Source organism: Agrilactobacillus yilanensis (assembly GCF_003946725.1).
Classification (GTDB): domain Bacteria; phylum Bacillota; class Bacilli; order Lactobacillales; family Lactobacillaceae; genus Agrilactobacillus; species Agrilactobacillus yilanensis.
In genome coordinates this window covers 1-114,783 of the sequence record NZ_RHOY01000006.1, presented here as the reverse complement: position 1 = coordinate 114,783, position 114,783 = coordinate 1, and the positions used below count along the sequence as shown (strand labels likewise).

The window sequence follows — 114,783 nt, the reverse complement described above, 5'->3', positions numbered from 1 at the left end:
CACGCATCATGATCGTATTGAATAGCCGCAAAACAGCCGTTTTCATTAAGCCGTTAAATCCTGGGATCATGGCTAAGAGACAACTGATCGGTAAGAAAATGGCGTAAATAATAAAGAGGATTTGACTAAATAACATCATCGCTGTGAGAAAGAAGACAAAAATGGTGATTGCGATATCGAAGATACACACAAAGGTGGTCACACCTAAACGTTGAATCGTTTTGACCGCTGATAGATTGTCGTTTTCTTTATCTTCAATTTCAGCCTTGACGATCTCTGTTCGATCTTTACCTTTGTTCTTGAACGGATCAGTTTTGACCAGTTTGTTGACGCGATCCTCGCCAACCTCCTTGAGATTAGAATCGCCAAACTGTAATAACGTCCACGGCTGTTTGACTTGAATGTTGAATAACGTTTCACGAATCGCATCAACCCCGTTTTTTGAGGTGGACTGTTTATTTTGCATGATCATTTTAGAACCAGTGTTTAAAGCTGAGGTACTCATATCGGCGGAAAATTGGTTGATCTTGCCAATATAGTCGGGTGAGTAGGCAATGAAGCTTGCCGACAGAATAAAAATCACGATAAAATTGGCTACCGCTGAGATGGCTTTGGAGGATTCACGTTTGATCAGGCCAGTATAGGCGACATACACGCCAAGCACTAATATCAGCAACAAAAGCATACCGGGATAAAAGCCGTCAGCGCTAAAGCCGTTTTTAGAAACCCCGGCGAGTAGTTGCATGTTTTTACCAATGGCATCGGTGGTATCTTTGATGAAATCTAGTGAGTAAGCTTGTTGAATCAGGTAACCCGTGGCGTAGGAGAGGTAGACGGAGATCAGCCACAGAAAATTGGTGATAGCATAAATAGCGTACATGACCGACTTGCCAATGCCGTCACCCCAGTTCCATGGCAACCAATCCCATGATGAATCGACGAAATAATCTAGTTGATAGTTATTGACTGGATATTTGGAAAATTCGTGTTTATTATTGACGGTTTCATCGACTAGGCCTGCTGCGTGGACACTTTGGAGAGAAGTAGCACTCACTAGCACCACGACTAGCACAAAGCCGATCAGTAATAAAAGTCGTTTTTTACGTACCGACATTTACTCACCTCCAGTTATCTGCGCTGGTGGGCGAGTGTCGAAGGCCTTGTATAGATGTTCAAAGATATAATCAAAGTGTAGGACACCGACGTGGCCCCAAATATCTTGAAATAAGCATTCACCATTATCCAGTGAACGTAGGCGGTGTTGATTACTTTCATCTTCGGCATCAAGCCCAAAGAAAGTGAGGGTGTTTTTGATTTCATTAATATCGGTCGAACGAAAGGCAAATTTCATACCGATATTATTTTTCATCTTTTCGTCTAGAAGATCATTAGCGTTTTGCGTGACTAGATAAACCCCAGCATTCATTGAACGGCCTTCACGGATCAACTTCATAGAAAGAGCTTTACCTTGCGCTACATTCAAAAATGCCCAAGCTTCATCGAGATCGACAATTTTAAATTGCGAACGATCGGCATGGATAAAGTCGATGGCGAAAGTCGAGATGATCATCAACATGGCGACGGATAACATTTCCGCGGTGATGTATTCATCTTGCGTTTTGTCCGCATCAGGCAGGACCAAATCGGCAATTTGAATGATATTGATTTTGCGGTCCAAGGCGATCGAACGGCGAGTGGAGCCATCTGAAAAGAGTAAGGCGGCAAAATCATAATCGGTGAACGATTCAATATGATCAGCGATATTGTTGGCAATCGGGGTCCCTTCGCGGCGCAGTTCAGTGATCACTTTCAATAATCCGGGTTGCGGATCAAGGGTGACGTTGCGAATCGCTTTACGTAAAGTCGGAAACCGTTCGGCATCACGACTAGAGATTCCCGTTAAAAAGGTGAGTGTATCGACCGCCAGACTTTCAGAATCTTTTGGATTACTGAGAATGATATAAGGATCAAGTAAACCGCGATTCGCTTCTTCGCTGGTCAGGTTAACGATGTTAATATCGTCTTGCATGAAGTCTAAATTTTTCGCCCAATCAGTTCGTTCCGATTTTGGATCAAGTATCAAAGCTTGTGCGCCATAGAGTACGGCGTAGTAAACGAGTAAGTTATTAGAAAATGATTTACCACCGCCAAGTGAACCAAGGAAAGCGGCCGAAAGAGCATTGGTCACTGTTCCCTTTAAGCCTTGCGCGGCTAAGTCAGGTTTGATGAAAACATTGCGGCCGGTATCCACGTTGTAGCCCACATAAATTCCTTCGCGTTCTCCTAAAGCTTGAGTAGCACCAAAGCCTAATGAGGCAATGAAATCACTAGTCACGTATTGAATGTAGTCATTCATGTAGCGCTTTGAAGCGGGCATGAACTCGCTGTGTAGCCCCAGCATATCGCCGAACGGGCGAACCAATTTAATATTCAATGAATCATAGAAATCGAGGACTTGATCAGCGCGCTTTTTCATTTCATCGTAGCTTTTTCCACTGACGCGAATGACATAGGAAATTTTGTACATCGCGTCTTTAGTTTGATCAAGCTCAGCCTCCAAGTCGTCAACGGAATCAAGGGCATCGGCGACACCGCGAGTGGTTTCGTTATTAGATTCATAGGCGTGGTTATCTAAATCTTTCAATTCTTTCTTTTTGTTACGCACCTTAGTTAGTGCCTTTTTGTTAGTCACAATTTCCACATTCAGTGAGGTATCAATGGGAAAATCGAATTGTTGTTGCTGGAAGTAGAAAATCTCACTACCGGGAAAATCTAATTCACCAACAATATCGGATAAGGCCATATAGGTGACATAGGATTCGGTGAAACCGTGGGTGATGATCAAGTAACGCTGCTTTTGTTCAATCAACGAACGCGTTGGCTTGATCAAGTCATATTTTTTGATTACCGTATCTTGTTCATTTTTTTGTCGTGGCAGGTGGTATTGGTAGTCTTCATAATCTTGCCCTGACATACCGTAAAGATGTTCTAACAAGTAACCAAAGTCATCTTTAATCAACGGTCGAATTTTAAACCGGCGACTGACTTTATCGGCAAGGAAGCGGGCGACTTTACGAAAACGATCAACTTCGCTGTTGTTCATGACCATGAAGTCACCGGTGTATTTTTCATTGAATTCATGAAGAAAATCCTGAATGCCAAGCATGATATCATGCCAAACGCCTTTAGCGGATAACTCGCGGTCGTTTAACAGCAGTTTAAAACCAATAAAAAAACGATAATCAACTTGATTATCGCCAATATTGTCGATCAACGCGGCGGCTTGACCGTCAATATGCGTATCGGCAATACTTTTTAAATTTCCTTTGACCGTGGCTTTGGAACGGCGCATCGTGTCTTTGATACTGGATTCGGTGGCAAGTTGTAAGAGATGCAGTTTACCGTCACGGTTTTGTGAGATCAACTGACGGAAATTTTCGTGGACTTCCGCTTTTTGATCAGGTGAGAGAAAAGAGTAATTATAGGGGACGAGTTCGTAATAGGCGAAGCATTCGCCATCACGATTAAACACTAAATTGTCTTCGATATATTTTATGGGAAACTTCACTGGTTGAACCTCCTTACGTGGGTGATGTGGTCAAGGGCATGGGCTTTAACGGGTTTGACTGGCCGTCCGGAAAACGTGATCTTCTGGGCGGTAAAATAAGTGATCACCGAGCGAAGAAAACCTAGTGGCCGTTTGTTATCAAAAGTCTTTTGACTCATGAACCAAGTAATGGCTGCTGGAATACCGAGATGTTTTAGGAACGCGCCATCAATAAAACTTAGTGGTGGTACATCGCCCAGCAACATGACCAAAAATAGCGCAACGATGAACCAAGTCATTTGCGTGAACGTGACGGGGAATGGTAGATTAACATCATTGATCGCGTAGAGCACTTTTTCCACTGACCAAATGCTGGTGTAACTACGAATCTTTTTCATAAGTGACCTCCTTTCATTGGGGTAAAGAGGACTGATCCATTTGCTAGACCAGTCCCCGGGAAGAATCTTAGTTTGCGTATTCATAAATAGCGCTGTTGGTAACCAAGTAATTACCTTCAATTTCTATATCGCGACCCAGTGCTTCAAAGTCGAGGTAAGCGATGACTTGATCTGGAAGGTCACCGAAAATTGCACCAGATTCCACAGCATCTTGAGCTAGCTCGGCCATATCTGAAACACCCTTATAGATAACGATATCCTCAGCGTTTTCAGCTAGTTCTTCAATATCACGGAACCATTCGCCAATCAAGGCACTAACGTCAGCACCAAAATCATATTCTTCAAGCCGTTCTAAAGCAGCATACTTACGATTGATCTCGTCTATTGAATCAAAGCGATCAATTTCAAAAGGTGCTTCGTAATCATGGATCGCGTACTCTTCACTGTCATTTTTCAATTCCAGCTGTTCGGCAATGGCATCAGGGTATAACGGTGGGGTGAACCATTTACCTGTGGTCTTGCCTTGATTGTAATAACCTAAGTTGACGATAAAAACGCGTACCGTTTCCATTTAGCTACCTCTTTTCTTGCAGTAATTAGGCACCAACAACACGATTGAATAAGTTCAATAGCACATCTTTAACGCCGGCGGTATTAAATACCAGCCCCACAGCGATCAATGCAATGATCAGAAAGCCGATCAGTTTAGAAAATTCACGTTTAAAGCCTAAGAAAACACCGATCACGGCAATTGCCATCAGCACTAAAGACTGGGCGTTGCTAGTGAACCAGTTGAAGAGATTTTGTCCGAAGTTCATAGAAGTTCATCCTTTCATTTAGAAAATATAGTCAGATTAAGATTGTTATGAATAACTCCATTATGGATTGCACGTTTTTTGACAGGGTAACGCACGACCATTCTTAGATGATTTATTTATGTTGATCACTCAATAGTTGAAACCGCGATACAATAGCTTTGATAATCGGTACCGTCACACTATTACCGGCTTGCTTATAAAGTTGTGCGTCAGATAGGCCAGAGTCCTTGGCTTTATAAAATACTTCATCAGGAAAACCTTGTAGGCGCCAGTATTCAAGTGGCGTTAAACGACGGATACGTAATGCTTGATCAACAACTGCTTCACTGCCATCAGTTAGTAAAGTGTGCGCTTTTTTATGAGCAACGCGGCCACGTCGAGTTTGACTAGTGGGATAGGTTAGACTGATGCCATCACCACTATGCGCATTAGTGTAACCACGATGAGTGGCATCTGATACCTTGAGTGATTTTTGTGTTGGTGTGATGATCTTTGTTCTAATGCCAGAGGTTGCAACCAGAGTTGGTGCGATACCATCAGGGTCATAAACGCGTTCATATTGATGCGTCACAGTTGGATTGACTTGAGCTAGTCCTTTAGTAGTCGTTGTTCCATTGTCTGGGATAGGAAATACTTGTCGCTGACGTTTTGTTCTAAGATGTCCGACAATGAATAAACGCTCGCGGTGTTGGGGAACGAGGGCGGCAGAATCGAGAACTGACCATTCAACGTCATACCCCAATTGGTCCAATTCAATTTGCACTCTAAGGAAGTCAAGTCCGCCGTTAATACTAAGAAGGTTTTTAACGTTCTCAATAAATAGAATTGTGGGTCGGCGATTATCGGGTAGCTGCTTAATAAGGTTTGTAACTGTGAAGAACAGACTTGAACGATGGCCTGTGGTGAATCCTCGCAATTTTCCAGCAAGGCTGATGTCTTGGCATGGAAATCCGAAGCACCAAATATCTGCGGTTGGAAGTTCAGTAATTCTAACTGTTGTGATGTCATGGGCAGTCCATTCTCCTTTGATATCAAAAATTGCTTCGTAGCTTTTACGCGAAAATTTATCTATTTCGCAATAGCCAACACAAGTGTGCCCGGCTTGTTCCATCCCAAGCCTAAAACCACCAATGCCAGAAAATAGGTCTAAAAATTTCATGATGATACCTCAAAATTCAAAAATATTTGCGGGAAGATTTAATGGTTAGTAGCGGCCAACCGGTTTTAGCCGAGACCTGATAGAGCAATTGCAATAACTCTTCGCTTTTAATTGGATTACCGTACACGTCTAAAATCGGCGCCGGCCAATGCACAGAAAAACGCCAATCAATATAGCTGGTTGGCGTTAGATACTTATCTAGTTCATGTAATTGTAGAAAATTGGGATCTTCGATAACACCGACCAATTGTAATCGGTAGTAATAAACATTGAAAATATAGTCTTTGATTCCAGCGGGAAAGGTGGCAAGTGGCTTATTCAGTTCCTTGGTCGTTTTCAAAATAATCACCTCCAACTTCACTAATACCAAGGGTTTGTTGTTCAAGTATCGTTTGATGCTTTTGCTTTAATTCGGTGTTCTTGATTATAGCCATCGTGCTGTTATTACCGTTATAGCCGTCAATGTTCAGCAGAACTTTAAGGGTTGGAGCAACTTGCTTTTTTATCCAAGCGCGAGTGCGGCGAAGATCAAAGGGCTCGGGATCAAGGGTCAGTCGTAGTGGCTGCCTACCTTTGCCACAAAAAACTGTCCAGATTGGATTAAGCGGCCATTTAGCCCGATCTTTATTTTTGCCTCGATTAACAAAACGAATATAGCGAGTAATAATGCCAAAAGCAGTTCGCTCAACATCACGATAGGCAAGTAAATCTTCAATAGCTATCTTGGCGCGATCATTTTTCAAACGTATTTCAAAGCGGTTTTTGATTCCGACCGTTTGATAGTCAGTACCAAACTTATGTTGTTGTTCCGCTTCTTTTTCATAGATACAGAAGTAAATATCACTTTTCATCGAACCAACGTATAAACTCGCACCATGATCTTCGGCTTGTTCATCAGTCATGGCACCAGATTTTAGGCCTTCAAATCGACGCATTACCGAAATACATTCATTTTTCTCACATTTGGTAATGAGTTCAGGAATACTGAGGAGACCAGCGTGATCATTAATAGCTAAATCAATTCGTTTAAAAACGGCTTTAAGTTCTAAACACCTTCGAAAAAAGTCAAACCAAGTTTCATCATTAGCCAATAGGACTCCTTCAAACTCACGGCACCCTTGGCCTTTAAGTTCTAATAGTGTACCAATTTTTTCGGTTGGGGTAGAGGCCATCACTTGGATATTGCTAAAAACATAGCTAGTGGAATAACCATATAATCCCCAGTCATTGAATAGCATGAAATCCATTTTTAGATTGAGCACCTTTTCAATCAAGGTCTCCACATCATGAGTGGGGAAGCGAATACGCACATAATCAAAATTGAGTGTTAATTCTGGATCTTCACCCCAGTGAGCTAATACATAGTCAATTTGCATTTGTAAAGAACTACTTGGACTCCGCGTGCCGTTTTCTAAACGTTGGACGTGTCTCACTGTAATCCCGATGCGTCGAGCTAAAGTTGTTTGCGTGATATTCAGTTGCTTACGCTTAGTCCGTATTTGTTCACGCCAAATCGGCATTGAATCAACTCCTTTCTTTTCAAAATACAAAAAGGCGACCTTACACAAGCTGGTCGTCTTTAGGTAAAGCTATTAAGTTGTAGTTACGGCAACGTTTCTACGCTATTTTCGGCCGTGACGTATCAGTTTTCTACCCCCGTGTTACATACCGGGGGTTGATGCGGCCGGCTTGCGCCGACCGCCGCCTCCGCTCGCGCTTTTCGCGCTGCACAGCACGGCGGGGCGAATCAGTCTAAGGTTATTGTTATATCAAAAAAAGTGTTACAATTTTTACTATATATTATAAAATTAGGTGAGGCGAATGTTATGGCCGAGAAAAAAACATTATTCATTATAGGAAATGGTTTTGATTTAGCACTTGGTATGCAATCAACCTTCAAAGAATTTGGTATTTATCGCCGTAAACAGTTAGAAAATGTTAAACTTTCAGATTGGACAATAATTGATCTTGCTCTGGAGACCCATACCTATGGTGGATGGGGAAAACAAGAACAAAATGACAATTGGGATTGGTGGAACTTTGAAAAATTTTTAAAAGATTCCGTCCTTGATGTAATATATAATCAAGATTTTTTGGGATTAATTTCTGGTAGAGGTATTGAATCCAAAAAGGAAGACGAAGAGAAAATCATTTCGGCAATGGATGAAGTGGGCATTGTATTATCACGTGATGAATTTCTATTAAGAAATACGGATGGTCTGGATGCTGAGCTAGTTGTTAACCTTAATAAATTGTTGGCTATTACTCCTGACAACTTAGATCATGTGAGTAATGGTTATTTTTGGCAATTACTATTGTTGTATCGAGTGAATAAATTTTATACAGAAAAGTCATCTCGATTGGACCTTTTTAATCCGTATTTTTTGCATACTGGTGATGTTAAGACCTCACAGACTATAAAAATGGATAATATCAGTGATCCTGAAAAAGATCTGCAAATTCCCGGGATATTTCCTAGTTTTTATTCTCTTCAACCCGTATTAATACGAGACATTAATATTTGGGAATCCGAGTTTTCAAAGTTCATTGCTGAACGCCAAGGAAAACTTCTAAACAGTGGACTTAACTATCAAGATGCATCAAACGCTTTGATGTATTCTGTTCTCAATGAAACCCAGCAAAATCAACAAGTTCAAATACTTAATTTTAACTATTCTCGACCTGCACTGAAGGAATCTAAGAGCCTTTACTGTGGGAATCAACTAAACATACATGGATCAATAGAAAATGAATCGTTGGTCCCAGAAGAAAATTCTGGAATCATTATTGGATTTGATTATCAAGTAATTCTCGACTATCCAGAATTTACAGACTTTATGGCACCATTCACTAAGACCTTTCGTCTATCAGAGTTGAATACTGTTTTATCAAAATGTGTTCCTGATAAGAAAAGAGTTAGGCTTGATTATAACGTTGATAAAATCGTAATCCTAGGTCACAGTTTATCAAAAGCTGACGACTCATATTTTCGAACAATTTTCGATACAGCTGATATATACAATAGTGATGTTATTATAGAGTACTGGTACACGGATTACCCTGGTCGAGATCAATCACTTTCTATTGAAACTGAAAGCCTCAATAGAATTAATGGTTTATTAACTCGGTATATTAAGACTTCAAGGCAAGAAAATAAAAATAATCTCCTGCATAAGTTATTATTAGAAAATAGGCTCATTCTAAAGGAATATAGCATTGCAGATATTCTAGCAAAGTATGGCAAGCGAAAGAGTCAATGAAAGCCAAAATAATTTATCCGTTTTTTACTCACTATATGTTATAATTTGAGTAGAAAGCGGATTTTTTTGAATTGAGGTGGAATAATGAGCCAACAAGATGAGATCATTGAGTACTTGAACAAAAACGGTGGTCAAATTACATCTAAAACTGCTAATTCAATGGGCATCTCACCTAGAGTGCTGCGCAACATGTATGCTCATGGACAGCTTGAAAGATTAGCACCGGGTGTTTATATTGATCCACTTGAATTTGGTGACGATATTGCTGCGATACAATATAGCCTTTCAAAAGGTGTTTTCTTTAAAGATACGGCATTATTCCTTTATGGAATGATTGATCGAACGCCAAGTACCTATGAGATGAACTTTCCGTTGCCATACGCGTACAGTACAAAAACCGATGCACCAATCAAGATTTATCGACAAAAAAAGGATCTTTATGAAATTGGCATAACAACAACTAAAACTCCCGGTGGACACCTAGTTAAGGTTTACGATGTTGAGCGCACCTTGTGTGATATCCTGCGAACGCGAGATAGGTCTGATGCCGAGACGATTAAACAAGCAATGAATAGTTACGCCCATCGGAAAGAAAAGAATCTCCGCCAATTAATGGCGTACGCAAGAACATTTAAGGTAGAAGAAGAAATTAGAACGTATATGGAGGTCCTACTGTGAAACTTGAATTTACTAACCAGAAGCAATTTTTGGCTAGAATCAGAAAGTTAGCAAAAGAAAGAAAAATCACACCACAAATTATGTTGCAGGAGATTGTTTTGGATGATCTAATTGATAGAATCTCTAATTCGCCTTACCAAAAAAATCTTGTACTAAAAGGTGGCTTCTTGATTGCATCACTAATTGGTAACGACACTCGCTCAACACGGGATATTGATACCTCAATTGTTGGTTTACCAGTGACGGAAGATAAAATGAAAAGTGTGTTTCAAGAAATCTGTGACATTGAATTACCAGAAGATATAATCAAACTATCAATTGTAAGGATTGGCGAAATTAGGGAAGATGATGAGTATTCTGGTTACCGGATTCATATCCGTGCACAAATCTATACCACACGAGTTGATGTTAAGATTGATATATCAACTGGAGATGTGATTACTGAGCGCGCCATCCAGTATGGACACAAAATGATACTTGAGGATCGGACTGTCCAAGTTATGGCGTACACAGTTGAAACCATCATTGCCGAAAAGTTGGAGACGATTGTTAGCCGGGCTGATGCTAATACACGATTGAAGGATTTTTACGATTTATTTTTGCTCGATCATCAGGATAAGACTGAAATAAAGTTTGACGTATTAAAAAAGGCAATACAAGCAACTTCTGCAAAAAGAGAAACAACTAATCAATTAGGTACCTATATTTCAACATTAACAGCTCTTAAAACAAGTCCAAGTCTTCAAAGATTATGGATTGCTTATCAAAAGCCCAATGAATATGCGCACGGGATTGAGTTTGGAGCTACGTGTAATGCAGCGATTGATTTAGTCCGTAAATCAGGTATGGAGTAACATAAATAACTACCTGAATAAGCGATTACAGTGTTTTGTTATTGCTCTGGTAGGCAGCATCGATCTCACCCAGAAAATCATAGCCCTTCGGTACCAGTGGTGTGTAAAACTCACTAATAACGCTAATACCAGTATCAACGTAACCACGACCTTTGATGGGTTTTAAGAAGAAATCTTTATCGGTTTCACCAAACATCATGGTATAACCAAGGTCCGACATTCGACCAAGTGCTGCTCGGAACATAAACTGATCACGAATACCATCACCTAAATATTTTGCGTCAGGGCGCTGGCAGGCCAAGATAAGAAAGAATCCTGATTGACGGCCAAGCATGACAATTTGTTTAAGCTTACTCATGACTTGTACAGCTTCACGTCCGATCATATCCATGAAAGCCACATACTCATCAAAGACTAGAAAATGGGCGGGAAGTCCAAGCGCGGCATAGTTATTGCCTGTTTGGTAACCGGCCATTTTTTTCATCTCTTTATTACGTTCCATCATTTCTTGGTAAAACTGAGCTACGGCGGCAATCATATCGTCTTGTTCATAGTGAACATCTGGAATAACATCGGTCAAATCGGCTAGGTCGGAATTTTTTGGATCAAGAATGGTCAACTGATTACCATCGCGAATCAATGCTTGGATCAATGTGAGAATAAAATAGGTTTTTCCACCACCAGTGCCGCCAGCGATTAGCATATGGGGCAAAACATCGTATTCCCAAGCAACATTATTCATAAGGTTGACGGCGCCTTTTTGACATTTCACATGTTCAATCGAAATTCGATTACCAATCGTATCATAGAGTAGCGTGTACTCTACAAATGAATCATGGAGGATTTTATCAACGATTTCACAGTATAAGCCGGATTCAAGTTTCTTTTCCAAATGGATCAGTTGATCTTGGTAAGGACTCATTACAATTTCCACCTGCACATGGATCAGACCATTTTTCAAACGATAGTAAACTCGTGGAAACCGTGAGATTCGTTCTTTTGAACCCCCTAAATCTAAGTCTTTAAAAAAGCCATCATTTTTCCTTGTCTCACTCTCATACCAGTTATTCGTCATGAACATTCGCGCAATTTTTTGTCGATGTATCAATTTGCGGTATTGGTCGGGAAATCTGATTAATATCAGTAAGATGATTATTAATGAAACCAGAAATGTAATGATGGAACTGATAATCAATCCGCTAAACGACCAAGGGAGGCTATGAATTGTTGGCCATGAAACGGTTTTGAGGTTGATTTTAGACAGTAACGGCAGATAAAAGAAAATAGTCAATGGTAGCAAGATGAATAGAATCATACTTAGCAATGTTTGAAAAACTAGGTTCTGATCACGTGGATGGATTTGAGTGCCGCGATAGTGAAAAATTGCTTTCAAATTATCACCTCATTTCAATTATTTTAGAATCAACTAGGCGGCATCAGCTACGCCAATATAAATCATTGTTAGACCCTCTTCGGTCTGCATACTCTTGAAGGTAAATTCTTTAGCAACACCATCTTTAGTCACTTCCGATAGAGCTGTTAAACTAAAACCAGAATCAGGCGATTCAATCGCAATTTCATGAGCTTCCTGAAGTTTTCTCTCAGCTTCGTTAACAGAGCTTTCTTTGATATTGGCTACAAAATCGTCCATAAAGCCGATTTCATTAATACAGACAAGTACATTCATAAAAAATCTCCTAACTTCTTTTTTGTGATGACCAGGGAACACTTAAACCGCCATAGAGACGGTGGGGAGCGCTGGGATGAGAACTTCCGATGGTTATTTTTTGTCATTTGTATTTTTCTCCGTGGTTACTGAACCAGTTTTAGATTGGTTATTTTTGACTGATACAATATCAGATGCTTTGAGATACCAAGAAACAGTTACACCTCGGAAATCCGCATTGGCGACAGTGTCGATCTCAGGATTAACTAGTTCTATTTCTTGATCATATTCAAAATTCTTAGTCCCAGCTTCGGCCGGAATGGAGACTTGAACCATCTGACCTTGTACTGTACTTTTTAGATCAAAGGTACGTGAGCGAACATTAGTTGTTTGGTTGCCTTCATCGTCTTCGATAAATCTTTCACGGCGTTGGGCGGAGAATAATAATTTACCGAACGTTTTTGGTGTGTCTAGCTTAATGCCTTCTGGTAATCGCATATAGGGTTCCTTCTTTCTTTAATTTTGATAAGTGGCTAAATCTTGACGAAATCATCAGCCATGCAGGTGTAATTTACAAATGCTGCTTCGGCAATCCGATAACCAACTGCGGCGATTCGTGGATTAATTAATCGAACCCGATCAAATGGTTCGAGCGTGTCATTTTTTTCACCGGCTGCCACTGGGATCGTCACTTGAATGTTGTCGGCACGTTGAACATTGGAGTAAAGGTCATAAGTGCGCGAAACAACTTTACGATTGGCACCGGAGCCTTCGCGAGTTTCGCTAAAATTACCGGCAAAGGTGAGTTGACCGAAAGTTTCACGTACTTCGGGAATTACATATTTAAGATCCATAATTGGGTCCTCGCTTTCTTTTCTTGAATTTTAGGCAAACTAAAAGTCAGATAATTTAACTATCTGACTTGGAATGTGCATAATATTCGATGACTTGGTTGAGTAAATATTGATATAGATCAGTATTGAGGGGATAGATAAGCCGCTGATTGCGAACTTGGGGGAAGTTTAAGAACAGACGATGGTGTCCTTGAATGAGTTGTACTTGGTTGATGATCAGACTATGGTTCAGAATGAGTTCACCTTCAAGCAAAACATTCGGTTTACCACTGGATGACATTTTAATGGAAGATACGTAAATCATTTGACCTCCTAAATATGAAAATTGGGTATTTATTGAAACCTAATCCAGAAGTACACCACGATAACTCAGAAAAGGGTTGTTACCATTAATAAAACCTGAGTTGAACAAAAAGGTAATATAGGCGCCTAATTTACATTCATCTTTTGAAATTTCAAACCTAATTGACGTTTCTAGATTAGCTTGCGCCTCTTGCAGTACATCTTTTAAAATTTCATCTTCTGTTGGTGAGGTAGGGAACATTGGATTGATCAATTCTCTAAAGTCATGATGAAATTCGGATAAATTAAAAACAGAATCAATTTTTTCTTTTGGCATACGATCACTCTTTCCGATGGGAGAGACTATTCATTGTTCCAGTTATCATCTTCATCTTCATCGTCATAAAAATCCGCATTAGTTTTTCTTGAATGATGAATCCACCAGACAATTAAGCTAGTGATTAATAGTAGAATCACGCCAATAACGCTTAACAATTGATTACGTTCTTCACCGGTTTGTGGTAGGCGAAGTAGTGGCGTATCAACGGCTTCATCTTTCATTTGCGCTTTGACGATTTCACCATCTTTAGTAATTTCAAAATCAACTGGCGTTTCGTTGATTTTATAGCCTTTTGGTGCGTCATACTCCACAAACTGATATTTGCCAGCAGGTAGGTTGGCAAAACTGAAAACTCCTTTATCATTGGTCCGACCGGACACAACGGTTTTACCGTCTTGATTAAGGATCTTGATACCAGTGTTTGGCAAGACTTTACCATCGCTGACATTGGTCTTGGTTAGTTCACCAGTCCCCTTGATCAAACTATTTTGCAACGTGAAACTAATTTCTGGTGTTTCGGTGGTTTCCTTAGTTTCAGTTGCTGCTTTTTCGTCTGCCTGTTTTTTATCCTGACTAATTAATTGACCTTTAGCATTGTAGGCAGTGATACCAGTTTTTGTTGAAACGATTTTAGTTAAATCCTTAGTTAAAACTAGGTTAGTCGCGGAAGGCGTCTTTTCCCGTAAATAGAAGGTGCCGACTGGTACGTTCTTAAAGGCACCAATCGACTTGTCATCAATTGTAGTGGTTTGAATGACCTTCTTATCCTTATCCAGTAATTCAAACACTGCACCTTTGGCGTTGCCATCAAAAGTGAATTGATAACCTTTATCTTCAACTAGCTTGGCGGTTTCATTGATTTTCTTAAAGGTAAATTCGTTGAAGTGTAATTTATTTAGAATTGGGGTGTCTTTATCACCGTTGATCGTTAAATTCTTAGTCGTGGTGTTGTCAGTTGCCTTAAATTCAAAATCATAAGTTTGGTCATCAAGCTGATAAGCTTCACCGGCATCTAGTTCTTGCACATAATAGCTACCTTCAGGCAATTGAATGTCGGCAAAAGTTGCTTTACCATCTTTGACGGTCGCAGTTGCGACTAATGCTTTTGCCGGAACATTGATGTCACCTTTGTTGTAGCCGGCTTTACTGAACAGTCCGAAGACTTGACCATTAGCAGCTTTATTTTCAATCGTGGGTTTGTTCTTATCCCAATTCTTGATTTGTTCTGCTTGTTTGTTAACAGTCACGTTCAACTTCTGAAAATCGTTAGTCGCTTTGAGTGAAGTGGAGGTCACTTCAACATTTTGACCAGCATATTTCAATTCAAAATCAATTGGCTTGTCATTAAGAACAAAACCATTTGGTGCAGCAACTTCTTTAACTGAATATTTGCCGAGATAAAGTTGTGGCGTTTTGATTTGTCCATTAGCGTCAGTCGTAGCAGTGGCGACAATTTCACCCTTTTTGGCATGGACGGTACCATCAGCGGTGGTGATGTTTTCGCTGGCAGTAAATTCAAACTTGGCACCGGCCAGTGGGGTGTAGTCATAGTTAAAACCGTATTGTTCGCCGTACTTGGTTGACTGTTTAGTCACTTCAACCGGCGTGGCGCCAGTCTTATTCAAAGTGACAATGCCTTTTTGCGACTTATCCGTGAACTTGACGGTCACAATACCATCACTATCTTTGCCAGTGATCGAAAATTTAGCTGGGTCTTTGGCAAGAACATAGCCTAATGGTGCTTGTGTTTCGACTAATTCATATTGACCATAGGGGAGCGCCTCAGTTGTGGTCAAGTAGCCCTCTTCATTAGTCATAAAAGTATCAGTTGTTCCATCGTGATTGAGGTTAGGCATGGAAACATATTTACCAGTTTGCAGTGATTTGATTTTAAAACCGGCGTTGGCGCGCGAAATTGTTTTCCCGGATTCAGCGTCAGCCTTGACCACTTTCAAACGTTCTTCCAATACATTATTGACGACTGAATAATGATGGGTCTCGTTTTGTTGATGAATCGTGACTTTGAATGGATCGGCGGTTTTGTAGCCCTCTGGTGTTTTTGTTTCCGTCACGGTATAAGTGTCATAGGGAAGATCAGTAAACTTGAGATAACCTTCTTTATCGGTTGTCCCTGTTGTGACGACCTTGTTTGTTGTGTTGCTAGTGACTGTAAATTCAACGTTAGCCAGTGGGTTAGACTTATTTTCTTTACCGGTTAAATGACTAGAAAGTGCGGTGTGCCAATCATAGTTACCAATTTTGATTAAATCGAAACCACCCGTAATAACTTGTTCCTTAACCGTTGTTGATGCGGTGGCCGTTTTCGCATTTTGACCAGCATAGGCTAGTTTGAACGCTTGTTTTTCAGTATCTTTAATATAGCCAGTTGGTGCCGTCTTTTCGATCCAGTAGTAGTCATCCAATTTTAAATTGGCGACACTCGCTTGATTGTTTTTAATTGTAACGGTATCAACCAGCTCATCATTGGAAGTTCGATGTAATTCATAAACGGCACCATCAAGTGAAGCAGCGCCTTGTGGGGCTTTACCAGTTTTAGCATCTTCCTTGATCAAAGTGGCAGTGCCGAATTGTTCATCATCGGTCGCTTTAACCGAGGTAGCAGTGACAGCAACGTTTTGACCAGCATATTTCAATTCAAAAGGTATTTTCTCGTTGTTAAGGATATAACCGGCTGGTGCCTTTTCTTCAACGGCGTAGTAGTTGCCGAGCTTCAGATTTTGTAGTGTACCTTTGCCGGTGCTATCGGTAGTGATCGTCCCAACTTTTTTACCATCAGTTGAATAAACACCGTACATGGCACCATTTAATGAATAGTACCTGTTAAACATATTGGTGCCGAACTGACGGCCAATCTTCGTTAGATTTACATTGCCAAGTTGTTCTTTATTGCCAAGAACGACTTCGATTGTTTGGTTAGGTGTGATTGTTGCCGTTTTGATTTCACCTTTATTAACGTAGCCATTAGGTGCGGTTACTTCTGAAACTTTGACTTGCGTACCCGCCTTGATGTCGTTTAAAGCGGCGTAACCATCAGTGCCGGTGGTGACCTCTTTGGTTTGACCATTGTACTCAAATTTGAGTTTCGCACCTGGCAAAGCTTTATTGGTATCCGCGTCAACTTTCTTAGCTTTCAAATTACCATTGAGATTGACTTTGATATTGAGATCGAAGTTGTTACCATTTGGCAGTTTGAAATAGGCAATTTTTTGTTGATTACCTTTACCATAAAGGAGGGAAGTACCAATATTAGCAGCCTTAGCTTTAGCAAAGGAAATCTTACCAGATTCCTTGGAATTAGCTGTGGCAGTCAAAGTCAATTTATTGCCAGCTTTTGTGATGTTCAAATTAGCGGTATTAGCAGTTTGTTCAATATATGAAGCCAAAGTGCCATTAGTGTCGGTTAAAGTGATTGAATCACCAACGTTTAAGGTAATATTTTGATCATTGAACGATGGCTTGGTGTTGAACGCTGCAACTTTTGCCAGCACAGCCGCTTTTTTATTTTGATAATCTGGATAGTCGGTGGTCAATAGTTCATTACCTAAGGCTTCCCAGATCATAATTTGTGCTAGACCATAATTGGCGTCAGTTGGATTTTGTTGATAAGCAAAATACGCAATTTCGGCTAGCTTGTCTTTCTCAGCCGCCGAATAATCAGTTGGTGTCCAACCTGAACCAGAATTTTCAATATCGATCCCGTGTTCAACACAGAAAGTGATTTGGCCATCAACAACTTTTTTGTAAATACCGGTGTCAGTCCAATGAAGACCATTCAATAGACTGAGATGCCAAGTTGATACCCAGTCGCCAGCTTTAATGTTGGTCATGTCAGCGGCAAAAGCACTTGTGATTGGGGTCATAAAAATTGAAGTGAACAAGGTCAGCAGGGCTAACCAGACAGAAACTTTACGGGTTGCTGTTTGCAAGTAGATTACCTCCATTTTGATCAAATAGATTTAGCCAGCAGTGAAAAATATTGAACTAAAAAATGGGTACAAAAAAGGTAGACCAATATATAAATCGGACTACCCGTAACTGTGGTTTTGAAGTTTAGATTTCTCAATACTACTGGCACTAAAATGGCACATCGCATTTGATTTTTTAGTTTTTTATTGCTATTAGTTGTTTCGATAAACGCCTTAAACACGCTGATTCATCCTGATACTGTTAAGGTGAAGTATAGAATGGGAATAGACAGAATCGGCTTATAAACGCCGGTATATCAACGTTTTGATGACTGCCTAACCCGTTCGTGCAACTATTGTGCAACTTCTGGTGCAAGTCCAGCGGTAACGCCGTTGTTTTGAACCTGCGCCACGTCTGATTTAGCGGTCGAAATTTCGACTAGACCATTCAGCCGTTTGGCGGCCTCAAAGTTCATATTCGGATATAAATGCCCGTAAGTTCCGAGCGTTGTCTGAATATCTTCGTGGCCGAGGCGTTCTTTAATCACTAGTGGGTTCTCACCCAGACTGATCAATAGCGAAGCATGTGAATGCCGTAAAGCATGAACGCGGATGCGATGTACTCCTGCCAGAGTTGCATGCCGCTTGATGATTCGCATGACCAGATCCCGGCGAGTAGGAACGCCGTTGAACGATAGAACAAAATCAGTTTTACACTCAAGCGCTTGTGCTTTCTTCCAATCGGAGAGAAGCTCAAGCGTTTTTGCGTCCAGTGGAATCGTGCGGTTGCTGGCCTTGGTCTTCGGTGTGGAGAAGGAGTAGTTCGTGTAGCTGCGTAACCACAGCGTCTTGTTCACCCCCTGACTTGTTTTGCCGGTGCGGCTGCCGATTTCCACATCGTTAAGTTCGGAGTAGTAGTATTGATACAACACCATCTTATCAGCTGTGGAAAGGGTTGCAATGGCTGTGGCAAGACGCTCATTTTCGATGAAGGATTCTAGATGAGCGACTTCTTCCGAAGTTAGAACAAAATCTTTGAGATGTCCTGGTTCAGCAATTTCTTCCAACAACCAATCCTCAAGTGGTGTTTCTCTGGGACGCTTCAAGTTGGTGTGGTAGATGTTGATTCGTTCGTTTTTAAGCACTCGTTGCATGTAACGAACGAACATACGACTTACTTCCTGTTCATTACTCATAATTTGACCTCCATTTTTTTGACTTCGTTAGTACAGACAGATTTAGAAGTGAGAAATGAAACCATTTGCAAAAAAATGCAAAAAAAAAGCACCAGGGCATATTGGTGACGGCCCTAGTGGATTTACTTGGTATGTCGGTTATTGTCACAGAACATTAAGGGGTTTTCGGACAGCAGATGATGATTTACTATACTGGGTCTGTGACAATCAGCGCTCCTGCCAGATTACTCATGTCGGGCTTGTCGGCCGCCACGAGTAATTGTTCGTTGACAAATGCGCTCTGCCCCAGCGCGCTCATTGATTGCTTGCCTAAATTTGGCATACAAGTTGATGTAGGTGGTAATTAAACTTAGGCAGTTTGTCATTTTCGCTGTATTTGTCCATTGAGATTCATCTGACTAACAGGCTATCAATACAGATTGCACATTTCAATTCGTAAGGTGATGAGCGACGTCATTACCGAGTGCGAGGTAATGAGTGTTCCGTCCCTGGTTTGGCGATGCCTAAACTTGTTCGTGAATAAGGCAAAGGTGTATTGATGGCTTTGATCACCAAATCGGCGATGCTTGAACGAGAAACCGTCGTCCCCTTAAAAGGCTCACCTTTTTGAGTGAGTTCGTAGCTAATTTCGGTATCATTTGTCATGTAAGCGGCGCGAATAATCGTGTAATTTAAGCTTGATTCTTCAATAATTCTGGCTGCTCGCCGCGTGTCCTCTTTTGCCTCATGCCCCACGGCTTTCTCGACCCAAGACCCAAATGGTTCGGGGGTTTCGTGATATAACCCGGAACCAGTAATCCAAATGAGTTGACGGATATGATGCCGTAACATCGCCGAAACGATGTTGGCTGCCATTTGTTCCATATTGCCGGCAAGATTTGCATAAACAACATCTTGTCCGTTCATTGCAGTATCAAGTTGCGCCGCATTGTTGACATCTCCTTGAATCACTGTTTCTTGTTCGGCATCATCAACCGTGATACGAGTTGCATTACGCAGAAATAAAGTCAGGTGAACGTCATCTTCTGTTTGTAATCGCTGGTTAACAATTTTGGCGACGCGTCCGTTAGCACCTAAAATTAGGATGTTTTTCATGGCGACTCCTACATTTGTTCAAGGCTGATAGTAACGTCGCCTAATGATCCAAATTGGGTCAAATCACCACTGATAATATGACCGATCGGTTGTAGTCCGCCGATGACTTCACCCGTTTGCTTGTAAAAGATGACGAAGCTATGGCGAGGCGGCCAATAGGCGATATCACCGACACGATAGCCGCTACTTTGCGTTTCATTTGCCGGCAAGGCCTGCTTGAATCGATACGTTAACTCACGTGCATATAAGTTGAGCATTGGTAATTGGGCTGGCATTAAGCCGAGTAAAGCCTGCGCAGTTGCATTGTGCTCAAATTCTGCAATTAGCGTATTGTGGTTGACGTTCATTTTTATTTTTACCATTTTAATAATCTCCTTAAAGGGTTGTCACTCAATATGGCTGACTGACGATAACTGATATCACTGACGGCGGCATACCTCTTTGATAGGTTGTGCCGTGCGTCTACTTATTTGGTGATGAAAGCCTAACTTGCCGGAATCGTAAGCTGATTCATCGCAATCGCGTGGGTGTCTAATTGTGCCAAAAAGTTGTTATAATAGAAGCCGTTTTGTAAATTTAACGAGGCGTTCAAGGCATAAACTGACAACGTATAGTGATGTAGTTGATCAGGGGGATTGGGCCCCGCGTAGTGCGCCTTAAAATAAGGTTCATTCAAGTGATAGAATCGTGACGTCCAAGTGTTCTGTCCTTGCGGGCCTAAAAAAAGCCGACTAAAATCTTCTGGAATTTCATTAGTTACCGGAATATTGGCAGCCAGCCAGTGAATGAATGGAAAAGCAGTCCGTGGTACCGCATCATAATCAATCAAACTAAGCGCAAGAAAGCGTGTCTTTGTGGGAATATCAAGTACGGTAATAGGAAATGAAATTATCGGTTGTCCACTACGGCGAACGGTTGCCTGATTGGTATAAATTGTGGGGAGCTCACCTTGTGCAAGTGCTACTTCAATTTGCATGACTTGACCTCCTAGTAAAATGAGGGCTTGTCCCAGGCAGTGTTAGGCTCGGCAACGCCAATACTGGTTCGCTCGTAAAGGGCTGGGGTTAGGATAATCTCGCGAATCAATCGGGCAACTGCTTGGCGCGTAACCTGGGTATCTGCAAATGCGTCACCTTTAGGAATAACTTTATATTTGAGATGTTGGTCATTGTTGTACAACCATGCCATGCGCAAGAACGTATAGTTAAGCCCGCTATGGTCAAAGACACCGGCTGCTCGCTTAATTTCCGTATAGTCGCCCATCATTTGCGCGTTCCAGATGCCGAATTTTCCGGCAACCTCGTCATAAATACCCAAACCACCAGCGATAATAATGCGGTCAACTTGAGCGTGTTTCATTGCCTGAACGATGCGCTGGTTAGCCTCTGTAAAGTGGCCCGTTGCGAGATAAACAATGTCACAGCCTGAAATTGCTGACAACAGATCACGTTCATTATTCCAATTACCGTTGATGAGGGTCACCTGCGGGTTACTGGCGTATTGTGCCAACCGTTGAGTTGCTTGGCGAGCAAATAAACGCAATTCAAGGTCACTGTTTTTCAAGAGCAGTGGAATCAGATAATGGGAGATATTACTGGTTGCGCCTAATAGAATTACTTTTGTCATCGTTGCCTACTTTCATAATTGCGTAACGGATACTATGCTTGCGCCGTTGGGTAGATGGTGAATTCATTAACATTGACATCGGCTGGTTGCGCAATCGCGAAGTCGACGACACGAGCCACAGCTTCGGGACTGATACCCACGGCGTTATACAGTGCATTCATCCCTTGGCGTGAACTGTCATCAGTAATCGTGTGCAATAGTTCGGTGTTGATGGCGGCCGGATACAGACTCGTTGTCCGAATATTGGTCTTTTCTTTGACACTTTCCATCCGAATCACCTCCATCAGGTTACGAACGGCAAACTTGGTGGCGCCGTATACGCCAGAGCCGACAAAGCTCTTGATTCCAGCAACCGAGGACGTGGTGATAATCTGGCCATGTTTTTGTTGGGTGAAGCTCGGCATAACCGCTGCCACACCGTTGAGCACCCCTTTAAGGTTGACGTCGATCATGGCGTCCCACTCATTGGTTTTAAGAGCGCTGATTGGCGATGTTGGCATAATGCCAGCATTATTAAAAATTACATCGATACCGCCGAACTCATTTTTAGCCAGTTCGACTAACGCCACCAGATCGGCTGCTTTGGTAACATCGGTGACACGATAGGCGACTTGACCGCCTTGAGTTTGAATGTCAGCTGCGATGGCTTCTAGGCGTTCTTGACGCCGCGCCCCTAAGACAACTTTTGCACCGTGGCTTGCTAATAGCTTGGCACTGGCTGCTCCAATGCCAGAGGAAGCGCCTGTAATAACGACAATTTTGTTGTTTACTGTCATGTTGATAATCTCCTTTTTCGATTATTGCTTGTTTAAAATATGATTGTAATTGAGGACGTTCATTTGTTTGTAGTGACGACCATAAAGCTGAATCTTTTCGCCATAAGGCGCAAGTTGAATCTCGTCTTGGCCAATAATTTTCCAAGTACCACTATAAATATTCGTGACGTTGTGTTGATTCTCTGTCCATCGATAATCAGCAGTAAAGGTGATTTGCTGATGGATATCTTTGTTGTGGTGGTTGATCCAAACCCCAACGACATCATGATCGGTCACCGGACTGTTGAGTGAAGGCCGTTTAGTTTTAACTGTGCTGGCACTTGCTGACGTTGTTTGGGTTATATGCGAAGATGTGTGCGTGCGATTTGCGTGGTGCGGAATGTACCGAATACCAATGAGCACCACGATACAGAAACCAACGACAACGAGAATAGTGCGAATTTGCTTTCTTTTCATTTACTACCGCCTTTCTTATTGCGCTGTGCCTTGTTTACGAGTCTTACTATATGTCGAAATTTAGCCTCTTAGAAGAACCGTTAAGTTGCTCGGGTATTAACTAAAGGTTTATACTGTGGATGTGGAGGTGCTAAATTGGATTTCAATCAACTACAGACATTCTTACGCGTAACTCATTTTGGAAGCTTTACGAAGGCAGGCGAACAAAGCTTTATTTCTGGAACGGCCATTATGAAGCAAATGAATCGATTAGAAAACGAGCTTAACTTAAAACTCTTTGTTCGTACTCCAAACGGGGTTTTCCTCACGCCTCAAGGTGAAAAGTTTAAGCCGTATGTTGAGCAAGTCTTGGGTATCTTGAATACCGCAATCGAAGAAACACGGCGGGTTCGAATTGACGATAAGCAAATTATTCGACTGGGGACCTCTTTATTGCATCCCGCCGATCCATTCATGGCATTGTGGAAAAGTCTTGCGCCAAAGTTGCCTGCGTTTCAGATCCGTTTGGTGCAGCTAGTGGAGGACTTAAACTCCGATAACCGAGAGTATGCCATGCTGGGCCGAAGCAGCGATTTAATCGTAGGGACATTCGACAATGCCACATTAAAGCAAGCATTCAGCGCGATTAAACTGGGGGATTATCATTTTGGTATCGCAGTCCGTAGTGATCACCCTTTGGCACAGCGAGAAGTCATTACTTTTTCAGACTTAGCGAAGCAAACTGTGTTAATGGTGCCAAGAGGCATCAGCGAGAAGAATGACTTATTGCGTGATGAGTTGCTAGCCAAGACACCTAGCGTTCGGGCCATCGATACAGCGGGACGATACGACATCAATACCTTCAATCAAGCTGTTGAGGAAAATATTGCGTTAATTTCACTGACGCCTTGGCGCAATATTCACCCAAATCTTGTGACGGTTCCTTTGAAGACCAAAATTACAGTACCGTACGGGCTGCTTAGTACTAAATTTCCAGGCAATCGGACAGCGGCATTTCTACAAGAGTTTGTACGAGAATATCAATATGGTTAAGTCACTCATCGTCTTGGTAGACCTTTTTATTTCAGTGTTTGTGAGAGTTAACACAAGTATAATTACAACCATTACAGCGAAACCTTAATAATACATAAAATGGTTATTAGTCTTGATCACACAAAGAGAAATAAATCGAATAACAAAAATACCCGACACGACCTATTGCGCTAATTGAAGCGTGAAGGTCGCGCCAGGTATCCTTTTAGATGCCGTCGGTAATAATCCAGTTGTTGCTCTGCTTGGAGAGGGGCAGAGTGTATTGCGAGACTTGGCTCATATCGTTGTCAGTGTCAAGGTACTTCACAGACAAGGTAACGGTCAGACCGCTCTTAGTCTGCTTGAAGACAGGATCGAGCAGTTCCACAAACTTGAGGTTGCGTTCGATTGGTCGCGTGCCGTCCTTGACGTAATACTTGAGTTCGTTGCGATCGTGTGCGGCGACCTTATCGAGAATTGCTTTCTTTTCGGACTGATAGGTCTTGTTCGGTGTGGTGAGCAACGAATCGCCGAGCGTTTCCCAAATAATCATCTGGGTCACGGCGTAGTTGCGGTTGGTTGGGTTCTGGTAGTAGCCGTAGTAAGCAATCTTGGCTAGTTGATCCTTCTTAGCGTCGGAGTAGGTGCGGGGGTTGTAGCCAGAGCCGCTCATATCGAGATCGACGCCGTGCTCCACACAGAAGGCAACTTTGCCGTCCACCTTTTTCATCCACATACCGGTGTCCGTCCAATGTAAGCCATTGAACAGATGTAGGTGCCAAGTGTTGCGCCAGTCAGCGACCTTGGTGTTGGTCATGATGGCGGCAATCGCCATTGAGGCCGGGATAAAGAGCTGAACGAAGATCGCAATTAAGGCGGCGAATACCGAGGTTCGCCGAACTGCTTTCATCAATGTAATTCCTCCATTCTAGATTTGAAAAATTGGTATATCTTGTTATTAAAAGAGGTAGTGAGTATCACTTCAAAGGTTGTAGGCAGCAATGCACAATCAACTACAAAATAAATAGACCGCCCGGACATTGAGAGGTCTAAATTTGCTGTTGATATGAAGTTTTCTCCAATTTGCACCGTGCAACTTTTATGCTGCTTCCAAAGCTGTTTTTTGTGATATAATTGGGCTTATCGAAATTCAAAAGCCTTTAACGGCGCCCATTTGCGCTCATTTGGCTTTTCGGGGCAACAGAGTGGGAATAGTGAGTAAGGTCACTATTCGCTAGTTTATAGGGATTTTAAGGCGTTTTAGCCGGTATATTAGCATTATTAATCAGGTCCATTTGGATGGCGTGTCCCCCAGATGTCCCCCTGAAAACCAAAAGCACCGCCCCAAAAATGGGTGGTGCTTTTTTCATTCAGATAATGCTACATGGTTTTATACCGCGCTCAATTGATTTGCCAACTTTTTGATTGCTGGTAAAGCCGAACCGGACCACCTTCCAGCAGTAAAACCGTTATGGACATTACTGTTTGGAAGCACATCGCGTAAATAGTTGATGCTGTTACCCAGTCCACTTCCACCACTCGTGCTGAACGGATAGATTTCCTTCTCTGTTAGGTCGATTTGTTCCAACAGAGACACTATTGGTAATGCGACACCGTTACTCCAGATTGGATAGCCCAAAATCACATTATTGTACTGACTAACATCTGGTAAGGGTGCTTTGAGACTCGGTAGCTCATGATTGTTACGAGCAGTAGCGGATGATCCAGGACGCTGAAGCATCTTATCCGGAAGTGTTGGATCGTTCAGCGTGACTTCGTATACATCTAGTGGAATTACTGAAGCAATTTGCTCTGCAACACGAGCAGTATTACCAGTATTGGAATAAAAAATCAGAATCGTGTTAGTCATGATTCATTTCTCCTTTCAGAAAACGGGTTGTCCAAGCAAATCTATTGATAATTAACCCACCAATAATCATGATGAGAACTAGCAGAAAGATTGTGTGAATACCCCCGAACACAATCTGACGTGCAGACTCAAGAATTGTTGGGTCTGTTTGTGCAATAGTTTTACTGGAATTTAGTGTATTAACTAGTTTCAGCGAAATCCCAGCAGTGTTGCCAGATAACTGGCTATCAACAAAACTGTTGAAAATAAGACCATAAATCGCAGCTAATAGGGTTTGACCGATGGTACGCAACAGCATATTGAGCATGGTCGAAGGTGTGATCAAATCTTTAACAGCAGCTTGCTGGGTTGTGACACTTAAAATGGAGAAGTTGAATCCCAAATGCACAATTGACATTGCAAACTAATACGCTGTCTCGCGCATAGAGACGGGCCAATCCTTGATTGATTGATGACGATCAAACTGTTGCAGACTCTTCATCTCCGTAGGGGTTAAGTTGAAATCGAGACTATTCAGATTAGCGGCCATGTGTACTGGATTGGTTGATTTTGGAATGATGACGATTTGCTGTTGAGATAGGTACCGCAATATGACTTGCGCGGGCGTGACTTGGTATTTCTGCGCCAGGGCTTGAATCTCAGGTAAACTCATCATTGCACCTGCATTTTGCTCACCAAATGGTGCCCAAGATTCGTGGATGATGTTATTTGCTTGGAGGAATGGACGCATTTTAGTTTGCTGCCAGAATAGGTGAGTTTCGATTTGATCAACTGCCGGATGGATATGGCTATTAGTGAGCACCTGCTCAACTTGTTCGGCGTTGAAGTTACTCAACCCAATTGCACGGGCTTTACCTGCTTTAAGCGTATCTTCTAGCGCGCGATAGGTGTCCAAACTATTGGATGTTGGCCAGTGAATCAATAATAGGTCGATGTAATCACTTCGTAGATGTTGCAGTGATTCATCGATACCATTGATCGTTTCCGAGTAGCCATCAGTTTGCGTTTTGGTCGTGATAAATAGTTTCTCTCGCTCAATATCTGAACCATCAATAGCCTCACCCACACCGGATTCGTTACGGTAAATTTGAGCCGTATCGATGCTACGGTAGCCAAGTTTAAGGGCCTGGCTCACATAGGTTGCAGTTGTAGAGGGCGGTGTTTGGAAAGTACCGTACCCAATAATTGGCATGGCGACATCGTTAGTTAAGTTTATGGTTTGCATGAATGTTCTCCTTTTATTTGATTAACATTAGTGTATACTCATTTTATGTATATGAAAAATACTTTGTTTTCATTGCTGACCATACAAAATACGTATGGTCAAAAGCCTATATTTAGGAGGTAGAACATGGACACGCGTGTACTAAATTATTTCTTGTTAACAGCCAGTGAAGCAAATATTACTAAGACTGCTGGGTTATTACACATCACTCAGCCAACCCTATCACGTCAATTAAAGGCACTCGAAGATGAGTTGGGAGTGCAACTCTTCAGAAGAGAGCATCACCGTCTTGAGTTGACGGATGCAGGTATTCTGTTTCGCCAGCGTGCGCGTGATCTTGTTAGCATTGAAAAACGTGCAAAAGAGGAGCTTGCTCAAACTGGTATCTTGGCAGGAGAAATCGCCATTGGAGTCAGTGAATTACAAAGCTTATCCGAGTTATCGCAGCTAATTGCTAAATTTCATCTTTCGCATCCGTTGGTGCATATTGCTCTTCATAGTGGGAATAATATGGAATTACAGTATTGGCTGGAACGAGGATCAATTGATATGGCGCTGATGTTGGAACCGGTTGATGTCAAAAATTACGAATTTGTACGTATGCACCAAGCAGAAGAATGGGGTGTGCTGGTACCAGAAACTTCGTCATTTTTTGCATACTCGGAAATTGTTCCTGGCGACTTGGTTGGTACTCCGGTTATTACGATTCTTGATGAGGTTGTCCAACGAGAGCTAGCTAGCTGGTCTGGACAGTATGCAAGCCAGATGTCCAATTGGGCAAGATATAACTTATTATCGAGTGCGGTAATGCTTGCTCAGCAAACGCAAGGTGTGATTGTGTGTCTGAAATTACCGCAAGAATTCCCGAATATGCGCTTCATTCCCCTTAATCCTGTGCTATCGTTGAAATCAATTGTTGCTTGGCGCGCTAAACGACCGCACACAAAAGCAACGGCTGCTTTTATCGAGCAATTATTGGCACATGATTCGGAAAACTAAAACGGCTGGGTAGTTGTTGTGCAGCTTGAGAAAAGTGAAAATTTGCAAAACTGAAAAAGACAGCGTAGTATTGTGTACATTAATGTACAGCACACTGTATAAATGGAGGGGAAATATTGACGAATTCAAATGGGACTGTTGCCGCTCGATTAGCTAGACAATTAGGCATTGCGGTGACAAGAGCACGGAATGGACATTTGGCAGATGTCGGATTAACCGTGGATCAAGCAGATGCCCTCACGTATTATGCCGATCATCCAGGTGCGACAATTGCTGATTGGAAAAATCAACAGCATATTGCCCATCAGACAGCACGTCTAGTTGTTCAAAAATTAGTAGAACGCGGTTTGATTATCAGCACACCTAGTGCAACAGACTCGCGAGCCAAAGTGAATACCTTATCGCCAGCAGGAGAAGCGGTTCGGGGACAAATGTATGATGGCGGCGAAGTCACGGGTAGGAAGTTACTAGCTGGTCTATCAGGTGATCAGCAAGCACAATTTATTCAGTTGTTGCGAAAGTGTTTAGATAATTTGGATTCGTAAAGATAGAAAGTAAGGTTCCAATGGAAAATAATAGAGTATTTACACATGATTCAGTTCTAATTCTAATCGCAAGTTTTTGTTATATGTCAACGGTGATGATGATTAACCCACTGATTGTGGGCTTTGCGACAAGTATTGGTGCATCAGCTTTAGTAGCAGGCTTACTTGCAGCAATGATGAATCTAACCAGTTTGATTGTGCGCCCTTTTGCCGGCAGAATTAGCGACCAAGTATCAAAATATCGTTTGGCATCAATCGGCAGCATGCAGCTGGAGTTGATCGCTACATTCTGACTTACGATGGTTTGCCGATGGCAAAGTATACAATCAGCCGCAATTTGAAGAAATACGCCGCACTTGCCGGAGTTCACCCGATTCAGGCAAAGGGATTACGGCATAGTCACGCCAGTTATTTGATTCATGAATTTAACATTGATATTTTGAAGCTGAGCCGCCGACTTGGTCATAGCTCGGGAGAGATAACCTTGCGACACTATGGACACCTTTACCCGAATCCTGATCAAGATATTGCTCGTAAGATGGGCACAGATTTCAACTTCACCAGTGCTAAAGAAACGAAGCGTAAGTTCAACGGGAACCAATCGGTAAAGATGGACGCTGTCCCTCGATTGTCCCCCGAGAAGTAACGCCAATAAAACATCCCTTTCATATTAAGGGATGTAGGAGGGCTGTTTCAAATTGAATGGGAATAAAAGGTAACCAGTTCTAACAAGTTCAGCCCTAAGCTAAGTGTTGATTTCACTTGGTTTAGGGTTGTTTTTTTAGTTTTAAGATTGGGTACAGCTTGGTAGAAGTTGATAATTGTGTGGGATTTTGCGTGGGATTTTTTTAAATATCACTTTTTCTCCCACGGAAAAGCTGTAATGAAATGAGGAACGATTGATGAATAAAGCAAAAAAGCTAGGCATTATACGCCTAGCTTATCTTTTTTATTTTCTTCACGATCACGTACCAGATTTGTGTCTACTTCAACTGATAATAATAATTGAGCGGGCTTTAATTTAATAGCATCAATATCAGATGTTTTAGGCAACTCTTCTTGGCAATCCTCAGCAACCAATAAATAGCCTTCTAAGGCATCTTTTGCCATCGCTATTGTTTCTGATAAGTTGTTGCCATAGGTGGCTACATTAGGCGCTAAGTCAGGAAAATCAACTTCATATTGATTGGCTTTATTTTTTGTAAGTGTTGCTAAATATGATGTACCGGTCAACACGCTTAAATCATGGCGTACTCGTGACCATTGGAAACGGGATGTACCTCCAGAGAAAAAGGTGCACCCCAAAACTAAAAGAGATGCACCTAAAGTTGCATTCAAAGTGATAGATGAACTAGAGGCAAACGATGAGCTTAATGAAAAGCGAAAGTTGTTCTGCCTCTTTTATTTGCAACGATTTAATGCGACGTGGGCATATCAGGCGTACAAGTGTAGTTACTCAACAGCTCAAAAGAATTCATGGTCTCTTATGGCAAATCAGGGCATTAAAGACCAGCTAACCGCATTGAAGAAATAATAGACTACTGACCTATATTTCGACCTTCAACATCCAAGCGCAACGTGGTGCTTTCACGGCGGATTTTGCTACGTTCAACGAAACGCAATTAAAGCTGATTGTGTCGAATCCCTGGGCTAAAGATGGCAAGGATTTTTCGCAGCGGTTGTGGCAGAACTACCAGCAAGAACTGCCCAGCTATCTGATGGACTCACTATTTAGAGCGACCGTCATGGGTTGGGGGCCGCAGAAAGTCATGCGGCAAATGCACATTCAGTTCCAAGATGTGCAGCGTAATCAGATCCATCGTTTAGTATCGACTGAGATGGCACATATCAGCGAAGAAGCCACTGCCCGAAGCTATGAAGAATCTGACATTGAGCAGTATGAGTATATGGCCACACTTGAGAGTCATACTTGTACAGTTTGCGCTCACTTAGATGGTGAGATATTTAAGATGTCAGAGAAAAAGGAAGGCATTAACTATCCTTTAATTCATCCACATTGCCGTTGTACGACTGTTCCACATATTGAAGGACTTCCTGATGTTAGAGAACGTTGGATGCGTGACCCTGAGACGGGTAAAGGTAAGCGAATCAAAGATGTGAAATTTGATGAATGGAATAAGTCATACGGCATTCAACAATCCGGAGCTATCTATGGAGCATTGAACGATAAGAACGACCCGGGACAAATCAAACGAACCGTATTTGCAAATGATTATTATCAGAAGTTACGAAATGCTGATAGTAAATCACTAATTGCTTCTATCTCTAATAGTGCCAAGCTTTCAACAGAGTTGGTCGGACAAGCGCTTAACCATATATTGAACTTGAAGTATGAACTATTTGATCCGGAAACGTATGGTACAATTGTGCGTACATTTGATCCTAGTTATGATATGGCACAAAGTTTACAGCGATTACGAGTTGGAACACCATTAAAACATGATATAATAATGTGTGAAACACGAATCATATGAAGCAAGATTAATGGATGAAAAGGGGCTAAGCTATCAAGAAGCGCATAAGTTAACTAATCAGGTTTATAATTATCAAACAGCATTGAGTGAATGGGAGGAGAATCGCTAATAATGATGATGGTTTACACGTTGATTTTAGAAAATGCAGAGTATCGTGCTTATCAGGTGGCCTCTGACAATAGCGAAGGTACAGTTGTGGTGAATAAGCAAACTCAGGCAGCGGAATTGCGTGGGCAATTTAGTTCGATGTTTTCTAAAGATTTTATTGAGAAACTAGCCGTTGGAACACTGAAGTTTAAAACAAATCCACCGAAGGAGTTTACCTACGGTGTTGGTTAAAGCACTCGTCGTCAGTTGAGTGCTATTTTTGTACTCAAAATTAAGGAGAATTCAAATGACTGATTTAATTATTTGGTTCCAATCAGGGTCTACTTCGAAATTTGAAAACGTTACTAAATTCAAGAATAACGACAATGAAATTTTATTCTTTTATGACGGAGTTGCTACTGGCAAACACTGCAACGCTACTTTTGAAAAGAGGAACGTTTCAGGTTTTGCGCTCAGTGTTGAAGCCGCAACAGTAAAAAACGGTGATAACAATGCCTTAAGAAGTACAATTCCTAACTCATTTGAACTTGGAAGTTAGTTCATTATTTGTCCCCAGCAAGACGTAAAAAGGCTTATTTATTTTGCCTTGAATTGGGGCCGCACCCCGTAATAAAAGCGTGAAAGGATGATCGACATGAAACGAGACGCATTAAAAACGCTTGGCCTGACTGATGAACAAATCAACGCTGTGATTGAAACTAACGGCCATGATATTGAGAATGCTAAAGCCACCGGTGCCAGCGAAGTAGCGACACTAAAGCAGGAGAACGAATCTTTAAAGACTCAAATCACAGATCGTGATAAGGACCTTAAGGGATTACAAAAGCAGCTCAAATATAACGATGATGTATCGCAACAGCTGACAGATTTGCAATCTAAATACGATGCTGATACACAGTCACTCACTGAACAGCTCAATACGACTAAGCTTAACGGGGCGCTTAATAATGCTCTGACCGCAGCTAAGGTTCGCAATACCAAAGCTATCAAGGGTTTATTAGATATGGATAGCATCAAGCTGAATGATAAGGGAGAATTGGTTGGTGTTAACGATCAACTGGACTTACTTAAAAAGTCTAATGCATATCTATTTGATATGGGAACCACCCAAAGCGGATATAATCCTGCCGCTGGAAAATCTACAACAAACTATTCAGCGAATTTAGCAGCTGAAATGGAATAAGAAGGATTCAACATGACCGAATGGTTAAAACAAACAAAAAGCAAAGGAGTAAATGATTTGAAAATGGCCTGTGAAGGTTATTGAGGAACTGAGAAAATATGCATAAGTTTGATTAAATGAAGACTAAGCTTAATATCCTAGATATTCATATTTTTGAAATTGCTCCAAGGCGTCTTGCAAATATTTATCATCGATATTCCTCGACTGAGGTTGAAACTTCTGGGCTTGCAAGTAAAACTCTTGAGCCGAGGCAGTTTTACCCAGCAGTACAAAACAATCCACTAGTAAGACATAGGCTTGGAAAACGAACTGAGGCTGTTCGTCGGCGAGATTGTAGCGCGAGATACCCGCTTGCATCATTTTTGCTGCTTCGAGGGGGCTTTCATGTGAATAGGCCAGGGTGTTACTTTCCCAATAAATTCGCTCAAATTTGGTTTGAATCTTGTGATCTGCCTTTTGCAGATAGGGCTCAACGAAAATAAAATGATTACCGTTCGGATCAGTCAGGGAGAAACGCCGGTCAAAATTCAAACTCTTCGGAGTCCCCATTCGTGGTAAGCCGCTACGAGAAGGCTTTTTGCCGACATTTTCTTGATAGGTCGTTTCCAAGTGCTGATGAAATTCGTCAATATTCTCAATTTCAAACAAATACATATTTGTGGGCGTGGGAATTTCCAACTTTTTATAAGTATAAAGATGAAATTTCAAATAATCATTGCGCATCACAGCATAACTGCCGGATCGCGGTTGCTTTTTGTAGATATTTTGGAAGCCGAGATCCTCAAAAAAGTGAATAGTGGCTTTAATATCAACAGCGGGTAAGAGAGGAACAATTTGCTTTACTTTAGTCATTTAGGCACACTCCAATTTTTATTTACCCTTTAATTATAGTAAATTCAAGCAAATGCCAAACTTTTTGCACTACAAGCAGTATTATTAGTGACTAAAGTCGTCATCTACTTTAAACTATTTTTATAACGAGGAGGATGATTATGCGAGGAGCAGAGATTGCCCAAAAGTTGAATATTAGCACCAGTGCGCTGCGACACTATGAGAAATGGGGACTGCTTCCCCCAGTTGAGCGGCAGGAAAATGGCTATCGGAAATATACATCACTGCATGAGACTTATTTTTGTTGTATTCGATCACTGATTCCGGGATTTGGCGTCGAATTGGTCAAACAAGTTTTGCCGTTGATTGTAGCTGGTGAGTTCACAAAAGCTACTTGGTTCATCAATCGGCAACAAGTTCAAATTGCTGCGGAAAAAGAGGAGACAGAACAAACGCTAGCCCTGTTGAATTCAGCCGCGACACCGCATTTTGGCGACCATGATAAAAAATATTTTTCAATCGGAGAAGTAGCCAAACTAACGCACGCTTCGCTCTCGGCCATTCGCCACTGGGAGCATGAGGGGTTGATTCGACCACGAAGAGATGCTGAGAGTAACTTTCGTCAATTTGAAGCAGAAGAAATCAAACGGATTTTTATTATTCGAACGATTCAAAGAAATGATTATTCACTGGATAGCATTCGCAATGTTCTGGCTGAAGTTGATCTGAATCAACTCGAAAAAACCAAGAAATTAGCACAAGATGCTTTAGCGCAAATTGATGCTAAGCTACTCAAACAATTTCTAGGCATCGCCGCCTTGGCGGAATTAATCGCTCATATTCAAGGCCTGGATACTTTTCCTGATACTTTGACAAAGTGAGGCTGTGATATAAGTCTCTAAAATTAAAATAGGTTAGGTAAAATCTTCGGATTGCGATAATCCCTTTATGGTTGACAGATGAAATACAATAATTCATCTAACGACCATGGAGGGATTTTTGTATGCCCAGATCTAAACACACAGCATCTGAGAAATTGGCAATTTTGGAGGAACTGGTTCAGTCAAATAATGACCTAAAAGCAGTCGCTAATCGTCATGGCATTAGGTACGATACACTAGAACGTTGGCGAGATCGTAAGAATGACGCCAGGAATATAAGTCCGGAATTATTAGGAAGGGGCTACCTTTTTAACTGCCAGCGATGCTAATGTCAATAAATGGTGCATCGATAACAACTTGCCGTATCTCAAAGGTAAGCAACGTGCTAGGTGCGTGACGTATGCCTCCAGCTACGCCACCGAACTCCCATACTGGTTTCGATATTCCTTGGGTGTCATTTTGAAGTACTTTTTGAATTGGCTGCCAAAGTAGCTTGGTGAACTGAACCCGCACGCATCGCTAATTTCGCCCACCGAATGGGCCGTGTCGACCAGCATCATCGACGCCATCGAAAACCGGTATTCAGTGAGAAACTGAATCGGTGTCTTGTCCAGGACGTCCCGAAACAGACGAAAGCACTCACTGCGGCTGATTTTGCCACACTGGATCAGCTGCTCAATGGTCACCGGTTCTTGGTAATGTTCATGAATGTATTGAATCATCGCCTTTAAGTTGCCCCAAGTGTCACCTTGACTCGTCCGGTTTTGCACGGGACTGAGACGATTTAAGTGCTGGCTGAGCATACGCCATATTCTTAACGTCAATTCAAAGGTGTGTAGTTCAAAATCATCGGCGTCAGGCCGCAGCGAACACAATGTTGTCACTGCCTGCAAAAAGCCCAGGTCAGCGTCCGCATGATTGCGGAATGCTAAGGCGTCAACGCCAGATTCATTGATTGGCGCCAAAACTTGGTGGCCGATGGTGGCGAGGGGGGCCAAATTAAACAAAGTCTTAGCCAACACAAAACAATCGATCACCGTATTGGCTTCAAGGGCGATTGCACTGTGCGGCACTTTCGCATTGATGAAGATGCCATCACCTGGAACCAGCTCAATTTCCTGAAGCTGCCCCGAACTTTCATAGATTGTATAGCGCAGCTTGCCACTCATCAGGACGCCGAATTCGAACTCTTCATGCCAATGGCAGGCCCACTGCCGCTGATAATAGCTGTCAAACTGATCGATACAAACCGAAATCGGTAAGACATGATCCGTGTATTCGACGCGTTCACGGCCATTATTGTCTAGCTGAATCATTTTTTTATTCAATGGATTCTCCTATCTTTGGGACGATATTGATATTATTTTACACGATATCGTATATAAATCACCTTAATTTCAGACTATACTAATAGTGCCATATAGGCAGCTCGGTAGGAAGTCGCGACCATGACGGGCAACGAACGATTATTGACGCCGAACATTCAAGGAGAGAACAATGACTAAACAAGCAACCATTGACTGGTTCCATCGAGTAAGCAATTCAGGTGAAATCTATGACAGTAATGACCCTGACCTCCTCACGTATCAACACGAACTCATGCAGCGGCTAGTCGAGTATAACCAAACTGCCGAAACGCCAATTAGGTTGAAACAACGCGCGGCAATTCTGGCTGAAATCGTCGGAAACAATGCTGATACACTTTTCATAATTCCCCCGATTCCAGACGCAATCAAAATCAAGTACGGATTAACTAATCCGCAGACGCATTCGAATACGAAAGGAAGTTTATGATGAAAACAATTATTTACGTGCATCCCTACGCTGGCAGTTTTAACCACGCTATCCTGGAGTCGCTGACAACATACTTTACCAGCAACCAGACGCCATATGTGGTCATCGACCTTTATCGCGACAACTTTGAGCCCGGCTATACCGCGCCCGAACTGCGAGAGTATAGCAAGGGGACCACACCATACCCGCTGGTTCACAATTACCAGGAGAAGATCGCGGCTTCGGATGAGTTGATTTTTATAACGCCAATTTGGTGGTACAACATTCCCGCAGAACTCAAAGGCTTCTTCGATAAGGTCATGCTCAAAAATTTTGCCTATATTGAGGAGCCCGAGTGGCAAGGTAAATTGACCTACATCAAGCACGCAACGGTCATCACCACCGCGACGATGACTAAAAAGTATATCGAGCAAGAAGCCGGCGATCCGATTCAGCGTAACCTCATCGATCGCGTTTTCACAGATATCGGTATCACACCTGATCGGTCAACTTGGCTTCACTTCGGGGAGGTCAACCTGACAACCGATCAAGTCCGCCAAAGCTTTCTGGAAAGGATACCGAAGCTGTACGAACAAGGAAAGGAAAACTGAAGTAATCATTCGATTAACGAGTTGAAAAGTGAGTCATGATCAGATTGATGATTATGAATTAACAAATGCGTGGCATCGTGATGACTTTACTGCAAAAGCCTAGGTCGGATGGGCAAATGTGTCCTTTGATAAAAGTTGATGCATAACAGTTCTTGAAGGACAAAATGACCCTGTTTACCCTTGGAAGTTAGCGTTCTTACCCGGGGAGGTCTGATTCACACGTTTCCGACAAGAGGAACGGAATGTTCCACAGAAACAAACCAGGCAGGGATGTCTGGCTGAGTATTTCAGAAGTCAGCCGAGATCATAGTAGTTCCCTACGAGAACAAAGGACCGAACAATAATAATTCTCACTGATATAGGCGGTGAAGGTAGTGCGACAATCGCAGAAAACACAGCAAAAAGGTGACCGCCAGTGGGTGCCGTGATGTGACGCACGGATCCGCAAAATAACATGCAAAAAAAGCCTCTACTCGATTAAATTTGAGTGGGGGCTTTTTTGAATTTATTTATCTAGTGGCGCAATTAAATCATCTAATACTTGTCCGGGAGACTTTTTTAGAGCAGATGCGGTTGCTTTTAACACCTTAATACTGATTGTGTCAAGTGTCTTAGCGTCAGCTGCACGTTGTAAAGTAGACGCTGTTACACCGCTTAATTTGTAATGAATTCGGAAAAAATAAAAAACTGGGCACTTAGCCCAGCTTTGCTTCAAGTGCTTCAGTTAATGTGGCGCTAAAGTTAATGCCTTGCACTTCAGCTTCTCGCGCTAACGATTGTGGAATTGTAACATTTTTTCGAACTGTGACATCGCGCGCTCTTTGACGGGCCTTTTTCATATCTACGCCGACATAGCTCACGATTGACTCTGGATTATCAGCCTGCACCCTATCGATCGGTGTGGGCTCTGGATATTCAGGGTAATCAGGTAATGCAACGGCTAAAGCATCGGGGGCGTTCTTGACTGCTTCTGTTAACGTTTTACCTTGGGTTACTGTATCAGGAATATCGGGGAACGTAACGGTGTAATAGCCATCGTTATCAACATTATCAAAGACTGCTGGATAGATGACGTAATTAGGTTTTGCCATATTGATTTCTCCTTCTTAGTTAATGTGAGGATTGCAAAGCAAGGCCTCACTTGAGACCTGCTTGCTTTAATATTGTGGAATAAGTTTTTGGTGGGATATTGGCTTTCAGTTTTGAGTAAGCAACTGTGACATATTTACCATTGTCATTAGTGAAACGGCGATGGTCACCGGTGATTCTTATTTCGTGGAATTCGTTTTACTTAAGAAGTTTCAAGATATCCGAACCTGATGTTGAACCAACTTATTACCTCTTCTCTGCTCTTATTATAATACGCCTATGCGCATAAAAATTAAACAGTCTTTGACCGTTTCAGTGAAAATAAGCTAAATATCATTCTGAACAGCCGTGGAAGGGGTCCGATTTCTCTAATAGAGTTTGGCGAAACAACGTTAATCAATTACTCAAGGCCCTTGTTAATACCTTTTCTGATGGAATCGTTCAAGGTCAATCTGTTGACAAGATAGTGGAGAATTTCAAAAAGCAATTCGAAACAGTGGCTGATTATCGAGCAGTTACTTTAGTCCAGACCGAATCCGCCAAGACATCCTAACTGTAGATGTACAACGTGTCCTGTGCTAGAAGGTTGGGAACATCGTCACAGATGGTCACGTGATCCAATTACTGGAAAAGGTGCTAACGGCAAATACCAAACTTTTGTAGAGTGGAAGAAAGAAAACGTTACCCCAGAAGCCTTGAAACAATTGAAAATCAACAGAAACAAAAAGCAAGATGGAGAAATCTTAAAAGAATATAAGTCTGTGATTGGTAAAAATACGCCATCTAATTTGGCCGAATTTCAAAAGCTGAAGTATAATGGGGGTAGAGATTGGCAACTTACGAAGCTTGATTACCAGCGCCGCAAGAGCTTGATTGATAATCCTGATTTGAAGCTTCCTAATGCAGGCAAAGCTTCAATTGATAACCGAAAGTTTACAGAATATCTTTTCGGTGGCTCTAATGAAAAAGGACTGATTAAAGGCAGGCTGATTACTAACAAGTTGGGCTATTCGTTAGATAATTATGGAAGTCTCAAAAATGAAATTCTGAAAAGAGCTACCGAGTATCCTTCATTGTTAAAATACACGGATGCGCACGGATCTCGGTATGAACAAAAAATGATAATGTATGGACCTGAAAACAAACCAGTCAACATTATTGCAGGCTGGAATGTTGAGAACGGAAAAACTCACATGAGCACTATTTTAATTAAGGAGGTCAAATGATGCAGCTAAAACTATATGATGTTGTTAAGCTAAAAGATGGTCGTATTGGTGACATTACTGATATCAATCCGACTTCTTTGCAGATTGATATTCAGATTGGCCCCGAAGAGTTCGAAATAGACTATGATGTTAGCCCGGAAGATGTGGTAGAGATTATCAGTAGCACCCAGTCATAAAGATGATTGAGTGCTTTTTTGTAATTAAAATTAGGAGGAGGCTCTATTGAATGATTAGAAAATTTTTGTGGGGCACATTTAACCGACGAAATAAAGAAATCCCCTGGCGGAGATGTCCAAAAGTCGGATACTACTTTGCAAAAGAGTGTCATAAAAAACAATTATGAAGTATTACACCGTTCTTTTTTGGAAAGGCAAGCACGGAGAATCCACTGGCACTTTTCATGAAGTCATTTGTTTAGTAGAAGAGGAGACTTTAGAAAAATTATTATCCAGTGAGCCACCAGCTTTCAAAAATTGATTACGAATTACGAAAGGAGGAAGAGGATGAATGAATGTTTACCGAGTAGCGGCAAGCCTAGAAAGTCCTTTTAATAAAAAACAAAAGTAATTTTTTAGTTTTACCCAGACCTGTACGGATGTCTCTAAAAGACGGACTCATAGCGGGAGTTGCCGCTCTAAAAACACTGAGGAGGAAACACGATGAAGAAAGAAGATTTAATCGCTTGACAATGATTTCTTATTTGTGGATACTATAAGTCTATGGACTGTAAATGTCTACGCATAGGAGGGCTAAATATGGTTTCGGAAATTCTACTTTTAGGTGGCAATGGTTATCTTGGCAGAGAGCTAACGCGACAATGGCGCGAATTGGCTTCAGATACACATTTCACCATTTTGTCGCGGTCTGGGCGTAATGCAATCAACATGGATGGAGTGACGAACATAGCGGTTGATGTCACCGATTTCTCAGCGGTTAAGCAAGTACTCCCTGATCAGATTGATTATGTTATTGATTTAATTGGACGACCGGAAAAAGATCCATCCGAGTCTGCACGTGTGAACGATATGCCCGCACAAGTGATGCAGCAGATTGCAGAGCAGTATGGCGCTCTTGCCATGGGATTTATTGGTGGAAAGTTAGGGTCTAAAGCATTCCTGCAAACGAAGGCTAAACTGATTCATCAGCTCCAGACTAGCTCAGTGCCACTGGCATATGTTGAACCAACGTTGGTATATGGTGCAGGTCGCAAGGATTCGATGACTAAAATGGTTCCCTTATTAAAATTCATGGGATTGTTTGTACAAAATATGCGTCCAGTTGAGATCGAGAGCGTTATTGCCGACTTACTTAAACAATTGATCGCTTATGGTACATCGGAGAAAAATGATGAAAATTAACCGTAGTGTTGAGCAAGGTGTGTATGTCATGTTAATGTTGGCATTGCAAAAAGGGCATACACCAATTAAAAGTCAGGTACTCAGCGCGCGTCTAGAGGTATCGGACTCGTATCTTAAGAAAATTCTTCGTAAACTTGTTGTTGCAGGACTGGTTAGCTCTAGCGCCAGTAAAGATGGTGGGTTTACGATAGGATGCGATGTCACGACTGTTTCTTTGTTGGATGTGTGCAGTGCAGTGGATGCTACGGACCGGCTGATTATGCCTGAGTTAAACTTAGCAAATCATGTTTTTCCTGGAGATAAGGCTCACGTTGCACAAAGCCAAAAATTAGTTAATCATGCATTTTCGGAAGCGCAGTTGGCTTTCAACGCAAAACTTGCACAGGTGGAATTAAGTTCTCTATTGGAGCAAGGCAGTTTCCAGCATGGTGTCGTAGACTGGACAACGTTAGTTTGAAGCTATGGTTGTAGCACCTGCAAAAAGAACGTCAGATTCCGTGTTGGAAGCTGGCGTTCTTTTTGCACAACAGATATATAATGTGGAACCATAATGTACGATGAAGCGAGTCAGGTATTGACCGCGGGTTATCAAATATGAAATCATCAAAGTGTGTATTCCATAATATTTGTTGGTTAATCTACTTTAAACTTTGCCAGAGCATATCGTCTTATAAAAAAAGCCAACCATAACGGTTAGCTTAATCACCAGTCATTCTAGACCACGGTTGAAGTCATTGGGGTCACAGCCCAGTGGCTTCTTTTCAATTCGCAGTATGCTAAAGACAGAGGAAAATTACAATGATAAGAACTTCAGAAGCACAAAAGCGAGCGACACAGGCCTACCGTGCTCGTAACCGTAAAAAAACAACCATGCAATCCGCTAAGAGTGCGGCTAAAACGTTCATTAACAACTATGCAGAATTAGCTGATTTAGAAGAGTTAAAAATGTTAATTGAAAAAAGAATGAGTGACTTAAAAAAAGATGTGTAAAACAAATTAATGTATTCTTTCGACTAAATAGGCTATAAAAGTGGCATTGGTATCTTTAAACAATATACTGTCAAAACAAGTTCAGCCCTAAGCTAAGTGGTGCTTTCACTTGGTTTAAGGCTGTTTTTTCATTTTATTACCCGCTAAAGTATGTTATAATACATTGTGTCTTTTGATCACTGAAACCCACCTTGCTAGCGCAAGGTGGGTTTTATTGTTTTAGAGAAAATTTCACTATGCTAATACCGTCTTACTTAGTCTCGCTCAAGCGCAATTTTGCGATGACACGAACAGCGAAGAGATTCTGCATCGCCAGGTGGCATAATTGAGTGATATTTTGCATGTCCGCACTTTTCACCGGTCAGTCATCAGATTTGATATAATAAGTGTAGCAGAATTCTTGGAGGGTAAGCATGGCAAAGGGATTATCACAATCATTGCGATCATTGTTGTCTGCGATGAATTTAGGGCGCAGTCAAGGCCATCCACTGGCAGGGTGGATATTGTTATCGATGCTTTATCGGGATGGCAGCACCGCCAGTGAGCCGATGACCATGAATTACTTAGTGGCGCGCTACAACGGAGAATATTTGGATCCTGGGGAAAGTCGGGTGGCTAGCGAAACGTTACGTGGGGTCATGAAGGCGTTAGTCGAGCAGGCGCACTTGGTGACAAGTTCTACGCGGCGGGTACGTGAACGGATGGATTCAGGTCGGTTTCATACGATCCAATCCTCAATTTATCGAATCAACGCAGCAGGAATTGAGTATTTGAAGGCTATTGAAGATCTGCCAAAAGATGAGCGTGCAGATAAGATGGCCGAGTTAACAGCAACAGTCCGCAGTGATTTGTTAAAGGTAACTGGTAATGGCGTTGTTCCCATACGAATCGAACTGATGTTTACACACAAACTGAATAAGAGATTGATTTGGAATAAATAGGTTTTTTGGAGGGTAACTAATGAGTAGTAACTTTGATTTCTTGCAAGGCAACGAGGACAGTGTGGGGTACTTCCGCGCGGCGGACTTTCTTGAACAGGAATACGCAATGGGAAACTATGCGTCTGAACTGACTTCTGCGCGCAAGATTGCAGAGAATGTCGTTAAGTTTGTCTTAGATCAGAATTACATGGACAACGAGGCGACGTTCGCACAGAATCTCAAGATAGTTAAACATCATCATCTATTGAGTCAGCAGTTAGTCGATTTATTATATGCTATCAAGCAACCGGGTAATGAGGCTTCTCATACACTTGAGCAATATGATAAAAAAGACGGGGTTACCGCATTACAACAGGTAATTCAATTAATGTACTGGTTCGCTAAAACATATTGCGACTATGATGGTGGCGTTCAGCCATTCGTTGAGCCGGCACAACGCAGCTTATATACAACATCTGAGCGCCATGTAATTTATTCACTTTCAGGGGATAACTCAGATGGTAACTGGCCACGTTATGCTGGATTAGAGAAAATTGGCGAGACGACGGCTAACCAAGGTGAGGAGGATTGGCGGCCGAATAGTGAGTACCTTCGGCGTGAAGCACATCATCGAATTGGACAGTATATGCGTACTGCTGGCGTACCCTACAAGCTTGATTGGGTTGAACTCGCTTTGCGAAAGGATGGGCATTCTTGGTTTGATGATCATGATGTCCACCGTGTGTTGTTAAAATCGGGATATAAGCGAGATGAGACGCTTGCTGCTGGCGCTAAGGAGTGGTTTCAGGTAAATGTTGATCAGGTCAAGCAGGCGATTGCTGCCGTCAAGAATGGTCAGGAATCAATTGACGGCCCAGTGCAAGCAACGGGGAAGATTGTGCTGCGTCCAGAACAACAAGATGCGGTCGATAAGACGGCCAAAACCTTCAAAACCAAACACAAGATGCTTTGGAACGCGAAGATGCGATTTGGTAAAACTTTGTCTGCATTAAAGCTGATCAAGAAAGAAAAATACGCCAAAGTTTTGATTATGACCCATCGCCCCGTAGTAGCGGAGGGCTGGTTTGAGGACTTCAAAAAAATTGGAATGTCTGAGTCGGGCTACAAATATGGATCTAAGCGTGACCAAGATTTATCTCTAGAAGCACTACAACGTGAGGCAGAGAAGTACGTCTATTTCGCAAGTATTCAAGACCTTCGTGGCTCCAAAGCATTCGGTGGCACAGTTGCTGATAAGAATCAACTGGTGAAAGATACTCAGTGGGACCTTGTCATTATTGATGAAGCCCATGAAGGCACACAGACGGATCTTGCACAACAGGTTATTGATGGTGTCGTAACGCCGAAGTATACGCATGTGCTAGAACTATCCGGGACGCCATTCAATTTACTCGATCAGTATGATACGGATGAAGTCTATACCTGGGATTATGTAATGGAGCAGCAGGCTAAATACTCCTGGGATAGTGAGCATCCAGATGGTGAGCGCAATCCTTATGTTGGTTTGCCGTCTGTTTCGATGTATACTTTTGAAATCAAGGACCGATTTAAGAATACGGAATTTCTTGATGATGATAGGTCTTTTAACTTCCGTGAGTTTTTTAAGGTTGATGATGAGACGGGGAAGTTCGTTTATGCTGATAAGGTACATAAGTTTTTAGATAATATTTCAAGCCGTGATGAACGCTCCAACTATCCGTTTTCAACTTTGGAGTTCCGAAATAATTTACGGCACACGCTCTGGTTGATGCCTTCTGTGAAGTCGGCTAAGGCGATGAAGGTGGCTCTGGAGAACCATCCTGTATTTGGTTTTTATAATATCGTGAATATCGTTGATAAAGATACAAGCGACAACGTGGTCACGGCTACTGATTCCGACTTGAAGCGAGTAAATGATGCTATTACGGATCATCCGGCCCGTACGCATACCATTACGTTGACTGTACGTAAGATGACCACTGGTGTCACAATTAAACCGTGGACTGGAGTACTCTTTCTTTCGAATACCAATAGTGCAATGCAATATTTGCAAGCCGCTTTTCGTGCACAGACACCATATGAAAGTGAAGAATTCGGTCGCAAGACGAACTGCTATATCTTTGACTTCGCACCGGATCGTGCTTTGAAAGTGATGGCAGCTTCTCGTCAAATGAGTACTGGTGTTGGCAAGTTGCAGACTTCTGATCAGCGGGCAAAACTTGGTGAGCTCCTGAACTTCCTCCCGATTATCGGTGAAGAAGGTCAGGGGATGCAGGCGTACGAAGTTGACACATTGTTGACGCAGCTGAAGAAGGTCTATGCTGAAAAAGCGGTACAATCTGGTTTTGATGACGATTCTCTGTACAATGATGAGCTGTTGAAACTAACCAATTCTGACCTGGAAATATTTAACGATATCAAGGCGATTGTCGGCCAGACTAAGGCTGAGAAGAAGCCGGATACGATTGATGTTAATCACCAGGGCTTGAATGATGAACAGTATGAGAAGGCTATTCGGGCAGAAAAGAAGCCAAAGAAGGAACGAACACCAGAGGAGCAGGCGGATATTGACCGCAAGAACGCACTTAAAAAGCAACGCAAGTCCATGATTTCGGTGCTGCGAGGTATCTCCATCCGTATTCCGATGATGATTTATGGAATGGATATTGATATTGACCAGAGTGTTGACATCAACAAGTTCGTAGATTTGGTTGATGCTCAGTCCTGGTTGGAATTCATGCCTCAAGGGATTACCAAAGACAAGTTCCGTCAGATCTCCAAGTATTATGATCCTGAAGTATTCATCGAGGCGGGACGCATAATTCGCCACCGCGTAAAGGAACTGGATCAGCTGGACCCGATTGAGCGAACTTTACAAATTGCCGATGTTTTCAGTACCTTCAAGAACCCAGATAAAGAAACAGTGCTTACGCCATGGCGAGTGGTTAACATGCAACTTGGTAAGACGATTGGTGGCTACGCCTTCTTTGATGACACCTATCAGAACTCAACTAAGGATGGCAAACAGATTGCCGAATGGCGCACAACGGCTCTCACTGATCAGATTTTCGACAATGATGCGCACATCTTGGAGATAAATTCAAAGACTGGGTTGTACCCACTGTATGTGGCGACGTCACTATATTACCAAGAATTTCAGAAGTTGAATGAAATTACTGCCGGTAAGTTCTCTGCGCAAGATTTGGAAGATCTGTGGGCCGACATTCTTGATCAAAACATTTTTGCAGTAGCTAAAACGCCAATGGCACGGACAATTGCCGAGCGCACATTGACTGGTTATAAAAATTACGAAACTCATATTGTATATGTGGACGATATTGTTGAGACGGCACGGCAAAGTATTGATGCCGGTGTAGAGAAAATTAAGGAGGCATTTAACTATATGAAATTTGATGTGGTGATTGGGAACCCTCCGTATCAAGAATCAACGCAGGGGACGAGAACAAGCGATCGTTCCATATATCACTTATTTATGGAAATGGGGTTCAAACTTGCCCCGGTGACAACAATGATCACACCGGCTAGATACTTATTTAATGCTGGTGATACGCCGAATGAGTTTAACACACGTATGCTTAAGGATACACATTTTAGAGTTGTTTACTATAAGTGGGATAGTTCAGATATTTTCCCAAGAACTCAGATAAAAGGTGGAGTTGCTATTACACTGCGTGATGAAAAACAAAATTTTGGTAGTATCGATCAGTTTTTAGTCTTTGAAGAATTAAAGCCTATCGTAGAAAAAGTTACTATCGCTATGCGTAATACCGGCAGTTTGAAACAAATCATTTCGACTGCAAATCGATTGAATCTGGAGCAACTGTATTTAGATTATCCAGAGGCGTCAAAGATCGTAAGTAGTCAAGGAAGAGAACGACGCTTGCAGAGCAATATTTTTACAAAACTATCGATATTCTCAGGTAAGAAACAAGGGGATGATCAATATCGAATTCACGGCGTAATCAAGAATAAAAGAATTACAAAGTATGTGGAGTCAAAATATATAGAGGCCGCTAACTCTTTGTCTTATTTCAATGTCTTAGTTCCAAAATCCAGTGGAAATGGTGAATTTGGAGAAAAGTTGGCAGATTTCATTCTTTGCAAACGAGGTGAAGGATTCACATACACTTTTATCGGAATTGGAGAGTTCACAACCGAAATGGAAGCTCTTAACGCAGAAAAATATTTGAAGACAAAGTTTGTTCGTGCGATGTTGGGTGTTCGAAAAGTAACACAAGATAACACTCCCGAGAAATGGGACAATGTACCAACTCAAGATTTTTCAATGCAATCTGACCTCGACTGGGACGTAACTGTCGACGAGCTTGATAAGGAACTCTATCACAAGTACGGATTAACGGATGCAGATATTTTATTTCTAGAAACACATGTTCAAAGTATGGAGTGAATTAAGATGGAACGACTGATTAAGTCAAGCCAGAGAGTGAAAGATCACGGGGAAGTATTTACGCCACATTGTGTAGTAGCTCTAATGCTTGATCAACCGGAAATAAAACAAGCCCTGAGTTCTTTAACAGCTACTTTTTTAGAACCGGCAGCCGGTGAAGGAGCGTTTTTAACTGAGATACTTTCACGAAAATTAGAACTTGCCAATCATATGAGCAGTGATATTAAAGGGTTCGAGCAGAATGCATTGATAGCTCTGACTTCGCTATACGGTATTGAGCTTCTTGTAGATAACACTGAACTTTTAGTTATACACATGTACCGAATCTTCTATCAAGAGTACTTGCGACAGCTGAATAAATACAATGCACCGGTGAACAAGAAGGTTGTGAAGAGTGCCCTGACGATTGTTAAGGCTAATATGGTTCAAGGTAATGCTTTAACGGGTAAGAATAAGAACGGCGATGATATTGTCTTCAGTGAATGGACACTGCTGCCAGTGAAGTGGGGTGTTCAAAAGGTTCAGCGAACTGAGTATACGCTCGATGCAATAAAGACGGATGGACCATCAGTAGATGGACAGCATCAAACCCATGGGTCTGAGGAGTTATCACTCTTTGAATCTGCTGACGATGAAGCTCAGGATACTGTGTATCGATTCAAGACGGTTCCGTTGATTGACGTCTTTAAAGAAATCAGGGTTTCTGTGCCAAAATGATTCATCTCTGAGTTTAAACGCGAGCGTGTCTTCTGATGAATTGGGGGGATAATGATGAATGTAAAATTTTTTGATCGACGTTTGCTAAAGTTATTTTCAATCGAATCTCAAACCGGTTGATGATCGGCGTATCAGCAATAGCGATACCACGCTTAGCTGCTTGTTCGGCAGCCTTGGCCTTTCATTTCAACCAACGTGCCGAGGTTGGAGCTGACCGGTACGACCATGACCTGAATGTTGGAGAAGATATACATGGCCGAATAGCCGTAGAGCCCATGTTCCTCAAATATCAGGTGTTCTGGAGTCAGACCGATAATCTTGGTGATCATGCATGGGGAACCGCACGCGCATGTAGTCAAACATCGGCGTCAGTTCTGGTTCATCGTTCCAGTTCTTGAGCAGCCGGTCGATTTCCATTTGCAGTGAGGCACTAGGGTTAGTCTTACCGTTTTCCACTTGGACGTAATGCATCCGTGTAACACTTAAGCACCGGGCGACTTGAGCTTGGGTCAGTTTGAGTTGTTTTCGATGTAGCTTAACTTGTTCATGCCAAGAAATCATTTTTAACCTCCATTTATTTTTGGGACAAAAAAATGATGGATGCAGGGTGCAATCCATCATTTTGTAACTATTCAATTTAAGTCTGTCATATCAGTTTTTCTACCTTGTATTCAGGCACAGACGTTGTATTTAATACTCCCCTGTTAGAGTACTGGCCGACTGCTGCCACTCACGCTTGCGGCTTTCGCGTCGCACGCCGCGCGTGGCGGCAGGACAAGCATTCCGTGACATTGGCGAGTGATAGGAATGAACAAGGTGAGTAAAATAAGAATAATATATTAAGAGGAGTTGGGCAAGTTGATCGAATTGAAGGACGTGAATACAAAGTCTTTTCATAATTATTCCTTTAATGGCAGTTTTGACAAAGTCAATCTATTTTTTGGTCAGAATGGTTCTGGAAAGACAGCTTTATCAGGATGGATTTCCGCACTGGATTTCGACCATACAAGGGTTTTTGACACAGTCTATGTTGAGCAGGAGGTCCGCAATACTGAAACTATGAGCGGATCGAAAATTATTGTGGGTAAGGAACAGATTGAATCGGTAGATAAAATTAATCATTGCCAGAAAATAATTTCGACTCTTGAAAGTGACACTTCGCCAACCACAGAGCTTGAAAACGCTAGATCTGCCTTGGTAAAAATTATGACTGAAGAGATCGGCAATGCTAAAGTAAATTTCAGGTCAAATGCGATCCATCAGAAAGCAAATGCACGTTCCAATCCAATTAGGGCATTGGAACAGTGGAAGGATGAAATTCATCACTATAAGGATGTCAAGTCAGATTTTTCAAGTTTCGAAGGCATTGATCAAGCAATTCGTCAACTTACTGCGGATCGTGATCATCTTGTTCCAATTTTGCAGAATTATGATCAGGCCAAGCGAAAGAAATTCATTGCTGCAATGAACACACCTGTGCTAGAACCTGAGTCTTCCGTGGCGTCAAACGTCGCTGAATGGTTAAGTTGTGGTGCAATTCTGCACAATTTTCAAGATGATAAGAAACCAGAATTAACCACTTGCCTTTTTTGCGGAAATAAAATAGATCCGGAGAAAGTGAAGACTCATATTCTAGATAGAATTGACACTGAATATGCAAAATTGCTTGCTGCTATCGGACAATTTCAGACGAATTTGACTGACAGTTTGACAGTGGTTGATGGACTTCAAGCTACAGGAAAAGTCGATGAAAAACAAATTGATGCGGCTAGGATACAGGTCACAAAACTTGAAGCTGTGCTAAAAGATAAGCGCAATCATACCGATCAAAACATAGCGCTGGGGGAAGACGTATTTTCCGCGATACTTACGCTCAATAATACGGTCAATCAAGTACGAGATGAGATAGACAACAAATTAAATCAACTTCGACACGAACAAGATAATATCGAAAAACTAGCGAAGAGAAGTATAGGGTTGGCCTTACAGAAACGACCGGACGTAGGCACAACTGTTCAACAGATTAGGAGAGCAGAGAAAAATATTGATGACGAGAATCGCTCCATAGAGATTACGAAAGACTTTTTGAAGAAACTGAATGAGAAGTCCAGTGATTTAGAAGGATTCTTAAAACTAATGAACGGCACACTGAAAACAGTTGGAATGAATTTTCATCTCCAATTTTCCACTAACGATACATCAAGCTTTGAGGTTGTAGAAAATGAAGATAATGAAAGTTTTCAATTTCACTCACTTAGCGAAGGGGAAGTTCGTTTAGTAGCGTTCGTCAAGTTTTATTTTAGCTTATTTTCGGAATACAAAATTGATGAGGAGACTCAGTCAGTTCTTCGGAAAATTGATCCAACAATTCGTGTAATTATTCTGGATGATCCGATTACAAGCGTCGATTCAAATAATAGATATTTTATGACTTCACTGATCAACTCATTCTTGGATGAATTTTCAAAAGGGAGTGTCGAGACCTTTGTCTTTACGCACTCACTCTACGATTTTCACAATATTGCCTATCTCATGAATGGGGGTGTGGCGCACTTTCGAGTTACTAAAGATGTCCATGGTGAGAGCGAGGTTACAGCTGTCGAGAGTGATTCGATGAAAAACTTTAGCGATGACTACCATTCCACTTTTATTGACGTTGCTAACTTTGCGATGCTAGGCAAACAACGTCTGGCTGAAAAAGTGAACTATCTTCATTTTGGAAATCAATGCCGCTTTTTGCTAGAAACGCATGCACGATCTAATTACAATATTGAAAACGCAACTAATAATGCACTCTCACAAATACTCGATGTTTATAATGTCCCTAAGCCTGCGGAGACTCAGGTCAGAAGGATGCTCGACACCATTAATAGTTTGTCACACGGCATGTCCTTCAACTGGGATTACACTTCAGGTATTCCGGCAAAAGAGATACAACAAGCCGCGCGAACTCTTTTGTGGATGTTAAGCAATAAGGACCAACAGCATGTTGAGGCGATGGCTCGCGGTTTATCTGGGTTAATGAAGAGTTGTAAGACTTGGCAGCCGGTTGGCATCGGGGTGTAGATGCTAATGTAAGAAGAGGGAAAATTAAGCAATTCATGCTGCTCCTATTCATCATTGTTCCGAGGACGAACTTTCGTTCTTGTATCCTCTTAATAGTGATGAGCCCGGCTATGATAAGTGAGCTGCATGTCAGTTTGCGTCATGGTAGCTGTGAACCAGAAGTAGACGGTCCTGCCCGAGATGGTGTGATCTCCGTCTTCGTAAGACTCAATATGATCGCACATTTCCAGCAAGGCGTCTTCGGCGTCCTCTGGTGTTCCATAGTCTTCCTGAAAGCGGTTTTGATTGTTGATTACCGGGATTCTCATATATTTTTCTTTCGTATTTATAATTTCACGTTTCAAGCATCGTTATATGGTAAAATGATGTTTTAAACGTGAGGTGGACTTAATGTCAGATTTAATTGAATCATTCATGAAGCAAAATAACGGACAAGTAACGACCGCAGATGCTAGAAAACTTGGGGTTAATCCGCATCTGCTCATCGATCTTGCAAACCGTGGCAAGTTGGAGCGAGTGGGGCGCGGGGTTTATATTGACCCAGCGATATTTGAGGACGACATGTATATCCTTCAATATCGTTTTAGTAAGGGCGTCTATTGCAAAGACACTGCACTGTTTTTACACCACATGATCGACAGGACGCCGGATCGCTACCAAATGAATTTTCCACGTGGCTACAATCCAAGTTCAATCGGTGAGTTCCCTGTGCGGGCTTATCGCCAAAAGTCAGAGTGGCACGAACTAGGCATTGAGGAAGTGCTTTCACCTGGTCAACACAAGGTACGGGTCTATAACGTCGAGCGAACCCTTTGTGATATATTGCGGACGCGTGATTCATCAGATTCAGAAACTATCCGTCAAGCGATGCTTAGCTATTCGCAGCTAAAGCAAAAAGATATTGGGCGACTGGTACGCTATGCAAATTTGTTCAAAGTTAGAGAAAAAATCAACAACTACATGGAGGTACTACTGTGAAACTCGGTTTTTCAAATGGGCAACAGTTCAAGGCTAAAGTGCGTAACCTCGCCAAAGAAAAACAGATTGATCCTCAAATATTGATGCAAGAGGTTTCGCTAGATCTGGTGAACATAGACTTACTCCTCAGTTCGAATTTTACACGCGCCCAAGTGGACACAATGAATTCCAAAAATCTTTAGATAATCTGGGAGGTAAATAAACTGATAAAGAATATTCTTTTTGACGATTACCTAGCTGAACAACTCAAAGATCCAAAATTCAAGGCAGGCTTTGATGCCGAATCTGCCAAACTTGAGAGTGCAGTGGAGCAAATGAACGCACGCGAGCACAAGTTTGACACAACAAGCAAATGTTCCTCAGTCAACAATTCCAAGAATCGAACACGGACATAAGACTAGTTTTGACACCATAATCAAGATGTTCCAATCAAAAATAAGGAGCTAACAACCACACGGTTGCCAACTCCTTATTTTTTTAGTTTTGAGTAAGTTTACGAATTGCTTTAGCGGATAAGTGTATCATCAGGCACATCTTTTGTCACAACCGCTCCAGCAGCGATCACGGCACTGTTTCCAATGGTCACTAGCTGAGATTGGGCAAGGTATTGGTGGCGTCCTGCTGGATTCAGGGGATGATTGACAGCTGATGGAATGACCGCTGACTTTGCCAAGATTGATTGTTTAAACTGTTTTCTTGATACAACGCAGAATATTACTATCAAGCTAAGAGAAATTGATTGACTTCTTTTACAAAGGCAGCGGCGTATTGGAACACGCCTGCATGCCCGGCATCGGGATATAGTACTAGTTTTGAATGTTGAAAGGATTTTGCAAGTTGTATACTGTTTGGTTTCGTGGGCACCATAATGTCATTTTCTCCATTAGCAATGAGTACTGGAAACGTCGCATTAGAGAAATCAATTGGCGCTTCCGATGCCCAGCGGTGAATGGCGGTCAATTGCTTGCGATAGGCCGGCCAACTGATGCCCTTATCCCGTTGGTGTGTACGTGATTTGATTCTGTTTAAAAACGCCTTGCTTTCTTGTTTGCCATTTAAAGTCCTCGTAAAGAACAAGTAAGTTTTGACATCTCTGAAAGTAAAAATAGCTTTGAGCAAGCTTACATCAGAAATTCGGGTCACGTTCTCGATGCCTTTCCCTCCGCGAGGCCCCGTACCAGTTAAAATCGCGCGATGGACCAGTCCGGGTTCTTGTGCCATTATTTCTTGGGCGACAAAGCCACCCATTGAGAATCCGAAGAGATCAATTTGAGGATAGCCAAGTTGGTGAATAAACTCAATCATATCAGTTGCCATCGCCTGAATCGAGGTTGCAGCGGGTCCAAGAGAAGCACCAACCCCTAGATAATCAGGGAGGATGACATGGTGGTTTACGGCTATTCCGTCGATGACGGTGGGATCCCAGTTGTCTAAGTTTCCAGAAAGATGAGTTAATGCGATCAGTGGAATACCGACAGGATTACCAATTTCACGATAGGCGAAGATATGGCCTTGATCTGTTTTGATTTTCTGAGTTAAAGTATTGACGTATTTTTCCATTATCCCAGCTCCTTAGTTAAAGTGAATGAGTACTTTGCCTTTTGGATGTCCATTTTGTAGATAGGCCTGTGCCTCGTTCACTTGTTCAAGTGTGAATGTGGTCGAATCTACTGCAGGTACAATTATGTTCTGGTCGATTAGAGCACTTAACTGTTGAAGTTGTCTACCATCACTGCGAACAAAAATGAAGTGATAAGTCACACCGTATTTTTTGGCTAGATGATCCATCTTTTGCCCGTTTACTTTAAAGAGGAACTTTTTCCAAAAAGGCATCTGTTGTGCTTCGGCGAAGCTACCATTTGGACCCATTCGTAGTGAGAGTAATTGTCCACCACGTTTCAGAATAGAAAGTTCATGGGTTAGTTCAGCTTGCCCGAGGGTATCGATTACGAGATCTACATCGGATAATTGTTCCCAATAGTTTTCGGTTTTATAGTCAAGATACCTATTAGCACCAATATTAAGTGTGCGTTTACGAGCTTCACTACCACCACTCACGATGACTGACAGCCCCATCTGTTTAGCAAGTGGAATCGCCATTTGGCCAAATGAACCAGAGCCTCCGGGAATGAATAGGGTTTGACCAGAATGAGCTTTTAGAATCTCATGTAACGCTTGATATGCAGTCAGTCCAGTTAGTGCTGCTGCTGCGCCGGTTTTGAAGTCTAGGGTTGATGGTAGTAAAGCGACAGCATCTGCATCAACTGCGACATATTCTGCGAAAGCACCAATATCGGAGATGGGAAGTCGCATATATACTTTGTCATTTACACTGAAATTTTTCACGTCTTTGCCGACTTCAACGATCTCGCCAGTTAATTCATTCCCCATTGTTTGGGGCAGTTTAAAATTTTGAATAAGTCGCAAACTCCCAGTTCCAATTAATGAATCAAGCGGGTTAACTGCTGCTTCTTTCACTTTTACCAATACTTGTGAGTGATTAGGACGGGGCATATCGACGTTGCGAAGTTCCAGTTTATAATCCTTGGCGTACCGAGTTAATTGGGCTGCTTTCATTGTAGATCCTCCATTCATGAGATAAGTAACATAACTTTATTTTTGTTACTGGAACTATAATATTCTTGTTGGTAACATTTGTCAAATATTGTTACTTAATGATTGCTGTGGTATTATCAATTCATGGTTATAAATACGGAGGTACCTGCTTTGGAGAAAATTAATCGAGAGAAGATTGTCGACGTTGCCAGTCGATTGATCGCAGAAACCGGAAGAACAGATGTATCGTTGAGTCTAATTGCTGACGCTCTTGGCATCACACATGGCGCTTTATATAAACATTTTGAAAACAAGCAAGAGATATGGGAAGCTGTGGCGGCTCACTGGTTTCAACGCCATATTTTGGATCATGTTAATCAAACGTGTCCCCTTAGTACAGAAAATATTGATCATCCTATGAAGGTTCAATTGCATGATTGGCTGTGGGCTTTTGTTAATGCCAAAAAGGCAGCATATAAAACTGACCCACAGATGTTTTCGTTGAACACCCGCTATATTGATAGTAATCCGTCAACTTTACGTCGAGTTTTACAGCCAGCGTATCAGATGATTGATCACCTAATGGGATATGAAGATCCACATTTTGAGCGAGCTGAGACTATACTTTCAGCCTTTTCAGTCTTTACATTGCCAAACTTTAAAGAAACTTGGGATTGGCCTGATTACCAAGAACGATTTGAGACGATGTGGCAGCTGGTGAGTTCAGGAGTTTAGCGTAGCAGTTCTTTGTAATCACTATTCCACTAGGCTCGATCTTTGGGATGATTTGACATTGTGGTGGAGCGGGTAGGTGTGCTGCAATCTACAATTCCAAGAATTGAACACGGCCATAATACTAGTTTTGACACCATAATCAAGATGTTCCAATCAAAAATAAGGAGCTAACAACCATACGGCTGTCAACTCCTTATTTTTTAGTTTTGAGTAAGTTTACGAATTGCTTTAGCGGGAACACCAGCCACAAGCGTATTATCGGGCACATCTTTTGTCACAACTGCTCCAGCGGCAATCACGACATTGTTACCAATGGTCACCCCTGGCAAGACGGTCACAGATCCACCAAACCAGACATCGTTACCAATGGTCACTGGCTGAGCTTGGGCAAGATATTGACGGCGGCCTGCTGGATTCATAGGGTGATTAACCGTATAGATGCCACAGTTCGGCCCAATCATCACGTTATTTCCAATCTTGACTGGTGCCATATCCAGGATGGTCAAATTGTAGTTGCTCAGAAAATTTTGACCAACGTGGATATTCTTACCATAGTCACAGTTAAAATTCGCTTGTACTGAGAGATTATCACCGTAACTGCCGAAAATTTCTTGTATTTTGGTGGTTTGTTTTTTAGGTTCGGTTGCCGGTATGGCATTGAATTCTTGACAAAGTTTTGCGGCACGAGCTTTTCGCGCAGCCACTTCAGCGTCAGAGAAACAATACCAGTCGCCAGCTTCTAGTTTATCTAATTCAGATCGCATAAAATCAGTCCTTTCAAAAAAATGATATCACTTGAACCAATGTTTAAGTCAAGTTGTCACCAAAAAAAGAAGTAAATTTGAGTTATTACTCAGATCCACTTCTATTATAACTACGTTCATCACCAAGAATAAAATCTGATTTAATGGTCACCGAGGTATCATCCACTGGATCACTAATCACTAATGACAAGGCTTTCTTGCCAATTTCCACAAAATGATGATCAATAGTAGGGATATGCATTAGAAATCCCGAAAGCTGATTTTCCTGTCCAATCAGTCCGGCGCAGATAATTTATGGTCTAAGTAGTATTGACGCACGCCCGTGACAACATCATCGCCATTAGTAAAAATATATTCCATATCTAACCCACTTTTTGACAAATATTCGGCTGCCGCATAACCGTCTAGAAAAGTAGTAACGTTATCCACAATCCATTCTGGGTCAGGACAGCGCTTATAGACTTGTTCAAATGTGCGCAGCGTAACGGTACTAGTGGCACTTTCACTTGCGGGTCGGCTGAATAAAAAGGCGATTCGCTTGATGTCTTTAGCCGAGAGCCATGAAAAGGCATCGTGATATCCTGATTCCCGATCCGAATATACTGCAGGAATATGATTATTCTCAGGATCTTCACAAATTACGATGGGACCGTAAGTTAGATAGGGATGACAGGCGTTTCAATGAGATCCCGTGGGAGGTGAAGATAAGTCCGTCAAATAATTTTCGGCGCATTTGTTCCAAATATTTTATTTCCAGCGTTTCGTTATATTCAGACGGCAACAAAGTAATTCGATAATTACTCGCAAAAGCAGCCTCCGCTATGCCGCGAATTAGTTGGGTGAAATAAGGATGACTGGCATGTGGTAGTACCACACCGATATTGTGAGTTTTACCAAAACTTAAGTCCTGTGCCACGGCATTAGGAACGTAGTTGGCTTGTTTAATTACCCGTTCGACATCGGCACGAGTTTTGGCTGATACGTATTTGTGCTGGTTTTTTACAATAGCTTTTTGACCAGTTAAACCCTGCTCGTATTTAATACCTTCATCCATTCTGTTGGTATACCAATTGCTACGGTCGTAGTAACTAGTCGAGGCCTTGGGGAAAAAGGAGGATACATTACGAATGATTGCAGCCGCTGTTCTAGGTGCAATGCTGTATTCACTAATATATTGCCAACCTTGACCATCTTTTTTGAAAATTAAGCCGCCGTTAAAGGCGATTTGGGTATCTTTGAGTTCCAGTGCTTTGATTGTAGATGCCATTTCCATTGGTGCACGCGCTGATACTAAGGTGATTGGAATTTGGGTATCCTTGATAGCATTGACAGTTGTTGAAGTGATATGACCATGGTTGTTAAGCAAGGTGCCATCCATATCTGAAAAAATGTGTTTGATCATAATGAAAACTCCCTGTTCGTTTTGATTAAATCAAGCATAAGCAATGTAACGCGTTACATGTCAATAGCAAAATTAAATAAAGACGCTCAATCATAAAGGGATTATTTCAAAGTCCACTTATGTGAGCGTCTTTATTTAATTTTTCGTTGATTATGATGCTTTCAAAGTTACAGGTCTCAGTTTGATGAACAATCTTGCTGAACACAGTGAAGCGACGAACCCTACACTCAGTGATGTTGTGCATCTTTTATTCTGATTGGTTTATCGGACTTGCAATGCAAATTCGTCACCAAAAATATAGATTCTTTTTTTAAATTATGAGATGCAATCATTAAGCATTACACAATAGGACGTTGTTCCTTTAAGTGCCATTGTTGTGTGCTGGAGCCAGTGTATGGACGCAGCTGAAGCCGCGAATTTACTTTGTTGTCGGGACTAGTGATAAATAGATTTGTACCTTTTAATTGAATAGAAATTGCTTCATCGGCTAGCTTGTGTATGATCCAATGTTGAAGGGGATTGCCACCAATTGCTTGCTGCTCTAATTCAACGCCATCTACTGGTGTTGATACCGGTTGGAAAGATTTTTGCGTGTACAAGTCTTTGAATAGGTACTCACTGTTGCCAAGATCGATAAATTGCCATGTTGTACACTCCCAGTTTTGGGGTGTGTACTGAATGATTGGTGTTCCATCAGTAATTTGTGCATCCCTTGGTCGAATAACTTTACCGGAGCTGACATTTTGAATCATGTGCGCATTGGCAGTGTCGATTTTACGACGATAGTTTTTGTAAAATCGTGGACCAAGGATTAGAGTAGCTGCCCCAAGTAAAATAATATTACCGGTGATTAGGTAAGTTGAATTCATGTTAATTTTCTCCTGCTATTGCCGTCTGATCGGGCTGTACTACGTCTGTGTAGGGAGCCGTAATTTGTTCACAATATTTCCATAGTTTTTGTTTGTCAGTATCAGAATCCTTATCGGTAGCCGGATGTTGTTCCTGACTATTGCCAAAGAATTTGCCGGTGATGCCAATCAACTTCGGATCGGAGGCTAGGTAGACATCGGTTGCTGCACCGTGTTGAACGGAAAATTGTCGACCGATTGGCGGAATTTTTGCTAGTGAGATTGCACTTTTGTAGATCAGATTGTTGAGGAATCCCTTATCGCTAGACTGTCCGAAATTTGTTGCAATCATACCAGGATGTGCTGCGTTCACGGTGACATTCTTAATGCCTTCTGTAAGTAGTTGCTGCGCCATGGTTTGCGTATTCCAGATCAAGAAGCGTTTGGACAGACCATATCTCCGTTGGGCAGATGAAACCTTTGTTAGATTGAAATCATTAACATCAGGCTTTCCACTCATACGATGAGCTGCAGAGGAGAGATTGATAATCCGGCCGTCATCACTTTTTTGTAGAGCTGGTAAAAGTAACTGCGAAAGCAGGAAGGGGGCCATGACATTTAACGCCATTGTTTTTTCGATACCATCTCGGGTAGTGGCTCGCTGATTGTCGAAAACGGCTCCGGCATTGTTGATTAGTACATCCAAATGGTCAAACTTCAAATTGAAGGCCACAACCATATTCTGAATTGCCTTCATGGAAAATAGATCGGCAATAAGGTACTGAATGGTTTGATTTCCAGAACTTAGCTTCAATTCCTTTACCACCGCGGCAGCTTTGGTTTTATTGCGACCGTGAATTACAATCTGATGACCTTGTTTAGCCAGCTCAAGTGCAGTTTCTTTGCCGATACCGTCTGTGGCACCACTAATTAAAATTATTTTCTTATGCATATGTTTTTCTCCCATTTATAACTGAATAGTTAGTTAAGATTTTGATAAAAAACAATCCTACACGAGGATTGCCTTGTTGATCATGATGCTGATATCTTCAGCGTCAACTGTGCTGATAGTGCCAGTACGAGCAATGAGATTAGCAGGCACATTGAATAAGGAATCTAGTACATCTACAGATACATCCATATAGTTGGGGTCATGCCAGATCTGCTCATAGAGATCTACCAAAGACTCCTTCATCGAGTGTGTATAGTCAATGGCATGTTCATCTAACTGCTCGGCATTACTCCACATTACATTCATGAAGTTCGCTTTCTTCGGTTTTTGGAGATATTGATTAATCGTGAACTGGACCACGTCACGAATCTGCTCGACTATTGGACGTTGAGGACTGATTATAGTGTCAAGACCAACATGCAGCTCGGTTTTTACCTCCTCGTATACCCGGCTGAGCAGATCCGTCTTGTCCTTATAGTGCAGATAGATGGTTGCCGGACTCACTCCGGCCTGTTTCGCAATTTTTGCAGTGGTTAGATTAGATAGACCATCGGTGTAAACTAAATCAATCACAGCATCTTTGATTCTCTGAATTTTTGTTTCGTCAGTTGTTCGCATGAGTCAATACTAACTAGTTAGTCATTTATAGTCAAGCTTTTTTTTGAAATTAAATATTTTTGTCAGTGAGCTGTTTTTAAATGATAAAACATCATTAAGCAAGCGGCTAGTCATCTATATTTTGAGTGGGTCAGGGCTAAACTCATAGGTGCGTATAAAAAAATAACTATAACAGTTAACTTAATTATCAGTCATTCTAGATTATATTTAAGGTCATTGAGGCGCATCCCGATGGCTTCTAGTTCAAACAATAAAAAAGCGTATCCTCAAATTCGTCTGCCAGTGGTAGCGTTGCATTTGTGGATACGCTTTTTAGTTTGTATTTTTAGTGAATAGGTTGATCAAACTTGTAACGGTGTTGATCAGTAATTAGCCGCGATTACGACGGCTTTGTTTTCGTTGAGATGGCAATAGACTAAGCATGCCATACACCATTAAGACAATAATTAATGCACCAATAGAATTCATTTTTTTCTCCTTTTAATAGGCGTGATTCACGCGTTGAAAGCGGCCAGTCCTTGATGGGTCGATGACGCGCTGCAGTTGGTATTATAAGCGTACCTTTTTTTGTTAATGAAGGCAGTTTACACTAACTTTAAGTAAGTGTAAATACTTAATTTTAATTAATGTGTATGAAAATGGTTCGTGAAAAGGTTGCCAACAGGTAGATATCAGGCTACTGGGCACCTGTACTTAAATTGTTTTTTTGTTGGTGAAAGAGGGGGAATGTGTGAAATAGGTTTTAGGTTGCTAATTTAATTGGACAAAAAAACTAGACCAATAAGCTGTCTAGTTTTTAAAAGGAGATGGAAATAATTTATTACAGATGTGAGTTGAACTTAGATTTGGTCTTTTATTTTGGAAATTTATAGTCTAGATTTATTGGGCGTCGGTGCTATAGATACTATCGGTAGTGGCATAGGCTGTTTGAGTGCGACTAATTCCGGAAGTACTTTGTTCGGAAATTGAAGTAGCGTGGTCGTGAATTGTGATGGTATAGGCTGATACACCAGTCGGAAGATCAGACGAACGAATAAAGATTTTATCATCAGTGCGTGTGTAGTGAACCGTATGTGTTTCTTTAGAATTAAATAGATCAGTGATGGTGACAGTCTGCGCTGCATCGTTGAAGTCGAGCCAAGTTTGGGTAGCTTTAACAGGGTAGAAATTAAAGTTGCTGAAAAGAAGAGAAGTGAGAGAGATAAGAGATGCAAATAAAATATATAAAGATTTCACTAAAATACCTCCAAAAGTATTAACTGTAATAATTAATTTATGTAGCTGTACCTATTATTTATGATACGGCAATTTTCAGAAAATTAAAAGTAGTATATTAAGCTAATACAATACAATTAGAAACAATAAAACTCTCTGTTACTGTAATAGGAAAGAGAGAAAACGCCTACAATTAAATGAATGTTTTCATCATAAATTAAGACATAAATATCTATTCTATTAGCACAGAAGAATTGGTTTTTCAGTTATTTAAAGGGGCTTTTTTATTCTAAAAAATACTCAGTAGTATAAATAAGTAATTATAAAACGTTTCATTTGTAAACGCATACATTTCATAAGGTTAAGAATTACTCAATAATGGTACAACATTAAACACTTTAAATATCTAAAAATAAGGCTCCATTCGGTATCATTAGGAATGTGAGATAAACCAGACCGCTTTATTTATGGCCAGGGGTGTTGAGCCGCTATTATAATTCAGGATTGGCTGCTGAAGATCAACGTTGGATGACGTTACTGCAATCAGTGCCTGGTATAGGAGGATATTATGACAATTCAAATGATTATTGCAATTGCAATCACAGTCGTCATGATTGTACTGATCATGATGGATAAGTTACCTTTTGGTGCACCACCATTACTGGCGTGTTTATTGTTAGTAATTTTTGGTATTTCAGATATTGCTGGGGCATTTGCAGGGTTTGCTAATTCTACGATTATTATGTTGGCAGAATTTATGGCAATCATTGCAGCATTACAAAAGACAACACTAATTGTAAAATTTAAAGAAGCTATGTTTAATCTGGCTAATAAAGGTGGTATGCGATCATATATGTTGATCATTTTGATTGTTATGCTATTTACCAGTTTGTTTGGTACAGGTTCGACAGCCTTTTATGTTTTGACTATCGGGATTTTATCTACGTTACCCTATAATAAAAAATTGCCACCATCGAAAGTTTTAATGCCTGCCGGATTTGCCGCTAATCATCCGTTGATTCCATTTAATACAGCATTACAGTATGGGATCTTAATAGCAGTATTAAAATCTGCAGGAATTGGAGATCATGTCTCAGTTTTAAAATTCGCAATTATCAATGTCTTCTTATCCGCGGGGTTCCTTCTAAACTGTATTTTGCAATATAAATTTATGCCAGATCATCCCATAAATAACGAAGAAGACGATGACGGCAGTCAATCACCAAAAAATGCTGAAGTTACACCGGAATTACCACGATGGAAAGAAAATGTAACATATTTTGTTTTTATTGCCGCTGTAATCGGGATGCTATTACAGGGACAAATTGGTGATGCAGGGTATGCAATAGCTGGGCTTTCAGTTGCGGTTATTCTCATTACTAATGTATTAAGTTTTAACGAGATTCGTGATGCTATTAGCGCACCAATTATCTTGATGTCTGCAGGAGTTATTGGGGTGGCCAATGCTCTGGGAAGTACCGGTTTAACTGATTTAGTTGGGAAGTCTGTTGCTACTATGCTTGGTGGTAATGTCAATCCATTTGTTTTAATCTTTGTTTTATGTATTTTAACTAGTTTATTGGCAACGCTAACAGGGACAAATATTGGGACGGTTTATGTATTTGCACCATTGGCAATTGCTACTTGTGTAAAATTAGGTTTTGATCCACGTGCTGCTGCTAGTGCAATTGTAATGGCTGGTTGGTGTGGACACTTCCTACCGATTGATGGGATGCCAGCACTAATTTTAGGTACTGGTAAATATACAGCAAAAGAATTCTGGAAATTTACAATACCGCAGTATTTTATCCGTCTATTATTTTTGACAGTAGGTTCATTATTAGTATTCCCAGCATAAGGAGAGATAGTTATGAAAAATTCATTTGAGTTGGTACATATTGGTATCAATCAGGATAGTCCAGAAGACGCTCAGAAATTAGCAGATTTATTAAGTGAACTATTCAATTTAGAACCCCGTCACGGTAAAAAATCAGAATTTGCTGGTACCTTATTTGAATGCATGAGAAGCCCGTTTCTAGGGGAAAATGGACATATAGCCATGGCAACCGCAGATTTAGAGTTAGCGGTTGCTGAGTTGAAGGAGAAGGGATTCACATTTAATATGGATACAGCAGCTTATGATGACAGTAACAAACTTAAGAATATTTATCTAAATGGAGAGTTTGGTGGTTTTGCGATTCATATTATGCAACAGTAAGGTTAAAATAGAAATTTTAGACAGTAAAAAATTCTTGAGATATTTCTTGTCTCAAGAATTTTTTTGCTTTTAGTATAAGCGGTGTTATCTTGGCTATCTAGTTTATAGGAATTAAATATTGCTAGCAGCATTAATAACAGTGTGTTGCATAGAGCACTCTTCTATAATCAGTTTTAAAAGCCTATTACCAAGACTTTTAAGAACTGAGGCTTCTAAGCAATGAAACGCTTATTTAAGACTCCCTGAGTACTATTATAGGCCAATTACTTGGGGATTACAGTGCACTTCTATTTTTCATTACAGATGCTATTCAGGTCAGTAGTTACTATTATTTTGGTAGTTTTGTAGAAATTAAAATATCAAAGTACTGCATATATCGGTATGGTACACAATATGGTACACAAATAAAGACAGCAAATTATGGATGCGCTATTCATAATTCACTGTCTTTATTTAAATTGGTGATTCATAGCAGTTAGCAAAGATTCAAAACTACATCATAGAAAGTTTAATATGGATACTATTTATTGGAGTTGATAACTGGTGCTTTTTTTGTGATTACATGTTTAGCACGCCACCAATGGATGCCGAAAGTAGCCAGAAAAGCAACAAGAACAAAAATACTGAAAAAAGTATTAGAAACTTCAATATTAATGATTGGTAAACTCATCCCTAGTTTAATAGCGATGAAGGCAATTAAGATGTAAGCCATGTAGAGAATTTCAGGAATTTTTTCCAATAAGACAATCATACCTTGGGCAACGAACCGCATTGCAAGAATCCCAATCATACCGCCTAATAGAACAATAACTGGATTATTATCAAGTGCTAATGCAGTTAAAATTGAATCGATGGAAAAGACAACATCCAGTAAAACAATGGCGGCAACAGTTCCCCAGAAGGAACGCTGTTTAACTACAGGTTTGTCGTCAGCAGGGGCTTTACGAGTTTGGTGCTTCTCATAAAAAAAGTGAATAGACATATATAGTAAATATCCGGCACCTAAGGCTTTGACTAACCAAAATTTTATTAGGTAAGCACCTAACCCAATGGCTATGAAACGAAAGATATATGATCCCCACAAGCCCCACATCAGCGCGTGACGTTCAAGTTTCGGATCTTTGAGGGACGAGGTTTGTGCGGCAAGGACGACAGCATTATCAACAGATAACAGACATTCCATAATAGCAAGGGTCAGGACTGTCATCAAGCCAGCACTGGTCATAATCGCGGCATGCCAATCACTTGCTTCGAAGAATGGTGCATAGAGACTAATAATTTTTGTCATATCGAAGAATCTCCTTTTATTTACTAATTTTCATTATAAAGAATTATGTAAGCGCCATCTGGGATGAATGAAGATGGAAGTGTCTCTTGTTGAACCAGTTAGTCAATTTATTTCCTGTGATTGTTTCATTCTTGAACATAAAAATACCACCATGAATTTCATGATGGTAAATTGATCAATCATGTTTTAAATATCGCCAAAGTGTTGCCCGAGAGATACCAAGCTGTTGTGCAGTTTTTGTCCGATTATTTTGATTTGCAGCCAATGTGCGAATCATGATGTCTTGTATCATATCGGCGAGTGTTTTATTGGTATCTGTAGTAGATACATTCATATTAGGCGGTGTATGTGTTTGTAAATAATAGTGGTCTTGATCTGAAGATAAGCTACGACGTAATTCATCAATTCCAACATAAGCCCCGCCGGTTGCCGCCATGGCCATATTTAAAGTGTGATAAAATTGGGCAAAATTATTTGACCAACGTTCATTTAAAATAAAATCTAAAGCAATATCCGAGACACCAAGAAGTTCTGAGCCAACATCCCGATTATAAGTATTAACCAGCGAAGTGAGTAACTGAACAATTACATCTCCCTGAATATTACGAAAAGGCCGTAAAGTGACAATTCGCGATAAATTCATTAAGGGTTTAAGTGCTGGTAGGAGGCCATCATCAGTGGACTGTGAAAGGGTAAAAATTACTTGATTTCGGTTAGCTAAACGTGTTTGGAGTACAAAATCAATTACGGTTTGTTGTACTTGAGGATTACTCTCATTGGTTTTTTCAAATATGAAACATTGATCGGTACCATAAAGAGGTGAATCGTTTTGCTCCAACAAATTGTTAAAAGCAGTTTCTTGACTTAAGTCGATATAGATTGGATCTTGTTGGGGGTGAAGACCGTATTGATGCAATAAATTTGCAATATAGGTTTTACCAACGCCAACTTCACCAATAATCAATAATGGGTGGTTGCCATTAGCATAGGATTGAAGCGAATTGAAAAAGGTTGGTGGCTCGATCAGTTTAAAATAAGTAGAAAATGCTGCTTGTAAGCTTTCATCCATAAGAAAATTACTAGTGGTAGTTGTATGATTCTTCGGTGGTTTAAACCATTTATTGATGGTATAGACAGTGTAATCGCCATCTATATCAGATGTTAATTTGTAGCGAACAGTGCCACTAGTAAATTGACTATGATGGTGATGAATTGCGTTTATTGCGACCTGTTGCAGACGAGGATCACGAGCTAATCCTTGAGAGGTAAAAACAATTTGATTAGTTGTGTCATAAATGATTGTCATGACATTGAGTTTGTCTAGTGTGTGTCCTAGTACGTTTGTCAAAGTTGTTTGAGCTTTAAGTTGTGTTAGAAGATGAAAACCATTATTTAAAGCGGCTGCAACACTTTCCGTGCTTGCAGTAATTAACAAAGTTGAAAAGCCGGCATCTTCAGCGGCTGCTTCTGTTGTGATATCACAGATAAGTGTATCAATACCTTGAGCGCTTAATGTACGTAAAAGTTGAGATAGCTCATTTTCTGAATCAATGCCGTAGACTTTTAATTCAAGGTTAAAACGTTCAAATACCTCACGGGCTCGATCTGAAAATGCAGAAAAAGCTACAAGTGCAACGTGGTTAAGACGATTTGCTGATTGTACCGTATTTAATAGGTCATACTGAGAGACCCCGATATCGATTACGGGCGTTGCTGTTAGTGTACGCAATAATGTGGCAGTGCCACCACGGGAAATGATTAAGTCGTAGTGTGTAGCTAATATTTCATTAATAGTATCTAGTTCATCTTGACGATCAAAGCGAATATAGGTGAATTGATAATCATCCGCTTGTTCATGCTTCAATAATTGTTGACTTACTTGTTGAAATAAAACATTTAATCCTTGATAAGGGGCAACGCAGAGAATTTTTTGGGACATATTAATCACCATCCGTTTAAATTTGAAACGAAAATTGATGCAATTACTACAAAATTAGAATAATTTATGTGATTTATATCAATATTAAACACTTGCCTAGTTTCTGTCAATCGTACAAGCCTGTAAGATATAACTTGTAAAGATAAATGTTAACAAAAATATTGTAATCCAAAATGGAGGTGATTATGTTGAAGGACTACTTGATCATTGCCGATGATTTTACCGGATCGAATGATACCGGAGTACAATTGGCCAATCTGGGCGTACCAGTACGTGTTGAATTTTCAGTTAGTCAGCTGCAGCATGGTTCAACAGTTTTAGATACTGAGACGCGAAATGATTCAACGGCAGTAGCTACAACAAAAATGACGACAATATTATCACAAATTCCATGGGGACATTTCAGCGAAGTTATCAAGAAAGTAGATTCAACTTTACGTGGTAATATCTCTGCAGAAATTAGAGCTCTAACAGAGTATTATCAACCGGATATTGTGGCATTTGCACCGGCCTTACCAGATCAAGACCGAACTGTGATTAACGGTATTTTACGCGTCTCAGGGAAACGGGCAATGAAGACAGATTTTTCAAAAGATCCTGTAAAACCGATTGTCACTGATCAAGTGACAACACTTTTACAACAGGCTTTTCCTAATAAAACAATTAATCACTATACTCTAAAACAAATTAGAGCCTCTGGTTTTACGGTTGGTGCTGCTAAGTATTGTAGCTTTGATAGTGAAAATAATCAGGATTTAACACGAGTTGTTACAGCATTGCGCAGAACAGGGAAAAAGGTTCTTTGGGTTGGCTCATCAGGGTTAACAACAGCGTTATTGATGGAATCCTTTGATGTAAAACCGGCCCTAGCATTAATTGGAAGTGTCAGTGAAGTTACTCGGGTTCAATTACATGTTGCAGAAAGCAATGGTGTTCATTTAGTTAATATACCGATTTATGAAGTTTATGCGAATCAGAGTTATACCCCTTATGTTGATGAAGCCCTGGCAGCCTTTTCCGAAGGACGAGATGTCATTTTGATGTCTTCTGCATCCTATCAGCGTTCAGAACTCGATAAAACCATATCGATTTTAGCCGAACATCAATTGACTGATGATAAGATCAATGAATTGACACAAGCAGTGTTATCTGGAATTTGTCGTAAAGTACTTCAGCGAATTCAGGTCTCTGGACTTTTTGTTTCCGGCGGAGAAACGGCTAAGGGATTCCTTAGAATAGGGAAGGCCAGTGGTGCTAAGGTTCTAGATGAGATTGCACCAGGAATTCCATTATTAGAAGTTGTCCATGGTGACTTTGCAGGTATGCGTGTTATAACGAAAGCAGGGGCATTTGGCAGTAAAAATCTCATTGTTTATGCATTTAAAAAATTAAAAAGCCGTTGTGCACAAAGTGTGCAAGCGGTTACTTCACAGGAGGATTAATATGCAATTACAAGATAGCTTGACCAGCCACTTCGATACAGAGATGACCTTACCAGAGTCTGGTATTCAAAGTCATGCTTCAAATCTAGCATTATTACCTAATGGCGATGTACTGTGTACCTGGTTTTCTGGTAGTGAAGAAGGTAAAAGTGATATTAGTATTTTTTATTCAAGATTAGATAAGGGGGCAGATCAATGGACATTGCCACAAAAAGTTTCGGATAATCCACAGCGTTCTGATCAAAATCCGATGTTTTTCCAAACACCAAAGGGTGCACTATGGTTGCTTTTTACCTCACAAGATGGTGGTAATCAAGATACTGCTATTATTAAACGACGTATTTCTGAAGATCAAGGACACACTTGGGGACCAGAAACAGTGCTTTTCCCAGGGAAAACCGGTTTATTTATTCGTCAAGATGTTCAAATTACACCAGCTGGCCAGTGGGTATTACCTGTTTTCCATTGTGTTATCAAAGATGATGGAAAACCATGGGATGGTAGTTATGACTATAGCGCGGTTTTTGCGACTGATGATGAGGGACAGTCTTGGACAGAATATAAAGTACCTGATAGTTTGGGTTGTGTACATATGAATATTCAACCATTAACTGACGGAACCTATGTTGCTTTTTATCGCTCACGTTGGGCGGATAACATTTATCGTAGTACAAGTCCAGATGCACTGCATTGGAGTGTGCCTGAAAAGACGGAATTACCAAATAATAACTCTTCAATTCAGTTTACGGCATTAGCAGATGGTAATTTAGCAATTGCATACAATGCTGCTAGTAAAGCAGATGCCACAGTGCGGCGCTCCAGTTTGTATTCCGATGGACTGGAAGACAAGGACGCAGTGATAGATACAGACGTCCCCCGTGCTTTTTGGGGTGCTCCTCGGGCGCCAATGCGTGTGGCAATCTCTGGAGATGGCGGTAAAAGTTGGCCATATCAACGGGATGTTGCCATTGGCGATGGTTTTGCGCTAACGAATGATTCTAAAAATAAAAAGAATCGTGAATTTTCTTACCCATCTATTAAACAAGCAATAGATGGCGATTTATTATTAACATTTACTTATTTCAGACAAAAAATCGCTTATTTACGTTTTTCAGAAGATTGGGTTAAAACAGGAAAGAAGGAATCTTAGTGAGTACAAGTGCTTTTTTAAAAATGCCAAATAGTATTTATGCTGGAACAGATCTTACTAAACATCTAGATGAATTAATTAAGTTACAAACAAATCAAAAAGTATTGTTATTTACTGATAAGGGTATTGAAGCGAATCATCTGGTTGATCCATTAATCACCTATTTTGAACATGAGGGTATCACTTATCAAGTTGAAGATGAAATTAAACCAGAGCCGAGCTATGTTCAAGTTGATGCATTATTGCAAAAAGTTAGTCAATTTGATTTTGGATTGATTGTTGCCATTGGTGGCGGTAGTGTGATGGACGCCGCCAAATTGATTTCTCTGTTGCGTGGTGCTGATTATACAATTCAAGATTTGATTCAAAATGCTTCTATTGCCAAAAAGCAGGTGCCATCAGTCATGATTCCGACAACGACTGGTACCGGTAGTGAAGCAACGATCAACGCAATTGTTACAATTCCAGAAAAACAAGTAAAATTCGGAATTGTATCTGGTGAAATGTTACCAGATTTAGTGTTGCTAGATGTCAATAATGTTAAAAAGTTACCAAAATCTATTTTAGCTGCGAGTGCGGTAGATGCTTTAAGCCATTGTGTGGAATGTTATACATCTAAAAATGCGACGATTTTTTCTAATGACATTGCAGCAATTGGGGCACGCTATATTTTTCAAAATCTTGTTACTGCGTATCAAGATGAAGATAATGTTGCCGCTCGTGAAGCCCTGCTATTAGGTGCATTTTACGGTGGGGTGGCTATTACAGCATCTGGGACAACTGCGGTTCATGCGCTATCTTATCCGTTGGGTGGGAAATTCCATATTGCCCATGGTGTTTCAAATGCAGTTTTATTTAAACAGGTAATGACGTTTAATAAAGATGCTATTATGCCGCAATTAGCCAATTTAACAGACTTTGTTTTCCCAGATAATCAACAAGATTCAGAGGTGTCTAAGGCTGACTTTATGATTGCTAAAATTGCAGATATTGTTGAAGCAGTTGCAATTCCAACAGATCTCAAACAATTTGGTGTAACTTTAGCAGATCTTGATTTTCTAATCGATTCGGCTTTACAGCAGACTAGATTACTAGATCACAACATGAAGGTGCTCAGTCGTGAGGATGTCGAGAATATTTATCGTTCTATTCTAAGCTAGTTAGTCAATCAAGGAGGATTTTAATAATGGTCAAAGAAATCGCTACAGGTATTATTGCTGCAATGGTTACACCGTTGGATGAAAACGAGCAAGTGAATGAAACTGAGTTAAGAAACCAAGTAGATCGCCAAATTAATGCCGGTGTTAATGGGGTCTTTACATTAGGGACTAACGGGGAAGCTTACATCCTTAGTCATGAAGAAAAATTAAATGTCATGAAGATTGTTATTGATCAGGCGGCCAATCGTGTACCAGTATACGTAGGAACTGGATGTGTTTCTACAGCAGAAACAATTCAATTGTCATTAGAGGCACAAGAGGCTGGTGCAGATGCTTTGTCAATCATCACACCAAGTTTTGCAGCGGCAAGTCAAGAAGAGCTTTATCGTCACTATGCTGCAATTGATGCAGCTGTGGATGTACCAATTTTACTATATAACATTCCTGCTCGTACTGGTAATGCCTTGAAACCGCAAACAGTTAGTCGTTTAGCAGATTTAAAACATATCATTGGGGTCAAAGATTCTAGTGGTAACTTTGATAATATTTTGCAGTACATTGAATTGACAAGAGATCGTGATTTTAAAGTCATCTCTGGGAATGATGCGTTAATTTTGTGGACTTTACAAGCCGGTGGTACTGGTGGTATTACAGCGGTGGCTAACGTATTACCAACAATTATGGTGTCAATTTACCAACGTTGGTTAAAAGGTGATTTTAAGGGTGCTCAGGCTGCTCAAGATTCAATTCGACCATTACGTAACTTGTTCTCATTAGGCAATCCAAATACGATTACTAAAGTAGCAACAAACATTATTGGTTACCCTGTAGGTTCGACTAGAGCGCCATTCAATTATTTGGCACCAGAAGCTAAGACAAAGATTGAAGCAACATTACACGAAGTTTATAGTGCATATTTTGCAAAATAGAAACGAATAATTTTAGAATGTTAATAGATTCAACTTTGAGTTTTTGGAGGTATTTACGATGGTAAAACCAATTGTTGCAATCACAATGGGAGATCCTGCCAGTATTGGACCAGAGATCTCGTTAAAGGCGTTTCAGAATTCAGAACTGTTTAAAAAATGTCGTCCGCTGTTAGTCGGAGATGCAAATGTTCTTAAAAAGGTAATGACAGTTTTACCTGAACTTAAGATGCCACTGAATGTTATTCATTCAGTGAAAGAAGCAAAATTCGAGTTTGGTACGATGGATATATTTGATATGGGTTTAGTTGATGTCGATCAACTTAAATTCGGGGAAGTCAGTGCAATGGCCGGGAATGCAGCCTATCAATATGTACATCAGGTAATTGAACTAGCGATGGCTCATGAGGTTGATGCAACGGTCACTAACGCTTTGAATAAAGAAGCTATGAATCTTGCCGGGCATCATTTTGCAGGGCATACAGAGATTTACGCACATTTTACAAATACTAAGAATTATACAATGATGCTGGCTTATAAAAATGTTCGTATTGTACATGTTTCAACCCACGTAGCTCTTCGAGAAGCTTGTGATTTAGTGAAGGAACCTCGTGTTGAAGAAGTTATTCGAATTGCGGACTCAGCATGTAAACGTTTAGGAATTGAACATCCCCGTGTAGGGGTGGCTGGATTGAATCCGCATGCTAGTGAAAATGGTTTGTTCGGTCATGAAGAAGCGGCAGAGATTATACCAGCTATAGAGGCAGCTAAAGCAGATGGGATTAATGTTGAAGGCCCAGTGCCGCCAGATACTATTTTTCCTAAGGCAATTGGTGGCTGGTATGATATTGTAGTGGCAATGTATCATGATCAGGGACATATTCCATTAAAAGTTCTAGGCTTCCAATATGATGAAGTAAAGAAAAAATGGGGTGCAGTTGCCGGGGTTAATATTACTTTAGGATTACCAATTATTCGCGCTAGTGTTGATCATGGCACTGCTTTTGATCAGTCATTAAAAGGAACAGCTAACGAAATTAGTCTTGAAGATGCAATAGATTATGCTGTCAAATTGGCAAATAATCGTTAAAATTACGTTATAGTAAAAAATCTCCCTTTGAATTGTGTTGGATTCAAAGGGAGATTTTTTAGTTGGCTACATCCATTTTTTTGAGCTCTCTTTTTTCAGAACGTCTACTAAAGGTAGCTTTTAAGAATAGTGCAACTATTGCTGTAACAATTGTTCCAGCGAGCATACAGATAATTGCTAATATTGGTTTATTAACGGCACCTAGTAGGACAACAATAGGGCCACCATGTGCGACATTATCAGTTATACCAAATGAAAAGGCTAATGTACTGGCAACGGCACTACCAATCATATTAGCGGGGATGACACTTAGTGGATCGCTAGCTGCAAATGGGATAGCACCTTCAGATATACCGACAAGTCCCATGGCTAAGGCGGATTTCCCGTTTGCAACAGATTCTTTATCAAAGTATTTTCGACCGATCATAGTTGCCAGAGCCATACCAAGTGGTGCAACAGGAATGGCGCAGGCCTGTGCACCCATGAATTGAGTCTGGCCATCCGCAATTAGGCCGACACTGAAAAGAAAGACGACCTTACTGACTGGTCCACCCATATCAAATCCTTGCATCAAGCCAACTACTAGTCCAAGTATAATAATACTTCCACCAGATAAATCGGTTAAGAATCCAAAAAGCAATTTCATTAATCCTGAAATTGGTGCTCCAATAACGAAAATAAAAAGAAATGCAATAATCAAAGTTGCAGTAATTGGAATAATCATTATTGGCATCAAAGGCTGAATAGCCTTAGGTACTTTAATTTTTTTGATATATAAAACAAGATACCCAACAATTAGGCCAGCAATGATAGCGCCACAAAACTAATGAACATTATAATAGAGTCTCTTTTAACCGTACAATTAACAAACAAAGTTCGGTTAAAAGGGCCTTTTTTTGTACGATACGATTTATTCTAGGCATACAAAAAGCCCGTCATAGTTGTTAGACAAATTAGCCTATTTCAGCTGACAACCATCAAGGGATTATTGCATAAAGTCTGTAAAAAAATCTTTGAATAATTTAATCGTAGGATTCAAATTGGTGGGCGTTGTTACACAAACACAGGAATCTGTATAAAAAGGTGAAATCGAAATAGAGTGATAGTAGGGGTTATTTGTCCATGACGGATCATAAGGATCTGACAACGTTAAGCCGTTATAGGCTAATACTTTAAAATAGGCAATTTCAGAGTTGGGGACTTGAACCTGATTAACTTGAGATAACGAACAATGGCCTTGAAAAATTTCGTTGATTTGATGGCCGTTTGGTGAAGTGAGGTAAAAAGTTTCACCTTGTAAGTCCGTGTAATTAAGAGATTTTTTAGCAGCTAAGCGGTGTTTATTGGACATGATAACTTGGGTGTCTATTTTTTGAAGCTCCTGAACATCAAAACCGGCTTCTAACCAATGCTTAAAAGCCCGGCCAATACAAATATCGATGCTTTCATTTTTTAAGCCGTTCATCATTTCTATAGACATGAGTTTGTCAGACCGAATATGAATATTTGGATAAGCTTCGCGAAAGGCATCAATGACAGGAAACAGTATGTATTCAGTATAGTAACCGGATTGAAAAGCAATGGAGAGAGAATTATTATTTTCTTCTGCCGCATTTTTGGCAATATCAACAGTGGTATCGATTTTGGATAACGCGTCTTTCATCCCGTCATAAAAAATTTTACCGGCCTTAGTTAGTTCCAGCGGTTTACTATCGCGATTGAACAGAGGATAGCCTAATTCTCTTTCTAAAATTAAGAGTTGTCGACTTACCGTGGGCTGAGAAGTATAAAGAAGATCAGCGGCTTTAGTGATATTACCCACTTCAGCAATGGAAAAGAAGTATTCAATTTGTTTTAAATCCATGAAAAGTCCCCCATGATGACTTAATGTTTAAGTTCACCCGACAAAATGAAGGTGAGTGATAGGAAAAGTAAGGCAAATTTCTCTTAGAAAGCCCTATTAGATATTTAAATCACAAGTATATGGATACTACTAGTTTATTCTTTACATACTATGAAATCAATAATAGATAGTAAACAAGATTATTCACCATCTGTATAGTGTTATACAAAAACACTATTTTACATCAATTTGTGAATAATGCTACAATTTCATCGAAGTAGGAAAGCAGGTTAGTTTAAAAAAATTTGTTAATTAAATTTGGGTACTAACCGCTTTTTTGACAGCTTGATCGCTTAAGTCAGCTCGAGTAAGTTACTTTAAGTTGAATCTTGGAAAAGTTGACACATTAAAACTGAACTATCATGTGATCACTTTATTAAACAGAAGGCAACTTACCGCTTCAATTAATAATAACAGAAAAGAAGCCGCGACTAAAAAGGAGAAGGTACTATGCCAAAAGAATATATGAACCGAATACAGGCGTTAAGAGATAATTATATGTCTCACCGGGTAGAGATGGATATTTTAGATGCTTATTACGTCACTGAAGGCTTTAAGGCGACGGAAGGTCAACCATGGCAAATCCAAAAAGCGACGGCAATGAAAAATGTCTATGAGAAGAAACCAATCTTCATTCAAGACAATGAACTTTTAGTCGGTGGCGTGGCTTTTAAACCACGTGCGGGAATTTTAAACCCAGATTCTGCTTGTTCCGTTATCGAAAAAGAACTGGATACAATCGGTACACGTAAGTACGATCCCTTTTATTTATCTGAAGAAAATAAAAAACTTTTTATGGAAGAAGTTGCCCCGTATTGGCGTGGTAAATGTGTCTTAGATCGTTGGAATGCGATGATGCCAGACGATGTCAGGACGATGCGAGATGGCGGGATGCTGTATGTCGACAAAAAGTTTGTTCGGGGTTATGGCGAAAACACACCTGGCTGGCGCACACTTTTGAAAAAAGGGATTGGCGGTATCAAAAAAGAAGCGGCACAAAAATTAGCCCAATTAGATGATGCTGATGGAGAAGATGCACTTAAAAAGATTATTTTTTATAAATCACTGATCATCACAGCAGAAGGGATTATCGCACTTGCCAATCGGCAGGCAGATTTAGCTGAACAGTTGGCTGAAGAAGAAACTGATGAAAATCGCAAAGCTGAATTACTAAAGATCGCAGAAGTGAATCGTCATGTACCGGAAAACCCACCACGTAATTATTATGAAGCTTTACAAAGTATGTTAACTTATGAATTCTGTATTTTTATGGAACAAAATGCTTCTTCTTATAATCTAGGACGGATGGATCAATATCTTATCGATTTTTACAATAAAGATATTCAAGACGGTCTCATGACTAAAGAAGAAGCACAAGAACTACTGGATTGCTTCTGGATAAAAATTGCAGAAATGGGCTTATTCCAAGATGGAGAGAGTGCCGCCTTTTCAGCGGGTTATAATATGACGGTTCAAGTTACTGCAGGGGGGATCGATCAAAACGGCAGAGATGCCGTTAACGATTTGTCCTACATGACCATTCAAGCAACGATGGATACGGCGTTGAAGGAACCTAATATGACAGTTCGCTATAACATGGCCAAAAATCCAGATGCTTTCTTAAGAAAAGCAGCCGAATGTATTCGAATGGGGCGGACCATGCCGGCGGTTTATCATGATGATGCAGGGATTAAGATGCTGTTAAATAAAGGTGTGCCGCTGTCTCAAGCCTGGGATTGGACACCGTGTGGTTGTGTTGAAACAAATCTTGAGGGCCGCTTAAAGTCTTATACGGATATTGGTGAAGTTAGTATGGGCGGCGTCATTGATATGGTCATGACGAATGGCAGAAGTCGTAAAACGGGAGAATTAGTTTCCATTCAAACCGGCGATCCAAGAACGTTTGCCACCTTTGAGGATTTCATGACGGCGGTTAAAAAGCAAATTGATTACTTTGTTCATACTATGGCTACAATGAATGCCTACTTAGATTACTTAAGTGAACATTACCGCCCTGTCGCCGCATTATCATTGACTTATCCAAACTGTATGGCAAGCGGTAAAGATTACGCAAATGGCGGGGCAACGTTTAATGTCGGTAATGGGATCAATATTATTGGGCAAGCGGATATTATCAACTCTGTCGCCGCAGTTAAATCGTTAATCTTTGACGACAAGAAGCTAACAATGGCAGCGTTATGTGACGCTTTAGATCATAACTTCGAAGGCTACGATGAAGTACAAGACCTCTGCATGTCTGTTCCTAAATATGGGAATGATGAGGCTTATGTGGATACATTTGCAAGCAAGATTTATACCTACTTAGTGGATCAAATTGAAAAATATGACTCACCATTCGGGCATTTAACAGCAGGAATGTTGCCAGTATCTGGTAATGTGCCCATTGGTCAAAGCGTTGGTGCTTTACCATCAGGCCGTAAAGCGTGGTTGCCACTTGCAGATGGGATCGGCGCCACTGGTGGTACAGATGTCAAAGGGGCGACGGCTTTATTAAAATCTGTTAGTAATTTACCACATTCACGCTTTACGCAAGGCACACAAATGAATTTAAAACTAGATCCAAAGATGCTTAAAGGGGATCAAGGTCTGAATAACATGATGGTCATGTTAAAAACGCAATGTACCCTGGATATTTATCATACACAATATAATATTATTGATCGTTCTGTCTTGGAAGATGCTCAGGTTCATCCAAAAGACCATCGTGATTTATTAGTCAGAGTTGCTGGTTATACAGCCTTTTTTGTAGAACTAGGCAAAGACATTCAAGATGATATTATCCAACGGACTGAAATTGCACAATTTAGTTAAGGATAGAATTTGAAATTGATGAACACCTTAAATTTTTACAAAAAGGGATACTTCAAGATGTGAAAACGTCATGAGCTACACCACGAGCAGTATCTGGAAGGGATCGTTTAATATGTATCAAGAGTATGAAGGCAGAGATCTATCGGGCACTGTTTTACGAATTGTGAAAAGTTCAATCTATGATGGCAATGGCTTAAGAACCGTCGTCTTTATGAAAGGCTGCCCTTTGCGCTGTAAATGGTGTTCTACTCCTGAAGGTATAAATGCGAAAATTGAAACGACAAAAGACGGTAAATTGACTTATGGTAATAGGATGACCGTGGAGGAAGTGATGGCAGAGGTCCGTAAAGATAGTCCCTTTTACTTTCACTCTGGTGGTGGGATGACTGTTTCCGGTGGTGAAATGTTATTTCAAGCAGAATTTGTAGCAGCTTTAGTCAAACAAGCTTGTAAAGAAGGCATCAATACAGCAGTTGAGACGTCATTTTATAGCAGCTGGGAAAAAATTGAACCAATTCTAGCCTGCCTAAATACAGCCTTTGTAGATTTGAAGGTAATGGATGAAGCAAGGCACAGAGCCTTTACAGGCGTTGATAATGAAATTATCTTAAGCAATATCAAAAAAGCTGGTAACCTTGACTTACCTAATTTCAAATTAATCATTCGGCGGCCGTTGGTTCCTGGGGTTAATGATTCTGAAGCAGAGTTGGTAGCGCTTGGACAATTTCTTGAAGCGTTACCGGCCGTACAGCATTTACAACTGCTACCATATCATCGCTATGGGACGGATACTTATCGTAAGCTGGGGATTGATTATGGCTTAGACAACGTGGAAACGCCATCAGAACAGCACATGAAATGGTGTCAGCGTATCACAAATAATTATGTTAAAACAATAATTTAAGGATCTAGAGGAGGTGGCCTGATGCTACGTTATGGCTTTATTGCAGCAGGAAATATTATTCAAGCAATGCACAGAGGCGCAGAATTAAATCCGGACTATAATCCCGCTGAAATTGGAATTTATGATATCAACGCGGCAACAAGAGCGGCTTATGCCAAAAAAGGGTATGTCATTTATGATAAAATGAGTGACTTAGTTGATAATTCAGACGTACTTGTCTTAGGCGTGACGCCCAAAGTAGCCGGATTGGTTATTGACGAATTAGCCGCTAGTTACAGACCAGGACAGCTGTTATTAACGGTTGTAACCGGGGTTGAACAAGATTGGTATAAAGAACATCTTGGAAAAGACAGTAAGGTTATTATCTGTATGCCAAATATGAGCTCACAAGTTGGTGAAGGGGCGTTTGCCGTCTCTCGTTGCGCCAATTGTGAGGATGAAGATGTTGAAAAAGCAACAGAAATTCTAAACGCGTGTGGCCTCGTTGAAGAAATACCAGATGGCATGATGGCTGAGATTTTACCTTTTAATGGCTCAGCACCAGGATTTTTCTATCATATTGCAAATTTAATGGTTGAAGAAGCTGAAAAGCTAGGCTTAGACCCAGACACGGCAGTCAGATTATTCGCTCAAACCATGAAAGGGAGCGGAGAAATGATACTCAATGCCGATACTGATTTGAAAGCGCTTGAAACAGCTTTGCGGTTGCCTGGTGGTGCCACGGTAACGGCATTAGAAAAAATAGAGTCCATGGGATTTGACGATCTCTACCGAGAATTTGTAAAAATTTCGGTAGAACGATGCAAAGAATTAGGGCAGCAATAAATTTAGCTTCAAGTATCCGTGAGATTTAAATTGAGACAGAAAAGAATGATGTAGTAAAGTACAGCTGATCAAATTAACAGAACAATCGCAGATAAAAAGGAGAAAAAAACATGAGTAATTATAATCGACCAATTCAATTAGGAATGCACACTTATACCTTACATTTGCACGGCTTAGGAGAAAGTTGGGGCTTTTCTGAAGATCACGCTTTTGAACAAAGTATCGATTTGTTCCAATTAATGGATTACGCCGTAAAATGGGGATTAGACGGTCTACATATTACAAACGTTGATTTAGTTTCTTTGGAACCTGAACATCTGGCTAAAGTAAAAAAAGCCGCTGAAGACCATGGCTTATATCTAGAATATAACGTATCCTTTGATGCACCTTGCGACCCACGGGTTAATTCAACGGTTAAAGATGCATTGCTGAATGCAAAGGCAATGGGCGCAGACTTAGTGAAATTCAGTTTAGATATTGACCGTCCACATCCACTGTATGGGACTTGTTTCCACCCAGATGTGATGAAACAATTGAGCAAACGCTATGATGAATTTAAAGAAAATCTACCATTATTAGACGAATTGGGATTAACCATGGCTTTAGAAAATCACTGTGATTTATATGCAGATGAAGTAATTTGGTTAGTGAAACAATTAAATCACCCTAAAGTTGGAGCTTGTTTAGATACGATGAATTCTATGAACGTATTAGAAGGCCCTGAAGCCTGTGTTGAAAAATTGGCGCCTTACGCTAACTGTGTTCATTTCTGTGATATCAAATTAGTTGTAGACCCAGATGGCGTTCACTCTTACGGTTCTCCAATTGGACAAGGGGATATTGACGGCGCAAAAATACTAAAGACGTTACGAGAAAAATCTAAAGTAGACCGGATTACTTTTGAAGTAGAATATGAAATCGGTGATGATAGCATCGAAGAAGCACGTGAAAAAGAAATGAAAGCCTGCTTAGAAAGTATAGACTACCTTCGCAATACGCTAAATGTTGGCCAAAGAAATCGTTAAGCCAGGGACTATTCAACTTTAGTCAGCAGTGAAGGGGGAAATATAAGTGGGTGAAAAGAGCTATACAGAAGCGGGCTTATCTTCAGTCCATAAACGCGTCTTTTTATGTGTAGTACTCGGACAAATTTCGTGTGGGTACGCCCTAGGTATTACCGGTACGGCTTTAACTAAGGCGACTGGTCCATTAAATCTATCCAGTTTTTGGGTGGGCCTTTTAGGGGCCGGAACCTTGATTGGTTTGTTTGGTAGTTTAGTAGTAGGGAATATCGCTGATAAAATTGGTCGTCGACCACTATTTGTGAGCCATATGATTTTTTTCTCGATACTTTCGCTAGCACAATTTTTTGTGTCAAATGTGGGCATTTTATTTGCCTTGAGAGTGGGCATTGGTATTTCTATCGCCATTGATTACACCATAGGCAATGCCTTATTAATTGAATGGTTTCCGACTAAAAAAGGACCACAATTTCAAAGCTTCCTGATTATTTTTTGGATGAGCGGCTTTGTAGCCTCTTATCTAGCCGGAACGCTGATCACTGGTTTGGGCGACAATACTTGGCGTTGGATTATTATCTCATCCGCCATTCCGGGTTTAATTGCCGCAATTTCACGTTTGGTCATACGTGTTCCAGAATCGCCTAGTTGGTTAGCTTCAGTGGGTAGAAAAGAAGAAGCACGCCAGTTAATTCGTAAAGAATTAGGCGATGAATATACGATACCAAATGAAGCAGATGCAGTTGAACATGAAAAACCAGCCTCTTGGGGCGAATTGTTACGCCCAGGTGTATTTCGTAATGTAGTTGTCGGCGGTATTTTTTATGCCTGTCAAGTTTTCCCATTTTTTGGAATTGGCATTTTCTTACCTTTACTAATGAAAAATATGAATATTAGTAATCCAGCTACATCAGGTATTTTATATAATGGTTTTCAAATTGTGGGTGCTTGTATAGGTGTTATCTTATTTAAATATATTTCTAGAAGATCTTTCATCGTATCTACTTTCTATGTTGCCGCAGCGGCTTTGGCGGTCATGATTGTCTGGAAATCTGCGCCTTCGTCAATTACAATGCTTGTCTTTTCAGTATTCGCAGTTGTCTTATCTGCCGCTGTAATCTTGGAAAATCCTTATCCATCAGAATTATTTGATACACGTCTGAGAGGTTCGGGTGTTGGTGCAGTAATTGCAATCAGTCGAGTGGGTGCTGCGTTAGGCACATTCCTGCTACCAATTATTACAGATCATTTTGGTGTTTATGCCACATTAACCGTTTGCCTAATTTCCCTAGTACTTGGCGGTGTTGTTTGCCAAATTTGGGCACCAGAAACATCCCCTAAGTTTAAAGCAAAAAACGCTAAAGCTATTTTAGCCGTTGATCTAGTCGCTGATGAGAAAATCTGATTAAACGACAAAGCAGCGTATTAACAAATTCATCTGCCAATAATAAGGCTGAATCTGTTGATACGCTTTTTAGGTTGTATTTTTAGCTGACACACCCTTGATTTACCATAGGGCATTCTTTACAAGGCAATAACAATGTAAAGCTAGAAATTTAATTAAACGTTTCGTTTTAAATGTAGCTCTGTTAATTCGCCCATGGCCGTTCGATCCACGACGGTAAAACGTTGCTGGTAATTTCCTGAGGGGAATAGGGGCTTACCGCTACCCAACAAGACAGGTACAATTTGGACCCACAACGCATCAATCAAATTTTCAGCTAATAACGTCGTAACAATTTGGCCACCACCGACAATCCAAATACCTTTACCAGATTTGGCTTTGAGTGAAGTTATTAAGTCCACCACAGGCTGTGCGACAAAGTGGGTTTTTGGCGGGGTTACTTTCTTTGGCTGGTGGGTTAAAATAAATTTTTCTTTATTTGGATATAAAGGGGCGTTATCCGTTGCTTGAAGCGTCCAATCATAGGTAATGCGGCCCATAACTAATGTATCAATTTGCTGGTCAAATTCTGAAAAAGTTTCAACGCCATTTAAGTCACTTGTCAGTAACCAATCAAGTTGGTCATTGGCGTCTGCTAGGTAGCCATCAAGACTGATAGCCCCATAAAAAAATACAGGTCGATTCAAAACTATCATCTCCTTTTAATATTAGATAGACAAACCAAGCAGCTATAAGGTACAATGTAGGCTGATTTATAAAGAAAGTGGTGATAACGTGAATTTTTACAATTGGCTAAAAATCATGATACCGCCGATTCCCGATAAAGGATGTTTTTTCCCAGATAAATAAGTGAATTAGGAGTTTTATTAATGGAAAAAAGCATCGAAAAAAATCAAAAAATTAGTTTGGCTCTACTCGTCTGTCTTGTAGGGTTCCCGCAAATAAGTGAAACAATATATACACCGTCATTGACCGAAATTGCGCAAAATTACAGTATCTCTTTAAATGTTGCCCAGATGACCCTCAGTGTTTATTTTATAGCTTTTGCGATCGGCGTTTTTTGTTGGGGTATCGGCTCAGATTACTTTGGCAGAAGAAAAGCGATGAATCTAGGACTCGTCGTCTATATTGTGGGTTGTGTCCTATGTGCCTTGTCAAAAAATATTGAATGGTTATTTGTTGGTCGCTTCGTTCAAGCCTTTGGTGCCAGCACCGGATCAGTAACGACACAAACGATCTTGCGCGATAATTACCAAGGTAACGAACGGCATCAGCTGTTTGCCAAAATTTCAGCGGCATTGGCTTTTTCGCCAGCGATCGGGCCTTTGATCGGCGGCTTCCTCGGAGAATTTTATGGTTTTCGAGCCGTGTTTATCAGCCTGGTGATCATGGGTATGGGTCTATTGTTTTGGAGTCTTAAAAAATTACCGGAAACAGGTCATTTTGCGACCAAACCGGTTGCCGCCAAACAGGTAATAACCGTTGGCAAATCAATGCTATTTGATCGTTACACAATCGTATTTGGTTTATTGATTGGTATCTTTAATGGGATCTTATTTAGTTACCACTCAGAAGTACCAACGATTTTTATCGAAAAATTTGGATTTACCCAAAGCCAATACGGCTTTATGGGGCTTGTTGTTGCTACTGCGACGATGTTTGGCGCTTGGCTGTCCAATCGGGCCTTGCACGTTTTAAAACCTGAATTAATCATCCAACGCGGTATTCAGCTGGCATTGTTTGGAACACTTTGGATTAGTCTAACAACGGTGATTTATTTTAATCTTGTGGTACAAATCAGCCTGTATATCATTGGTATTTTTATTTTATTAGCCGGGATCGGCATGGCCTTGCCCAACTGTTTGAGTTTAGCTTTAGTTAAATTTGCAGCGGTGGCTGGCACAGCGGGGGCTTGGTTGAGTCTAGGTTACTATATTGTCGTCAGTCTTTGTACCCTTTTGATCAGTATGCTGCATAACGGCTCGATTTTAGTCTTGCCAATTTTTAGTATGGTGCTATTAATGATGGCGCTTGGCAGTATCAAAACAGTGATACGGCATCAATGATAAATAAATAAAATTTAATTAAACTAAGTTAGTCACAATACTAGTGGGATTGTCCCGCCGGCATTGTGGCTATTTATATTGGGCTTGAATCGTGTCAAGTAATGTTCGATAACGTGTTTGTAACGTCAGTGGACTGAGCACTAAAATATTAGGGCCATAGGACAACAAATATTGGGCCATGTAGTCTAGCTCTGCTTGGTTATAGTGGCCAGTTAAATAAGTGGTCCCTTTAAGTTCAGTCAAGTGCATATTGGGATAATGATCTCGCAAAAAATGCTCTTTCCCAGCAGCTGTAAGTTGGCAGCGAAAGGCAATATTATGGTAGGTCGTTTCGTAAGTTGCTTGCAGTTTTTTTAAATCTTGGATGGTATAAACCGGTTGAATAGTGGGCTCAAAGCTGAGTTTTGTCAAGTAATCACAACGATAAGTCCCCCAAGTATCTGTGCGTAAATCTTGGGCACTGCAAAACCAAATACCGTTTCGATAAAACAATTCGTAAACTTGTAACTGAATTTTTTCAGGCGCCTGCTGCGTATTGAAACCCGTTAAAACTTTTTCCTCTAAAATGGCCTGTAAAATAAGACTTAAATCAGTAACTTGCTGAACCGGGGCCGTGGCGTAAAAATAAATAAATTGGCCCATTTTATCCACTAGAGCCTGTTGTTGGGTGGATAAGCTGGCTAACATTTTTTCACGGATATGGCGATAAGATTTTTCAAAAGGGTTGCTGGACAAAGAAGCCATCGCGTTCAAGGCGAAAAAAATAGCACGAATTTCATCCAAATTAAAGTGAATCGGCGTCAATAGCACTTGATTGATGAGATGATAACCACCGTAACGACCGGGCTCAGTGTAATAAGGCAAGCCCATTTCCTCTAAGGCAGCGATGTCTCTTAAAGCCGTTCGCTTGGAAATTTGAAATTCAGTCATCAAATCCTGTAGCTGAAAAGTTGTTTTATTGCTTAAAAAAATGAGTTCTTGATTTAACCGTTGCGCTTTATTCATTAAAAAACCTTCTTTTTAATGGTGCCTAAAATTGGCACCTTTAATCGGTATACTGAGTATAACAAATCAAAAGGGGTTATAAAAATGAAAACACTATTAATTAACGCACATCCCGATTTTAAAAACGAAGCTCATTTCTCCAACCAATTAGAAGCACAATTCCTCAAAAAATATCAAACGCATTTTCCAATGGCGGACCTGACAATCCTCAATCTTTACGAAAAGGATATCCCTAAAATTGAAGACGGCCAGTTGTGGTCAATCTGGGACAAACAAGCAAATAAGACGGCATTGACCGCTACCGAAGCAGCCATTTATCAAAAATCAACAGCCTTATTAGACCAATTCATGGCCCATAAACGGATTGTTATTGCAACGCCACTGCACAATTTCAATATCACCGCCCGGATGAAAGATTATTTGGACAACATTCTTATTGCCCGTAAGACTTTCCGCTATATCAGCGAACCTTTAGCAAACGGCAAAGTTTCCCAACCGTTATTAACCGAAGACTATCGGGGTTTGTGCTTATTTGCCAGCGGCTCCATTTATACCCGGCATGATTTTTACGAGCATATGGACTTTGCGCCAAAATATTTAAAGGCGATGTTCCAAGACGTGATGGGCTTTGATCAATTTGACATTGTCCGGGCAGAAGGTACCGCAACGTTAAAACCAGCAGAAATTATGGCAACCGCTGAAACTGCATTGGCTCAAGCCTTTGATAAGTTTTATCAAAATGACAATGTGGCCTTAGATCCTAAATAGATCAAAAAAATAAAGCGAATCATAACTGGATTGGCTTTATTTTTTTGACTAAAAAACGATACAATCCCGACAAACTATCAGGGCTGTACCGCTAGAAAAGTAATACGATCTAGTTATATTGAATATTATAAGCTTAATAATTTTTAACCAATCGTTGGCGAATCTGTTTATCTAACTTTGCTGAAATAAAACAGCTTAACAATACGATTGGGAAAAATTGTAAGGGTAATAAAAATAATAATAAGGCGGCGGTGATCAACGGGCGTTTTAAGATGACGGTCACACCGGCAGCCGTGATGATACCAACGATTAAGCCGGGGGTATATGGAAAAATACGCACAAAGGCAAACCCCAGCGTCGCACTGGCAAAAATTGCTGGAAAGATTTTCCCGCCCCGCCAACCAAAGGCAAAACTGAGGTTGGTCAGTAGGGTTTTGCCGAGTGCCAATAAACAAAGGGATAGACTGCTGTAGAGTTTATAGTCTTTAGATAACGGTAAAATACTATGTTCGCCTGAGAATAAAAAGTAAGGCGAGACCATCCCTAATAAACCAAGTAGAATACCCGCAATAAGCGCTAGAATAATCGGTTTTCCGATTTTTTGAGCTAAAAGATCGCTCCATTTCTCAAGCCATAAAAAGAAATAGCCAAAGAGCAAACCAAGTAATAAGGCCGGTAGTAAAAACCATAAAACAGTGGTATCCCAAGCGATTTTAGGCATACGAATTTCAAAAATCGTTTCCTTGGGCACTAAATGATTTACCAAAATAAAGCCTAAAAAGCCAAAAAGTGTCGTGAGCCCATAAAGGATAATTTTAGGCCACTTTGATTTTGCAGTATCTTCAGGATCGGGCTGCTCGATAGGGGTTGTTATACCAGCGAATGGGGCGTGGAAAATTGCTGACAGCATCGCACCAATACTTAATTCTAAAAGCGCTTGTTTTTTCGCAAGGGTTAGTTTCATGCGATCTCCGACCCAACTGATCAGGCCACCCAGGAGACTGGATAGCGCCGCTTCAGGGCCAAGACTGGCACCAAAGCTCAAAACTAAAAGGGCCGCAAAAAAGTTTTTAGATAACTGATGCCGATAAGGGACGCTTTTAGTCGTTTTATAGGTCATCAGAGTTTCTTGCATCGTCCGGGGATAAGGCCCCATGAATCTTTGAAACCAGCCCACACCAAGGCCACCAATGATACCGATAATTAGAGGATAATAACTGGGGGCGTTAAGATAGGCGGGTAGTATTTCCCAAATACCGTGAATCAAAAAGTTGATGATTGCCAGGAATAAAGCGGAAAATAAACCGACAATAAAGCCCATGATCACACTGTAAGCAATAAAAACACTGTTAAATTTCATTACAAATTTAGGCGAGCGTATACCGACACCGGTCCGTGGCAATAAGCAACTAACGTTAATTTTAGTTAGTACCAGTACTGCATGGCCCCGCCTGCCCCTTTCTATGGTTTGAGTCTAATGGTTATATTTTAAGCTAATCGTTGTTTGAATTACAAATAAAGCCAAAGATTAAGGTCTTATTTTTTGATTTTTAATGGTTAAAAGCAAAAGCAGTTGTCCATGATATAATTATATTATTGTTTAAAAGAATACAATTAATGAATAGCGTTGCTGTTAAATAAATAAATAATGACTTAATTATTGATGGGGATGATTACTCTGGAAAATAAAGGGGCACCAATTATTCGAAAGATTAGCTATGATAATCAGACAATTCACGTGGGGTTAATGGGTTGTATCTTTATGCTGTAGATGAAGCTTTACAGCAAAAATTATTAGCGGCCCAAGCTTATTATTCCAAAGACAATCACTTATAAAATAAATGATTTAAGCTTAAAATAAAAACAGATCAAGAAAATTAGCATCTCACTTACTTTTTAAAAGTCGTATAATAAATACCATATTTAATCAATAGGGGGTACATTATGACAAAAATAACCCATTTTTATCAAACTTTTCAACCAGAACATTACAATCTTTATTTAGCCGTTGACCGAGCTGCCAAACAAATCAGCGGGCAGACGACGATCACCGGAACGGCCACCACCGCCGAAATTGCCATTCATCAAAAAGAGTTACAGATTAAAACGGTCACTTTGGCGGGGCAGGCGGTGCCATTTGCGGTTGATAATGAAATTGACGCCCTTAAAATAACGTTGCCTGCTGCTGGAAAAGTCACGTTGACCATTGACTATACGGCGGTTTTAACCGATACGATGATGGGTATTTACCCTTCTTATTATGAAGTTGATGGTGTGCAAAAGCAGTTGATTGGGACGCAATTTGAAACGAATTTTGCCCGGCAGGCGTTTCCTTGTGTGGATGAACCTGCGGCTAAGGCGACGTTTGATTTAGCCCTTAAGTTTGATGAACAGCCTGGGGAAACGGTATTGAGTAATATGCCGGAAGAACGTTGCGAAAACGGGATTCATTATTTTGCAACAACGGTGCGGATGTCGACTTATTTAATCGCTTTTGCTTTTGGTGATTTACAAAGTAAGCAAACGACGACTAAAAGCGGCGTTAAGGTTGGTGTTTTCAGTACGAAAGCCCATGCGGCCAAAAATCTAGAGTTTGCCTTAGATATTGCAAAACGGTCCATTGAATTTTATGAAGATTTTTATCAAACCCCTTATCCGTTACCTCATTCCTGGCAGCTGGCGTTGCCTGATTTTTCAGCCGGTGCGATGGAAAACTGGGGCTTAGTCACTTATCGGGAGGCTTATTTATTGGTCGATCCAGATAATACGGCGTTAGAGACGAAGCAATTAGTGGCGACGGTAATTGCCCATGAATTGGCTCATCAGTGGTTCGGGGATTTGGTCACGATGCAGTGGTGGGATGATTTGTGGCTTAATGAAAGCTTTGCCAACATGATGGAATATGTGGCGATTGATGCGCTAGAGCCGCAATGGCATATTTGGGAATTATTCCAGACTTCTGATGTGCCGGCAGCGTTGCAGCGGGATGCTACAGATGGCGTTCAGTCCGTGCATGTGGCTGTTGAAAATCCAGCAGAAATTGATGCTCTATTTGATGGCGCCATTGTTTATGCGAAAGGGGCTAGAATGCTGGTGATGGTGCGGGCTTTGATCGGGGATGATGCCTTACGTGCCGGCTTAAAACAGTATTTTACCGACCATAAATATGGCAATGCCACAGGGGCCGATTTGTGGGCCGCATTGGGCAACGCCGCTGGGTTAGACGTGGGCACGATTATGAATTCCTGGCTGGAACAACCGGGTTATCCAGTGGTCACCGCCGCCGTTCAAGCTGGCGATTTGATCTTAAGCCAAGCCCAATTTTTCATTGGTGCCGGAACAGATCAAAAACGGCTCTGGCAAATTCCATTACACAGTAACTATCAAGCCGTACCGCAATTATTAACCCAAAAGACGGTGAATTTGGGCAACTATGCGGCCTTGCAAAAAGCAGAAGGGCAGCCTTTCCGATTGAACGTTGGGAATAACAGCCACTTTATTGTGCACTATGACGACACGTTATTAACCGCCATTTTAGCTCAAGCAGAGACGATGGACGCCATCAGTCAGTTAAGTTTGTTACAAGATTTGAATTTATTAGCCGAAAGCGGCCGAATAACCTATGGTGCTGTCGTACCCCTATTGCCAAAATTTGCCAATAGTTCTGTAAGCATCGTCAATGCGGTACTCTACCAAATTGCCAATAATTTGAAAAAATTCGTAACGCCGGAAACAACGGGGGCCAGCAACTTAAAGGCTTTTTACGATCAATTAAGTCAAACGCAAGTCGCCCGCCTCGGTTGGACAGCCCAACCTGGTGAAACCAATGATGATCAATTGACCCGACCTTACGTTTTACAAGCCGCTTTGTACGGCGAAAATAAGGCCGCGATTCAAGCCGCCCATGAACTATATCAAACCCATGGCGCAGAGCCGGGGCGTCTTCCTGCGGCGATTCGGGGACTGATTTTAGCCAATGAAATCCAGCATTTCAATAGTGAAGCGCTATTCCATAAATTATTGACCGCCTATGGCCAAACGGCTGATGCCAGCTACAAACAAGACTTGTGCCAGGCTTTGACAAAAACAAAAGACACTCAGCAGCTGACCCAGTTAGTCGCCGCGTTTGAAAACGCAAGTATCATCAAACCTCAAGATTTACGAGCTTGGTTTAGAGGCGTCTTAGCCAATCCAAAAGGCCAGCAAGCCGCTTGGGACTGGATACGACAAGACTGGGCTTGGTTAGAAAAAACCGTTGGCGGCGACATGGAATTCACCACCTACATCACCGTCATCGCCCGAATCTTCCACACCCCACAACGCCTAACCGAATTTAAAGCCTTCTTTGAACCAAAACTACAAACCCCCGGCCTAACACGGGAAATCACCATGGACACCACCGTCATTGAAAGCCGAGTCGCCTTAATCCAAGAACAAAGAAAAGAAATAGAGCGCGAGCTAGAGCGCGACAAAAGACGGGTTGATTTTGAGCATAGCCTAGACTAACGCCGTGAGCGGTTTTCGCTTACAAGTTAGACGTAGCTAAGCGCAGAAATCAGTCTTTTGGAGCGCGTTTCAAACCCAGAGCGGGAAAGCCTCGAGCACTAACCTAGCTCACGGTCAAAACAGGGGGAAGCTTCATGATTCAGCAAATTAAATATTTCATCGCCGTCGTTGACGCCCATAGTTTTACAAAAGCTGCAGCAGCTTGCCATATTTCCCAATCCGCGATTTCCCAGCAAATCAAAGAACTAGAAAACAATCTAGGGACCCCGCTGTTAACTCGAGTGGGCCGCAGCTTTGAATTAACCCCGGCCGGCACTTATTTTTACAGTCACGGGCCAGCCGTGTTGCAAGCCGTGCAACAATTGCAGCAAGGGACAATTCAAGCGGCCAATTTAGAAGCCGCCGTTTTACACGTGGGGTATATCCAAAACTTTGGTTCAGCTCAATTTTTACAAGCCGTCGCCGAATTTTCACAGCGATATCCTCAAGTAAAGTTAAAAATTAGCAACGGCACCCATGAACAGCTCTATGATTTATTGCGTACCGATCAAATTGACGTGATTTTTAGCGATCAGCGGCGGGCACTGTCTGAAAATTATAATAACGAACCGCTGATTACCACCCATTTATCCGTGGCTGTGGCCAAGCAAGCCCTACCAGAAATCACGGAAACAGTCACGCTAAAAACACTGGCCGATTTACCGTGTATTTTAGTCGTTAGCCCGCAGCAGCAAGCTAACGAAATGACCTACTACCGAGAAATTTTGGGGGTTACCAGCGAATTTAGAATTGTGGGCTCAAATGATGAAGCAGAAATGTTAGTGGCTTCAAATCAAGGTTTTTGGTTACGAAATGATCAAAATCAAGACAAGATTGACCAGTCCGTCAGTCGAATTTTACGACTAGTCCAACAGAAACGACCTGTTGTACAGCATTATTACGCCTTTTGGAAACAAGATAATTCCGGTTATTACATTGAGAGTTTTGCGCTGATCTTAAAAGCGCAGTTTGAGAAGTTAATCCCGGCCCAATAAGTGGCCCAACGACCTGGACAAGTCGCTAAACGGTCTATTTTTTATGGGCTGATTTTGATTGATAAGTTTTACTTATGAATAGCAACACTTTTTGAAATTGGTTCCCGGCGTTTTTTGCTTTACAATGTGAAACATAGAAATGTTAAAACTTGCAAAACGGAGGATATATCTATGTCAATACATGAAGCTGCTAAAAACTATCACGAAAAAATGTTTCCCAATTATCATTCTAAATTTTTAGAAACGGATCCTGAATTTATTGAAGCGTTTGATAACTTTGCGTTTGACGAAGTGCTTCAAAAAGTGACTTTAGATGAGCCTACTCGATTCATGTCCATTTTGGCCACCTTGCTGGGGTGTCAAGGCATTGACGAATTCAAAGCGATGGTGCCCGCAGCTTTGAACTTCGGCGTGACACCGATTGAAATTAAAGAAATTGTTTATCAAGCCGTTGCTTACTTAGGTATCGGCCGGGTCTTTCCATTTTTGAAAGCAACCAATGAGATCTTTACTGACCGAGGCATTAGCTTACCGTTAGCTTCACAAAAAACGACCACTGAAAAGGATCGTTTAACAGCCGGCGAGCAGGCACAAGTTGCGATCTTTGGTGCGTCAATGCAAGGCTTTTGGCACACGGGTCCTGAAGAAAGCCAGCATATTAATTACTGGCTGACGGATAATTGTTTTGGCGATTATTATACCCGGACCGGCTTAACTAAAAAACAACGGGAAATGATCACTTTTTGTTTTTTATCTGGGCAAGGTGGTGCTGAACCCCAATTGGTCAGCCACGCTAAGGCAAATTTGAAACTGGGCAATGACAAAGCTTATTTGATTAAAATTATTTCACAAAATATTCCCTTTATTGGCTACCCCCGCAGCTTGAATGCGTTACGGTGTGTCAATGAGGCCGCAGAAGCTTAAAGGAGCATAAAAATATGACAAAAACATGGTTGATTACAGGCATTAGCAGTGGTTTTGGTTTGGCAATGACAAAGCAATTATTAGCTGCAGGCAATACGGTCATCGGAACGGTGCGTAACACGAAGAAGATCGCCGATTTACAAAAACAATACCCAAAGACTTTAGATAGCCAAGTATTAGATGTGACCGATGTGGCCGCCGTCCATGACGTAATTCAATCCGCTTTTCAACGCCATGGCAAAATTGATGTGTTGGTGAATAATGCCGGATATGGCTTGTTTGGGGCAGCGGAAGAATTAAATGATGATCAAGTGGCCCAAATCATCGCCACGAATTTGACGGGGCCAATTCAAGTGATTCGAACCGCACTACCTTTTTTACGGGCCCAAAAGAGCGGACATATCATCCAAATTTCGTCTTATGGGGGTCAAGTGGCTTATCCAGGAAATTCGATGTATCACGCTACAAAATTTGGCATTGAAGGTTTTGTAGAATCCGTGGCCCAAGAAGTCCAAGCTTTTGGGATCGGGATGACAATTGTAGAACCCGGTGGCGCCCGGACAGAATTTAGATACGGTAGTGCCCATGTGGCCAACTTGATGCCGGAATATGATGGGCCAACTCATAGTTTTTTGAAAATGTTAGATCCAGCTAATGGTTTAGCACCTGGCGATCCTGAAAAAATGGCCAGCCGAATTATCGAAAGTGTCGACCAACCAGATACCCCATTGCATTTAGTATTAGGTTCTCAGGCATTGCAGGCGACGATTCAGCGGCTGGAAGAACGGGTGGCCACGTATAAGACGGAAACCGAGATTGCTAGATCCACTGATTATCTAGATTAATGAGGTGATTTTTTGACAGATGCCCAAACGATTACCGCACTTTACCGGGCTGAAAATGAGGCGATGGTGACTAAAGATGTGGCCCGTCTCGCTCAAATCTTAGCGCCAACGATGACGCTAACGCATATGACCGGCTATGTTCAGCCAAAATTAGAGTGGATTGATCAAATTCAAAATGAAGAAATGCGCTATTTTAATTCTGAGGAAGTGGGGCTTGAGATTTTGCAGGTCTCAGCGCATCAGGCCAGTTTGATTGGTCAAAATAAAGTTAAAGCCAGTGTGTGGGGCAGTGCCGTACATGTTTGGCCGTTAGCAATGAAAATGTATTTTATAAAAGACAATGGGGTTTGGCTGATTTCTAAACAAGAAGCCAGTACCTTTTAAGGAGCGGATAACAATGACAAATGTATTAATTATTGGTGCGACAGGCACATTGGGACGAGCAGCAACGGCAGTATTAGCGGCTGAAAAAGCGGTGAAATTAACGTTATTTGCACGGCACACGGCTGCTTTAACGAAGACGGATGGGGTACAATTAATAGCTGGCAATGTGATGAATGATGCTGATTTAGATCAAGCTATGCAAGGGCAAGACGTGGTTTTTGCGGCATTAAGCGGTAATCTTAAGGCGTTTGCCAATCAGATTGTGGCGGCAATGCAGCGTAACGGGGTGTCCCGGTTACTGTTTATTACGTCAATGGGAATTTATGATGAAATCCCCGCATCAGTTGGTTCAGCTGGTAATTTGGCGCATAATCCTGTCTTGCAGACTTATCGGGCTGCGGCAGATGTCATTGAGGCGTCCGATTTAGACTATACCGTTATTCGCCCAGGTTGGTTTACAAATGGTCCAGTGAACTATGATGTCACTGAAAAAGGCCAGCCTTTTGGGGGGCATGATGTGTCGATTAGCAGTATTGCTGATTTAGTAAAACGGTTGGCATTAGATGATACGTTATATGTCAAAAATAGTGTGGGCTTAAATACACCGGAATCATAAAGTAGTTTTAATAGGAAACAACACAAAAAGGCAGATTCGCTAAGTGCGAAATCTGCCTTTTTTGTGGTGTTCAATTAAATCGTGCAAATGCTATAATTAATAATACGCTACAAACAATAGTTACAAGCTTTACAGCAGGCCTGATGTTTTTGACCCACTGGTTTATAAGGAGAAAATTTCTGAAGAAGATAATTTATATTTGCGGCGGTTATATATTTTTTGCACTAGGTGCCATTGGTAGTTTTGTCCCGCTACTACCGACAACGCCATTTTTATTACTAGCGGTATTTTGTTTTTCGAAGAGCAGTAAGAGGTTTCAAAACTGGATTGAAAATACGAAACTCTATCAGAAACATTTAAAAGATTATGTTGAGCAAAAGGGGATGCCTCTGAAACAAAAGCTGTGGATCCAGTTGCTTGCCAGCACAATGATGTTAATTAGTTTCTTTTTAATAGATTCAATTCATGCTAGAATTCTGCTGATCGTTGGTATTCTTGTACATAATTATGTCTTTATTTTTAGAATTAAGACGATTAAATAGTGTGTGGTTGGTTTTAAACGCGCTCACCAACACTGATTTCTACATATAACTACGCCTTGTTGCTAGTCGCCAGCGACTATCTGCCAAGTCTAGGTTATATTGCGAAATCAACCCGTGTTGGTTCGCGCTCTGGCTTAAACGCGCTCCAAGCTACTGACAATTTACATAACTACGCCTTACTCACAAGCCAAGACCGGGCTTATGTCGTAAGTCTAGGTTATGTGCATTGTCAACCCGTAGCTTGTCGCGCTCTGTTCTATAATATTTGGATTTGGTGTTTTTCGCATTCGTCGATCATGTCTTGGGGCCAGATGCTGGCTTGGACTTCGCCGACGTGGGCTTTGCCTAAGAGGAGCATGCATAGGCGAGATTGGCCGATGCCGCCGCCGATGGTGTATGGGAGTTCTTTGTTTTCGATCATTTTGTGATAAGGTAGGCTTAGTCGGTCCTCGGCGTTAAGTTCCTTTAATTGGCGTAACATGGCGTCTTCATCAACTCGGATGCCCATGCTGGAGACTTCTAAGACGGTTTCTAAAGGTTCATACCAGAATAAGATGTCGCCGTTTAAAGACCAGTCGTCATAGTCAGGTGCCCGGCCGTCATGGCGTTTGCCGCTCTTGAGGACGCCGCCAATTTGCATTAAAAAGACACAGCCGTATTTTTTACAGATGGCTTCTTCACGTTCATGCGGTTCTAGATCAGGATACAAATCTTCTAATTCCTGTGTCGTTAAAAAGTGGATGTCATCAGGTAATTTGTGTACAGCTTGCGGAAATTTGTACCAAACTTCATGTTCCATATGTTTAATAACTTTGAAAATAGTGCGGACGGTGCTTTGTAATGTGGCCATTGTCCGTTCTTTTTTGTCGATCACTTTTTCCCAGTCCCATTGGTCAACGTATGCGGAGTGGAAGTTATCTAAATCTTCATCTTTACGGATGGCATTCATGTTTGTGTAGAGACCTTCATGCATGTCAAAGCCGTAACGTTTCAGGGCGACACGTTTCCATTTAGCTAAAGAATGCACAATTTCAATGGTTTTGCCAGGCATGTCCTTCATTGTAAAAGAGACAGGTTGTTCAATGCCATTCAAATTATCATTGATCCCAGTTGCCTTGTCGACAAACATTGGTGCAGAAAGCCGGGATAGATTGAGTTCTTTGCCAAATTCGTCTTGAAAAGTTTCCCGAATATAGCGGATTGCTTGTTGGGTTTCTTTGACAGAAAGTTTTGGATCATATGACTTTGGAATAATTAAATGCATGATAAGTCTCCTTTAATTAATATAGTTTTAGGTGTCTGGATGCAAAATAAAAAGCCTCCCATCCCTAAATGCATAGGGACGAAAGACTTTCGCGGTACCACCCAAGTTGTTTAAATTAATAAACCACCTCAATAAGAGTACTAACATACTCTGCCGATGGTAACGTACCGGTAACGGCTGAACCTACTGTGACAAATGATGTCATTTCAATCAGCAACTAAGAAAGTGTTTTTCGGATAAATCAACGCTGGTTGGGTTTCCACTAATCCCAATTCACTGTCAGGCTGAAAGATCTTACTCCTCTTTCTTCTCGTTTTTATTCTGTGAAACTCATATTAACACCTTTTAAAAATTTGTAAAGCATAAATTAAAAATCTGATGTGAACTAACTCATTTTTAATGATTAGAAACCTATGACTCTAATGGCTTTATAAAAAAATAAATTTAATTTTAAAAGATTATAAATTTCGGCGAATAATCGTGTCATAAAGTTGTTCCAGCTGCACTCCAGTTTCAGTTTGGTCCGCAGTAGCCGTTTCCGCAAATAACGTCGTCCACCACTGAGTCAAAATTTGGCGTAAATTCTGAACCAATTGCTCACCTAGCGGGGTCAAATAAACTAAATTCACCCGGCTGTCAGTCTCGGATGGTCGGCGGACAACGTAGTCTAATTTAATCAAATGTTGGATGTCACGGCCGATCAAACTAGGATCTAGAACCATTAAAACAGCAACTTTCTTTTGTGATAAGCCAGGATTGTCATGTAAAAACAAAAGCAAATCGCCTTCAGTTGCTTTTAATCCCAGACTTTGAAATTGTTGGTTAATATCAATTTTGGATTGCCGGTAAATACCAGCAATGTATTTGCTCAAATAAGACAGCATACGTACAAACCTCCCGCTAGAATCGTTGACAAGACCATTAAACCCGTTATAATAAAAAATAGCAATATTTAATAGACAAGTCTATTATATTTTCTTAGAAAAGGGATCTTAAGATGACACTTAGTGGGTTGGCTAATCAAATTGCATTGATGTTTATTTTGATGGCTGTGGGTTTTGTGATTAATAAGCTGCATTTGATGCATGAGCAGACATCAGATGATTTAACAAATATTTTATTAATGATTATTGGCCCTTGTTTAATAATTAAGGCCTTCCGCCAGACTTTTTCAGCAAGCCGGCTGCACGAACTTTTATTTTTAGGCTTGGCCGTTTTAATGGTTTATGCGGTGGCAGCGATCTTAGCTGGCTTAATTTTTAAGCGGGTTAAAAATAAAAACCTGCAACGCATTGCGATTTATAGCAGTGTTTATCCCAACGTGGGCTTTTTAGGCATCCCGTTAGCCGGCGCATTATTTGGGACGCAAGGGGTCTTTTATGCGGTGGTATCCATGGCCGTTTTTAATATTTTTAATTGGTCCCACGGCGTTTCTTTATTTCGAACCCAACAGACAAAACAGACCCCTTGGGCCATGTTTAAACAAATTATGTTAAACCCTAATATTATTGCCATTATTATCGGCTTAATCATTTTTATAGGTTCCATACAATTACCGTCAATTCTGAGTCAGGCCATTAATTATATTAGTGATGCAAACACACCGTTATCAATGATAATCGTGGGGAATAGCTTGGCAAAACTGCGATTTAATCGAGATGCCTTAAATTTACCGATTTTAGTAGGCCTAAGCCTGCGAAATTTAATATTTCCCATAATCGCTTTTTATTTAATGACCGCTTTAGGTGTACAGGGCATGGGCCTATCCGTCAGCCTACTGTTAGCCGCCTGCCCCGCCGCCAGCCTAGGCGTATTATTCACCCTACAAGCCCACCAAGACGCCAGCCCCGCCATCAGCCTCATGAGCCTATCCACACTCATGAGCCTAATCACCATACCAATCGTATTCGCAATTACATAATTCAGAGCGCGAACCAACACGGGTGATTTCGCAATATAACCTAGACTTGGCAGACAGTCGCCAGCGACTGGCAACAAGGCGTAGTTATATGTAGAAATCAGTGTTGGTGAGCGCGTTTCAGAAAACCAACACAAAATAGAACCGACATAAGCCCGCTTTTGGCTTGTGAGTGAGACGTAGTTATGTAAATTGTCAGTAGCTAAGCGCAGAAATCAGTCTTTAGGAGCGCGTTTCAAAACCAGAGCGCGAACTAGAGCGGGAAAGCCTCGAGCACTAACCTAGGATCTTGCAGGGTGTCGTCAGACACACAAAAGATTCGTAGTTAGGTGAGAGCTTTGCTCTAGTGAGCGCGTTTCAAACAAACCAAAAAAGGGGCCAGGCCAAATAAATTGACCGAGCCTCTTTTTCAATTGTCTAATCGTTTAAGTTATAACGTAATTTCATTTTATTGGACCCTAGAATAACCATATCGCCCAATAATTTTGTTTGACGTTTGAAAGATTCATCCGCCAAAGCAGCATTTGCCGCTTCAAGATAAGCCGGAATATCTTTTTGCGCCTTTAAATTAGCATCAGTTTCGTTTTGAATTTGATGATAAGCCCCCATGGCCTCTAATTCAAAAGTATTGCGCAAATCCACATATAAATCATAATCCGTATCGCCCAAAAGCGCTGTTGTACAGCTGAGCCAATACATCTTAGTCATATCAAAAGTCCCGTCCGCATCTTTATAAACCGCCGGCGTATCTTGCACATTTGTATAAAATGGCACCACCGTATTAAACGTATTGGCCCCATAAGCTAACCAGTGAATCCCAGCGATTTCGGCCGGAACATGGTTTCTAATTTGTAAAATATGCACATCATGATTCCGATTAATACCAATTGGCCGGAATAGTGTTTTATCCGTCTCACTACCAGCCCCATAAGGATCGTATTTAGTATTTTCGAAATGAGAACTCAATACGAATTTGACATCCTCAATCGTGATCTTGCGATTGGCACGGCAAATGAATGGCAAATCTTGAGCCATCGGATCATCAGGGGTTTCAGGATTGAAATATTTTTGACCGAACCAAGTCCGGGGATTGTTGTAGACCGTATCTTTAATCGAGGCACTGCCAAAAATATGCCGGAAGTTGTAGCCATCAAAATCAGGATTCAAATGGTATTGTTCAATTAAATCTTTTAAATCTGCGGAACAGAGGGTATCTGGAGATTCGAAATCAAAATGGTCAATATTCATGCGATTAGGTGCAACAACATACGCATCATCAGGAATACGGCAAGCAGCCCAGTGATGACCGCCGATCGTTTCTAACCACCAAATTTCTTCTTGATCTGAAAAAGCAATGCCGTTAGGTTCATAAGTCCCATATTCTGCCAAAAGGGCACCTAAACGTTCAACCCCTTCTTTTGCACTATGGATATAAGGCAAGACTAAAGTCACCAAATCTTCTTCACCAATACCCGTTGCGACAAAAGGATCAATCCCTAAAACCCGTGGATTCGTGGTGATGGTTTCAGTCGCAGACATGGCCACATTAACCCCATTAATCCCAGCGGCCGGCCAAATCCCATTGTCCAAAATCGCATTGGGAATCGCTGTATAACGCAGGGGATTATCGGGCAGCTCAATTTGCACACCACTAATTTTAGCTTGGTAATGTTGGGGCTGATCTTCCGGTTTTACAACGACAAAACGCTGAGGATCTAAAGCTTCATGACCATCGTCATTTCTGGAGATCATCGTGGAGCCATCAATCGAAGCCTTTTTCCCCACTAAGATTGTGGTACAGGAACCTTTAATTGCTTTTTTCATTGTTCAAGAACACTCCTTTTACGTGATAACTCTATTATAACCTTTATTTAGCATGGACAAAGTCAAAATAAAAGTGAATTATAAATCACAAAAAGCAGTTATTTTAAGAAATGGCAATTGGCAGATAAACAATTTACAGGATAACTTTCATTATGTTTTGACGATTTTATGATTATGAAATATTACAAAACCAAAAAAAAAATATGTTATTAAAATCACAATTAGGGTTTTCCAACATTTCTAAAGAATGGAAAGTTGGGCTAATTAGCTCAAGACATTTTTATCATTTGATTTTATCAAAATCCGTCTGCACAGCAAAAATCAATACTTTTTAAGATTTCAGCTAAATTTGCGACTAGGGGCAACTTTTTTTAATGTAATAGAATTACTTATAATATAGGTTTCTTGGTCCTTAAATGAGAACCATTTTCAAGTGAAATTGCAACTTATTCTTTATTTTTACGGTGAATTGCCAAAAAAGAGATTTTCAAAATATGATCATATAATACATTATATTTATCAAATAATGACGTTAAGGGTTCAACGCCAAAATCATCACAATACTTGCGGTTCATGAAGGGTTAAGCCGCAAGTTGCCTATTTTTTTAAAATTCAGGAGGGCCTTAAAATAATCGGAAAAACGTTATTGTTTTAATTTATAACACAACAGAAATACAACTGTTTCAACGGTTTTACCCCGAAATTAGTTTGTGAAACTGGTACAGTTTTATAAATGATCCATTTAATTTTTAATTTAACGAACGTTATTTTAAGATTGAATTTTAGCAGAGTTGGCTAAAGACTGCAAAAAGAAATTAAGGCTGAGAAAAAACGGTTGTGAATGTGTAAAAAGAAATTAATTTTGAATAAAATCCTGATTTATCAGTACTTCAATAAGCAAATACATAGAAGATTATAAAACATTTCACAAATAAATTATAAAAGTGCGAAAATTTATAAATTTTTCGAAATTGCTTCATAAATATAAAAATAATATCTAAAATAATGGCATCAAATTTATTGACAAAAAAAACGAATAGAGTAATACTAAGGTTGTTAAACAGCTGTTAGCGCTTTCACATTACATAATTCTTTTCCTAAAAAAGGAGGTCCATGAGAATGAACATTCTCGTTTGTATTAAACAAGTGCCAGCAACATCTAAAGTTGAAGTGGATCCAGATACAGGTCTGCTGAAGCGGGATGGGGCTGACTCCAAGATGAATCCGTACGACCTATATGCTTTAGAAACAGCAATCCGCCTAAGAGATAAAGAAGGCGGCAAGGTGACTGTTTTAAGTATGGGGCCTTTGCAGGCGGAATCTATTATTCGTGAAGCTTTTGCCATGGGTGCGGATGCCGGTGCCTTATTATCTGATCGGCGTTTTGGTGGTGCCGACGTTTTGGCAACAGCCTATGCGATTTCTCAAGGGATCAAGCATCTCGGAGAATTTGATTTGATTCTTTGTGGGAAGCAAACGACCGACGGGGATACCGCCCAAGTTGGTCCAGAAATTTCAGAATACTTGGAAATCCCAAGTGTTGCCGATGTCACTAAAATCAATGAAGTTACTAAAGAAAACATGACCGTTGAAATGGAATTACCAGAAGCTTTAGAAGTCGTTAAAGTGGACTTCCCATGCTTATTAACCGTTGAAAAAGATATTTATCAACCAAGATTACCTTCTTATGTATTGAAAAAAGCCGCAAAGGGCCGTGAAATTCCAATTTATACTTTGGATGATATGGATGATCAAGATGAAGATCATTATGGCTTGACTGGTTCACCAACACAAGTTAAGAAGATTTTCCCACCAAAGACAAACACTGATCATTTCACTTTTGAAGGCAACGATGAAAAACAAGCCGACCAGTTATGTGATAAATTGGCTGAATTGAAATTCATTTAGGAGGGTATCAATATGGCTGCCAGATTAGAGGTACATCAAGATAAAATCACGGATCCTGAAGGATTCATTAATATTTGTCCATTTAATGCCATGAAAGTTGTTGATGGCAATGTCATTATCGAAGATAACTGCCGGATGTGTCTATCCTGTGTCAATGACGCCAAACCAAAAGGTGCCGTTGAATTAATCAATGAAAAGAAAGTAAAACCATTAGATAAAACAGAATGGCAAGGCGTTGCAGTTTATGTAGATCAAGTGGATGGCAAGATTCATCCCGTTACTTATGAACTGATTGGTAAAGCCCAAGAATTAGCTGGCAAAATCAACCAACCGGTCTACGTTCTATTAATGGGTTACAACGTTGACGAAGCGGCTAAAGAATTGCAACATTACGGCGTTGACAAAATCTTTGTTTATGATGATGAAAAATTAGCTCGTTTTTCAATCGAACCTTATACTGCCGTTTTTGAAAGATTCATTAAACAAAACAAACCTTGCAGTATCTTAGTCGGGGCAACCACCGTCGGCCGGCAATTGGCACCACGGGTTGCCGCAAGAATGCGGACTGGGTTAACAGCAGATACAACGATCTTGGATATGGATGCTGAAACAACGGACTTGAGTCAAATTCGGCCTGCTTTTGGTGGGAATATCATGGCGCATATCGTCACACCAAACAATCGGCCACAAATGGCAACCGTACGTTATAAAGTCATGGATCCAGCCCCTAGACAAGATGAAGTTTCTGGGGAAATCGTTCATAAGAAGATCAATGCCAAGAAATTAGTATCACATGCAGAAATCTTGGATATTGTGCCTAAAGAACCTGAACAATCTATTGAAAGCGCTGACGTTTTAATCGTCGCCGGTCGTGGGATCAAGAAACAATCTGAATTGGCACAACTTGAAGCTTTGGCTTACTTGTTAGGCGGTCAAGTTGCTTGTACTCGGCCAATCGTTGAACAAGGCTGGATGGATGTGAAAACACAAGTCGGCTTAAGTGGTCGGACCGTTCGGCCAAAACTCATTATCTGTGTGGGCGTCTCTGGGGCCATTCAGTTCGTTGCTGGGATGGACCATGCCGATACAATTGTGGCAATTAACAGTGATCCAAAAGCACCAATTTTCAAGAATGCACATTACTGTTTAACGGGTGACTTGTATGAAATCTTACCAAGATTAATTCAAGACATCAAAGCACAAAGGGGGCATAAAAATGAGTTACAAGGCGTTCACTAATGATGATTATCAAGCACTTTTAAATATTATTGATGATAAAGATCGAGTACTCTATGACGAAATTCAAGAAGAATATGGTCATGATGAATTAGGTAGTGTCAGTTGCCCACCAGATGTTGTTGTTCGGCCTAAGACAACAGCTGAAGTTTCAGATGTTATGAAATATGCTTATGACAATAATATTGCCGTCACTGCCCGGGGCGCAGGGACTGGGTTAGTTGGCGCTTGTGTCCCAATTGAACATGGGATTTTGATGGATGTAAGTTTGATGAATCAAATCCTTGAATTAGATGATGACAACTTAACAATGACCGTTCAACCCGGGGTTTTATTGATGGAAATCGGGGACTTCACTGAAGAACATGGTTTGTTCTTCCCACCAGATCCTGGTGAAAAATCTGCGACGATCGGCGGGAATATTAGTACAAACGCCGGTGGGATGCGGGCCGTTAAATACGGGGTTACCCGGGACTTTGTCAGAGAATTAGAAGTTGTTTTACCAAGTGGTAAAGTATTAACCCTTGGCGGTAAAGTGGTTAAAAATAGTTCTGGCTTAGACTTAAAAGATTTAATTATCGGTTCTGAAGGGACTTTAGGGATCATCACCAAAGCCGTTTTGAAACTATTGCCAGCACCAAAGAAAGTCATTAGTTTATTAGTGCCATTCCCAACTTTACGGCAAGCGATTGATACAGTACCTAAGATTGTCGCTTCAGAAAGTGTCCCAATTGCCGTTGAATTCATGGAAAAAGATGTTATTTTAGATGCCGAAGAATATCTTGGTAAGAAGTTCCCTGACCATCAATCTGATGCTTACTTGTTATTACGGTATGATGGGAATTCTACAGAAGAAATCGAAGCTGAATATGAACCAATTGCTGACCTTTGTCTCGAAAGCGGGGCACTAGATGTTTTAATTTCAGACACCCAAGAGCGTGAAGATTCTATTTGGAAAGCTCGGGGGGCCTTCTTGGAAGCGATTAAAGGGTCTACAACAGATATGGATGAAGTAGATACGGTTGTTCCAAGAAGCCAAGTCAATGAAATGGTCGCTTATTTCCCAGAAGTTAGTAAGAAAATTGGCCTACGGATGAAATGCTTCGGCCATGCTGGGGACGGCAATTTGCATACTTACATGTTAAAGGATGATCTATCCAGCGAGGAGTTCCAACTACGCTTAGGGCAGGCTATGACTTTGGTTTATCATAAAGCTGCCGAGCTGGGTGGTCTAGTATCTGGGGAACACGGTATTGGTTATGCCAAACGTGCTTATTTAGAGGAGACTATGGATGATGTGAATTTGGAATTAATGCAAGGGATTAAACAAACCTTTGATCCTAAGAACATTTTGAATCCACATAAAGTGTTCCAGAGCTAAAAGTTATCAAAAAAACAGAGCTTAGTGAAGCTGACACTAAGCTCTGTTTTTTATGCGGAAAATTAAATATGTTGATAAATATTATAACTAATATTTTGTTTGGGGAAGGTCTCAATAGCCTTAACTGGGCTGTTGAGAACCATATGGGTTGGTAAGAGCGCCCAACCTTGGCCTTTCGCAACAAGTTCCAAAATATTCGCAAAAGAATCAATTTCTAAAGCGGTATGCTTTGGGGCTAAGGTTAAAGAAGCCTTACGAAAAGGACACAGGCTGTCTGAGTTGATTAATAGCGGTTTATGGGTTAGGTCAAAAGTCTGTGGCGTTCGATAAAATTTAGCCGGTAAAATCCCTGTTTCACGGAGTTGGTAATGTGGCTCATTAAGCGTTTTATAAGTGATGACAATTTTAGGATTAGTTTGTAAATTTTTGAGTAACTCTGAAGTTTTGATTAAGGAGAAATCATACTGGTCCAGCGGATATTGCTTTTTCTCAATAACTAGAAAATTAAAAAGAAGTTCGGTGATTAAAACTCGATCTTGTTTTTTTCGAAAACTAGGCTGATGCTGCAGTTCATCGGTCATTTTTAAAACGGTGACGGCGTAGTTGTAAAAAGCGGTGCCAGCTTCTGTAGGTTTGACACCGGAATGAGTTCGTTCGAATAATTGAATATCAAAATCATTTTCTAGGCTTTGCAGTCGGGCGGTGATATTGGATTGGGCAAAACCTAAGTTTTTAGCGGTTTGATTCATAGATCCGAGTTCGTAAGTTAGTTTAAAAATCTTTAAGTCTTGCAAGAACATCTGCAGTCGCCTCGCTTATCATATTTTATGATAACCTTACCACATCTTAGTATTAGGCAAAAGTATAAATAAATAGCATAATAAAACTATCAAATTGAGATTAAAGGGGCGTTTAATATATGCCATTAATGAAGATAGATTTATTAAGCGGTAAAACTGATGCAGAATTAAAACAACTTTTGGATTTGTCATATCAAGCCATGTTGGAAACGCTAGGTATTCCTGAAGGGGACCGTTACCAAGTAATCACCCAGCACGAGCCCAGTGAAATGGTGGTTTTAGATACGGGCTTGGGGTTTGAACGTAGTGAAAATAAGATGATTTTTAGTTTGACTTCTAGACCCCGGACGACTGAACAAAAACAAGCTTTTTATCGGCGGCTGGTCACTTTATTACATCAGGAATTAAACATTAGCACAAAAGATATTCTGATCAATTTTGTGATTAATGATGATGAAGATTGGAGTTTCAAAGACGGTGAGGCACAGTTTTTGACCGGTGAATTAAGTTAATTACGGCGTTAAAATAGCCACCTTTGAGTTGTTCTCAAGGATGGCTATTTTTTTGGGGGCTCTGATTTTGAAACGCGTTCGAACTTACTGACAATTTACATAACTACGTCTTACTCACAAGCCAAGACCGGGCTTATGTCGTAAGTCTAGGTTATGTGCATTGTCACCCGTAAGCTCTCACGCTCTGATTTTGAAACGCGTTCACTAGAGCAAAGCTCTCACCTAACTACGTCCTGTTTGTAAGTAAAGCCCACTTACGGCACAGGTCTAGGTTAGTGCTCGAGGCTTTCCCGCTCTAGTTCACGCTCTAAACGCGCTCGCCAATACTGATTTCTGCGCTTAGCTACGTCTAACTTGTAAGCGAAGCCCGCTCACGGCGTTAGCCTAGGCTATGCTCAAAATCAACCCGTCTTTTGTCACGCTCTGGCTTAAACGCGTTCACTAGAGCAAAGCTCTCACCTAACTACGTCCTGTTTGTAAGTAAAGCCCACTTACGGCACAGGTCTAGGTTAGTGCTCGAGGCTTTCCCGCTCTAGTTCACGCTCTTTTTCTTAATAGTCTCAATGCGTTTAAGGTGACTAAGACGGCGGCACCGGAGTCACTTAATACGGCCATCCATAGGGTTAACCAGCCGGGGAAGATTAGGGCGAGTGCTAGGAATTTGATGATTAAGGCAAAGATGACGTTTTGTTTGATGATGCGCATGGCTCGTTGGCTTAGGTTAATGGTGAAGGGGAGTTTTTCGAGGTTGTCTGCCATTAAGACCACATCTGCGGTTTCAATGGCGGTGTCGGTTCCGGCACCACCCATGGCGATACCCACGTCTGCTAAGGCTAGGGCGGGGGCGTCATTAATGCCGTCACCAACCATGGCAACTTTAGCGCCGTCTTGTTGCAGTTCAGCAATGGCATGGACTTTTTCATCTGGGAGTAAGTTAGCTTTGACGGCGGTGACGCCGGCTTGGGCCGCAATTTTTTCGGCGGCACCTTGGTTATCACCGGTGAGCATTACGGTTTGTTGAATGCCTGTTGCCTGCAAAGCTTGGATTGCGGTTTTGGAAGTTTCACGGATGCCATCGGCCACGGCTACTAGTCCTAAAATTTCTACAGCGGTTCCAAGTAAAACAATGGTATGGCCGGAATTTTGTAAGGCTTTAATTTGCTGCTGCTGGGCGTTGGTCACCACGCCTTTGTCAAATAAGGCGACGCTGCCGGCAAAATAAGGAATGGCATCAATTTTGGCGGTAATCCCTTTACCTGGGCTATTTTTGAAATCAACGACTTCTGGTAATGTTAAATTTTGCGCATTAGCGGCAGTCACAATGGCCCGGCCAATGGGATGGGTGGTTTGACTTTCTAAGGCGGCTAAAATTTGTAGCGTATCGGTATCGGTGCCTTGATAGCTTTGAATGGCCGCTACTTTTGGCGTGCCTTCTGTAATAGTACCGGTTTTGTCAAAAGCGACTGCGGTCAAGGTACCGGCTTTTTCTAAAACACTGCCGCCTTTGATCAAGACGCCATTTTTGGCCGCATTACCAATGGCTGAAACAATGGAAACTGGCGTTGAAATAATTAAAGCGCATGGGCAGGCAATCACTAATAACTCTAGGCCGCGGTAGAACCAGGCGCCAAAGTCAGCACTAAAAAATAGCGGTGGGACAACCATCAATAATAAGGCTAACGTGAAGACGATGGGGGTATAAACTTTGGCGAAGCGGTCGATAAAGGCTTCAGAAGGCGCTTTTTTGTCTTGGGCATCTTCGACCATCGTGATGATTCGAGCAATTGTGGAGTCCTCAGTTAAGTGGGTGATTCGAATTTCTAAGGTCCCTTCTTGATTGATCGTCCCGGCAAAAACTTGATCATCTACTTGTTTAGTGACCGGGATAGATTCCCCGGTAATTGGGGCTTGGTCAATGGAAGAGGTCCCTTTAATAACCACGCCATCTAAGGGGACGCGTTCGCCGGCTTTAACTTGTAGAATATCGTCTAAGACAACTTCCGTGACATTTTTTTCGATGAAATTTGTGCCACTTTTAACTAAAGCGGTGTTGGGGGTTAAGTCCATTAAGCCTTTGATGGACTGCCGGGTTTTGGCCACGGCTTTGACTTGCAACAAATTCCCAATGGCGAATAAGAAAACAACTAAAGCGCCTTCTTTCCACTGGCCAATGGCACCCGCACCAATTGCGGCGGCCACCATTAAAACGTTCATGTCCAAAGATTTACTCTTGATCGCATACCAAGCGCTGCGGGCGGGCTTTAAGCCACTGCTGACCATCCCGATAGCAAACAAAATATTGGCAAATAAGTCGCTGCCGGCAAAACTAACCAGATACCCTAACACTAAAGCAATACCAGATAACCAAATTGTGGCATTTTCCGGTAATTTAGGTTTAGATTCGGTTTCAGAAACCACGGCTTCGCTGCTCTCCGGCACACCGCTATAACCGATTTTCTTAAGTTCCTGTTGGATCGTGGCGACGGAATTGTTATGTTGAATTTGCATAGTGCCACTGGCAAAATTGACAGCAACACTTTGGACTTCGGGAAGTTGTGCTAAGTGTTTTTCAATGGTCATGGCACAACTGCCGCAGTCCATCCCGGTGACTTTAAAGGTATCTAGCTGACTATTTTCAGGGATGCTGTCGAGAACTTGATAGCCGAGTTTTTTGACGGTTTTAGGAATTTGATCAAAATCTTGAAAATCATCCACAACAACTGAAAGCTTGCCAGTGCTGAAATTAACCTTGGCCTGTTGAATGCCCGGCAGCCGTTGGACACCTTTTTGGATGGTCATGGCACAACTGCCACAGTCCATCCCGCCTACAGCATATTCTTTGTGAATACCATCACTTAAACCGGCGGTCGTCGTTTGTTGCACCTGGTCACTGTCCTTAGTTTGACAGCAATCATCATCGCAATCGTCTTTTTCGGCTTTACAGCCGTCGTCTTGGCAGCCGTCGCCATCGCAATCGTCTTTTTCGGCTTTACAGCCGTCGTCTTGGCAGCCGTCACCATCGCAATCGTCTTTTGCTTCCGCAGTTTCTGGATTGCAGCATGCCTTTTGACAAGGCTCGGTGGTGGTTGTATGTAATGCTTTATCTGTCATAATAATGCCTCCTAGGCCATATGGTGTTCACATTTGACCACTTCGGATTGTTCGTCCCAATGGAAATCATGGCTACTTTCATTCAATAGATCTAACAGCAAAGGAATCTGGGGGGAAGTTAAACGATAGAAGTAAAATTTACCTTCTAAGCGTTTTTCAATTAAACCGCAGTCTTTTAGACAAGCCAAATGTTGTGAAACTGCCGATTGTGAGCCGCCCACAAGGGTTACTAAATCGGAAACATTTCGTTCGCCGTCTTTGAGTACCATTAAAATACGGTATCTAATCTTATTTGAAAAGCCATGTAGTAATTTCAATTGGAGGGTATAATCCTCAGTCAAAGTTGTCACCTCATATTAATATTTGTTTACACGTTCATATTATCATTTACTAATATGAATGTAAAGACATATGTCAAATAAATGTAATCGCTATCAAGTCAGCGTAAACCGATCGGCCTTTAAAAAAGAAGTGAATGGCAGATTTTTCAGCAAGACATTCATAACTAAAAAGCATTAACTACTATAAATTATAAGTATTGGATATTATAGGGATCAAGTTTTAAGCTTAGGACATCATCAAATCAAAGGAGACATTTAAATGAGTGTAAAAGATAAAGTTGTTGTTGTGACTGGGGCTTCCAGTGGTATTGGTGCAGCGACGGTGACTAAATTAGTAGAAGCTGGTGCAAAAGTTGTTTTTGGGGCTCGGCGGGAAAAGAAGTTGGCGGCTTTGGCTAAAACTTTGCCAGCGGCTCAAATTGCTTATGCAACGCTAGATGTTAGTGATATTGAAAGTGTTCAGCGGCTGGTAAAATTGGCAATGGTTAAATTTGGCAAAATTGATGCCTTTTATAATAATGCCGGAATCATGCCCACGGCAAAATTAGCAGATAATCATCGGGATGAATGGCAGCGGATGTTAGATATTAATGTAACCGGGGTCTTAAATGGGATTTCAGCTGTATTACCAATTATGCATCAGCAAGGCTATGGCCATATTTTAGCAACGGATTCGGTGGCCGGATATGTTGTTTATCCAGAATCAGCCGTTTATTGCGGTACAAAATTTGCAGTACGGGCGATTATGGAAGGTTTGCGTCAAGAAGAAGGCAAAAATCAAATTCGGACAACCATTGTGGCACCGGGGATGGTGGATACAGAACTTTACAAATCCATCAGTGATCCCAAAGTCGCCCAAGCCTTAGTCGACCAATGGCACGAAAAATCAGATACTGCCTTACAGCCGGAAGATTTGGCCGATGCAGTGGTCTATGCCATTGGCACGCCGCAACATGTCTCAATCAATGAACTAATTATTCGGCCGACAACACAACCGATGTAAAGCTTGGAGGGCACATGATGATGCAAACAGCAGAAATTTTACAGCGGGCCTTAGCAGGTGAGCGGTTAGACTTTTATGATGCAGAATTTCGAAAAATTGAACAAATTGCGGAACGGACAACAGAATTATTAACGGCATTTAATACGACTTATTCTGCAGGACCAAAACGGCGTCAACTGATGAGTCAGATTGTAGGTTATCCGATTCCAGAAGATACAGAAATTAATGCGCCTTTATATTCCGATTTTGGACAGCATCTGTTTATCGGCGCTGGCGTTTTTATAAATCGAAACTGTACGTTTGTGGATTTAGGTGGGATTTATTTAGCCGATGGTGTTTTGATTGGCCCCAATGTCAGCTTAATTTCAGTGAATCATGTGGCCGCAAAAGATGCACATCGGCGCGATATTTTACCTAAAGCCATTCATATTGAAAAAAATGCATGGATTGGGGCTAATGCCACTGTTTTACCTGGCGTAACCGTGGGCGAAAATGCCATTGTTGGTGCCGGTAGTGTGGTCACAAAAGATGTGGCGGCTAACACGGTTGTTGCAGGGAATCCTAGCCGATTCATTAAAAATATTTGAAAAAACGAGGCAGCCACCTCGTTTTTTTTATTGACTTATTATCTACTACGTATTACTATATAGCAGTACTAATTAATACTAAGTAGTCAGGGGCAAAAACATGAAAATTTCGACGGAATTATTAAAAGGTGTCCTTGAAGGGATTGTGCTGCAAAAGATCAGTGCTGGAGAGACTTATGGTTATGAGATTACGAAGTACTTGAACGATCACGGCTTTGAGGACGTGGTGGAAGGGACCGTTTATACAATTTTGATGCGGCTGGAAAAAAATCAATTAGTGGCCATTGAAAAAAAGAAATCCAGTATCGGGCCAGCTCGGAAATTTTATCGCTTAAACGCAGCTGGTGAGGCAAGATTACAGGAATTTTGGCAGCACTGGCACTATCTTAATGCACAAATGACCCAATTGGAGGCAGAAAAAAATGATGACTTGGCTTAAAAAAATGCGAGAAGAAAAAAAGGCCTATCGTGCTTATCGCAAGCGCATGGCTGCTTTGCCGGCGGATTTTCGGCAAGCACTGCAGGCCTTAGAAAAATATTTAAACTACTGGGCCAAAGATGGTCAGATTTATATTATTTTGTATTCGGTGCTGGATATGTTTGAAGCCGCTGCTGCTGATGGCTTAGGCGTTAGAGATGTGGTCGGGACGGATATTACAGCTTTTGCGGATAGTTTGATCGAAGAAAATCCGGAGGCGACTTGGATTAATAGCCAGCGGGAAAAACTGCGCCGGGATGCTTTTAAGAAGTGAGGGCTAATAATGGAAGCGATAATTACAGTGAGCCATGTGCAAAAACGATTTAAACAGCAAGTCGTTTTAGAAGATGTTTCTTTGAATGTGACAGCAGGTACGATTTATGCCTTGCTAGGTGCGAATGGTGCCGGTAAGAGTACGTTGTTAAAAATAATGACGGGGCTGTTAGCGGGCGATCAAGGGCAGGTCACGATTAACCAACTGCCAGTGACCGAAAATTTGCTGCAAGTACAGCGCTTGTTTAGTTTCAGCGCTCAGGCGGCAACGGTGGATGATGTTTTATCTGGTTACGAAAATTTAGTTTTGATTGCGCGGCTGCGGCATGTGGGGCAACCAAAGGCAGCGGCCAAAGCTTTATTAAAACAATTTGATTTGTTGCAGGCTAAAGATAAACGGGTCGCGGATTATTCTGGCGGGATGCGGCGGCGGTTGGATCTAGCGATGAGTCTAGTGGGGGATCCAGAAATTTTATTTTTAGATGAACCTACAACCGGCTTAGATCCCACGAGTCGAGAAGCCCTTTGGCGGACGATCCAAACTTTGAAGGCCCAGGGGAAGACGATCTTTTTGACAACGCAATATTTGGAAGAAGCCGATCAATTGGCGGATAACATTGGCTTTTTGCGAGATGGGCAAATTGTTGCCACCGGTACACCGGCAGCGATGAAGCGGCTGGCAGGCACCGACCAGCTAGAATTATTGTTTGCAACAGCAGCACTTTGCCAGCAGGCTAGATTGGTATTGGATGAATTTAAACCAAAAATGGTGGATACAACCGGTCTGAGCATGCCGCTGACAGAAATGGTTCAGACAACATCGGCTGTTTTGACGGCGTTAGCGGCGGCGGATTGTCCGCCAGTGACGTTTAAAGTCGTGACACCAACATTGGATGATGTGTTCCGAAAATTGACAAAGGCGGTGTCTTAATGTTAAAGGATACGTTTACGTTAGCTGGACGGTTAATCAAGCATAATTTGCGCAGTCCAGATACGATTATTACCGTAGTTTTAATGCCAATTATGATTTTATTGATGATGGTTTATTTGTTTGGCGGTTCGATGAAAATTGCCGGTGTTGCCCATGGAGATTATATTAATTATGTATTGCCTGGGATTTTGTTAATTACGATTGCTTCCGGTGCGGCTTATACTGCAATGCGGATCAATGTGGATAAGACGTCAGGGATGTTTGATCGGTTTAAGTCGCTGCCGATTTCTAAAGTTTCGGTTTTAGGTGGTCAGGCGTTGGCTTCAGTGAGCTTCATGCTAATTTCGACGGGGATTGTGCTGTTAGTTGGCGTTTTGATTGGCTTTCGCAGTTCGGCTTCAGTGGGGGCTTGGGTTTTAGTCGGCTTATTGCTGATCGGCTTTGCGATAACGATTACTTGGCTGTCGGTGCCCTTTGCGCTGGCGGCCAGCAGTGTAGACGGGGCCAGTGCCTTTTCTTATATTCTGTTGTTATTATTATTTGTCAGTTCCGCATTCGTACCGGTAACCGGGATGCCAAAGCCGCTGCATTTATTTGCCGAACATCAGCCGATGACCCATGTCATTATGACCATACGTCAATTATTGGCGGTACAAAACGTTGGCAATCACGGCTGGTTAGCGCTGCTATGGCTGGCGGGGATTACATTGGTCGCTTATATTATTGGCTTACGCTTGTATCGTCGCGTATAATCAAATTAACGATTCATATTGGAGGCGAAATTTATGGCAACCCCTAAAATTTATACGATGTCCTTTAGCCGAATTTATCCCATGTATGTTCAAAAAGCACAGCGCAAAAACCGAACACAAGCAGAGGTTGACGAGATTATTTGTTGGCTCACCGGCTATAGTGCCCAGGGTTTACAAACGCAAATAGATCAAGAAGTAGACTTCGAAACTTTTTTGGCCCAAGCACCGGCTTTTAACCCTAAGGCGAGTTTGATCACAGGGACGGTCTGTGGGGTACGGGTAGAAACCATTGAAGCCCCCATAATGCAAAAAATCCGCTATTTGGATAAGCTGATTGACGAACTGGCAAAGGGCAAGACCATGGCAAAGATTCTACGGGAATAAAACGCTTGTTCCCATTTCCGAGCTATGTTAAAATAACATTATCAAGCTAATGGAGGCGATCTAATGCAGATTCGTGTTTACCCGTATTTTGCTTTTGAAAACGCAAAAGCCGCAATTGAATATTACCAAGAGGTCTTTGGGGCAACAGATGTTTATCGGTTAACACCAAAGCCAGAACAAGCAAAGCAATTTGGATTACCAGACGATACTGATCTTGAGAGTATGACTATGCATGCCGTGTTTACGATCTTAGGCAACAAATTTGAATGTGCTGATGCTTTTGGCCATGGTGGTGCACCGTCAAATCAAATTTCAGTAATGCTGGATGTGAACAGCGAAGATCCTGAGAGTGTGGCAGCAGCTGATGCTTTTTATGCAAAAATTGAAGCTTCAGATACGGTCAATATAACGATGCCTTATGCAGAACAGTTCTGGGGCGGTAAAATGGGCCATTTCGTTGATAAATATGGCGTGAACTGGATGTTACATAGTTCGCCTTGGTCCACGTTTAAAAATTAAGTAAAAACCTATGACTTGCTGGCTTTAAAGAATTTATCAGAAGCAGTCATAGGTTTTTATTTTTGATTTTATTATTATTGTAATTTCACTAAACGATATAATTATTATTTTCTTATCTTGAGAATCTAATAATAGATAGGTATACTAAAGTTGGAAGTAAAATTTTTAATTCAGTATTAAGGGGGATAATTATGGTTAAATCAAATGACCGATTGCGGTATGCTTTAGGATTGTTAGTAGCATTAGCCAGTTTAAGTATCGGACTAATATGGCAACAAGGTCTGATTGGCGGACAGACAGCGACTGTTCAGGCGGCTACGGCTACCATAAATAGGTATGTGGGTACGCCTGAGAATCATGGTGAACCTATAAAAGATGAGAACGTAGAGCTGGAAGGCAGCGTTGATGCTGAGGGGGTGCCTATCTACCGGTTACTTGGCCTGGGTACAGTGCTGATTCTTTCGAGCTTATTGTGGGTCCAGAAATATTAGGGCGCCTGAGACTGAACTGGCTAAATAAGGGGGAAGATGTTATCTTTTGGGGTATCTTTAACGGGGAGGATATTGAAGTTAATGTGTATTATGGAGAAGTCGAGGATACCCAATTAAAAATTAATTACAAAGATGTGGGTGGAGACGATATAAAGCAAGGTACAATGCTTGTTGAGTATGACGCTTCTTCTGAGATCCCCATCCCCAGCCCAGGTCCACGCTATACGTTTGATCATGCGGATTGGGATAAGTCAAGACTAACACCTGTGGTAACACCTGTGGGCGAAAAATATGTCAATAGAAATAAAGACGGCGGCGACAAAGGGGGAGAGGTCACTGCTTATTATACGACGGCCCCTGATGCAAAAATCACCATTAACTATTTAGACAGTGAGGGTAAGCAACTCCAAACTGAGACGATTAACAATAATGATGATCCCAAATTATTTGAGGGTGCTGTTGATTATACAAAGGAATTATATAAGACCATAACGAAGGACAATAAGACCTATACCCTCAAGAGTTGGGCCAATGCTGCTGACGGGACCCCTAAAGATACAGATGGAACGTTTACTTTGGAGACGGTCCCAGCAGAAACAACGATTAATGCAACTTATGAAGTAGAAAAAGACCCAGTAGATCCGATTGTACCGCCAGTTGTTACCCCAGGAAATGATGATGATACTGATGATAATGTTGTTGTAGATCCAGGGCAACAGCCGGATACCGACAAGTTAACGATTATCCCCAAAGACGATATGATCGTGGATTCTAATTATCAAGCGCTACCAGTTTACCGAAACCCTGAATTAACATGGCGGCGTGAATGGTTAGATACAAGATACGATCAATGGCGGGTCATTCGAGTAGCTATGGATGCTTCTGGGAAGATTGTGGCTTACGATTTAGGAAGAAATCAATGGGTTGATGCAAACTTGTTACTTATTTTACAGAATCAAGTAAAACCAACGGTGACTGAAAGCAAGGCTATTGTTTATTCCAACGGCCGCCAAGTACCGTTATACACAGCTGCAGATTTGAGCCAGCAAAATGGTAACTTACAAGATCAACTTCAAAAAAATAGAACTTGGCAAGCTTATCAAGTGGCCACTAAAAATGGTCAGATAACAGCCTATAAATTAGGAAATAACCAATGGGTAGATGCTAAAAACGTTGAACTTAAGGCACCATTAAGTGGTACTTTTGTATTAAAAGACCAAGCAACACTTATGACACAAGAAGGCCATTCAATGGCTGCAGCCCCTGCAGATGCTTATAAAGTTTTTGGCGTACGCTACATTGATGGGCGCCAAGCGCTTTGCTTAGGCAATAATAACCAATGGGTTTATGCGGATTTAGGTGCGTATTACCCAGCGTAAATTGAGTGATGTTGTTAAAGGTGGAGAAATAGAATTTTAAAAAATGAACTGAGATAAATAATTGGTTTTATCTTAGAATTGTTTTAGCAGTCGTCAAAAGGCGGCTGTTTTTTTGTTTATAAAATGTTTTTGAAGCTATCGGCGCATAGTAAGGCCTCGTTATGTGTCCTTACAAACAAAAAGCTGGTGCATCTTGGATTAATGACTCTGTCCAAGATGCACCAGCGATTATTTGCTAGGGCTAGGTTATTACGCTCTGGATAAACGCGCTCACCAACACTGATTTCTACATATAACTACGCCTTGTTGCTAGTCGCCAGCGACTACCTGCCAAGTCTAGGTTATATTGCGAAATCAACCCGTGTTGGTTCACGCTCTGGTTTTGAAACGCGTTCACTAGAGCAAAGCTCTCACCTAACTACGCCTTACTCACAAGCCAAGACCAGGCTTATGTCGTAAGTCTAGGTTAGTGCTCGAGACTTTCCCGCTCTAGTTCACGCTGTTATGTAATGACCCCTGTCAAGTAAAAAATCACAATTATCGTTAGCACTAACAAACTCCAGAAACTAAAATC

121 protein-coding genes and 1 other annotated feature (1 of these 122 only partly in view) are annotated in these 114,783 nt (G+C 41.2%); of the genes, 65 read left to right on the top strand and 56 right to left on the bottom strand.

What is annotated here, in order from left to right; genetic code table 11:
* From EKM93_RS06155 to EKM93_RS06120, 8 genes are all read right to left on the bottom strand, one after another.
* On the bottom strand, positions 1–1,114 hold the 5' portion of the coding sequence (locus EKM93_RS06155; protein WP_010581391.1) for a CD3337/EF1877 family mobilome membrane protein. The gene continues 929 nt to the left of window position 1, outside the view; only the first 1,114 of its 2,043 coding nucleotides appear in the window; the start codon lies at positions 1,112–1,114; its stop codon lies off the left edge, out of view.
* Positions 1,115–3,568 carry a conjugal transfer ATPase TcpF gene (gene tcpF, locus EKM93_RS06150; RefSeq protein ID WP_010581390.1) on the bottom strand — a complete coding sequence of 818 codons (2,454 nt, stop codon included), beginning with the start codon at positions 3,566–3,568 and terminating at the stop codon, positions 1,115–1,117.
* Positions 3,565–3,945 carry a conjugal transfer protein gene (locus tag EKM93_RS06145; protein WP_010581389.1) on the bottom strand — a complete coding sequence of 127 codons (381 nt, stop codon included), beginning with the start codon at positions 3,943–3,945 and terminating at the stop codon, positions 3,565–3,567. The genes tcpF and EKM93_RS06145 overlap by 4 nt, the downstream gene beginning before the upstream one ends.
* A 67-nt stretch (positions 3,946–4,012) precedes the next feature.
* Positions 4,013–4,516 carry an antirestriction protein ArdA gene (locus EKM93_RS06140; protein ID WP_010581070.1) on the bottom strand — a complete coding sequence of 168 codons (504 nt, stop codon included), beginning with the start codon at positions 4,514–4,516 and terminating at the stop codon, positions 4,013–4,015.
* 25 nt (positions 4,517–4,541) lie between these two features.
* Positions 4,542–4,763: a hypothetical protein gene (locus tag EKM93_RS06135; protein ID WP_003678268.1), complete on the bottom strand. Its 222-nt coding sequence runs from the start codon at positions 4,761–4,763 to the stop codon at positions 4,542–4,544.
* Positions 4,764–4,875: 112 nt separating this feature from the next.
* Positions 4,876–5,922, bottom strand: coding sequence for a DNA cytosine methyltransferase (locus tag EKM93_RS06130; protein ID WP_057736519.1), 1,047 nt, complete (start codon positions 5,920–5,922; stop codon positions 4,876–4,878).
* A gap of 16 nt (positions 5,923–5,938) precedes the next feature.
* Positions 5,939–6,271, bottom strand: a complete 333-nt coding sequence (locus tag EKM93_RS06125; protein WP_375711519.1) for a hypothetical protein — start codon at positions 6,269–6,271, stop codon at positions 5,939–5,941.
* On the bottom strand, positions 6,237–7,442 hold the full coding sequence (locus EKM93_RS06120; protein ID WP_010581073.1) for a replication initiation factor domain-containing protein: 1,206 nt from the start codon (positions 7,440–7,442) through the stop codon (positions 6,237–6,239). The genes EKM93_RS06125 and EKM93_RS06120 overlap by 35 nt, the downstream gene beginning before the upstream one ends.
* A 306-nt stretch (positions 7,443–7,748) precedes the next feature.
* Here EKM93_RS06120 and EKM93_RS06115 point away from each other — a divergent pair, with 306 nt between their 5' ends.
* From EKM93_RS06115 to EKM93_RS06105, 3 genes are all read left to right on the top strand, one after another.
* Positions 7,749–9,182, top strand: a complete 1,434-nt coding sequence (locus EKM93_RS06115; protein WP_057903509.1) for an AbiH family protein — start codon at positions 7,749–7,751, stop codon at positions 9,180–9,182.
* Positions 9,183–9,266: 84 nt separating this feature from the next.
* On the top strand, positions 9,267–9,860 hold the full coding sequence (locus EKM93_RS06110; protein WP_010581075.1) for a type IV toxin-antitoxin system AbiEi family antitoxin domain-containing protein: 594 nt from the start codon (positions 9,267–9,269) through the stop codon (positions 9,858–9,860).
* Complete coding sequence (locus EKM93_RS06105) at positions 9,857–10,714, top strand: nucleotidyl transferase AbiEii/AbiGii toxin family protein (RefSeq protein WP_010581076.1); 858 nt, start codon at positions 9,857–9,859, stop codon at positions 10,712–10,714. The genes EKM93_RS06110 and EKM93_RS06105 overlap by 4 nt, the downstream gene beginning before the upstream one ends.
* Before the next feature lie 25 nt (positions 10,715–10,739).
* On the opposite strand, the gene EKM93_RS06100 is transcribed toward EKM93_RS06105, so the two are convergent.
* The 14 genes from EKM93_RS06100 to EKM93_RS06035 all read right to left on the bottom strand — a co-directional run bounded on the left by EKM93_RS06100 (position 10,740) and on the right by EKM93_RS06035 (position 22,931).
* Positions 10,740–12,107, bottom strand: coding sequence for an FtsK/SpoIIIE domain-containing protein (locus EKM93_RS06100; RefSeq protein ID WP_010581077.1), 1,368 nt, complete (start codon positions 12,105–12,107; stop codon positions 10,740–10,742).
* Positions 12,108–12,140: 33 nt separating this feature from the next.
* A complete protein-coding gene (locus EKM93_RS06095) occupies positions 12,141–12,401 on the bottom strand; it encodes a hypothetical protein (RefSeq protein WP_010581078.1) in 261 nt (86 codons plus the stop codon).
* 93 nt (positions 12,402–12,494) lie between these two features.
* Entirely contained in the window at positions 12,495–12,878 is a 384-nt protein-coding gene (locus EKM93_RS06090) for a YdcP family protein (RefSeq protein ID WP_010581079.1), read from the bottom strand.
* Positions 12,879–12,913: 35 nt separating this feature from the next.
* Positions 12,914–13,234, bottom strand: coding sequence for a DUF961 family protein (locus EKM93_RS06085; protein ID WP_010581080.1), 321 nt, complete (start codon positions 13,232–13,234; stop codon positions 12,914–12,916).
* A gap of 55 nt (positions 13,235–13,289) precedes the next feature.
* On the bottom strand, positions 13,290–13,538 hold the full coding sequence (locus tag EKM93_RS06080) for a hypothetical protein (RefSeq protein ID WP_010581081.1): 249 nt from the start codon (positions 13,536–13,538) through the stop codon (positions 13,290–13,292).
* Positions 13,539–13,577: 39 nt separating this feature from the next.
* Entirely contained in the window at positions 13,578–13,853 is a 276-nt protein-coding gene (locus EKM93_RS06075; protein ID WP_010581082.1) for a hypothetical protein, read from the bottom strand.
* Between the two features lie 26 nt (positions 13,854–13,879).
* On the bottom strand, positions 13,880–17,803 hold the full coding sequence (locus EKM93_RS06070) for a SpaA isopeptide-forming pilin-related protein (protein ID WP_125714090.1): 3,924 nt from the start codon (positions 17,801–17,803) through the stop codon (positions 13,880–13,882).
* A 332-nt stretch (positions 17,804–18,135) separates the two neighbouring features.
* Positions 18,136–18,978: a tyrosine-type recombinase/integrase gene (locus tag EKM93_RS13620; RefSeq protein ID WP_125714088.1), complete on the bottom strand. Its 843-nt coding sequence runs from the start codon at positions 18,976–18,978 to the stop codon at positions 18,136–18,138.
* A gap of 456 nt (positions 18,979–19,434) precedes the next feature.
* A complete protein-coding gene (locus tag EKM93_RS06060; RefSeq protein ID WP_125714086.1) occupies positions 19,435–20,073 on the bottom strand; it encodes an NAD(P)H-binding protein in 639 nt (212 codons plus the stop codon).
* Between the two features lie 8 nt (positions 20,074–20,081).
* Positions 20,082–20,435 carry a cyclophilin-like fold protein gene (locus EKM93_RS06055; protein WP_125714084.1) on the bottom strand — a complete coding sequence of 118 codons (354 nt, stop codon included), beginning with the start codon at positions 20,433–20,435 and terminating at the stop codon, positions 20,082–20,084.
* Between the two features lie 122 nt (positions 20,436–20,557).
* Positions 20,558–21,049 carry a YbhB/YbcL family Raf kinase inhibitor-like protein gene (locus EKM93_RS06050; RefSeq protein ID WP_125714082.1) on the bottom strand — a complete coding sequence of 164 codons (492 nt, stop codon included), beginning with the start codon at positions 21,047–21,049 and terminating at the stop codon, positions 20,558–20,560.
* A gap of 11 nt (positions 21,050–21,060) precedes the next feature.
* Positions 21,061–21,699 (bottom strand): NAD(P)H-binding protein, encoded by a 639-nt coding sequence (locus EKM93_RS06045; protein WP_125714080.1) that lies wholly within the window; start codon positions 21,697–21,699, stop codon positions 21,061–21,063.
* A 32-nt stretch (positions 21,700–21,731) separates the two neighbouring features.
* The gene (locus tag EKM93_RS06040; protein ID WP_125714078.1) at positions 21,732–22,475 is read right to left on the bottom strand and encodes an SDR family oxidoreductase; all 744 of its coding nucleotides are present in this window, start codon (positions 22,473–22,475) and stop codon (positions 21,732–21,734) included.
* A 21-nt stretch (positions 22,476–22,496) separates the two neighbouring features.
* The gene (locus tag EKM93_RS06035; protein ID WP_125714076.1) at positions 22,497–22,931 is read right to left on the bottom strand and encodes a hypothetical protein; all 435 of its coding nucleotides are present in this window, start codon (positions 22,929–22,931) and stop codon (positions 22,497–22,499) included.
* A gap of 135 nt (positions 22,932–23,066) precedes the next feature.
* On the opposite strand from EKM93_RS06035, the gene EKM93_RS06030 reads away from it, so the two are divergent.
* Positions 23,067–23,963 carry a LysR family transcriptional regulator gene (locus EKM93_RS06030; protein WP_125714074.1) on the top strand — a complete coding sequence of 299 codons (897 nt, stop codon included), beginning with the start codon at positions 23,067–23,069 and terminating at the stop codon, positions 23,961–23,963.
* Positions 23,964–24,168: 205 nt separating this feature from the next.
* Here the strand turns inward: EKM93_RS06030 and EKM93_RS06025 are convergent, their stop codons facing one another.
* The 4 genes from EKM93_RS06025 to EKM93_RS06010 form a co-directional block, all read right to left on the bottom strand.
* Positions 24,169–24,852: a conjugal transfer protein gene (locus tag EKM93_RS06025; protein WP_125714111.1), complete on the bottom strand. Its 684-nt coding sequence runs from the start codon at positions 24,850–24,852 to the stop codon at positions 24,169–24,171.
* Between the two features lie 480 nt (positions 24,853–25,332).
* Complete coding sequence (locus EKM93_RS06020) at positions 25,333–25,812, bottom strand: flavodoxin (RefSeq protein ID WP_125714072.1); 480 nt, start codon at positions 25,810–25,812, stop codon at positions 25,333–25,335.
* Positions 25,805–26,209: a hypothetical protein gene (locus EKM93_RS06015; protein ID WP_125714070.1), complete on the bottom strand. Its 405-nt coding sequence runs from the start codon at positions 26,207–26,209 to the stop codon at positions 25,805–25,807. Before EKM93_RS06015 ends, EKM93_RS06020 begins: the two co-directional genes overlap by 8 nt.
* Positions 26,210–26,215: 6 nt before the next feature.
* On the bottom strand, positions 26,216–27,037 hold the full coding sequence (locus EKM93_RS06010; RefSeq protein WP_125714068.1) for an aldo/keto reductase: 822 nt from the start codon (positions 27,035–27,037) through the stop codon (positions 26,216–26,218).
* Positions 27,038–27,163: 126 nt separating this feature from the next.
* Here EKM93_RS06010 and EKM93_RS06005 point away from each other — a divergent pair, with 126 nt between their 5' ends.
* The 4 genes from EKM93_RS06005 (at position 27,164) to EKM93_RS05990 (ending at position 29,227) form a co-directional block, all read left to right on the top strand.
* A complete protein-coding gene (locus tag EKM93_RS06005; RefSeq protein WP_125714066.1) occupies positions 27,164–28,036 on the top strand; it encodes a LysR family transcriptional regulator in 873 nt (290 codons plus the stop codon).
* A 116-nt stretch (positions 28,037–28,152) separates the two neighbouring features.
* Positions 28,153–28,581: a MarR family winged helix-turn-helix transcriptional regulator gene (locus tag EKM93_RS06000; RefSeq protein WP_164507010.1), complete on the top strand. Its 429-nt coding sequence runs from the start codon at positions 28,153–28,155 to the stop codon at positions 28,579–28,581.
* A gap of 83 nt (positions 28,582–28,664) precedes the next feature.
* Complete coding sequence (locus EKM93_RS05995; RefSeq protein ID WP_125714063.1) at positions 28,665–28,874, top strand: hypothetical protein; 210 nt, start codon at positions 28,665–28,667, stop codon at positions 28,872–28,874.
* Between the two features lie 17 nt (positions 28,875–28,891).
* Positions 28,892–29,227 carry a tyrosine-type recombinase/integrase gene (locus EKM93_RS05990; protein WP_125714061.1) on the top strand — a complete coding sequence of 112 codons (336 nt, stop codon included), beginning with the start codon at positions 28,892–28,894 and terminating at the stop codon, positions 29,225–29,227.
* A gap of 281 nt (positions 29,228–29,508) precedes the next feature.
* Here the strand turns inward: EKM93_RS05990 and EKM93_RS05985 are convergent, their stop codons facing one another.
* Positions 29,509–29,919, bottom strand: a complete 411-nt coding sequence (locus EKM93_RS05985) for a type II toxin-antitoxin system HicB family antitoxin (protein ID WP_164507009.1) — start codon at positions 29,917–29,919, stop codon at positions 29,509–29,511.
* Between EKM93_RS05985 and EKM93_RS13795 the strand changes: the two genes are divergently transcribed.
* The 5 genes from EKM93_RS13795 to EKM93_RS05960 all read left to right on the top strand — a co-directional run bounded on the left by EKM93_RS13795 (position 29,876) and on the right by EKM93_RS05960 (position 32,367).
* The gene (locus EKM93_RS13795; RefSeq protein WP_376923064.1) at positions 29,876–30,115 is read left to right on the top strand and encodes a terminase small subunit; all 240 of its coding nucleotides are present in this window, start codon (positions 29,876–29,878) and stop codon (positions 30,113–30,115) included. The genes EKM93_RS05985 and EKM93_RS13795 overlap by 44 nt on opposite strands.
* Positions 30,116–30,260: 145 nt before the next feature.
* Positions 30,261–31,076, top strand: coding sequence for a minor capsid protein (locus EKM93_RS05975; RefSeq protein WP_164507007.1), 816 nt, complete (start codon positions 30,261–30,263; stop codon positions 31,074–31,076).
* Between the two features lie 111 nt (positions 31,077–31,187).
* The gene (locus EKM93_RS05970) at positions 31,188–31,415 is read left to right on the top strand and encodes a hypothetical protein (protein ID WP_125714053.1); all 228 of its coding nucleotides are present in this window, start codon (positions 31,188–31,190) and stop codon (positions 31,413–31,415) included.
* Positions 31,416–31,470: 55 nt separating this feature from the next.
* Positions 31,471–31,722 carry a hypothetical protein gene (locus EKM93_RS05965; protein ID WP_125714051.1) on the top strand — a complete coding sequence of 84 codons (252 nt, stop codon included), beginning with the start codon at positions 31,471–31,473 and terminating at the stop codon, positions 31,720–31,722.
* Between the two features lie 96 nt (positions 31,723–31,818).
* Positions 31,819–32,367, top strand: a complete 549-nt coding sequence (locus tag EKM93_RS05960; protein WP_125714049.1) for a phage scaffolding protein — start codon at positions 31,819–31,821, stop codon at positions 32,365–32,367.
* Between the two features lie 129 nt (positions 32,368–32,496).
* Here EKM93_RS05960 and EKM93_RS05955 read toward each other — a convergent pair whose 3' ends face one another.
* Positions 32,497–33,219, bottom strand: a complete 723-nt coding sequence (locus EKM93_RS05955) for a VOC family protein (RefSeq protein WP_125714047.1) — start codon at positions 33,217–33,219, stop codon at positions 32,497–32,499.
* Positions 33,220–33,359: 140 nt separating this feature from the next.
* On the opposite strand from EKM93_RS05955, the gene EKM93_RS05950 reads away from it, so the two are divergent.
* Together EKM93_RS05950 and EKM93_RS13790 are read left to right on the top strand one after the other, a co-directional pair.
* The gene (locus EKM93_RS05950) at positions 33,360–34,079 is read left to right on the top strand and encodes a MerR family DNA-binding transcriptional regulator (protein ID WP_125714045.1); all 720 of its coding nucleotides are present in this window, start codon (positions 33,360–33,362) and stop codon (positions 34,077–34,079) included.
* A gap of 122 nt (positions 34,080–34,201) precedes the next feature.
* Positions 34,202–34,408 (top strand): transposase, encoded by a 207-nt coding sequence (locus tag EKM93_RS13790; RefSeq protein ID WP_125714043.1) that lies wholly within the window; start codon positions 34,202–34,204, stop codon positions 34,406–34,408.
* An 81-nt stretch (positions 34,409–34,489) separates the two neighbouring features.
* Here the strand turns inward: EKM93_RS13790 and EKM93_RS05940 are convergent, their stop codons facing one another.
* A complete protein-coding gene (locus tag EKM93_RS05940; RefSeq protein ID WP_125714041.1) occupies positions 34,490–35,407 on the bottom strand; it encodes an AraC family transcriptional regulator in 918 nt (305 codons plus the stop codon).
* Positions 35,408–35,576: 169 nt separating this feature from the next.
* Here EKM93_RS05940 and EKM93_RS05935 point away from each other — a divergent pair, with 169 nt between their 5' ends.
* Together EKM93_RS05935 and EKM93_RS05930 are read left to right on the top strand one after the other, a co-directional pair.
* Entirely contained in the window at positions 35,577–35,873 is a 297-nt protein-coding gene (locus EKM93_RS05935; RefSeq protein ID WP_125714039.1) for a maltose acetyltransferase domain-containing protein, read from the top strand.
* On the top strand, positions 35,873–36,463 hold the full coding sequence (locus EKM93_RS05930; protein ID WP_125714109.1) for an NAD(P)H-dependent oxidoreductase: 591 nt from the start codon (positions 35,873–35,875) through the stop codon (positions 36,461–36,463). The genes EKM93_RS05935 and EKM93_RS05930 overlap by 1 nt, the downstream gene beginning before the upstream one ends.
* Before the next feature lie 695 nt (positions 36,464–37,158).
* On the opposite strand, the gene EKM93_RS05920 is transcribed toward EKM93_RS05930, so the two are convergent.
* The gene (locus tag EKM93_RS05920; protein ID WP_125714036.1) at positions 37,159–37,554 is read right to left on the bottom strand and encodes a type II toxin-antitoxin system HicB family antitoxin; all 396 of its coding nucleotides are present in this window, start codon (positions 37,552–37,554) and stop codon (positions 37,159–37,161) included.
* 46 nt (positions 37,555–37,600) lie between these two features.
* Positions 37,601–37,735, bottom strand: a complete 135-nt coding sequence (locus EKM93_RS05915; protein ID WP_125714108.1) for a type II toxin-antitoxin system HicA family toxin — start codon at positions 37,733–37,735, stop codon at positions 37,601–37,603.
* A 392-nt stretch (positions 37,736–38,127) separates the two neighbouring features.
* On the opposite strand from EKM93_RS05915, the gene EKM93_RS05910 reads away from it, so the two are divergent.
* The 8 genes from EKM93_RS05910 (at position 38,128) to EKM93_RS05875 (ending at position 47,192) form a co-directional block, all read left to right on the top strand.
* The gene (locus EKM93_RS05910; protein WP_125714033.1) at positions 38,128–38,778 is read left to right on the top strand and encodes a DUF6883 domain-containing protein; all 651 of its coding nucleotides are present in this window, start codon (positions 38,128–38,130) and stop codon (positions 38,776–38,778) included.
* Positions 38,778–38,954: a hypothetical protein gene (locus tag EKM93_RS05905; protein ID WP_164507006.1), complete on the top strand. Its 177-nt coding sequence runs from the start codon at positions 38,778–38,780 to the stop codon at positions 38,952–38,954. Before EKM93_RS05910 ends, EKM93_RS05905 begins: the two co-directional genes overlap by 1 nt.
* Before the next feature lie 579 nt (positions 38,955–39,533).
* Complete coding sequence (locus EKM93_RS05900) at positions 39,534–40,136, top strand: NAD-dependent epimerase/dehydratase family protein (RefSeq protein ID WP_125714030.1); 603 nt, start codon at positions 39,534–39,536, stop codon at positions 40,134–40,136.
* Positions 40,126–40,593, top strand: coding sequence for an RrF2 family transcriptional regulator (locus tag EKM93_RS05895; RefSeq protein ID WP_125714028.1), 468 nt, complete (start codon positions 40,126–40,128; stop codon positions 40,591–40,593). The genes EKM93_RS05900 and EKM93_RS05895 overlap by 11 nt, the downstream gene beginning before the upstream one ends.
* A gap of 341 nt (positions 40,594–40,934) precedes the next feature.
* Positions 40,935–41,126 (top strand): hypothetical protein, encoded by a 192-nt coding sequence (locus EKM93_RS05890; protein WP_125714026.1) that lies wholly within the window; start codon positions 40,935–40,937, stop codon positions 41,124–41,126.
* A gap of 413 nt (positions 41,127–41,539) precedes the next feature.
* On the top strand, positions 41,540–42,067 hold the full coding sequence (locus tag EKM93_RS05885) for a hypothetical protein (protein WP_125714024.1): 528 nt from the start codon (positions 41,540–41,542) through the stop codon (positions 42,065–42,067).
* A 19-nt stretch (positions 42,068–42,086) separates the two neighbouring features.
* Positions 42,087–46,475, top strand: coding sequence for an Eco57I restriction-modification methylase domain-containing protein (locus EKM93_RS05880; protein ID WP_125714022.1), 4,389 nt, complete (start codon positions 42,087–42,089; stop codon positions 46,473–46,475).
* 6 nt (positions 46,476–46,481) lie between these two features.
* Complete coding sequence (locus EKM93_RS05875) at positions 46,482–47,192, top strand: DNA methyltransferase family protein (protein WP_225423648.1); 711 nt, start codon at positions 46,482–46,484, stop codon at positions 47,190–47,192.
* 152 nt (positions 47,193–47,344) lie between these two features.
* Here the strand turns inward: EKM93_RS05875 and EKM93_RS13615 are convergent, their stop codons facing one another.
* Together EKM93_RS13615 and EKM93_RS05870 are read right to left on the bottom strand one after the other, a co-directional pair.
* The gene (locus EKM93_RS13615; RefSeq protein ID WP_225423647.1) at positions 47,345–47,521 is read right to left on the bottom strand and encodes a hypothetical protein; all 177 of its coding nucleotides are present in this window, start codon (positions 47,519–47,521) and stop codon (positions 47,345–47,347) included.
* Positions 47,475–47,753, bottom strand: coding sequence for a helix-turn-helix transcriptional regulator (locus tag EKM93_RS05870; protein ID WP_225423646.1), 279 nt, complete (start codon positions 47,751–47,753; stop codon positions 47,475–47,477). Before EKM93_RS05870 ends, EKM93_RS13615 begins: the two co-directional genes overlap by 47 nt.
* A 297-nt stretch (positions 47,754–48,050) precedes the next feature.
* Between EKM93_RS05870 and EKM93_RS05865 the strand changes: the two genes are divergently transcribed.
* The 3 genes from EKM93_RS05865 to EKM93_RS13610 all read left to right on the top strand — a co-directional run bounded on the left by EKM93_RS05865 (position 48,051) and on the right by EKM93_RS13610 (position 51,418).
* The gene (locus EKM93_RS05865) at positions 48,051–50,258 is read left to right on the top strand and encodes an AAA family ATPase (RefSeq protein ID WP_164507005.1); all 2,208 of its coding nucleotides are present in this window, start codon (positions 48,051–48,053) and stop codon (positions 50,256–50,258) included.
* A gap of 390 nt (positions 50,259–50,648) precedes the next feature.
* Positions 50,649–51,236 (top strand): type IV toxin-antitoxin system AbiEi family antitoxin domain-containing protein, encoded by a 588-nt coding sequence (locus EKM93_RS05855; protein WP_125714015.1) that lies wholly within the window; start codon positions 50,649–50,651, stop codon positions 51,234–51,236.
* Positions 51,233–51,418 (top strand): hypothetical protein, encoded by a 186-nt coding sequence (locus tag EKM93_RS13610; protein WP_225423645.1) that lies wholly within the window; start codon positions 51,233–51,235, stop codon positions 51,416–51,418. The genes EKM93_RS05855 and EKM93_RS13610 overlap by 4 nt, the downstream gene beginning before the upstream one ends.
* A gap of 323 nt (positions 51,419–51,741) precedes the next feature.
* Here EKM93_RS13610 and EKM93_RS13500 read toward each other — a convergent pair whose 3' ends face one another.
* Genes EKM93_RS13500 through EKM93_RS05835 form a run of 3 tightly spaced genes read right to left on the bottom strand, consistent with a single transcriptional unit; the run spans position 51,742 to position 53,813 of the window.
* Positions 51,742–51,909: an LbetaH domain-containing protein gene (locus EKM93_RS13500; protein ID WP_191988489.1), complete on the bottom strand. Its 168-nt coding sequence runs from the start codon at positions 51,907–51,909 to the stop codon at positions 51,742–51,744.
* A gap of 47 nt (positions 51,910–51,956) precedes the next feature.
* Positions 51,957–52,796 carry an alpha/beta fold hydrolase gene (locus EKM93_RS05840; protein WP_125714013.1) on the bottom strand — a complete coding sequence of 280 codons (840 nt, stop codon included), beginning with the start codon at positions 52,794–52,796 and terminating at the stop codon, positions 51,957–51,959.
* 12 nt (positions 52,797–52,808) lie between these two features.
* Positions 52,809–53,813, bottom strand: coding sequence for an NADP-dependent oxidoreductase (locus tag EKM93_RS05835; protein WP_125714012.1), 1,005 nt, complete (start codon positions 53,811–53,813; stop codon positions 52,809–52,811).
* A 123-nt stretch (positions 53,814–53,936) separates the two neighbouring features.
* On the opposite strand from EKM93_RS05835, the gene EKM93_RS05830 reads away from it, so the two are divergent.
* Positions 53,937–54,527: a TetR/AcrR family transcriptional regulator gene (locus EKM93_RS05830; RefSeq protein ID WP_225423644.1), complete on the top strand. Its 591-nt coding sequence runs from the start codon at positions 53,937–53,939 to the stop codon at positions 54,525–54,527.
* Positions 54,528–54,727: 200 nt separating this feature from the next.
* Here the strand turns inward: EKM93_RS05830 and EKM93_RS05825 are convergent, their stop codons facing one another.
* From EKM93_RS05825 to EKM93_RS05800, 7 genes are all read right to left on the bottom strand, one after another.
* Positions 54,728–55,291, bottom strand: a complete 564-nt coding sequence (locus tag EKM93_RS05825; protein WP_125714010.1) for a sugar O-acetyltransferase — start codon at positions 55,289–55,291, stop codon at positions 54,728–54,730.
* A gap of 273 nt (positions 55,292–55,564) precedes the next feature.
* Positions 55,565–55,720 (bottom strand): hypothetical protein, encoded by a 156-nt coding sequence (locus EKM93_RS13495; RefSeq protein ID WP_164507004.1) that lies wholly within the window; start codon positions 55,718–55,720, stop codon positions 55,565–55,567.
* A gap of 202 nt (positions 55,721–55,922) precedes the next feature.
* On the bottom strand, positions 55,923–56,693 hold the full coding sequence (locus EKM93_RS05820; protein WP_125714008.1) for an HAD hydrolase family protein: 771 nt from the start codon (positions 56,691–56,693) through the stop codon (positions 55,923–55,925).
* 338 nt (positions 56,694–57,031) lie between these two features.
* Positions 57,032–57,562 (bottom strand): RICIN domain-containing protein, encoded by a 531-nt coding sequence (locus EKM93_RS05815; protein ID WP_125714006.1) that lies wholly within the window; start codon positions 57,560–57,562, stop codon positions 57,032–57,034.
* Position 57,563: 1 nt separating this feature from the next.
* Entirely contained in the window at positions 57,564–58,493 is a 930-nt protein-coding gene (locus tag EKM93_RS05810) for an SDR family NAD(P)-dependent oxidoreductase (protein WP_164507003.1), read from the bottom strand.
* 57 nt (positions 58,494–58,550) lie between these two features.
* The gene (locus EKM93_RS05805; protein ID WP_125714002.1) at positions 58,551–59,111 is read right to left on the bottom strand and encodes a TetR/AcrR family transcriptional regulator; all 561 of its coding nucleotides are present in this window, start codon (positions 59,109–59,111) and stop codon (positions 58,551–58,553) included.
* Between the two features lie 879 nt (positions 59,112–59,990).
* A complete protein-coding gene (locus tag EKM93_RS05800) occupies positions 59,991–60,347 on the bottom strand; it encodes a hypothetical protein (protein WP_125714000.1) in 357 nt (118 codons plus the stop codon).
* A 547-nt stretch (positions 60,348–60,894) separates the two neighbouring features.
* On the opposite strand from EKM93_RS05800, the gene EKM93_RS05795 reads away from it, so the two are divergent.
* Both EKM93_RS05795 and EKM93_RS05790 read left to right on the top strand, forming a co-directional pair.
* Positions 60,895–62,184: an SLC13 family permease gene (locus EKM93_RS05795; protein ID WP_125713998.1), complete on the top strand. Its 1,290-nt coding sequence runs from the start codon at positions 60,895–60,897 to the stop codon at positions 62,182–62,184.
* A 12-nt stretch (positions 62,185–62,196) separates the two neighbouring features.
* A complete protein-coding gene (locus tag EKM93_RS05790) occupies positions 62,197–62,544 on the top strand; it encodes a VOC family protein (RefSeq protein WP_125713996.1) in 348 nt (115 codons plus the stop codon).
* 520 nt (positions 62,545–63,064) lie between these two features.
* Here EKM93_RS05790 and EKM93_RS05785 read toward each other — a convergent pair.
* Both EKM93_RS05785 and EKM93_RS05780 read right to left on the bottom strand, forming a co-directional pair.
* Complete coding sequence (locus EKM93_RS05785) at positions 63,065–63,832, bottom strand: TerC family protein (protein WP_125713994.1); 768 nt, start codon at positions 63,830–63,832, stop codon at positions 63,065–63,067.
* A 175-nt stretch (positions 63,833–64,007) separates the two neighbouring features.
* On the bottom strand, positions 64,008–65,771 hold the full coding sequence (locus EKM93_RS05780; RefSeq protein ID WP_164507002.1) for a sigma-54-dependent transcriptional regulator: 1,764 nt from the start codon (positions 65,769–65,771) through the stop codon (positions 64,008–64,010).
* Between the two features lie 185 nt (positions 65,772–65,956).
* Between EKM93_RS05780 and EKM93_RS05775 the strand changes: the two genes are divergently transcribed.
* The 5 genes from EKM93_RS05775 to pdxA are packed head-to-tail and all read left to right on the top strand — an operon-like array spanning position 65,957 to position 71,539.
* Positions 65,957–67,213 carry a four-carbon acid sugar kinase family protein gene (locus EKM93_RS05775; protein WP_164507001.1) on the top strand — a complete coding sequence of 419 codons (1,257 nt, stop codon included), beginning with the start codon at positions 65,957–65,959 and terminating at the stop codon, positions 67,211–67,213.
* Between the two features lies 1 nt (position 67,214).
* Positions 67,215–68,363: a sialidase family protein gene (locus EKM93_RS05770; RefSeq protein WP_125713988.1), complete on the top strand. Its 1,149-nt coding sequence runs from the start codon at positions 67,215–67,217 to the stop codon at positions 68,361–68,363.
* Positions 68,363–69,523 carry an iron-containing alcohol dehydrogenase gene (locus EKM93_RS05765; RefSeq protein ID WP_225423643.1) on the top strand — a complete coding sequence of 387 codons (1,161 nt, stop codon included), beginning with the start codon at positions 68,363–68,365 and terminating at the stop codon, positions 69,521–69,523. Before EKM93_RS05770 ends, EKM93_RS05765 begins: the two co-directional genes overlap by 1 nt.
* Before the next feature lie 26 nt (positions 69,524–69,549).
* On the top strand, positions 69,550–70,452 hold the full coding sequence (gene dapA, locus EKM93_RS05760) for a 4-hydroxy-tetrahydrodipicolinate synthase (protein ID WP_125713986.1): 903 nt from the start codon (positions 69,550–69,552) through the stop codon (positions 70,450–70,452).
* 58 nt (positions 70,453–70,510) lie between these two features.
* Positions 70,511–71,539: a 4-hydroxythreonine-4-phosphate dehydrogenase PdxA gene (pdxA, locus tag EKM93_RS05755; protein WP_225423642.1), complete on the top strand. Its 1,029-nt coding sequence runs from the start codon at positions 70,511–70,513 to the stop codon at positions 71,537–71,539.
* Between the two features lie 58 nt (positions 71,540–71,597).
* Here pdxA and EKM93_RS05750 read toward each other — a convergent pair whose 3' ends face one another.
* Both EKM93_RS05750 and EKM93_RS05745 read right to left on the bottom strand, forming a co-directional pair.
* Entirely contained in the window at positions 71,598–72,350 is a 753-nt protein-coding gene (locus EKM93_RS05750; RefSeq protein ID WP_125713984.1) for a PTS fructose transporter subunit IIC, read from the bottom strand.
* 174 nt (positions 72,351–72,524) lie between these two features.
* Positions 72,525–73,403: a LysR family transcriptional regulator gene (locus EKM93_RS05745; RefSeq protein WP_125713982.1), complete on the bottom strand. Its 879-nt coding sequence runs from the start codon at positions 73,401–73,403 to the stop codon at positions 72,525–72,527.
* Between the two features lie 489 nt (positions 73,404–73,892).
* Between EKM93_RS05745 and EKM93_RS05740 the strand changes: the two genes are divergently transcribed.
* The 5 genes from EKM93_RS05740 to EKM93_RS05720 all read left to right on the top strand — a co-directional run bounded on the left by EKM93_RS05740 (position 73,893) and on the right by EKM93_RS05720 (position 80,427).
* The gene (locus EKM93_RS05740; RefSeq protein ID WP_125713980.1) at positions 73,893–76,274 is read left to right on the top strand and encodes a glycyl radical protein; all 2,382 of its coding nucleotides are present in this window, start codon (positions 73,893–73,895) and stop codon (positions 76,272–76,274) included.
* A 112-nt stretch (positions 76,275–76,386) separates the two neighbouring features.
* On the top strand, positions 76,387–77,178 hold the full coding sequence (locus tag EKM93_RS05735) for a glycyl-radical enzyme activating protein (RefSeq protein ID WP_125713978.1): 792 nt from the start codon (positions 76,387–76,389) through the stop codon (positions 77,176–77,178).
* 21 nt (positions 77,179–77,199) lie between these two features.
* Positions 77,200–78,003, top strand: coding sequence for a pyrroline-5-carboxylate reductase family protein (locus EKM93_RS05730; protein ID WP_125713976.1), 804 nt, complete (start codon positions 77,200–77,202; stop codon positions 78,001–78,003).
* Between the two features lie 110 nt (positions 78,004–78,113).
* Positions 78,114–79,028, top strand: coding sequence for a sugar phosphate isomerase/epimerase family protein (locus tag EKM93_RS05725; RefSeq protein ID WP_125713974.1), 915 nt, complete (start codon positions 78,114–78,116; stop codon positions 79,026–79,028).
* A gap of 46 nt (positions 79,029–79,074) precedes the next feature.
* Entirely contained in the window at positions 79,075–80,427 is a 1,353-nt protein-coding gene (locus tag EKM93_RS05720; protein ID WP_225423641.1) for an MFS transporter, read from the top strand.
* A 155-nt stretch (positions 80,428–80,582) separates the two neighbouring features.
* Here EKM93_RS05720 and EKM93_RS05715 read toward each other — a convergent pair whose 3' ends face one another.
* On the bottom strand, positions 80,583–81,113 hold the full coding sequence (locus EKM93_RS05715; protein WP_225423640.1) for a dihydrofolate reductase family protein: 531 nt from the start codon (positions 81,111–81,113) through the stop codon (positions 80,583–80,585).
* Positions 81,114–81,296: 183 nt separating this feature from the next.
* Here EKM93_RS05715 and EKM93_RS05710 point away from each other — a divergent pair, with 183 nt between their 5' ends.
* On the top strand, positions 81,297–82,493 hold the full coding sequence (locus EKM93_RS05710; RefSeq protein ID WP_125713970.1) for a multidrug effflux MFS transporter: 1,197 nt from the start codon (positions 81,297–81,299) through the stop codon (positions 82,491–82,493).
* A 69-nt stretch (positions 82,494–82,562) separates the two neighbouring features.
* On the opposite strand, the gene EKM93_RS05705 is transcribed toward EKM93_RS05710, so the two are convergent.
* Entirely contained in the window at positions 82,563–83,498 is a 936-nt protein-coding gene (locus EKM93_RS05705) for a helix-turn-helix transcriptional regulator (RefSeq protein WP_125713968.1), read from the bottom strand.
* An 84-nt stretch (positions 83,499–83,582) separates the two neighbouring features.
* Here EKM93_RS05705 and EKM93_RS05700 point away from each other — a divergent pair, with 84 nt between their 5' ends.
* Entirely contained in the window at positions 83,583–84,266 is a 684-nt protein-coding gene (locus EKM93_RS05700; protein WP_125713966.1) for an FMN-dependent NADH-azoreductase, read from the top strand.
* A 133-nt stretch (positions 84,267–84,399) separates the two neighbouring features.
* Here the strand turns inward: EKM93_RS05700 and EKM93_RS05695 are convergent, their stop codons facing one another.
* Complete coding sequence (locus EKM93_RS05695; protein WP_125713964.1) at positions 84,400–85,626, bottom strand: chloride channel protein; 1,227 nt, start codon at positions 85,624–85,626, stop codon at positions 84,400–84,402.
* A gap of 584 nt (positions 85,627–86,210) precedes the next feature.
* On the opposite strand from EKM93_RS05695, the gene EKM93_RS05690 reads away from it, so the two are divergent.
* The 7 genes from EKM93_RS05690 (at position 86,211) to EKM93_RS05660 (ending at position 93,117) form a co-directional block, all read left to right on the top strand.
* Positions 86,211–88,772 (top strand): M1 family metallopeptidase, encoded by a 2,562-nt coding sequence (locus EKM93_RS05690; RefSeq protein WP_125713962.1) that lies wholly within the window; start codon positions 86,211–86,213, stop codon positions 88,770–88,772.
* 134 nt (positions 88,773–88,906) lie between these two features.
* The gene (locus tag EKM93_RS05685) at positions 88,907–89,806 is read left to right on the top strand and encodes a LysR family transcriptional regulator (RefSeq protein WP_125713961.1); all 900 of its coding nucleotides are present in this window, start codon (positions 88,907–88,909) and stop codon (positions 89,804–89,806) included.
* A 171-nt stretch (positions 89,807–89,977) separates the two neighbouring features.
* Positions 89,978–90,730, top strand: a complete 753-nt coding sequence (locus EKM93_RS05680) for a carboxymuconolactone decarboxylase family protein (RefSeq protein WP_125713959.1) — start codon at positions 89,978–89,980, stop codon at positions 90,728–90,730.
* Positions 90,731–90,744: 14 nt separating this feature from the next.
* Positions 90,745–91,575, top strand: coding sequence for an SDR family oxidoreductase (locus tag EKM93_RS05675; protein WP_125713957.1), 831 nt, complete (start codon positions 90,745–90,747; stop codon positions 91,573–91,575).
* A 12-nt stretch (positions 91,576–91,587) separates the two neighbouring features.
* Complete coding sequence (locus EKM93_RS05670; protein WP_164507000.1) at positions 91,588–91,959, top strand: nuclear transport factor 2 family protein; 372 nt, start codon at positions 91,588–91,590, stop codon at positions 91,957–91,959.
* A gap of 13 nt (positions 91,960–91,972) precedes the next feature.
* A complete protein-coding gene (locus EKM93_RS05665; RefSeq protein ID WP_125713955.1) occupies positions 91,973–92,575 on the top strand; it encodes an NAD(P)H-binding protein in 603 nt (200 codons plus the stop codon).
* Positions 92,576–92,724: 149 nt separating this feature from the next.
* A complete protein-coding gene (locus EKM93_RS05660; protein ID WP_225423639.1) occupies positions 92,725–93,117 on the top strand; it encodes a YbaN family protein in 393 nt (130 codons plus the stop codon).
* A gap of 256 nt (positions 93,118–93,373) precedes the next feature.
* Here the strand turns inward: EKM93_RS05660 and asnA are convergent, their stop codons facing one another.
* Together asnA and EKM93_RS05650 are read right to left on the bottom strand one after the other, a co-directional pair.
* Positions 93,374–94,381: an aspartate--ammonia ligase gene (gene asnA / locus EKM93_RS05655; RefSeq protein WP_125713950.1), complete on the bottom strand. Its 1,008-nt coding sequence runs from the start codon at positions 94,379–94,381 to the stop codon at positions 93,374–93,376.
* Between the two features lie 71 nt (positions 94,382–94,452).
* Positions 94,453–94,701 (bottom strand) — a binding site (T-box leader).
* 138 nt (positions 94,702–94,839) lie between these two features.
* The gene (locus tag EKM93_RS05650) at positions 94,840–95,265 is read right to left on the bottom strand and encodes a MarR family winged helix-turn-helix transcriptional regulator (protein ID WP_125713948.1); all 426 of its coding nucleotides are present in this window, start codon (positions 95,263–95,265) and stop codon (positions 94,840–94,842) included.
* 113 nt (positions 95,266–95,378) lie between these two features.
* On the opposite strand from EKM93_RS05650, the gene EKM93_RS05645 reads away from it, so the two are divergent.
* Entirely contained in the window at positions 95,379–96,302 is a 924-nt protein-coding gene (locus EKM93_RS05645) for an AEC family transporter (protein WP_125713946.1), read from the top strand.
* 414 nt (positions 96,303–96,716) lie between these two features.
* Here the strand turns inward: EKM93_RS05645 and EKM93_RS05640 are convergent, their stop codons facing one another.
* Positions 96,717–98,123 carry a C69 family dipeptidase gene (locus EKM93_RS05640; protein WP_125713944.1) on the bottom strand — a complete coding sequence of 469 codons (1,407 nt, stop codon included), beginning with the start codon at positions 98,121–98,123 and terminating at the stop codon, positions 96,717–96,719.
* A gap of 1,119 nt (positions 98,124–99,242) precedes the next feature.
* Here EKM93_RS05640 and EKM93_RS05635 point away from each other — a divergent pair.
* From EKM93_RS05635 to EKM93_RS05625, 3 genes are read left to right on the top strand one after another with little or no spacing between them, the layout of a single operon-like run.
* Positions 99,243–100,031, top strand: coding sequence for an electron transfer flavoprotein subunit beta/FixA family protein (locus EKM93_RS05635; RefSeq protein WP_125713942.1), 789 nt, complete (start codon positions 99,243–99,245; stop codon positions 100,029–100,031).
* 12 nt (positions 100,032–100,043) lie between these two features.
* On the top strand, positions 100,044–101,270 hold the full coding sequence (locus EKM93_RS05630; protein WP_125713940.1) for an electron transfer flavoprotein subunit alpha: 1,227 nt from the start codon (positions 100,044–100,046) through the stop codon (positions 101,268–101,270).
* Complete coding sequence (locus tag EKM93_RS05625; RefSeq protein ID WP_125713938.1) at positions 101,248–102,648, top strand: FAD-binding oxidoreductase; 1,401 nt, start codon at positions 101,248–101,250, stop codon at positions 102,646–102,648. Before EKM93_RS05630 ends, EKM93_RS05625 begins: the two co-directional genes overlap by 23 nt.
* Positions 102,649–102,710: 62 nt before the next feature.
* Here EKM93_RS05625 and EKM93_RS05620 read toward each other — a convergent pair whose 3' ends face one another.
* Positions 102,711–103,448 (bottom strand): LysR family transcriptional regulator, encoded by a 738-nt coding sequence (locus EKM93_RS05620; protein WP_125713936.1) that lies wholly within the window; start codon positions 103,446–103,448, stop codon positions 102,711–102,713.
* Positions 103,449–103,567: 119 nt separating this feature from the next.
* Here EKM93_RS05620 and EKM93_RS05615 point away from each other — a divergent pair, with 119 nt between their 5' ends.
* The gene (locus tag EKM93_RS05615; RefSeq protein ID WP_125713934.1) at positions 103,568–103,960 is read left to right on the top strand and encodes a tautomerase family protein; all 393 of its coding nucleotides are present in this window, start codon (positions 103,568–103,570) and stop codon (positions 103,958–103,960) included.
* Between the two features lie 537 nt (positions 103,961–104,497).
* Here the strand turns inward: EKM93_RS05615 and EKM93_RS05610 are convergent.
* On the bottom strand, positions 104,498–107,071 hold the full coding sequence (locus EKM93_RS05610; protein WP_125713932.1) for a heavy metal translocating P-type ATPase: 2,574 nt from the start codon (positions 107,069–107,071) through the stop codon (positions 104,498–104,500).
* Between the two features lie 11 nt (positions 107,072–107,082).
* Positions 107,083–107,412, bottom strand: coding sequence for an ArsR/SmtB family transcription factor (locus tag EKM93_RS05605; protein ID WP_125713930.1), 330 nt, complete (start codon positions 107,410–107,412; stop codon positions 107,083–107,085).
* Positions 107,413–107,671: 259 nt separating this feature from the next.
* Here EKM93_RS05605 and EKM93_RS05600 point away from each other — a divergent pair, with 259 nt between their 5' ends.
* The 10 genes from EKM93_RS05600 to EKM93_RS05555 all read left to right on the top strand — a co-directional run bounded on the left by EKM93_RS05600 (position 107,672) and on the right by EKM93_RS05555 (position 114,209).
* On the top strand, positions 107,672–108,415 hold the full coding sequence (locus tag EKM93_RS05600) for an SDR family oxidoreductase (RefSeq protein WP_125713928.1): 744 nt from the start codon (positions 107,672–107,674) through the stop codon (positions 108,413–108,415).
* A gap of 20 nt (positions 108,416–108,435) precedes the next feature.
* Positions 108,436–109,002 (top strand): sugar O-acetyltransferase, encoded by a 567-nt coding sequence (locus EKM93_RS05595; RefSeq protein ID WP_125714096.1) that lies wholly within the window; start codon positions 108,436–108,438, stop codon positions 109,000–109,002.
* A gap of 100 nt (positions 109,003–109,102) precedes the next feature.
* Positions 109,103–109,441, top strand: coding sequence for a PadR family transcriptional regulator (locus tag EKM93_RS05590; protein WP_125713926.1), 339 nt, complete (start codon positions 109,103–109,105; stop codon positions 109,439–109,441).
* Entirely contained in the window at positions 109,425–109,754 is a 330-nt protein-coding gene (locus EKM93_RS05585; RefSeq protein ID WP_125713924.1) for a DUF1048 domain-containing protein, read from the top strand. Before EKM93_RS05590 ends, EKM93_RS05585 begins: the two co-directional genes overlap by 17 nt.
* Before the next feature lie 9 nt (positions 109,755–109,763).
* Positions 109,764–110,684 (top strand): ABC transporter ATP-binding protein, encoded by a 921-nt coding sequence (locus EKM93_RS05580; protein WP_125713922.1) that lies wholly within the window; start codon positions 109,764–109,766, stop codon positions 110,682–110,684.
* Positions 110,684–111,436: an ABC transporter permease gene (locus tag EKM93_RS05575; RefSeq protein ID WP_125713920.1), complete on the top strand. Its 753-nt coding sequence runs from the start codon at positions 110,684–110,686 to the stop codon at positions 111,434–111,436. Before EKM93_RS05580 ends, EKM93_RS05575 begins: the two co-directional genes overlap by 1 nt.
* A 33-nt stretch (positions 111,437–111,469) precedes the next feature.
* Positions 111,470–111,820 carry a DUF2200 domain-containing protein gene (locus EKM93_RS05570; RefSeq protein ID WP_125713918.1) on the top strand — a complete coding sequence of 117 codons (351 nt, stop codon included), beginning with the start codon at positions 111,470–111,472 and terminating at the stop codon, positions 111,818–111,820.
* A gap of 63 nt (positions 111,821–111,883) precedes the next feature.
* A complete protein-coding gene (locus EKM93_RS05565) occupies positions 111,884–112,339 on the top strand; it encodes a VOC family protein (RefSeq protein WP_125713916.1) in 456 nt (151 codons plus the stop codon).
* 191 nt (positions 112,340–112,530) lie between these two features.
* Positions 112,531–112,830: a hypothetical protein gene (locus tag EKM93_RS05560; RefSeq protein ID WP_125713914.1), complete on the top strand. Its 300-nt coding sequence runs from the start codon at positions 112,531–112,533 to the stop codon at positions 112,828–112,830.
* 83 nt (positions 112,831–112,913) lie between these two features.
* Entirely contained in the window at positions 112,914–114,209 is a 1,296-nt protein-coding gene (locus tag EKM93_RS05555; protein ID WP_164506999.1) for a hypothetical protein, read from the top strand.
* The last annotated feature ends 574 nt before the right edge of the window (positions 114,210–114,783 follow it).

What these genes read in the sequence shown, in the direction of transcription:
- EKM93_RS06145 (WP_010581389.1), bottom strand. Translation starts at nt 3,945, where the DNA reads ATGAAAAAGATTCGTAGTTACACCAGCATTTGGTCAGTGGAAAAAGTG.
- EKM93_RS06140 (WP_010581070.1), bottom strand. Translation starts at nt 4,516, where the DNA reads ATGGAAACGGTACGCGTTTTTATCGTCAACTTAGGTTATTACAATCAA.
- EKM93_RS06135 (WP_003678268.1), bottom strand. Translation starts at nt 4,763, where the DNA reads ATGAACTTCGGACAAAATCTCTTCAACTGGTTCACTAGCAACGCCCAG.
- EKM93_RS06130 (WP_057736519.1), bottom strand. Translation starts at nt 5,922, where the DNA reads ATGAAATTTTTAGACCTATTTTCTGGCATTGGTGGTTTTAGGCTTGGG.
- EKM93_RS06120 (WP_010581073.1), bottom strand. Translation starts at nt 7,442, where the DNA reads ATGCCGATTTGGCGTGAACAAATACGGACTAAGCGTAAGCAACTGAAT.
- EKM93_RS06115 (WP_057903509.1), top strand. Translation starts at nt 7,749, where the DNA reads ATGGCCGAGAAAAAAACATTATTCATTATAGGAAATGGTTTTGATTTA.
- EKM93_RS06110 (WP_010581075.1), top strand. Translation starts at nt 9,267, where the DNA reads ATGAGCCAACAAGATGAGATCATTGAGTACTTGAACAAAAACGGTGGT.
- EKM93_RS06095 (WP_010581078.1), bottom strand. Translation starts at nt 12,401, where the DNA reads ATGAATGTACTTGTCTGTATTAATGAAATCGGCTTTATGGACGATTTT.
- EKM93_RS06090 (WP_010581079.1), bottom strand. Translation starts at nt 12,878, where the DNA reads ATGCGATTACCAGAAGGCATTAAGCTAGACACACCAAAAACGTTCGGT.
- EKM93_RS06085 (WP_010581080.1), bottom strand. Translation starts at nt 13,234, where the DNA reads ATGGATCTTAAATATGTAATTCCCGAAGTACGTGAAACTTTCGGTCAA.
- EKM93_RS06080 (WP_010581081.1), bottom strand. Translation starts at nt 13,538, where the DNA reads ATGATTTACGTATCTTCCATTAAAATGTCATCCAGTGGTAAACCGAAT.
- EKM93_RS06075 (WP_010581082.1), bottom strand. Translation starts at nt 13,853, where the DNA reads ATGCCAAAAGAAAAAATTGATTCTGTTTTTAATTTATCCGAATTTCAT.
- EKM93_RS13620 (WP_125714088.1), bottom strand. Translation starts at nt 18,978, where the DNA reads ATGAGTAATGAACAGGAAGTAAGTCGTATGTTCGTTCGTTACATGCAA.
- EKM93_RS06060 (WP_125714086.1), bottom strand. Translation starts at nt 20,073, where the DNA reads ATGAAAAACATCCTAATTTTAGGTGCTAACGGACGCGTCGCCAAAATT.
- EKM93_RS06055 (WP_125714084.1), bottom strand. Translation starts at nt 20,435, where the DNA reads ATGGTAAAAATAAAAATGAACGTCAACCACAATACGCTAATTGCAGAA.
- EKM93_RS06050 (WP_125714082.1), bottom strand. Translation starts at nt 21,049, where the DNA reads ATGCAAATTGAAGTAGCACTTGCACAAGGTGAGCTCCCCACAATTTAT.
- EKM93_RS06045 (WP_125714080.1), bottom strand. Translation starts at nt 21,699, where the DNA reads ATGACAAAAGTAATTCTATTAGGCGCAACCAGTAATATCTCCCATTAT.
- EKM93_RS06040 (WP_125714078.1), bottom strand. Translation starts at nt 22,475, where the DNA reads ATGACAGTAAACAACAAAATTGTCGTTATTACAGGCGCTTCCTCTGGC.
- EKM93_RS06035 (WP_125714076.1), bottom strand. Translation starts at nt 22,931, where the DNA reads ATGAAAAGAAAGCAAATTCGCACTATTCTCGTTGTCGTTGGTTTCTGT.
- EKM93_RS06025 (WP_125714111.1), bottom strand. Translation starts at nt 24,852, where the DNA reads ATGAAAGCAGTTCGGCGAACCTCGGTATTCGCCGCCTTAATTGCGATC.
- EKM93_RS06020 (WP_125714072.1), bottom strand. Translation starts at nt 25,812, where the DNA reads ATGACTAACACGATTCTGATTTTTTATTCCAATACTGGTAATACTGCT.
- EKM93_RS06015 (WP_125714070.1), bottom strand. Translation starts at nt 26,209, where the DNA reads ATGTCAATTGTGCATTTGGGATTCAACTTCTCCATTTTAAGTGTCACA.
- EKM93_RS06010 (WP_125714068.1), bottom strand. Translation starts at nt 27,037, where the DNA reads ATGCAAACCATAAACTTAACTAACGATGTCGCCATGCCAATTATTGGG.
- EKM93_RS06005 (WP_125714066.1), top strand. Translation starts at nt 27,164, where the DNA reads ATGGACACGCGTGTACTAAATTATTTCTTGTTAACAGCCAGTGAAGCA.
- EKM93_RS05995 (WP_125714063.1), top strand. Translation starts at nt 28,665, where the DNA reads ATGTCAACGGTGATGATGATTAACCCACTGATTGTGGGCTTTGCGACA.
- EKM93_RS05990 (WP_125714061.1), top strand. Translation starts at nt 28,892, where the DNA reads ATGGCAAAGTATACAATCAGCCGCAATTTGAAGAAATACGCCGCACTT.
- EKM93_RS05970 (WP_125714053.1), top strand. Translation starts at nt 31,188, where the DNA reads ATGATGATGGTTTACACGTTGATTTTAGAAAATGCAGAGTATCGTGCT.
- EKM93_RS05965 (WP_125714051.1), top strand. Translation starts at nt 31,471, where the DNA reads ATGACTGATTTAATTATTTGGTTCCAATCAGGGTCTACTTCGAAATTT.
- EKM93_RS05960 (WP_125714049.1), top strand. Translation starts at nt 31,819, where the DNA reads ATGAAACGAGACGCATTAAAAACGCTTGGCCTGACTGATGAACAAATC.
- EKM93_RS05955 (WP_125714047.1), bottom strand. Translation starts at nt 33,219, where the DNA reads ATGACTAAAGTAAAGCAAATTGTTCCTCTCTTACCCGCTGTTGATATT.
- EKM93_RS05950 (WP_125714045.1), top strand. Translation starts at nt 33,360, where the DNA reads ATGCGAGGAGCAGAGATTGCCCAAAAGTTGAATATTAGCACCAGTGCG.
- EKM93_RS13790 (WP_125714043.1), top strand. Translation starts at nt 34,202, where the DNA reads ATGCCCAGATCTAAACACACAGCATCTGAGAAATTGGCAATTTTGGAG.
- EKM93_RS05935 (WP_125714039.1), top strand. Translation starts at nt 35,577, where the DNA reads ATGACTAAACAAGCAACCATTGACTGGTTCCATCGAGTAAGCAATTCA.
- EKM93_RS05930 (WP_125714109.1), top strand. Translation starts at nt 35,873, where the DNA reads ATGAAAACAATTATTTACGTGCATCCCTACGCTGGCAGTTTTAACCAC.
- EKM93_RS05920 (WP_125714036.1), bottom strand. Translation starts at nt 37,554, where the DNA reads ATGGCAAAACCTAATTACGTCATCTATCCAGCAGTCTTTGATAATGTT.
- EKM93_RS05905 (WP_164507006.1), top strand. Translation starts at nt 38,778, where the DNA reads ATGCAGCTAAAACTATATGATGTTGTTAAGCTAAAAGATGGTCGTATT.
- EKM93_RS05900 (WP_125714030.1), top strand. Translation starts at nt 39,534, where the DNA reads ATGGTTTCGGAAATTCTACTTTTAGGTGGCAATGGTTATCTTGGCAGA.
- EKM93_RS05895 (WP_125714028.1), top strand. Translation starts at nt 40,126, where the DNA reads ATGAAAATTAACCGTAGTGTTGAGCAAGGTGTGTATGTCATGTTAATG.
- EKM93_RS05890 (WP_125714026.1), top strand. Translation starts at nt 40,935, where the DNA reads ATGATAAGAACTTCAGAAGCACAAAAGCGAGCGACACAGGCCTACCGT.
- EKM93_RS05885 (WP_125714024.1), top strand. Translation starts at nt 41,540, where the DNA reads ATGGCAAAGGGATTATCACAATCATTGCGATCATTGTTGTCTGCGATG.
- EKM93_RS05880 (WP_125714022.1), top strand. Translation starts at nt 42,087, where the DNA reads ATGAGTAGTAACTTTGATTTCTTGCAAGGCAACGAGGACAGTGTGGGG.
- EKM93_RS05875 (WP_225423648.1), top strand. Translation starts at nt 46,482, where the DNA reads ATGGAACGACTGATTAAGTCAAGCCAGAGAGTGAAAGATCACGGGGAA.
- EKM93_RS13615 (WP_225423647.1), bottom strand. Translation starts at nt 47,521, where the DNA reads ATGATCACCAAGATTATCGGTCTGACTCCAGAACACCTGATATTTGAG.
- EKM93_RS05870 (WP_225423646.1), bottom strand. Translation starts at nt 47,753, where the DNA reads ATGATTTCTTGGCATGAACAAGTTAAGCTACATCGAAAACAACTCAAA.
- EKM93_RS05855 (WP_125714015.1), top strand. Translation starts at nt 50,649, where the DNA reads ATGTCAGATTTAATTGAATCATTCATGAAGCAAAATAACGGACAAGTA.
- EKM93_RS05840 (WP_125714013.1), bottom strand. Translation starts at nt 52,796, where the DNA reads ATGGAAAAATACGTCAATACTTTAACTCAGAAAATCAAAACAGATCAA.
- EKM93_RS05835 (WP_125714012.1), bottom strand. Translation starts at nt 53,813, where the DNA reads ATGAAAGCAGCCCAATTAACTCGGTACGCCAAGGATTATAAACTGGAA.
- EKM93_RS05830 (WP_225423644.1), top strand. Translation starts at nt 53,937, where the DNA reads ATGGTTATAAATACGGAGGTACCTGCTTTGGAGAAAATTAATCGAGAG.
- EKM93_RS05825 (WP_125714010.1), bottom strand. Translation starts at nt 55,291, where the DNA reads ATGCGATCTGAATTAGATAAACTAGAAGCTGGCGACTGGTATTGTTTC.
- EKM93_RS05820 (WP_125714008.1), bottom strand. Translation starts at nt 56,693, where the DNA reads ATGATCAAACACATTTTTTCAGATATGGATGGCACCTTGCTTAACAAC.
- EKM93_RS05815 (WP_125714006.1), bottom strand. Translation starts at nt 57,562, where the DNA reads ATGAATTCAACTTACCTAATCACCGGTAATATTATTTTACTTGGGGCA.
- EKM93_RS05810 (WP_164507003.1), bottom strand. Translation starts at nt 58,493, where the DNA reads ATGCATAAGAAAATAATTTTAATTAGTGGTGCCACAGACGGTATCGGC.
- EKM93_RS05805 (WP_125714002.1), bottom strand. Translation starts at nt 59,111, where the DNA reads ATGCGAACAACTGACGAAACAAAAATTCAGAGAATCAAAGATGCTGTG.
- EKM93_RS05795 (WP_125713998.1), top strand. Translation starts at nt 60,895, where the DNA reads ATGACAATTCAAATGATTATTGCAATTGCAATCACAGTCGTCATGATT.
- EKM93_RS05790 (WP_125713996.1), top strand. Translation starts at nt 62,197, where the DNA reads ATGAAAAATTCATTTGAGTTGGTACATATTGGTATCAATCAGGATAGT.
- EKM93_RS05785 (WP_125713994.1), bottom strand. Translation starts at nt 63,832, where the DNA reads ATGACAAAAATTATTAGTCTCTATGCACCATTCTTCGAAGCAAGTGAT.
- EKM93_RS05780 (WP_164507002.1), bottom strand. Translation starts at nt 65,771, where the DNA reads ATGTCCCAAAAAATTCTCTGCGTTGCCCCTTATCAAGGATTAAATGTT.
- EKM93_RS05775 (WP_164507001.1), top strand. Translation starts at nt 65,957, where the DNA reads ATGTTGAAGGACTACTTGATCATTGCCGATGATTTTACCGGATCGAAT.
- EKM93_RS05770 (WP_125713988.1), top strand. Translation starts at nt 67,215, where the DNA reads ATGCAATTACAAGATAGCTTGACCAGCCACTTCGATACAGAGATGACC.
- dapA (WP_125713986.1), top strand. Translation starts at nt 69,550, where the DNA reads ATGGTCAAAGAAATCGCTACAGGTATTATTGCTGCAATGGTTACACCG.
- pdxA (WP_225423642.1), top strand. Translation starts at nt 70,511, where the DNA reads ATGGTAAAACCAATTGTTGCAATCACAATGGGAGATCCTGCCAGTATT.
- EKM93_RS05745 (WP_125713982.1), bottom strand. Translation starts at nt 73,403, where the DNA reads ATGGATTTAAAACAAATTGAATACTTCTTTTCCATTGCTGAAGTGGGT.
- EKM93_RS05740 (WP_125713980.1), top strand. Translation starts at nt 73,893, where the DNA reads ATGCCAAAAGAATATATGAACCGAATACAGGCGTTAAGAGATAATTAT.
- EKM93_RS05735 (WP_125713978.1), top strand. Translation starts at nt 76,387, where the DNA reads ATGTATCAAGAGTATGAAGGCAGAGATCTATCGGGCACTGTTTTACGA.
- EKM93_RS05730 (WP_125713976.1), top strand. Translation starts at nt 77,200, where the DNA reads ATGCTACGTTATGGCTTTATTGCAGCAGGAAATATTATTCAAGCAATG.
- EKM93_RS05725 (WP_125713974.1), top strand. Translation starts at nt 78,114, where the DNA reads ATGAGTAATTATAATCGACCAATTCAATTAGGAATGCACACTTATACC.
- EKM93_RS05710 (WP_125713970.1), top strand. Translation starts at nt 81,297, where the DNA reads ATGGAAAAAAGCATCGAAAAAAATCAAAAAATTAGTTTGGCTCTACTC.
- EKM93_RS05705 (WP_125713968.1), bottom strand. Translation starts at nt 83,498, where the DNA reads ATGAATAAAGCGCAACGGTTAAATCAAGAACTCATTTTTTTAAGCAAT.
- EKM93_RS05700 (WP_125713966.1), top strand. Translation starts at nt 83,583, where the DNA reads ATGAAAACACTATTAATTAACGCACATCCCGATTTTAAAAACGAAGCT.
- EKM93_RS05695 (WP_125713964.1), bottom strand. Translation starts at nt 85,626, where the DNA reads ATGAAATTTAACAGTGTTTTTATTGCTTACAGTGTGATCATGGGCTTT.
- EKM93_RS05690 (WP_125713962.1), top strand. Translation starts at nt 86,211, where the DNA reads ATGACAAAAATAACCCATTTTTATCAAACTTTTCAACCAGAACATTAC.
- EKM93_RS05685 (WP_125713961.1), top strand. Translation starts at nt 88,907, where the DNA reads ATGATTCAGCAAATTAAATATTTCATCGCCGTCGTTGACGCCCATAGT.
- EKM93_RS05680 (WP_125713959.1), top strand. Translation starts at nt 89,978, where the DNA reads ATGTCAATACATGAAGCTGCTAAAAACTATCACGAAAAAATGTTTCCC.
- EKM93_RS05675 (WP_125713957.1), top strand. Translation starts at nt 90,745, where the DNA reads ATGACAAAAACATGGTTGATTACAGGCATTAGCAGTGGTTTTGGTTTG.
- EKM93_RS05665 (WP_125713955.1), top strand. Translation starts at nt 91,973, where the DNA reads ATGACAAATGTATTAATTATTGGTGCGACAGGCACATTGGGACGAGCA.
- asnA (WP_125713950.1), bottom strand. Translation starts at nt 94,381, where the DNA reads ATGCATTTAATTATTCCAAAGTCATATGATCCAAAACTTTCTGTCAAA.
- EKM93_RS05650 (WP_125713948.1), bottom strand. Translation starts at nt 95,265, where the DNA reads ATGCTGTCTTATTTGAGCAAATACATTGCTGGTATTTACCGGCAATCC.
- EKM93_RS05645 (WP_125713946.1), top strand. Translation starts at nt 95,379, where the DNA reads ATGACACTTAGTGGGTTGGCTAATCAAATTGCATTGATGTTTATTTTG.
- EKM93_RS05640 (WP_125713944.1), bottom strand. Translation starts at nt 98,123, where the DNA reads ATGAAAAAAGCAATTAAAGGTTCCTGTACCACAATCTTAGTGGGGAAA.
- EKM93_RS05635 (WP_125713942.1), top strand. Translation starts at nt 99,243, where the DNA reads ATGAACATTCTCGTTTGTATTAAACAAGTGCCAGCAACATCTAAAGTT.
- EKM93_RS05630 (WP_125713940.1), top strand. Translation starts at nt 100,044, where the DNA reads ATGGCTGCCAGATTAGAGGTACATCAAGATAAAATCACGGATCCTGAA.
- EKM93_RS05625 (WP_125713938.1), top strand. Translation starts at nt 101,248, where the DNA reads ATGAGTTACAAGGCGTTCACTAATGATGATTATCAAGCACTTTTAAAT.
- EKM93_RS05620 (WP_125713936.1), bottom strand. Translation starts at nt 103,448, where the DNA reads ATGTTCTTGCAAGACTTAAAGATTTTTAAACTAACTTACGAACTCGGA.
- EKM93_RS05615 (WP_125713934.1), top strand. Translation starts at nt 103,568, where the DNA reads ATGCCATTAATGAAGATAGATTTATTAAGCGGTAAAACTGATGCAGAA.
- EKM93_RS05610 (WP_125713932.1), bottom strand. Translation starts at nt 107,071, where the DNA reads ATGACAGATAAAGCATTACATACAACCACCACCGAGCCTTGTCAAAAG.
- EKM93_RS05600 (WP_125713928.1), top strand. Translation starts at nt 107,672, where the DNA reads ATGAGTGTAAAAGATAAAGTTGTTGTTGTGACTGGGGCTTCCAGTGGT.
- EKM93_RS05595 (WP_125714096.1), top strand. Translation starts at nt 108,436, where the DNA reads ATGCAAACAGCAGAAATTTTACAGCGGGCCTTAGCAGGTGAGCGGTTA.
- EKM93_RS05590 (WP_125713926.1), top strand. Translation starts at nt 109,103, where the DNA reads ATGAAAATTTCGACGGAATTATTAAAAGGTGTCCTTGAAGGGATTGTG.
- EKM93_RS05585 (WP_125713924.1), top strand. Translation starts at nt 109,425, where the DNA reads ATGATGACTTGGCTTAAAAAAATGCGAGAAGAAAAAAAGGCCTATCGT.
- EKM93_RS05580 (WP_125713922.1), top strand. Translation starts at nt 109,764, where the DNA reads ATGGAAGCGATAATTACAGTGAGCCATGTGCAAAAACGATTTAAACAG.
- EKM93_RS05575 (WP_125713920.1), top strand. Translation starts at nt 110,684, where the DNA reads ATGTTAAAGGATACGTTTACGTTAGCTGGACGGTTAATCAAGCATAAT.
- EKM93_RS05570 (WP_125713918.1), top strand. Translation starts at nt 111,470, where the DNA reads ATGGCAACCCCTAAAATTTATACGATGTCCTTTAGCCGAATTTATCCC.
- EKM93_RS05565 (WP_125713916.1), top strand. Translation starts at nt 111,884, where the DNA reads ATGCAGATTCGTGTTTACCCGTATTTTGCTTTTGAAAACGCAAAAGCC.
- EKM93_RS05560 (WP_125713914.1), top strand. Translation starts at nt 112,531, where the DNA reads ATGGTTAAATCAAATGACCGATTGCGGTATGCTTTAGGATTGTTAGTA.